Annotated in this window: 89 protein-coding genes, 1 tRNA gene and 1 riboswitch (1 of these 91 cut by a window edge); of the genes, 37 read left to right on the top strand and 53 right to left on the bottom strand. The window is 64.1% G+C overall.

Features of this window, described 5'->3' with window-relative positions; all coding sequences use genetic code 11:
- Positions 1-79: 79 nt before the first annotated feature.
- Together ACFI9K_RS20620 and ACFI9K_RS20615 are read left to right on the top strand one after the other, a co-directional pair.
- Positions 80-1,021 (top strand): PucR family transcriptional regulator, encoded by a 942-nt coding sequence (locus tag ACFI9K_RS20620; RefSeq protein WP_462665232.1) that lies wholly within the window; start codon positions 80-82, stop codon positions 1,019-1,021.
- A 14-nt stretch (positions 1,022-1,035) separates the two neighbouring features.
- Positions 1,036-1,332 (top strand): antibiotic biosynthesis monooxygenase, encoded by a 297-nt coding sequence (locus ACFI9K_RS20615; protein WP_222091579.1) that lies wholly within the window; start codon positions 1,036-1,038, stop codon positions 1,330-1,332.
- A 21-nt stretch (positions 1,333-1,353) separates the two neighbouring features.
- On the opposite strand, the gene ACFI9K_RS20610 is transcribed toward ACFI9K_RS20615, so the two are convergent.
- The 4 genes from ACFI9K_RS20610 to ACFI9K_RS20595 all read right to left on the bottom strand — a co-directional run bounded on the left by ACFI9K_RS20610 (position 1,354) and on the right by ACFI9K_RS20595 (position 7,552).
- Positions 1,354-3,207 (bottom strand): EAL domain-containing protein, encoded by a 1,854-nt coding sequence (locus ACFI9K_RS20610; protein WP_462665231.1) that lies wholly within the window; start codon positions 3,205-3,207, stop codon positions 1,354-1,356.
- A 126-nt stretch (positions 3,208-3,333) separates the two neighbouring features.
- Positions 3,334-5,703: a lysylphosphatidylglycerol synthase transmembrane domain-containing protein gene (locus ACFI9K_RS20605; protein WP_462665230.1), complete on the bottom strand. Its 2,370-nt coding sequence runs from the start codon at positions 5,701-5,703 to the stop codon at positions 3,334-3,336.
- 9 nt (positions 5,704-5,712) lie between these two features.
- Positions 5,713-6,300, bottom strand: a complete 588-nt coding sequence (locus ACFI9K_RS20600) for a GNAT family N-acetyltransferase (RefSeq protein WP_462665229.1) — start codon at positions 6,298-6,300, stop codon at positions 5,713-5,715.
- On the bottom strand, positions 6,269-7,552 hold the full coding sequence (locus ACFI9K_RS20595) for an MFS transporter (protein ID WP_462665228.1): 1,284 nt from the start codon (positions 7,550-7,552) through the stop codon (positions 6,269-6,271). Before ACFI9K_RS20595 ends, ACFI9K_RS20600 begins: the two co-directional genes overlap by 32 nt.
- Positions 7,553-7,641: 89 nt before the next feature.
- Between ACFI9K_RS20595 and ACFI9K_RS20590 the strand changes: the two genes are divergently transcribed.
- Together ACFI9K_RS20590 and ACFI9K_RS20585 are read left to right on the top strand one after the other, a co-directional pair.
- Positions 7,642-7,956, top strand: coding sequence for an ArsR/SmtB family transcription factor (locus tag ACFI9K_RS20590; protein ID WP_462665227.1), 315 nt, complete (start codon positions 7,642-7,644; stop codon positions 7,954-7,956).
- 33 nt (positions 7,957-7,989) lie between these two features.
- Positions 7,990-9,138, top strand: coding sequence for a macrolide family glycosyltransferase (locus ACFI9K_RS20585; protein WP_462665226.1), 1,149 nt, complete (start codon positions 7,990-7,992; stop codon positions 9,136-9,138).
- A gap of 1 nt (position 9,139) precedes the next feature.
- Here ACFI9K_RS20585 and ACFI9K_RS20580 read toward each other — a convergent pair whose 3' ends face one another.
- Complete coding sequence (locus ACFI9K_RS20580; protein WP_462665225.1) at positions 9,140-9,598, bottom strand: hypothetical protein; 459 nt, start codon at positions 9,596-9,598, stop codon at positions 9,140-9,142.
- Positions 9,599-9,712: 114 nt separating this feature from the next.
- On the opposite strand from ACFI9K_RS20580, the gene ACFI9K_RS20575 reads away from it, so the two are divergent.
- Positions 9,713-10,576, top strand: coding sequence for a type IV toxin-antitoxin system AbiEi family antitoxin domain-containing protein (locus tag ACFI9K_RS20575; RefSeq protein WP_462665224.1), 864 nt, complete (start codon positions 9,713-9,715; stop codon positions 10,574-10,576).
- 21 nt (positions 10,577-10,597) lie between these two features.
- Here the strand turns inward: ACFI9K_RS20575 and ACFI9K_RS20570 are convergent, their stop codons facing one another.
- Positions 10,598-10,924, bottom strand: a complete 327-nt coding sequence (locus ACFI9K_RS20570; RefSeq protein ID WP_462665223.1) for a hypothetical protein — start codon at positions 10,922-10,924, stop codon at positions 10,598-10,600.
- 30 nt (positions 10,925-10,954) lie between these two features.
- On the opposite strand from ACFI9K_RS20570, the gene ACFI9K_RS20565 reads away from it, so the two are divergent.
- Positions 10,955-11,707: an alpha/beta fold hydrolase gene (locus ACFI9K_RS20565; RefSeq protein WP_462665222.1), complete on the top strand. Its 753-nt coding sequence runs from the start codon at positions 10,955-10,957 to the stop codon at positions 11,705-11,707.
- On the opposite strand, the gene ACFI9K_RS20560 is transcribed toward ACFI9K_RS20565, so the two are convergent.
- From ACFI9K_RS20560 to ACFI9K_RS20540, 5 genes are all read right to left on the bottom strand, one after another.
- Entirely contained in the window at positions 11,696-12,439 is a 744-nt protein-coding gene (locus tag ACFI9K_RS20560; protein WP_057476803.1) for an AIM24 family protein, read from the bottom strand. The two genes, ACFI9K_RS20565 and ACFI9K_RS20560, sit on opposite strands and share 12 nt — an antisense overlap.
- A gap of 9 nt (positions 12,440-12,448) precedes the next feature.
- The gene (locus ACFI9K_RS20555; RefSeq protein WP_462665221.1) at positions 12,449-13,126 is read right to left on the bottom strand and encodes an AIM24 family protein; all 678 of its coding nucleotides are present in this window, start codon (positions 13,124-13,126) and stop codon (positions 12,449-12,451) included.
- A 1-nt stretch (position 13,127) separates the two neighbouring features.
- Positions 13,128-13,736, bottom strand: a complete 609-nt coding sequence (locus ACFI9K_RS20550; RefSeq protein ID WP_057476907.1) for an AIM24 family protein — start codon at positions 13,734-13,736, stop codon at positions 13,128-13,130.
- Between the two features lie 76 nt (positions 13,737-13,812).
- Complete coding sequence (locus tag ACFI9K_RS20545) at positions 13,813-14,487, bottom strand: response regulator (protein WP_283311071.1); 675 nt, start codon at positions 14,485-14,487, stop codon at positions 13,813-13,815.
- On the bottom strand, positions 14,484-16,112 hold the full coding sequence (locus ACFI9K_RS20540) for a sensor histidine kinase (RefSeq protein WP_283311073.1): 1,629 nt from the start codon (positions 16,110-16,112) through the stop codon (positions 14,484-14,486). The genes ACFI9K_RS20545 and ACFI9K_RS20540 overlap by 4 nt, the downstream gene beginning before the upstream one ends.
- A gap of 104 nt (positions 16,113-16,216) precedes the next feature.
- On the opposite strand from ACFI9K_RS20540, the gene ACFI9K_RS20535 reads away from it, so the two are divergent.
- The 4 genes from ACFI9K_RS20535 to ACFI9K_RS20520 are packed head-to-tail and all read left to right on the top strand — an operon-like array spanning position 16,217 to position 19,636.
- Positions 16,217-17,197: a Bug family tripartite tricarboxylate transporter substrate binding protein gene (locus tag ACFI9K_RS20535; protein ID WP_283311075.1), complete on the top strand. Its 981-nt coding sequence runs from the start codon at positions 16,217-16,219 to the stop codon at positions 17,195-17,197.
- Positions 17,194-17,733 (top strand): tripartite tricarboxylate transporter TctB family protein, encoded by a 540-nt coding sequence (locus tag ACFI9K_RS20530; protein WP_037172412.1) that lies wholly within the window; start codon positions 17,194-17,196, stop codon positions 17,731-17,733. Before ACFI9K_RS20535 ends, ACFI9K_RS20530 begins: the two co-directional genes overlap by 4 nt.
- On the top strand, positions 17,733-19,250 hold the full coding sequence (locus ACFI9K_RS20525; RefSeq protein ID WP_462665220.1) for a tripartite tricarboxylate transporter permease: 1,518 nt from the start codon (positions 17,733-17,735) through the stop codon (positions 19,248-19,250). The genes ACFI9K_RS20530 and ACFI9K_RS20525 overlap by 1 nt, the downstream gene beginning before the upstream one ends.
- Positions 19,247-19,636: a universal stress protein gene (locus tag ACFI9K_RS20520; protein WP_283311078.1), complete on the top strand. Its 390-nt coding sequence runs from the start codon at positions 19,247-19,249 to the stop codon at positions 19,634-19,636. The genes ACFI9K_RS20525 and ACFI9K_RS20520 overlap by 4 nt, the downstream gene beginning before the upstream one ends.
- A 63-nt stretch (positions 19,637-19,699) precedes the next feature.
- On the opposite strand, the gene ACFI9K_RS20515 is transcribed toward ACFI9K_RS20520, so the two are convergent.
- On the bottom strand, positions 19,700-20,677 hold the full coding sequence (locus ACFI9K_RS20515; protein WP_032379391.1) for an LLM class F420-dependent oxidoreductase: 978 nt from the start codon (positions 20,675-20,677) through the stop codon (positions 19,700-19,702).
- A gap of 59 nt (positions 20,678-20,736) precedes the next feature.
- Between ACFI9K_RS20515 and ACFI9K_RS20510 the strand changes: the two genes are divergently transcribed.
- Positions 20,737-21,114: a VOC family protein gene (locus tag ACFI9K_RS20510; protein WP_462665219.1), complete on the top strand. Its 378-nt coding sequence runs from the start codon at positions 20,737-20,739 to the stop codon at positions 21,112-21,114.
- A 6-nt stretch (positions 21,115-21,120) separates the two neighbouring features.
- Here the strand turns inward: ACFI9K_RS20510 and ACFI9K_RS20505 are convergent, their stop codons facing one another.
- From ACFI9K_RS20505 to ACFI9K_RS20495, 3 genes are read right to left on the bottom strand one after another with little or no spacing between them, the layout of a single operon-like run.
- Positions 21,121-22,230, bottom strand: a complete 1,110-nt coding sequence (locus ACFI9K_RS20505; protein ID WP_462665218.1) for a S1C family serine protease — start codon at positions 22,228-22,230, stop codon at positions 21,121-21,123.
- A 38-nt stretch (positions 22,231-22,268) separates the two neighbouring features.
- Complete coding sequence (locus ACFI9K_RS20500; protein WP_462665217.1) at positions 22,269-23,813, bottom strand: metallophosphoesterase; 1,545 nt, start codon at positions 23,811-23,813, stop codon at positions 22,269-22,271.
- A 10-nt stretch (positions 23,814-23,823) separates the two neighbouring features.
- Positions 23,824-24,210, bottom strand: coding sequence for a hypothetical protein (locus ACFI9K_RS20495; protein WP_283311086.1), 387 nt, complete (start codon positions 24,208-24,210; stop codon positions 23,824-23,826).
- A 34-nt stretch (positions 24,211-24,244) separates the two neighbouring features.
- Here ACFI9K_RS20495 and ACFI9K_RS20490 point away from each other — a divergent pair, with 34 nt between their 5' ends.
- Positions 24,245-25,078, top strand: coding sequence for a DUF72 domain-containing protein (locus tag ACFI9K_RS20490; protein WP_462665216.1), 834 nt, complete (start codon positions 24,245-24,247; stop codon positions 25,076-25,078).
- Between the two features lie 127 nt (positions 25,079-25,205).
- Entirely contained in the window at positions 25,206-26,195 is a 990-nt protein-coding gene (locus ACFI9K_RS20485; RefSeq protein WP_462665215.1) for an NAD-dependent epimerase/dehydratase family protein, read from the top strand.
- Between the two features lie 151 nt (positions 26,196-26,346).
- Here the strand turns inward: ACFI9K_RS20485 and ACFI9K_RS20480 are convergent, their stop codons facing one another.
- Complete coding sequence (locus ACFI9K_RS20480) at positions 26,347-26,913, bottom strand: TetR family transcriptional regulator (protein ID WP_462665214.1); 567 nt, start codon at positions 26,911-26,913, stop codon at positions 26,347-26,349.
- Positions 26,914-27,029: 116 nt separating this feature from the next.
- On the opposite strand from ACFI9K_RS20480, the gene ACFI9K_RS20475 reads away from it, so the two are divergent.
- Positions 27,030-28,613 carry an MFS transporter gene (locus tag ACFI9K_RS20475; protein WP_462665213.1) on the top strand — a complete coding sequence of 528 codons (1,584 nt, stop codon included), beginning with the start codon at positions 27,030-27,032 and terminating at the stop codon, positions 28,611-28,613.
- A 68-nt stretch (positions 28,614-28,681) separates the two neighbouring features.
- Here the strand turns inward: ACFI9K_RS20475 and ACFI9K_RS20470 are convergent, their stop codons facing one another.
- From ACFI9K_RS20470 to ACFI9K_RS20460, 3 genes are all read right to left on the bottom strand, one after another.
- The gene (locus tag ACFI9K_RS20470) at positions 28,682-29,428 is read right to left on the bottom strand and encodes a GTP pyrophosphokinase (protein WP_462665212.1); all 747 of its coding nucleotides are present in this window, start codon (positions 29,426-29,428) and stop codon (positions 28,682-28,684) included.
- A gap of 424 nt (positions 29,429-29,852) precedes the next feature.
- Positions 29,853-30,008, bottom strand: coding sequence for a DUF6131 family protein (locus ACFI9K_RS20465; protein WP_094611554.1), 156 nt, complete (start codon positions 30,006-30,008; stop codon positions 29,853-29,855).
- A 93-nt stretch (positions 30,009-30,101) separates the two neighbouring features.
- Positions 30,102-32,057 (bottom strand): helicase-related protein, encoded by a 1,956-nt coding sequence (locus tag ACFI9K_RS20460; protein WP_462665211.1) that lies wholly within the window; start codon positions 32,055-32,057, stop codon positions 30,102-30,104.
- A 48-nt stretch (positions 32,058-32,105) separates the two neighbouring features.
- Between ACFI9K_RS20460 and ACFI9K_RS20455 the strand changes: the two genes are divergently transcribed.
- The 3 genes from ACFI9K_RS20455 to ACFI9K_RS20445 are packed head-to-tail and all read left to right on the top strand — an operon-like array spanning position 32,106 to position 35,302.
- Complete coding sequence (locus ACFI9K_RS20455) at positions 32,106-32,819, top strand: type 1 glutamine amidotransferase (RefSeq protein ID WP_462665210.1); 714 nt, start codon at positions 32,106-32,108, stop codon at positions 32,817-32,819.
- Between the two features lie 9 nt (positions 32,820-32,828).
- Positions 32,829-34,007 (top strand): alpha-hydroxy-acid oxidizing protein, encoded by a 1,179-nt coding sequence (locus tag ACFI9K_RS20450; RefSeq protein WP_462665209.1) that lies wholly within the window; start codon positions 32,829-32,831, stop codon positions 34,005-34,007.
- The gene (locus tag ACFI9K_RS20445) at positions 34,007-35,302 is read left to right on the top strand and encodes an alpha-amylase family protein (RefSeq protein WP_462665236.1); all 1,296 of its coding nucleotides are present in this window, start codon (positions 34,007-34,009) and stop codon (positions 35,300-35,302) included. Before ACFI9K_RS20450 ends, ACFI9K_RS20445 begins: the two co-directional genes overlap by 1 nt.
- Positions 35,303-35,341: 39 nt before the next feature.
- On the opposite strand, the gene ACFI9K_RS20440 is transcribed toward ACFI9K_RS20445, so the two are convergent.
- On the bottom strand, positions 35,342-36,598 hold the full coding sequence (locus ACFI9K_RS20440; protein ID WP_462665208.1) for an MFS transporter: 1,257 nt from the start codon (positions 36,596-36,598) through the stop codon (positions 35,342-35,344).
- 248 nt (positions 36,599-36,846) lie between these two features.
- Positions 36,847-37,158, bottom strand: a complete 312-nt coding sequence (locus ACFI9K_RS20435; RefSeq protein WP_462665207.1) for a hypothetical protein — start codon at positions 37,156-37,158, stop codon at positions 36,847-36,849.
- A 105-nt stretch (positions 37,159-37,263) separates the two neighbouring features.
- A riboswitch (TPP riboswitch) is annotated at positions 37,264-37,356 on the top strand.
- A gap of 47 nt (positions 37,357-37,403) precedes the next feature.
- On the opposite strand from ACFI9K_RS20435, the gene ACFI9K_RS20430 reads away from it, so the two are divergent.
- A complete protein-coding gene (locus ACFI9K_RS20430) occupies positions 37,404-38,165 on the top strand; it encodes a 3-oxoacyl-ACP reductase (RefSeq protein WP_462665206.1) in 762 nt (253 codons plus the stop codon).
- 1 nt (position 38,166) lies between these two features.
- Positions 38,167-39,435 carry an LLM class flavin-dependent oxidoreductase gene (locus ACFI9K_RS20425; RefSeq protein WP_462665205.1) on the top strand — a complete coding sequence of 423 codons (1,269 nt, stop codon included), beginning with the start codon at positions 38,167-38,169 and terminating at the stop codon, positions 39,433-39,435.
- 12 nt (positions 39,436-39,447) lie between these two features.
- On the opposite strand, the gene ACFI9K_RS20420 is transcribed toward ACFI9K_RS20425, so the two are convergent.
- From ACFI9K_RS20420 to ACFI9K_RS20410, 3 genes are all read right to left on the bottom strand, one after another.
- Entirely contained in the window at positions 39,448-40,338 is an 891-nt protein-coding gene (locus ACFI9K_RS20420) for an alpha/beta fold hydrolase (protein ID WP_462665204.1), read from the bottom strand.
- Between the two features lie 12 nt (positions 40,339-40,350).
- Positions 40,351-41,370: a PDR/VanB family oxidoreductase gene (locus ACFI9K_RS20415; protein WP_462665235.1), complete on the bottom strand. Its 1,020-nt coding sequence runs from the start codon at positions 41,368-41,370 to the stop codon at positions 40,351-40,353.
- Positions 41,371-41,453: 83 nt separating this feature from the next.
- The gene (locus ACFI9K_RS20410; RefSeq protein WP_462665203.1) at positions 41,454-42,362 is read right to left on the bottom strand and encodes a metal-dependent hydrolase; all 909 of its coding nucleotides are present in this window, start codon (positions 42,360-42,362) and stop codon (positions 41,454-41,456) included.
- Positions 42,363-42,476: 114 nt separating this feature from the next.
- On the opposite strand from ACFI9K_RS20410, the gene ACFI9K_RS20405 reads away from it, so the two are divergent.
- Complete coding sequence (locus ACFI9K_RS20405; RefSeq protein WP_462665202.1) at positions 42,477-42,992, top strand: hypothetical protein; 516 nt, start codon at positions 42,477-42,479, stop codon at positions 42,990-42,992.
- Positions 42,993-43,118: 126 nt separating this feature from the next.
- Here ACFI9K_RS20405 and ACFI9K_RS20400 read toward each other — a convergent pair whose 3' ends face one another.
- Positions 43,119-43,586, bottom strand: a complete 468-nt coding sequence (locus tag ACFI9K_RS20400; RefSeq protein ID WP_462665201.1) for an alpha-isopropylmalate synthase regulatory domain-containing protein — start codon at positions 43,584-43,586, stop codon at positions 43,119-43,121.
- 231 nt (positions 43,587-43,817) lie between these two features.
- Here ACFI9K_RS20400 and ACFI9K_RS20395 point away from each other — a divergent pair, with 231 nt between their 5' ends.
- Positions 43,818-45,020: an AAA family ATPase gene (locus tag ACFI9K_RS20395; protein WP_462665200.1), complete on the top strand. Its 1,203-nt coding sequence runs from the start codon at positions 43,818-43,820 to the stop codon at positions 45,018-45,020.
- A gap of 23 nt (positions 45,021-45,043) precedes the next feature.
- Here ACFI9K_RS20395 and ACFI9K_RS20390 read toward each other — a convergent pair whose 3' ends face one another.
- Positions 45,044-46,210: an alkane 1-monooxygenase gene (locus tag ACFI9K_RS20390; protein ID WP_462665199.1), complete on the bottom strand. Its 1,167-nt coding sequence runs from the start codon at positions 46,208-46,210 to the stop codon at positions 45,044-45,046.
- A gap of 167 nt (positions 46,211-46,377) precedes the next feature.
- Between ACFI9K_RS20390 and ACFI9K_RS20385 the strand changes: the two genes are divergently transcribed.
- Both ACFI9K_RS20385 and ACFI9K_RS20380 read left to right on the top strand, forming a co-directional pair.
- The gene (locus ACFI9K_RS20385; RefSeq protein WP_462665198.1) at positions 46,378-47,232 is read left to right on the top strand and encodes an alpha/beta hydrolase; all 855 of its coding nucleotides are present in this window, start codon (positions 46,378-46,380) and stop codon (positions 47,230-47,232) included.
- A gap of 29 nt (positions 47,233-47,261) precedes the next feature.
- A complete protein-coding gene (locus ACFI9K_RS20380; protein WP_462665197.1) occupies positions 47,262-48,107 on the top strand; it encodes a patatin-like phospholipase family protein in 846 nt (281 codons plus the stop codon).
- A 10-nt stretch (positions 48,108-48,117) separates the two neighbouring features.
- Here the strand turns inward: ACFI9K_RS20380 and ACFI9K_RS20375 are convergent, their stop codons facing one another.
- A complete protein-coding gene (locus ACFI9K_RS20375; RefSeq protein WP_462665196.1) occupies positions 48,118-49,026 on the bottom strand; it encodes an amidohydrolase family protein in 909 nt (302 codons plus the stop codon).
- Positions 49,013-49,702, bottom strand: a complete 690-nt coding sequence (locus tag ACFI9K_RS20370) for a dienelactone hydrolase family protein (protein ID WP_462665234.1) — start codon at positions 49,700-49,702, stop codon at positions 49,013-49,015. Before ACFI9K_RS20370 ends, ACFI9K_RS20375 begins: the two co-directional genes overlap by 14 nt.
- 103 nt (positions 49,703-49,805) lie before the next feature.
- Here ACFI9K_RS20370 and ACFI9K_RS20365 point away from each other — a divergent pair, with 103 nt between their 5' ends.
- Positions 49,806-50,783 (top strand): NADPH:quinone oxidoreductase family protein, encoded by a 978-nt coding sequence (locus ACFI9K_RS20365; RefSeq protein WP_462665195.1) that lies wholly within the window; start codon positions 49,806-49,808, stop codon positions 50,781-50,783.
- A gap of 33 nt (positions 50,784-50,816) precedes the next feature.
- Here ACFI9K_RS20365 and ACFI9K_RS20360 read toward each other — a convergent pair whose 3' ends face one another.
- Together ACFI9K_RS20360 and ACFI9K_RS20355 are read right to left on the bottom strand one after the other, a co-directional pair.
- Positions 50,817-52,202 carry an ABC1 kinase family protein gene (locus ACFI9K_RS20360; RefSeq protein WP_462665194.1) on the bottom strand — a complete coding sequence of 462 codons (1,386 nt, stop codon included), beginning with the start codon at positions 52,200-52,202 and terminating at the stop codon, positions 50,817-50,819.
- Positions 52,199-52,762, bottom strand: a complete 564-nt coding sequence (locus ACFI9K_RS20355) for a TetR/AcrR family transcriptional regulator (RefSeq protein ID WP_462665193.1) — start codon at positions 52,760-52,762, stop codon at positions 52,199-52,201. The genes ACFI9K_RS20360 and ACFI9K_RS20355 overlap by 4 nt, the downstream gene beginning before the upstream one ends.
- A 163-nt stretch (positions 52,763-52,925) precedes the next feature.
- Between ACFI9K_RS20355 and ACFI9K_RS20350 the strand changes: the two genes are divergently transcribed.
- Positions 52,926-53,543 (top strand): DUF998 domain-containing protein, encoded by a 618-nt coding sequence (locus ACFI9K_RS20350; protein WP_462665192.1) that lies wholly within the window; start codon positions 52,926-52,928, stop codon positions 53,541-53,543.
- Here the strand turns inward: ACFI9K_RS20350 and ACFI9K_RS20345 are convergent.
- Positions 53,526-54,305, bottom strand: a complete 780-nt coding sequence (locus tag ACFI9K_RS20345; protein ID WP_462665191.1) for an enoyl-CoA hydratase/isomerase family protein — start codon at positions 54,303-54,305, stop codon at positions 53,526-53,528. The genes ACFI9K_RS20350 and ACFI9K_RS20345 overlap by 18 nt on opposite strands.
- A gap of 74 nt (positions 54,306-54,379) precedes the next feature.
- Here ACFI9K_RS20345 and ACFI9K_RS20340 point away from each other — a divergent pair.
- Positions 54,380-54,453 (top strand) — tRNA-Met (locus ACFI9K_RS20340).
- Between the two features lie 70 nt (positions 54,454-54,523).
- Here the strand turns inward: ACFI9K_RS20340 and ACFI9K_RS20335 are convergent.
- From ACFI9K_RS20335 to ACFI9K_RS20315, 5 genes are all read right to left on the bottom strand, one after another.
- The gene (locus ACFI9K_RS20335; protein WP_462665190.1) at positions 54,524-55,162 is read right to left on the bottom strand and encodes an LON peptidase substrate-binding domain-containing protein; all 639 of its coding nucleotides are present in this window, start codon (positions 55,160-55,162) and stop codon (positions 54,524-54,526) included.
- Positions 55,159-56,091 carry an alpha/beta fold hydrolase gene (locus ACFI9K_RS20330; protein ID WP_462665189.1) on the bottom strand — a complete coding sequence of 311 codons (933 nt, stop codon included), beginning with the start codon at positions 56,089-56,091 and terminating at the stop codon, positions 55,159-55,161. Before ACFI9K_RS20330 ends, ACFI9K_RS20335 begins: the two co-directional genes overlap by 4 nt.
- 98 nt (positions 56,092-56,189) lie before the next feature.
- Positions 56,190-58,730, bottom strand: a complete 2,541-nt coding sequence (locus tag ACFI9K_RS20325) for an alpha/beta fold hydrolase (RefSeq protein WP_462665188.1) — start codon at positions 58,728-58,730, stop codon at positions 56,190-56,192.
- A 182-nt stretch (positions 58,731-58,912) separates the two neighbouring features.
- Positions 58,913-61,435 (bottom strand): ABC transporter permease, encoded by a 2,523-nt coding sequence (locus tag ACFI9K_RS20320; protein ID WP_462665233.1) that lies wholly within the window; start codon positions 61,433-61,435, stop codon positions 58,913-58,915.
- Positions 61,436-61,488: 53 nt separating this feature from the next.
- Positions 61,489-62,223 (bottom strand): ABC transporter ATP-binding protein, encoded by a 735-nt coding sequence (locus tag ACFI9K_RS20315; RefSeq protein WP_462665187.1) that lies wholly within the window; start codon positions 62,221-62,223, stop codon positions 61,489-61,491.
- 75 nt (positions 62,224-62,298) lie between these two features.
- Here ACFI9K_RS20315 and ACFI9K_RS20310 point away from each other — a divergent pair, with 75 nt between their 5' ends.
- Positions 62,299-63,063 carry a deoxyribonuclease IV gene (locus ACFI9K_RS20310; protein WP_222091625.1) on the top strand — a complete coding sequence of 255 codons (765 nt, stop codon included), beginning with the start codon at positions 62,299-62,301 and terminating at the stop codon, positions 63,061-63,063.
- On the opposite strand, the gene ACFI9K_RS20305 is transcribed toward ACFI9K_RS20310, so the two are convergent.
- From ACFI9K_RS20305 to ACFI9K_RS20285, 5 genes are all read right to left on the bottom strand, one after another.
- Positions 63,041-63,766 carry a hypothetical protein gene (locus ACFI9K_RS20305; RefSeq protein WP_462665186.1) on the bottom strand — a complete coding sequence of 242 codons (726 nt, stop codon included), beginning with the start codon at positions 63,764-63,766 and terminating at the stop codon, positions 63,041-63,043. The genes ACFI9K_RS20310 and ACFI9K_RS20305 overlap by 23 nt on opposite strands.
- A 56-nt stretch (positions 63,767-63,822) precedes the next feature.
- Complete coding sequence (locus ACFI9K_RS20300; RefSeq protein ID WP_462665185.1) at positions 63,823-64,338, bottom strand: DUF309 domain-containing protein; 516 nt, start codon at positions 64,336-64,338, stop codon at positions 63,823-63,825.
- A 10-nt stretch (positions 64,339-64,348) separates the two neighbouring features.
- Complete coding sequence (locus tag ACFI9K_RS20295) at positions 64,349-65,626, bottom strand: multidrug effflux MFS transporter (RefSeq protein ID WP_462665184.1); 1,278 nt, start codon at positions 65,624-65,626, stop codon at positions 64,349-64,351.
- An 84-nt stretch (positions 65,627-65,710) separates the two neighbouring features.
- On the bottom strand, positions 65,711-66,655 hold the full coding sequence (locus tag ACFI9K_RS20290; protein ID WP_462665183.1) for an aldo/keto reductase: 945 nt from the start codon (positions 66,653-66,655) through the stop codon (positions 65,711-65,713).
- A gap of 52 nt (positions 66,656-66,707) precedes the next feature.
- Positions 66,708-67,640: a DNA-3-methyladenine glycosylase family protein gene (locus ACFI9K_RS20285; protein ID WP_462665182.1), complete on the bottom strand. Its 933-nt coding sequence runs from the start codon at positions 67,638-67,640 to the stop codon at positions 66,708-66,710.
- A 122-nt stretch (positions 67,641-67,762) separates the two neighbouring features.
- On the opposite strand from ACFI9K_RS20285, the gene ACFI9K_RS20280 reads away from it, so the two are divergent.
- On the top strand, positions 67,763-68,956 hold the full coding sequence (locus tag ACFI9K_RS20280) for an MFS transporter (protein ID WP_462665181.1): 1,194 nt from the start codon (positions 67,763-67,765) through the stop codon (positions 68,954-68,956).
- A 78-nt stretch (positions 68,957-69,034) separates the two neighbouring features.
- Positions 69,035-69,619: a ribonuclease H family protein gene (locus tag ACFI9K_RS20275; RefSeq protein ID WP_462665180.1), complete on the top strand. Its 585-nt coding sequence runs from the start codon at positions 69,035-69,037 to the stop codon at positions 69,617-69,619.
- A gap of 16 nt (positions 69,620-69,635) precedes the next feature.
- On the opposite strand, the gene ACFI9K_RS20270 is transcribed toward ACFI9K_RS20275, so the two are convergent.
- From ACFI9K_RS20270 to ACFI9K_RS20250, 5 genes are all read right to left on the bottom strand, one after another.
- Positions 69,636-70,520, bottom strand: a complete 885-nt coding sequence (locus tag ACFI9K_RS20270) for a pirin family protein (protein ID WP_462665179.1) — start codon at positions 70,518-70,520, stop codon at positions 69,636-69,638.
- A 16-nt stretch (positions 70,521-70,536) separates the two neighbouring features.
- Positions 70,537-70,911 (bottom strand): hypothetical protein, encoded by a 375-nt coding sequence (locus ACFI9K_RS20265; RefSeq protein WP_462665178.1) that lies wholly within the window; start codon positions 70,909-70,911, stop codon positions 70,537-70,539.
- A 294-nt stretch (positions 70,912-71,205) separates the two neighbouring features.
- Complete coding sequence (locus ACFI9K_RS20260) at positions 71,206-71,511, bottom strand: YciI family protein (RefSeq protein ID WP_462665177.1); 306 nt, start codon at positions 71,509-71,511, stop codon at positions 71,206-71,208.
- 20 nt (positions 71,512-71,531) lie between these two features.
- Positions 71,532-72,908 carry an MFS transporter gene (locus tag ACFI9K_RS20255; protein WP_462665176.1) on the bottom strand — a complete coding sequence of 459 codons (1,377 nt, stop codon included), beginning with the start codon at positions 72,906-72,908 and terminating at the stop codon, positions 71,532-71,534.
- Positions 72,909-72,946: 38 nt separating this feature from the next.
- Positions 72,947-74,341, bottom strand: coding sequence for an FAD-binding oxidoreductase (locus ACFI9K_RS20250; protein ID WP_462665175.1), 1,395 nt, complete (start codon positions 74,339-74,341; stop codon positions 72,947-72,949).
- Positions 74,342-74,444: 103 nt separating this feature from the next.
- Between ACFI9K_RS20250 and ACFI9K_RS20245 the strand changes: the two genes are divergently transcribed.
- Entirely contained in the window at positions 74,445-76,325 is a 1,881-nt protein-coding gene (locus tag ACFI9K_RS20245) for a helix-turn-helix domain-containing protein (protein ID WP_462665174.1), read from the top strand.
- 23 nt (positions 76,326-76,348) lie between these two features.
- Here the strand turns inward: ACFI9K_RS20245 and ACFI9K_RS20240 are convergent, their stop codons facing one another.
- The 4 genes from ACFI9K_RS20240 to zapE all read right to left on the bottom strand — a co-directional run bounded on the left by ACFI9K_RS20240 (position 76,349) and on the right by zapE (position 79,631).
- A complete protein-coding gene (locus ACFI9K_RS20240; protein WP_462665173.1) occupies positions 76,349-76,768 on the bottom strand; it encodes a cupin domain-containing protein in 420 nt (139 codons plus the stop codon).
- Positions 76,765-77,724, bottom strand: a complete 960-nt coding sequence (locus ACFI9K_RS20235; RefSeq protein WP_462665172.1) for an NADP-dependent oxidoreductase — start codon at positions 77,722-77,724, stop codon at positions 76,765-76,767. The genes ACFI9K_RS20240 and ACFI9K_RS20235 overlap by 4 nt, the downstream gene beginning before the upstream one ends.
- Positions 77,725-78,182: 458 nt before the next feature.
- Positions 78,183-78,638 carry a VOC family protein gene (locus ACFI9K_RS20230; protein WP_462665171.1) on the bottom strand — a complete coding sequence of 152 codons (456 nt, stop codon included), beginning with the start codon at positions 78,636-78,638 and terminating at the stop codon, positions 78,183-78,185.
- A 75-nt stretch (positions 78,639-78,713) separates the two neighbouring features.
- Positions 78,714-79,631: a cell division protein ZapE gene (gene zapE, locus ACFI9K_RS20225; protein WP_462665170.1), complete on the bottom strand. Its 918-nt coding sequence runs from the start codon at positions 79,629-79,631 to the stop codon at positions 78,714-78,716.
- 60 nt (positions 79,632-79,691) lie between these two features.
- On the opposite strand from zapE, the gene ACFI9K_RS20220 reads away from it, so the two are divergent.
- On the top strand, positions 79,692-80,252 hold the full coding sequence (locus ACFI9K_RS20220; RefSeq protein ID WP_462665169.1) for a TetR/AcrR family transcriptional regulator: 561 nt from the start codon (positions 79,692-79,694) through the stop codon (positions 80,250-80,252).
- Positions 80,253-80,263: 11 nt separating this feature from the next.
- A complete protein-coding gene (locus ACFI9K_RS20215) occupies positions 80,264-81,328 on the top strand; it encodes a glycerophosphodiester phosphodiesterase family protein (protein WP_462665168.1) in 1,065 nt (354 codons plus the stop codon).
- A 15-nt stretch (positions 81,329-81,343) separates the two neighbouring features.
- Here ACFI9K_RS20215 and ACFI9K_RS20210 read toward each other — a convergent pair whose 3' ends face one another.
- Positions 81,344-82,231, bottom strand: a complete 888-nt coding sequence (locus ACFI9K_RS20210; RefSeq protein WP_462665167.1) for an oxidoreductase — start codon at positions 82,229-82,231, stop codon at positions 81,344-81,346.
- A 35-nt stretch (positions 82,232-82,266) separates the two neighbouring features.
- Here ACFI9K_RS20210 and ACFI9K_RS20205 point away from each other — a divergent pair, with 35 nt between their 5' ends.
- Positions 82,267-82,476: a helix-hairpin-helix domain-containing protein gene (locus tag ACFI9K_RS20205; protein ID WP_222091638.1), complete on the top strand. Its 210-nt coding sequence runs from the start codon at positions 82,267-82,269 to the stop codon at positions 82,474-82,476.
- Positions 82,477-82,479: 3 nt separating this feature from the next.
- Here ACFI9K_RS20205 and ACFI9K_RS20200 read toward each other — a convergent pair whose 3' ends face one another.
- On the bottom strand, positions 82,480-83,286 hold the full coding sequence (locus tag ACFI9K_RS20200) for a pentapeptide repeat-containing protein (protein WP_462665166.1): 807 nt from the start codon (positions 83,284-83,286) through the stop codon (positions 82,480-82,482).
- A gap of 43 nt (positions 83,287-83,329) precedes the next feature.
- Positions 83,330-83,713 carry an MmcQ/YjbR family DNA-binding protein gene (locus ACFI9K_RS20195; protein ID WP_462665165.1) on the bottom strand — a complete coding sequence of 128 codons (384 nt, stop codon included), beginning with the start codon at positions 83,711-83,713 and terminating at the stop codon, positions 83,330-83,332.
- A gap of 87 nt (positions 83,714-83,800) precedes the next feature.
- On the opposite strand from ACFI9K_RS20195, the gene ACFI9K_RS20190 reads away from it, so the two are divergent.
- The 4 genes from ACFI9K_RS20190 to ACFI9K_RS20175 all read left to right on the top strand — a co-directional run.
- On the top strand, positions 83,801-84,562 hold the full coding sequence (locus ACFI9K_RS20190) for a putative protein N(5)-glutamine methyltransferase (protein WP_462665164.1): 762 nt from the start codon (positions 83,801-83,803) through the stop codon (positions 84,560-84,562).
- 46 nt (positions 84,563-84,608) lie between these two features.
- Positions 84,609-85,310 carry a type 1 glutamine amidotransferase domain-containing protein gene (locus ACFI9K_RS20185; protein WP_462665163.1) on the top strand — a complete coding sequence of 234 codons (702 nt, stop codon included), beginning with the start codon at positions 84,609-84,611 and terminating at the stop codon, positions 85,308-85,310.
- Positions 85,311-85,430: 120 nt separating this feature from the next.
- Positions 85,431-87,749 carry an endopeptidase La gene (gene lon, locus ACFI9K_RS20180; protein ID WP_462665162.1) on the top strand — a complete coding sequence of 773 codons (2,319 nt, stop codon included), beginning with the start codon at positions 85,431-85,433 and terminating at the stop codon, positions 87,747-87,749.
- A gap of 193 nt (positions 87,750-87,942) precedes the next feature.
- Positions 87,943-88,765, top strand: partial view of an ABC transporter ATP-binding protein gene (locus ACFI9K_RS20175; protein WP_462665161.1) — the start only. 1,136 nt of this gene lie beyond the right edge of the window; 823 of the gene's 1,959 nt are visible here — the first part of the coding sequence; the start codon lies at positions 87,943-87,945; its stop codon lies beyond the right edge, outside the window.

Here is an 88,765-nt window from a genome sequence, read left to right as displayed (position 1 = left end):
GGGGGGGGGCGGGGGGGGGGGGGGGCCCCCCCCCCCCCCCCCCCCCCCCCCCGACACTGCCGCCGTCGCCGGGGAATTCATGACATCGGTACGCCTACCGCAGTATTGCCGAACGCAGCGCGTATCGATCTTTCCGGTCGACGGGGAGGCCACTCCACGCGTCGTGGACTGGTTCATCGCATTCGAAAGTGATTGGCAGACATGGGATGCGACGAGAATCTCGCTCGCCGGCCAGCTGGCGTCGATCGTCGCGGTCGAACGCGGTCGCGTCGACGAACGCGTAACCGGATCGGGAATCCTGGCTCAGGAATTCGTGCGGTCCATAGTAGGCGGCGCGACGCCTGCCGACATCCTCGCGCAGATGCACGTCATCGGATTGGATACCGAAACACGCTATGCGGCCGTCGTTGCCGCCACCTCCGGTGAGACGTTGCGGCTCGGTGAGCTGCGGCCACTGTTGCGCGAGGTACTGGACCCGGTCGAGATCACGCTGGGAGTCGTCGAGAACGAGGCCATCGCCTTGGTGGAAGCGCGCACCGACAAGACGGACGCCATCCGGCGCGCCGTCCAGTCGGTGATCCCGGGACTGGTCGGCAGTGGCACCACCATCGGGGTCAGTGCTCCCACCGCGGCCGCCGACATCAGAAGTGCAATCGAGGAGGCGCGCTACGCCCGTCGGCTCGCCGAGGGACGGGGTGCGGACTGCAGCGTCGTCGGGCACGATGAACTGGCAACGCTGACAATACTTCTGGCCAATGTTCCCGACGACGTTCGGCGAATGTTCACCTCGCGACTCCTCGATCCCCTGACCGAGTACGACGATCAGCACAACAGCGATCTCATCTCGACACTGTCGGTGTACCTCGACACCAACGGTGCGTGGACGCGATGCGCCGAGCAATTGCACATGCACGTCAATTCCGTGCGGTACCGGATCCAGCGCATCGAGGAACTCACCGGCCGTGACCTGTCGCGACTGGAGGACAGAATCGAGTTCTACTTGGCACTTCGGCTGAGGTGACTAGTGTAAAGCCCATGGCTCTCATCGCAACACTGGATTTCACGTTCAAGCCCGAATCACTGTCCGACGCCCGTGCATTGCTGAGCACGGTGCTCGCCGATACCCGCGCGTTCGACGGTTGCCTCGACGTTCAGGTGTGGGTGGACGAGGAAAACGAGGCGCACATCGTCGCCTACGAGACCTGGGAGTCGGCCGAGGCCGATGCGAAGTACCGCGAATTCCGCGCCGGGCCGGGCAAGATCACCGAGATGCCGCCGCTGCTGGCCGCCGCGCCTGTGCTGACGAAATTCACGGTCGACTCGTCGATCTGAGGCACTGCGGTCAGCGCAACGTCACTCGATGATGTTCGCCAACGGACGTGGGCGACCGGTGAGGAAGCCCTGCACCATATCGGCTCGGAGTTCGACGGCGACCTGCAGTTCCGCCTCCGTCTCGACGCCTTCCATGATGACGGTGGAGCCGATCTCGTGGGCGAATCCGATCACCGATGCGGCAGCGGCCCGGCGGACCGTGTCGGTGTCGATTCCGTGTACCAACGCGTAATCGACCTTGAGAGTGTCGGGCCGGAGTTCGACCACCTGGCGAAGCCCGGCGAAACCTGCACCGACATCGTCGACGGAGATCGAGATGCCCGCTGTGCGTAGGGAATCGATGGTTCGAGCGACGGCGCGGTAGTCGTCGACCCGCTCGTGTTCGGTGATCTCGATGTGAAACGCACGGTCTTTCTGGAACGGCCGTAGCTTCGCAGCCAGGTCGGTGGACCGGATGGTGTCGGCAGATGCGTTGAGGGAGATGAAGATTCCGCGCGGTAGAGACTGGGCGGCGACGAGGGCACGGTCGATGGCGGCGACTTCGAGGAGCGGCCCGATTCCGGCATTGGTGGCGTCGCGGAACCACATCGTCGGCGAGCCGTGGCCGAACGGGAAGCGCGAGAGCGCTTCGTAGCCGACGACGGCGGTGGTGAGGGTGTCGCAGATGGGTTGGAACACCACGTCCGGCCCGTCGTCGGCGATCAGGCCTTCGATGCGGGCCCGAATGTCAGCTCGTGTTCCCGTACTGCTGCCGCGTGCGCTGCCGTCGTCCTCGGACAGCCGAGCCTTGTTGCGGTACATCTCGATATCGGCCAGTGCGATCAGCTTGCGCACCACTGCCGGGGCGACGGGTTCGCTGCCGAGAGATTCGACAGCAGATCCGAGGCTGGTGGTGAACGGTGGCCCGGAGAACGTCTCGTCGAGACCGGCCCTGATCTTGTCGACGGTCGCCTCGATGTCGCCGGGAGAACCGACGTGTACCACCACGAATTCGTCACCGCTCAGACGCGAGACCACCGATGTCCGCGGGACCGCAGCCGTGAGTCGCGCTGCGATCTCGATCAGCACGGCGTCACCGGTCGGGTGCCCGAACCGGTCGTTGATCTCCTTGAATCGGTCGATGTCGAGAACAGTGACGCCGATGGTTCGATCGCCTGCATCGCCGGCGTACGCGATGCCGACGTCCTCGATCGCTTCGAGCAACCCACGTCGGTTGAACAGGCCCGTCAACGAGTCGGTGACTGCGCCCGAGGCCCGAGAGCGCAGATAGCGAATGTAGGCCCGCATCATCAGCGGGGTGAGGTACAGCGTGACGACGGTGACGGCGGTCGCGGCCACCAGCCACGGATTGGTTCCCTGATCCACCGCGAGGACGGCGAGGGTGAGGACCGTCGCGCACGAGACGGCGAGGTGAGCCCACATCACTCGATACGAGCTGGCGATGACGGTGAAGACCGCCACGATGGTGAACATCATGCAACCGGTCAGCGGAACTAGGCGGTTGGTACTGCTGAACAGAGTGGCCACGACGCCGAGATCGGCGTACACAACGAAGGCGTTGGCCACGCGCGGCGACGGCCACGGTCGAACGAACCACGCAATCGCCACCGGGATCGTCGTCAACGAACCGATCAGGACGAACACGCCCAAGCCGTCGTAGTGGATGCCGGTGGCAGACATCAGGACCCCGGACACACCGAAAAGCAGCGTCACGACGCCGATGAAGTAACGTACCCACCGCTCGCGTGCAGTGTTCGCGAAGTAGGTGTAATCGTCCTCTGCGCTGTCGAGAGGGGTGCCGATTCCAGGTCTGTACCGCGTGCGGCCTTCGGCCTCCACCGTAATCCCTGCTCTGGAAATGGGCGTACCTCTCATGGGCATATCCCCGGCTGGAATCGAACGCTACCAGGGCCGACCACGAAGAGCCCGGAATTGCAGATACCCGCTTTCTCGAACCCGACCGGACTACGTTCTCACCGGTCAGGCCATGTCTCGAGCGGATCAGACCATGTCTTTCTGGGTCAGCCAACGCAGCGTCGGCCAACCGAGGAACACCGGCAACCAGCAGGTGAGTACGCGGTAGAGCAACACCGACGGCACGGCGATCGAGGCAGGCAGACCGAAGGCGGCCAGACCACCGATCAGGGCGGCCTCCACCGCGCCCACGCCGCCGGGTGTCGGCGCAGCCGAAGCCAGGGTGCCGCCGATCATCGTCACGACGGTCACGGTCACGAACGTCGTACCACCGCCGAAGGCCTCGATACTCGCCCACAACGCCAGGGCTGCGCCCAACGTGGTTGCGGCGCAACCGAGAATGATGATGGAGAAGCGCTTGGGGTCACGCGCGAGCTCGCCCAGTTCGGTGAGGACTTCCTTGATCTGCGGCCGGACGGCGACGCGCAGCCACCTGCGCAGCTTGGGTACGAACATGAAGGTTCCGACGACGCCGAACGCGGCACCCGCAATCAGATACAGCACCGTGTTTCCGGGCACCATGTTCGACAGTCCCGAGGAGGTACCGGCGACGACACTGAAGAAGATCAACAGGCTCACATGCGTGATCACCTGGACCGACTGTTGAAGTGCCACAGCCGCAGTCGCGCGAACGGCACCCAATCCACCCTTCTGCAGAAATCGAACACTCAGTGCCAGTCCGCCCACGCCCGCGGGTGTCGTCGTCGCCGCGAAGGTGTTGGCAACCTGCATGACCGTCAGATTCCAGAAGCTGACCTTGCCGAAGGCGCACGCCCACAACGCCGCTCCGGCACCGATGTACGTCAGAGCGGACACCGCGAGCCCGAGCAGAACCCACCACCAGTCCACCGAACCGAGTTCGGTGACGAACGTGGGCACCGCACTGATGAACGGGTACGCGACGTACACCAATCCGATCAACAGTACGAGCGAAATTATCTGGTTTCGGCTGAAGCGAGTGACCTGCTCCGCCTCGATCTTGGCGGTACCGGTCTGTTCGAGAACCTCGAGCCGCACGGCCTTCATCGTCTTGCCTGCATCACGAACCGATTGGCGAATCCGAGGTGGAATGGCGGACTTGGTGAGCCGGCCCGATGCCGCAACCACGACATCGAAACCGAGGACATCGATGGCGGTGGCCACCGCACGGCGAGATCCGAAAAGGTCTGCAGTGGTGAGCAACAACTGCGCCACATCGGATTGCATCTGAGCGTCGGACGCACCCAGTTCGGCATGTCCGTAGCCGCAGAACAGAGCCCTGCCGTCCTGGATTCTCAGTTCGCCGCGTCGAAGGTCTCCGTGCGAGATCTGATTCTCGTGCAGGATATCGATGGCCTTCCACACCGCGCTGAGGGCGTCGTCGTCGTGTTCGGCCTCGATCGGCTCACCGAGGGGCAGGTCGTGTGCGTACAACGTCCATCCCCGATCGAGAGCGGCGACCGCAAGGGGATGACTGCCTGCCGCTCCCAGCCGCTCGATGGCCAGGCCCATCAGTGCTCGATGCTCGACCGCGCGGCGCATGGACGCGTGGAGCGGCGCAGTTTCACTGCCCCGCAGAGTGATCCATCGCCAGAACTGTCGCACCGCGCCGCCACTGCGCTGATTCTGACCGTACAACTCGACCACCACGTCGGCGTCGGATGTGTGCACGTTCAACACCAACGGGCCGGTGCCGGCCGGCCGGACGACGGTGAACTTCTGAATGCTGACACCGCGATCGCGGAACAAGCGCACCGCCGCGTCGAGCGGAACCTCGAGAGCCGGTGTGCCGACCAACAGAACGATGACGGCTCCGACGAGCCAGCCGACGGCCAGCCCGAGTATCGAGCGAGCCGGGACGACGGTGGAGACGACCAGGTGCATGGGCACGAACGCCAGCAAGAGCGTCCACCATGCCCGACGCCACCGCGCGGGAAGGCCGGGACCGGACACCGTCAGTGCCGCGGCCAGCATGGCGATCCAGCGAGAGTCGTCGAGGAACTGCGAGAGGAAGGTGTCGAGTCGCTCGGGAACTTCCAGGTCCCAGTTCGGTGTGGAGATTCCGGTGCCGGTGATCGACAGCGCCAACGCGGCCAGTAGTGCCGCTGCCGCATACCCGGCGAGAAGCTTCCATTTGCGGCCGGCGATCAGGCCGATCAGTACTCCGAAGGGGAGCGCGAGAATGGCGACGCCGTACACGATGTAGACGGCATTGGACTGGTCGGGGCTGAGCACACCGACGATGTTCGACACCGATTGCTCGAGCGCATCCCATTGATTTCGGGTGATCAGCGAACCGGCGATGACCACGCCGAGGAGCACCGCAGCCGACACGACTCGAATGATGTCACTGGTTCTTCGCACCAGCGGTTGAAGCAGGTTTCCCGTTACGGGAATGTCCCGCCCATCCACACGCATGGGGCCAACCTACCGTGCGGTACGCCTGCGGAGTTCGTTGCGGACGGCGGGCCACTCGGATTCGACGATCGAGAACACGACGGTGTCGCGCAGCGAACCGTCGGGCATGCGTTGATGATTGCGCAGAACGCCGTCCTGCTTGGCACCGAGCCTCGCGATCGCCGTGCGCGACTGCAGGTTCATCCAGTGCGTGCGAAATTCGACGGCGATGCATCCCAGGTCCTCGAAGGCATGCGTCAGCAGCAGTAATTTGCTCGCGGCGTTGGTCCCGGTTCCGTGCGCGGAGCGGGCATTCCAGGTGTACCCGATTTCGACTCGACGGTTGGTCGAGTCGACGTTGCAGAAGGTCGTCGCACCGATGATCTGGCCGGTGTCGTTGCGGCGCAACGTGAATGGAAGCATCGTTCCGGCGTCGGCCAATCCGAGTCGGCGATCGATCTCGGCTGCCATGTCCTCGGGTTTCGGCACGCTGGTGTACCAGAGGTTCCACAACTCACCGTCGCGGGCGGCATCGCTCAGTCCTTCGAGGTGGTCGTGGCTCAGCGGCTCGAGAGTCACGAGATCGTCAGCGAGGGTCACCGGTTGCAGAAAGGGCATTCGCCGACGATACGTCGGAACGTGCCGTCCGGGAAAGCGCAATGATCGCGGCTGCAGTGACGGCGACAGCCGCGGCGGTGAGGGTGATCACCTCGGAGAACGCGTGCGTATAGGCGTCGGCGAATCCGGGTTGTCCGGATGCAGCGGCGTCGGCGTCGGTTCGATCGGTGAGTTCGCTGCGGATGAGGAAAGCCAACAGCCAGGCGTAGCCCGCGACCGCGACGGCCTCGCTGCCGATGCGGAACAGGTTGAGTACGCCGGCGGCGGTGCCGCTGCTGTGCGCTGGAACCGCGGCGAGAGCTTCGCCGTCGACGAGGCCGATGGGGAGACCGAATCCAAGCCCCACCGCGATCATGGGGACGACTATGGCGGCAAGCGGGACGCCGGGTTGTAATGCCAGCATGCCGAGGTTGCCGAGTACGAGGCACACCAGGCTCGTGAGAATGACGCGAGTGGGTGTGACGGCCTCGAACGTCGTGCTCAGTCTCGCGACGGTCAACGGGGCGAGCAGCACCGGGATGGTCATCGCCAGCATGAACAGTCCGGCTCGGCCGGGAGTGAGCGACGCGACGGCGCTCAGGGCGGCCGGTAGATAGGTGAGCAGGGTGACGAAGCCGATGGCTCCGGCGACCGGTACCAGGCACAATGCGAGGAATCGACGGTTGCGTAAGAGGCCGAAATCGAGCAGGCGGTGCGAGGTGGATTCGCTGCGCAGGTCCGGCAGGGCCAGTGTGCCGACGGCCGCGATCAACAGGACTGACGCTTGAGTGGCGAATACCCCGCGCCAATCCAGTACGGCGACGAGCAGCCCGGAGATCGTCGGCCCCAGTGCTAAGCCGAGCCCGTTCACGGTGCCGAACAGGGCGAAAGCCGTGGCTCGTTCGGTTCCGTGAAAGTGCAGCGACAGAATCGACGTCGAGCCGACCAACACCGCAGCCGCACCGACACCTGCGACCACCCGTGCCACGTCGAGGACGGCCAGGGAGGGCGCGAGTGCGCTGGCGAGGCTCGCTGCGGCGGTGAGCAGTACGCCGATGCGGAACGACGTGCGGTGGCCGATGCGGTCCGACACGCCGCCCCAGACGACGGTGAAGAGAGCGAACGCGACGTTGAAACCGTTGACGACCCACTGCAACGGCGTCGGATCCGCGCCCAGATCGGAGGCGATGACCGGGAGTGCGATGGCGGTGCCGGAGATCGACATCGGCACGACGAACTGCGCTGCAAGTACGACCGGTAGAACTGCCCTCATGAATCCCCCTGGGTCTAGGTACGATACTTTTCGTACTAGAGCAGGTTTTAAGGTACGGCGCAAGTCGTACCTAGACACGGGAGGAGCGCATGGCAGACGAAAACGGGCATCCCGAGCCCGACGAAATGCAGCTCGGTGCAGTGATGTCGGCACTGGCGGATCCGTTGCGTCGCAAGGTGGTCACCGAACTCGTCGGCGATGACGACGGTGCCGAGCGGACGTGTATGTCGTTCGAGCTCGGTGTCACCAAATCGACTCTCACGCATCATTTTCGAGTACTGCGTGAGGCAGGACTGGTTTTCCAGGTGGACCGCGGTAACAGTCGCAAGGTCACATTGCGTCGCCGGGAGCTCGAGGATCGGTTTCCCGGCCTGCTCGATCTGATTGCCAACGAAATCCGCTAGCCCGGCGTGGGAGTCGGCCGTACGGTGAGGCGCATGCACATCGCAATGATCGGTACGACGGCTCCCAGTCACATCTATCCGTCGTTGGCGCTCGTTGCGGAGCTGGTGCGACGCGGGCATCGCGTCACCTATGCCGTCGGAGATTCTCTGCGGCACGTGGTCGAACCTGCAGGCGTAGAGGTGGTCTCGTTCGAGTCGATGCTGCCCGACGGAGAGGCCTCGTGGCCCGATGATCCGGCGTCTGCGATGCACGTGTTCCTCGACGAGGCGATGCAATCGTTTCCGATGCTGACTGCGTTCTACGACGACGACCAGCCGGACCTGTTCCTGTACGACATCGGCGGTCTGACCGCGCCGGTTCTCGGGGTGCGTTACGGGGTGCCTGCCGTGCAACTCTCGCCGACGTACGTGGCCTGGAATGGGTACGCCGAGGATCTCGGGGATGGTGTGACCGCAATTCGAGAGTCGCCGACCGGTGTCGCGTACCGCGACACCTACGCGAACTGGTTGCGAGAGAACGATATCGACGCCGATCCGTGGGACTGGATCACCTACCCGGAGCGCTGCCTGTCGCTGATCCCCCGGGTGATGCAACCGCATGCCGATCGGGTGGCCGATTCGGTGCAGTTCGTCGGACCGTGCCTCGATCCGGTGCGCCTGAGTGACCGCAGCTGGACGGCACCAGAGGCACCTGTCCTGTACATCTCTCTCGGTACCGGATACAACGAGCGACCGGAGTTCTATCGACTGTGCATCGAGGCGTTCGGGAACACGGACTGGCATGTGGTGATCTCCATCGGCCGACGTGTCGATCCGGCTGCGCTCGGTGAGCTTCCTGCGAATATCGAAGTACACGAACATGTTCCGCAGCTTGCTGTGCTGGACGCCGCCGCTGTGTTCATCACCCACGCCGGCATGGGTGGTTGTACCGAGGCGCTGTGGTTCGGCGTCCCGACCGTCGCCGTTCCCCAGGCGGTCGATCAGTTCGGTAACGCCGCGATGCTCGCCGAACTCGGAGTGGGCGTGCACCTGGACTTCGAGAAGATCACTGCAGCGATGCTGGTCGAGGCTGTCGCCGAAGCTCGCGAATTCGGTTCACGTGCCGCAGAACTCGCTGCTGACGTGCAAGCGCACGGCGGCGTCGAACAGGCGGCTCATGCGGTCGAGGCATTCGGCCGCTGAGTTACGTCGCGAGTGCGCGTAGCTCCTCGAAGGTCGAGGCGTAGGTGTCGCGGACCTGATCCCAGGATGCCGTCATGTCCACGCTCTGCGGATCGGGAGTCGGTAGCGCGTAACCGTACTGGGAGCGAGGCACCGGATTGCCGGGCAGCACGAGCACCTGGGTGAACGCCGCGGAATCGGGATTGAAAGTCAGGGTATGGGATGCGACGTTGCGGCCCCAATCCTCCGAAGGCCATGACAGAAAGATCACGTGTTGCGGGTTGGCCGCGACGTCGGTGTACGAGACGTAGCTTCCGTAGTGATCCTCGCCCGGAGACATGATCTTGTACGCGCCGTTGTCGGTGTAGATCAACAGTGCCTCGGCAAACGGCTTCTGATCGAACAATGCCGTGTATCTCAGCGCCTGCACGAACACGGGCCGACCCAACGGAATCGAGATGGGCTCCTGCTGTGTGGTCATGAGGTTCGAAGGTACCGACGTGAAGAATCCGGTGCAGTCAGCCGCGCTGAGCGCGGTTGGTTGCACCCGATTCAATGGGGGAACCGCTTCGACGCCGAGTGCGTCCAAGTCGACATGCTCGAACTCTGGTTGGCACAACACGACGGCGTCGTCACCCGTGCTCGAGCCGGTGCCTGCGGACTCAGTGACGATGCGGTGGACCGACTGGTGCGCGCCGGCAAGTGGAAGGCGATTCACCGTGGGGTGTTCTTCGTTGCGGACCGCCCGTTCACTGCCGAAGCACGAATTCGATGCGCAGTGTGGGGCGCGGGCGACCGAGCAGTCCTCAGCGGAGCTGCCGCAGCCTTCTGGCACGGCGTGATCTCCGATGTTCCCGCGATCACCGAGGTCACCGTTCCGCGTTCGGGGCGAAGTCGGGCCGCCGGGTGCCGGCTTCGCAGGCGAGACGTGCACAGCACCGACGTCGTGGTTCGCCGCGGAGTTCGGGTCACGTCGCTCGAACTGACCGTACTCGAAGCGTCGATCGGCAAGGCACACATCATGGATCGAGCCTTGCAGCGGCACACGAATCTGGACGGCCTGCGGCGGGCGCACAACCGTAACGCTGGACGGACCGGGGCTCCGAAGGCGAAGCAGCTGTTGACCGCCGCCGAAGGTGGTGCCCGCTCGGAGGGCGAGCGACTGCTGGTGCGCGAGCTACGCCTTCGCAAGATCACCGGGTGGGCTGTCAACCATCGATGGAATGGCTACGAACTGGACATTGCGTTCATCGCCGAGATGGTGGCAATCGAAATCGACGGTTGGGCCTTCCATTCCGATCACGATGCGTTCCAAAGTGATCGGACCAGGCAGAATGCGATCTCGCGCGACTGGACGGTACTTCGCTACACCTGGGCCGACCTGACCGAACGGATGGACCGAGTGATCGCCGAGATACTTGCCGTCATCGCACGAATCCGGTGCAGCCAGCCGCGCTGAGAGCGGTCAGCTGCACCCGATTCAGTCTTCGAGGACGCTGACGCTCACGCCGTAGGGCAGGAAACGTACTCGTCGACGCGGATCGGTGTTGTCCTTGTGGGCACGGAGGGCGTCGAGTTCGGTGGCGTAGAGCTGGTCTATCTGCGGCGATCCGGCGTCGTCGACGCTGTAGATCGCCCAAACCCCGTCGCCCTTCTGACCGGTGGTTTCGGGCTCCGGCGGAGCCTTGGGTGCGCCGACGCCTGACGCGAACAGCGAGCCGACCACCTCGCGCAGTCCCTCGGTTGCCTCACGCGCGAACTTGTCGAAGTCGTCGGATCCGAATCCGAAGGGTCCTTGGTTGGCCATGGCAGTACCTCCTGAAGGTGATACTTCAGTATGCGCGTTTTCTCCGACCCACCGCCGAGCGTCCGCACGCTGATCTTGCCGGGCAGCACCGACCCGGCTTTGGTGTTCCTGCATGGGCTCGGCTCGGCGGGTGTTCCGGCATTCGGTGCCATCGCCGTCGACGCCACATTCGAGGGCCGCGAGCGGCTACTGCCCGATCTGCTGGGCTTCGGATTCAGCGACCGTCCGTACGACATCGGCTACTCGCTCGATGACCACGCCGCCGCCCTCGCGGACCTGCTCGACGCGCGGAATCTGACCTCGGTCGACCTCGTCGGCCACAGCCTGGGTGGATCGATCGCCACGGTGCTCGCCTACCGTCGGCCGGATCTGGTGGGCCGACTGATCGTGCTCGAACCCAACCTGTTGCCGTGGGACGGCACCGCCAGTGTCGAGATTGCCAGACAATCCGAAGCAGAGTTCGTCGACACCGGTTATGCCGAGCTCATCGCCGAGGCCGACCCGGACTGGGCATCGACTCTGCGGGTCGCGGACCCGATCGCGCTGCATCGCACCGCCGTCGGGCTCTGCGTGGGATCGGAACCGACAGTCGAGGCCATGCTGGAGTCGATAACCGTTCCGCGTCTGTTCGTCTATGGAGAGCGCACCGGCGCGCCGAGTCAGCAGGCCGGGTTGGCTTCCTCAGGGGTGGGTTTCACCCGCATCGACAATGCCGGCCACGTCATGATGGCCGATAATCCCCATGACACAGTGAAGGCATTGAAAGCCGGTCTACTGCTGTAGCCGGGCCCCGATGGTGTTGTGCAGAGCCCGCAGCGAGTTCTGACCGAGTGAGACCGTCTGCGATTCGATGTAGCGCAACAGGTGCGAATCGTTGAGCACCTTCTCGCTCGACTGGATCAGGACGGTGCCGGCACCGGTGAAATCGAACTGACGCTCCTCGCCGCTGTTGGCACCGAGAAAGCCGCGCGCTGCGCCGAGGAAGTTCTGCATCCAGTCTGCATCGAAGTGATGCGACGGGGACGGGCAATCTGCCCATCCCACAAGCGCTTCCGGGTCGATACGCAGCGGCGGCTCCGCGAACATGACGGTGCCGTTGGAGGAGGCCAGGAACTTTCCGGTACCGAGCAGCGTCAGAAATCCCGGCACGATGGACTGCTTGAGGTCCAGAGTCGGCTCGAACGCAAGCAGATTCGCGGCTCGGATCGTCAGGTTGCCGTCGTCGAGGTCGTAGCTGTTGATGTTGAACCCGCGGTCGCCGAGGATCAGCTTGCCCTGACCCTGCGCCAGTACCCAGTCGTTGGAGTACAGCGGTGACGAGAACCGCGCGGCGACGATGGCAGGCATCGAGGTCTGCCCGAGCGGCTCGAAGCGAATGTTGCCGTAGTACGCGATCATCGCGCCCTTCGAGGTGAACCACGGCTGGCCTGCGAGTTCGACGCAGAACGCATAGTCGTTGCCGGGCACGTTGTCGTTGACCGGCAGGGTGTACGGGGTGTGAATGTCCAAACTCATTGCCGCTCCCTAGAACTTCTGCTCGGACGCCTGGACCCACACGGTGCCCATACCGGTCATCTTCAACTGGATCGCCTCGCCGCTGCCCTTGCCGACGGCGTCGCGCCAGCCGACATTGGCGGAGATGTCGACGTTGATGTTGCCGATGTGGCATACGTACGCCTGCGGATCGACCACCACCTGTGGGTGATCGGGCCCGACCTGCAACGGTGTAGCGCCGCCGTGTGAGAGGACCGCGACGCTCCCCTGACCGGTGAGTTGCGTCGTGAACAGACCTTGCCCGGTCATCGCGCCGCGCACTGCTCCGCGGACGCCACCTTGGGAGGTCAGGGCGACGATGGAACTCTGCAGGTACCCGTCGTGCACCAGGAGTCGATCGGCTTCGACGGTCAGCATCGACGAACCGTCGAGGTGGATGATCTCGACGTACAGTCCGGCGTGACCGTAGAAGACCTCGCCCTGCCCCTCGGCGGCCATCATCGCCACGTGCTCGCCCGCCATCATCCGGCCCGCCATCCCGGCGACGCCGCTCATGCCGGGCATGGCACCGGCCGAGCCGCCCATCGAGTGCGGAACGAACCGGACGTCGCCGGTGTAATAGAGCATCGACCCACGACGCGCGAGCACGTTCTGATTTGGTGCCAGAACGGATTTCACGACTTTGCTGTTGACGAGTTCGAGTGGCACGTCAGCGCTCCTCGGGTTGGATGTAGACGACGCCCTGGCCGTCGAAGCGGAGGGAGAACGCCTCGCCGCTGCCGCCGCCGATGGCGGAGCGCCACGTGACGTCGGTGACGAAGCTCTGGTTCAGTTGGCCGCGGTGGGCGACGAATGCGTCGGGATCGACGACGAGGGGGTACTGGGGATCGACGGCGAGGGCAATGATCGGCCCACCCTTCGACAACAGCGCCACGGTGCCGGATCCGCTGACGACAGTGGTGAACAAACCCTGTCCCGACGATGCGCCACGCAGGCCGGAGAACTTGACGTCGGTCTTCAATTGACCTGTGAGAGCGAGTAATTGGGAGGATTCGACGTGAAGGTTGTCGCCCTGCACCTCGACCAGCGTGATGTCTTGGGCATCGGCAGCGAAGTAGACCGTGCCCTTACCCGATACGTCCATCAACGACAGTGACTCTCCGGTCACCTTCTGTTTGAGTGCGGCGCGGAATCCGCCGCCACCGCCCATCCCGGCGCTCTTGAAAGCAACATCGCCCTCGTAGGCCACCATCGAACCCGACATCGCGCGCAGGGAGTCGCCGGTCAGGTCTGCGACCAAGACACGGTGCCCGTTCATCCTCAGCTGAGCCACGGGGGAACTATGCCACTGCTCACGCCGTCGTGGCTACTGCTGGAGGTATGCCGGCGTGCCACTATCGACGGCGATACAGCCGTTCGGGTCGCCCGGCCCTGCCGTACTGCAGCCGGATATCGAGAATCTCGTGTGTCAGGTAATGCTCGAGGTATCTGCGTGCACTCACGCGCGAAATCCCGACGAGATCGGCACATTCACTCGCCGACAATTCGGTTCCCGGCGTGATGACGTCGAGCACCGACTTCCCTGTCTCGGCGGACATTCCCTTCGGCAACTGCACGCGTTCGGCGGCGGCGGTTCCACGACCGAACAGAGCGTCGACGACACCCTGGTCGAGCCGATCCGTGGACAGAGCCTTCCGGCGCGCCAGAAACGCGTCGAGCTTGTCTCTCAGGTTCACGTACTCGAACGGTTTGATGAGGTAGTCCGTGGCACCACCGGTCAGCGCGGCATTGACGGTATCCAATTCGCGAGCGGCGGTGATCATGATGACGCCTACGGCGTTGTTCTGCGCGCGTAACGTTCGGAGGACGTCGAGCCCAGATGCATCCGGAAGATGGACGTCGAGCAAAATCAGATCCGGCTGTAGTTCGGCAATGGCAGTGAGTGCTTCCGCTGCAGTACGAGCTACACCCACTGCCCTGAAGCCGTCTGTCCGGTCCACGAAGCGACGATGAATGTCGGCCACCATGAAGTCGTCGTCGACCACGAGGACGGTCGTCGATGCGGTCATCGTTCTCCTGTGCTCTCTCGTTCCGGCAACGGGATTCGCACCCGGAATCTGGCGCCCCCGGTAGCGGCGTCGTCCACCATCGCTGTTCCGCCGTGTTGCGTACTGACCAATCGGACCAGAGCGAGACCGATTCCGCGCCCGCCGGGTTGGTCGGGTTTCGAGGTCACTCCCCGTGAGAACACGGATTGTCGCATGTGTTCCGGCACCCCTCGGCCCGAGTCGGTGACATCGATGACCAACTCGTCTGTGTCGTCGATGACGACCGTGATGGCACGCTCGCCGCATTCGCGCGATGCGTCGAGTGCGTTGTCCACCAGATTGCCCACCACCGTGATCACGTCCGTCGACATCGCGGGGTCGAGCGGTCTCAGGTTGGATGCGGGGTCGAGAGTCAGGCGCACACCGATTTCTGCGGCCAACGACGTCTTCGCAATGAGTAGCGCTGCCACCGCTGGATCGTGGATGTGTGCGGTGATCGATTCGCTGATCTCCGCGCGCCTACGGGTGAGGGTGCCGACGAGGGCTGTCACCTCGTCGTAACTGCCCAATTGGGCCAAGCCGGAAATGGTATGGAGTTGATTGGCGAATTCGTGAGTCTGGGCGCGGAGCGTGTCGGTGACACTGCGGTGTGACGTCAGCTGACTCTGCATCGACGCGAGCTCGGTGCTGTCACGCATCGTGGTGACGGTGCCGATGTGTTGTCCGCGGCTGGTGGCGGTGCGGCGGTTGAGTGCGAGCACCCTGTGCGCGGTCGTGACGATGAAGTCCGCCACCTCTCCGTCGGACTTCAGAACGTCCAGTACCCCGTCGTCGATGCCGACGTGGTCCACCTGCTTGCCGACCACGGTGGGATCGAGCCCGAGAAGTGTGCATGCGCTGTCGTTGATCACGGTGATGGTGCCGTCGTTTCCGATGGCGATCACCCCCTCACGGATACTGTGCAACAACGCTTCTCGATGGTCGGCGAGGCTGGCGATCTCTGCTGTCTCCAGGCCGAACGTGTGTCGCCGTATCCGGCGAGAGAGCAACCACGACCCCACGGCACCCAGACCGGCACCGATTGCCAGGTACAGAATCAATCTCGCTCCGGACTCGGACAACAGCGTCCACGTAGACGGGTAGCGCTCCGCCACGGTCACGATGGCGAGCACCGAACCATCGGGTGCCAGGACGGGGACGTGGCCGGCAATGGACCGGATGCCCGCAGCTTCGATGTCACCCGACCACCCGCGGCCGTCGAGGACGTCGCTGTCCCCCAGGGCGGCTGAGCTACCGATTCGGGTGGGATCGGTGGACACGATCACAGCACCGTCGGTGGACACTATTTCTGCCAGCGATGCGCCGGAGAGCGCGACCGCCCGATCTACGTCGGGTGCGAGCACTCGTTCGACCAATGGCGCGTCCAGCTGATCACGAACGACGGGAGTCGACGCCAGATTCTCGGCAACGGAAAGCATCCGAGCTCCGCGCAGGTCGCGAAATTCGTCGGTGGACTGCTCTATCGATATCGCGGCGACGGCACCGAGTACGAGGGCGAGGACGGCGAGCTGCAACACCAAGTACTGCCCGGCGAGGGTGAGGGTGTGTCGTCGGTTGACTGCGCGTCGACTCTGTCGTGACCACAAAGAACTTAACTTCCATTGGTTTCTCAAAAGTGACTCGCATCACGTTGGAATCGATACTTGCTACCGATCACAGTCTCACAGAGACCGAACCGAAACGAGGACCGATGCCCAGAAGGCTGACAGTGGTGTTGGCACTGATCCCACTGCTCGTGCTGGCGCTCGCATCATGTGGCGTCACCCGAGGCGACGAAGGCGAGGGGCTGCACCGCATCCGGATGATGGTGCCCAACAGTCCCGGTGGGGGTTACGACCTGACCGCGCGAACCGCAGTGAAGATCATGGAGGAAACCGACATCACCGGCCGCGTCGAGGTCTTCAACGTCATCGGAGCAGGCGGAACCGTTGCCATGGCTCGATTGATGAACGAGGCAGGCAACGACGACCTGATGATGATGATGGGACTCGGTGTCGTCGGCGCGATGTACACCAACGGCTCGACCGATCGAGTCTCCGACGCCACCCCGCTCGCCAAGATCGTCGAAGAACAAGAGGGAATTCTCGTCCCCGCGGATTCGCCGTTCCAGACCGTCGCCGACTTCGTCGAGGCGTGGAAGGCCGACCCGTCCTCGGTGACGATCGGCGGAGGATCCTCTCCGGGCGGGCCCGACCACCTGTTTCCGATGGAAACCGCGCGCACGGTGGGCGTGGATCCGACGGCCGTGAACTTCGTGTCCTACGACGGCGGCGGCGATCTGTTGACGGCCCTGCTGGGCAACAAGATCTCCGCGGGCACGTCGGGGCTGGGCGAGTACATCGATCAGATCGAGGCCGGACAGGTGCGAGTGCTGGCCGTGTCGGGAGCCGAGCGACTGCCCGGCATCGATGCACCGACCCTGACCGAAGCCGGTATCGATCTGCAGTTCACCAACTGGCGCGGTGTTCTCGCACCGCCCGGAACACCCGAAGACGTTCGTGCACAGATGGTTGCGGCGTTGACCGAGCTGCACGGCACCGAAGAATGGAAGGAAGCGCTCGTGACCAACGGATGGATCGACGCATTCGAGACCGGACCTGCTTTCGAGCAGTTCCTGCGAGATCAGGACGCCCGGGTCGAGTCGACACTCACAGAACTGGGACTCGTATGACCGCCACGGTCGACCGCACCGACGATAGCGGTGAGACTGGGTCGGAGAAGGTCGGTCCGGACCGCGCGCAGCTCCTGGTCTGCGCGGTACTACTGGTGGTCGGCGTATTCTTGATCGTCGACGCGCTTTCTCTCACAGCGGAATTCGCCAAGGTCGATCCCGTGGGTCCCAAGCTGATTCCCATCGTCGTGGGGATCGCGATGCTCGTCTGCTCCGTCTTGCTCGCCGTGGCAACCCTCAGGGGTAGCCGAGGTGAACAGGACGGTGGTGAAGACATCGACACCTCTACTCCGGCCGACTGGAAGACCGTCGGACTGCTCGTCGGGCTCTTCGTGGCAACGATCGTGCTGGTGGACACGCTGGGCTGGGTGATCGTCGGGGCGATGCTCTTCGGCGGGGCCGCAACGATTCTCGGCAATCGACACTGGATTCGTAACCTGGCCATCGGGCTCGTTCTCTCACTTCTGAGCTTCTATGCGTTCTACGTCGGGCTCGGGATACCGCTGCCTGCAGGCATTCTGGACGGAATACTCTGATGGACAATCTGAACTGGCTGATGCAAGGCTTCTCCGAAGCCGTCACCCCGATGAATCTGCTCTATGCGTGCATCGGAGTGCTGTTGGGCACCGCGGTGGGTGTACTGCCGGGAATCGGCCCGGCAATGACCGTCGCACTGCTCCTTCCGATCACCTACAACGTCAGTCCCAGTGCGGCATTCATCATGTTCGCCGGTATCTACTACGGCGGCATGTACGGCGGCTCGACCACATCGATCCTGCTCAACACTCCGGGCGAATCGTCGTCGGTGATCACCGCTATCGAAGGCAACAAGATGGCCAAGGCCGGGCGGGCCGCGCAAGCACTCGCCACGGCCGCCATCGGATCGTTCATCGCCGGATCGATCGGAACCATGCTTCTGGTGTTGTTCGCCCCCATCGTCTCGCGCTTCGCGGTGTCGTTGGGAGCGCCCTCGTACCTGGCAATCATGGTGCTGGCCTTGGTCGCTGTGACTGCGGTACTCGGCAGCTCGAAATTGCGCGGATGCATCTCTCTGCTGCTGGGACTCGCCATCGGACTCGTGGGAATCGATTTCCTCACCGGCCAACCCCGGGCCACCTTCGGTGTCGCTCAACTTTCCGACGGAATCGACATCGTGGTCATCGCTGTCGCCGTATTCGCACTGGGCGAGGCCCTGTGGGTCGCTGCGCATCTGCGCCGCAAGCCGGCCGAGGTGATTCCCGTCGGGCGCTCATGGATGGGCAAGAGCGATTGGAAGCGATCGTGGAAGCCGTGGTTGCGCGGTACCGCATACGGATTCCCGTTCGGCGCGTTGCCCGCCGGCGGGGCGGAGCTGCCGACGTTCCTGTCGTACATCACCGAGAAGAAGCTGTCCAAGCATCCGGAGGAGTTCGGCAAGGGTGCCATCGAGGGTGTTGCAGGTCCAGAGGCAGCCAACAACGCTTCTGCGGCAGGCACTCTCGTGCCGATGCTGTCGTTGGGTCTGCCCACGAATGCCACTGCAGCAGTCATGCTCACCGCGTTCGTGTCATACGGAATTCAGCCCGGACCCACGTTGTTCGACAAAGAACCGCTGCTGATCTGGACGTTGATCGCGAGCTTGTTCATCGGTAACTTCCTGCTGCTCGTGCTCAACCTCCCGTTGGCACCATTGTGGGCGAAACTGCTGCGCACACCGCGGCCGTACCTGTATGCGGGAATTCTGTTCTTTGCCGTGCTGGGTGCCTACGCCGTCAATCTCCAGTGGCTCGATCTGGTACTGCTGCTGATCTTCGGATTGCTCGGACTGATGATGCGGCGCTTCGGACTACCCGTCCTGCCACTCATCATCGGTGTCATCCTCGGTCCACGGGTGGAGCGTCAACTGCGCCAGACGCTGCAGCTCGGCGGCGGCGAATGGAGCAGCGTCCTCTCCGAACCCATCGCCATCGTGGTCTACGTCGTCATCGTTGCGCTACTGGCTGCGCCGTTCGTGGCAAAGCTCGTACGGCCCCGTACTGCACCCACCCTCCAGAAGACGAAGGAAAATGCATGATCGTCGTCGGCTACACCCCTGACAAATTCGGTGCCGCGGCACTCGAGCACGGAATCGCCGAGGCCAAGTTCCGCAACACCGGCCTCAAGGTCGTCAACACCTCCACCGGCGACTCCTTGGCCGATCCGCGATTCGCGGATTCCGCGGCCGTGACGGAGTTGCACGCCACCCTCGATCGCTCCGGCGTCGAGTACGTCCTGGACCAGGCTGTGGTCCCGGATACCGTCGACGCACTGCTCACCGTCATGGACGGCGACGATGCCGACGTACTGGTCATCGGAATCAGACACCGGTCAGCAGTGGGCAAACTGCTGATGGGCAGCTCCGCCCAGCAGCTGCTGCTCTCGTGCCCCAAGCCGGTGCTGGCAGTCAAACCGCCTCGATAGCACCGGTTGGGTCCTGCTGTTGTCGCCTGCTCCGCCACACGTGCGGAGCAGGCGACAGCCTTTTCAGACGAGAGGCTTCAATGCCTTTCCTGCCAGCTCGACGGCTCCTGGCTGGTGCCCGTTGGTGATCAGGTTGATGATGACGCCGTCGATGCCCTGATCGAGGACGCGCTTCTGCACCTGCTCGGCAACATCGTCAGGGGTTCCGCAGAAGTGGCGATCGGTGGCCTTCGCCGCGTCCTCCTCGGACAGGTTCGTCAGATCGAGGCCCTGCTTCAGCACGAACTCGCGCTGCAATTCCTTGGCCTTGTCGCCGTCCTCGTCGATGATGACGAACGCGAGGAAGCTCGTTTCGAGATCCTTCGGGTCGCGGTCGACTTCCTCGCAGCGGGCCTGAACGGCCGCCATCTTGCGCGGCAATTCCTGTGCGTCGCAGATGATGTTGAGGTGATCTGCGAACTGAGCGGCCAGGCCGAAGGTCTTCTTCTCGCCACCGCCGCCCAGCATGATCGGCAGGTCGTCGCGAATACGCGGCTCGTTCATCGCGTTCTCGACCTGGTACCAGAGGCCGTCGAACGTGGGACGCTGGCCGCGCAACATGGGTTCGATGATCTGCAGGGCCTCGTCGAGACGCTCGAACCGATCGGTGAACGTACCGAATTCGAGACCGAAGCTCTGGTGCTCGAGTTCGTACCAGCCGGCTCCGATGCCGAGGATCGCGCGACCGCCGCTGACGACGTCGAGCGTGGTGACGGTCTTGGCCAGGATCGCCGGATTGCGGTAGGTGTTTCCGGTGACCAGGGCGGAGAGCTGGATGGTGTCGGTGGCCGTCGCAAGGGCGGACAGCGCGGAGTAGGCCTCGAGCATGGGCTCGTCGGGCTTGCCGATTCCAGGGAGTTGGTAGAAGTGATCCATCACGAACGCGGTGTCGAACCCGGCCGCTTCGGCCTCGCGCGCCTGCGCGATGACCTGGGGAAAGAGTTCTGCGACCGAACCGTCGTAGCTGAAGTTGGGCATCTGGTAACCGAGGCGAATAGTCACGGAAGCCACGCTACTCGGATATCGGCCCACAGCACGTGGGAGAGCGCGATAATTCGTCCATGACCACCATCGATCTGGCCCGAGCGCCGTTCTCCGGATTCGCCGTCGACGACCTACCTGCGGCCCGAACCTTCTACGCCGACACCCTCGGTCTCGAGGTGACCGAGAACGAGATGGGGATGCTCGAACTTCACCTGGGAGAAGCAACGGTACTGATCTATCCGCGTCCCGGCCACGTGCCCGCGCAATACACCATCCTCAACTTCCCGGTGGTCGACATCGAGGCTGCAGTCGATGTGCTGACCGCAAAAGGTGTTGCGTTCCAACAGTATCCAGATATGGGGACCGACGACAAGGGAATCTTTCGACACGGTGGGCCGTTGATCGCCTGGTTCACAGATCCGGCGGGCAATGTGTTGTCGGTGTTGCAGGCCTGATCGCCCTCAGGCGCTCGGGGTTCCCTGGGCGAGAGTGACTGTGCCGGTGGTGGTTACGCCTGCATCGTCCACCCACTCCACGACGGCGGTATCGCCCGGGATGCGACCGACGAGTGCCTCCGACAGATCCGCGGAGGACTGCACGTCCGTTCCATCCAGCGAGACGATGATGTCTCCCGCCGACAAGCCGAGAATCTCCGCGGGAGAATCGGAGTTCACCGAGACGACGGCTGCACCCATCGCCGGTTTGTTCTCGAAGACCGACACGTCACGCACCGAGACCCCGAAGTACGGCGTCGGGCCCACATGTACTGTGCCGCCGGATCGCCCGGCCAGCACCTGATCGAGTACGGCAACCGCCTCGCCGATCGGGACGGCGTAGGCCTCGGGTGCCTGTGGCGGTGTGAACTCGGTGCCGTTGCGCGCCTCGTCCGACAGTCCGGCGGTGTTCACACCCACCACCCTGCCCCAGGCGTCGAACAGTGGCCCACCCGAATCTCCCGCTCGCACATCGGCATCGACGCGAATCATCTTGTCCAGCGTGTTACGTGAGCCGTCCACCGAACTGCGAGTGCGCACCTGCTGATCGAGGGCGGTCACAGCACCGGGCGCCGGTACCAATACCCCTGCACCCGAAGCGTTCCCGATGGCAGTGACCGCATCACCCACGTCGGGAAGTGGGTCCGGGGCCAACTCGACCACTGGCAGGTTTGCCGCGGTGATCAATTGCACGACCGCCACGTCACGAGATTTGTCGTAACCCAGCACGGTGGCGTCGTAGATCAGTCCGTTGCCCATGTTCACTGCGCTGAGGTCGGCGGCGTTTTCGACGACGTGGAAGTTGGTGAGGACGATTCCGTCGGGTGCGACGACGAAGCCGGTGCCGGCAACTCCGGAGTAGCCGGCCGACGCCGTCAGGGTGACGACGGCCGGATCGACCCGAGCGGAGAGTTCGTCGAGCGTCAGCGGTGGTGGTTCGACGACCGGGGCAGCGGGGGGAACGGGCGGCGGCGCGGAAACGAAGTCGGCGGTTCCGGGATCGAGAGGTGGCGTCGCGAACAGCCACATACCGGCAGCGACCAGCGTCAGAACTACCGCTCGTCCACCCGACCGCATGGACATCGATTATGGCCCGGTGGAGTCCATGGTGCCAGCTAGTTGGCCATCACGGCCCGGGGAACGTCGGCGCGCAACGTGAAGTCGGTGACGAACTCGCCGTCCTCGGGGCCGTATCGGTTCTTGATGTCGTAGCTCTCGACGTCGAATGCGTCGAGCGAGGGTGAATGGGTGGTGACGGCCATGGAGCCACCGTCCATGTCGAATTGGAGCAGGCGTTGGAAGCCGGTACTTCGTTCGCCGTCGACCTCGAAGTACTGGTAGTCGGCCAGAAGCTGTACGACGGTACGGTCGGTGTCGCCGACATTCTCGTCGACCACGGCGAACTGGCCGTCCACGTGCCCGGACAGAACGAGGAACACCGACTCGTGGGGTACGACGAGTCGGTTCCAGATCTGTTGCCCCGAACTGGATCCGATGTCGCCGAACCCCATCAGCTTCTTCTCGCCGAGTTCGTCGAGGTAGTAGTGCGTGCCGATGACGACGTTGCGATCGGGGTTGTCGTCGAGAACTCGTTCGGCCCATTGCATGACCTTCTCCGGCGGGTTGTAGCCGATGAAGAGCATCAAGAATTTTGCGCCGGCGATGTCGACCAGATCGTAGTGCGCCGAATTGTCTTCTTCGGTGAACGATCCACCCCAATACGGCTGATCACGATAGCGCTGCGGGCCGAAGTACTCGTTGTAGAGCGCGTGATTCTTCTCGTGCTCACCCGGAACCAATTTGCCGGCGACGTTCCAGATGTTGTCGTGGTTGCCGGGCAACACGCCGTGTGCGATGCCCGCTTCCTCGAGGATGTTCATCGACTCGCCGGCTACCTCGAATTCCTTGCGGGCCTGCGTATCCGGGCGACCGGGGCTGATCCAGCTCTGAATGAGGTCGCCGGTGTGCATGCTGTAGTCGATCTTCAACTCGTCGGCGTTGTCGGCGGTCCACTGCGTCATCTCCGAGTACACGCCCGGGTCGTCGCGCGAGATGTACTGGGTATCGGTGATGTGCTGAAGCGCGAAATCGTAGGTGTCGGCGTCCGCGAAAGCCCTGTCGGGGGTGGCGTTGGTCTCGGCGAAGGAACGATCCGCGCGAGGACTGTCGATGACGAGAACCTCGACAGTGCCGCTCTCACTGGCTACCTCCGCGCTGAGCTGGATCTCCCCGCCGGGTGTGGCAGGTGCTGCGGCCGCGAGTGCCGGGCCCCACTCGTCGGTCTTGTCGTTCCACACGTGCATCGCGAGATCGTTGGTGTTGACCGATCTACCCGACCAGGTGAGCGTCGTTCTCTGGGTTCCCGGTTGCACCGAGACGGTGTAGCGAAGATACGGAAACTCGTCCCACCCCGATGTCCGCACCTCGGTGGTCGACGATTCGACACCGACCTCGTGCGTCGTCGGATCCGACTCTGCAGCAACTCCCGCCACCATGGATGTCGTGATCGCGGCTGGTTCCGTCGTCAGCCCGACACCCGGTACCGCGGCGGCCTGGCGCGGCGTCGGCTGGTCGTGACGCTCGGCTGCTGCGTCGGCGCAGCTGACGGCGAGTAACGCGCAGACCAGCGCCAGGGAGCCGAAAGCCGATGGGCGCTGCATGCCATCGAGGCTACCGATACCAGCGCCAGAGCCGCGGCGTCGCGAGGACGAGGAGTATCGCGAGGGCCGTCACCACAGCCTGGCCGACGCGGCCGGCCGTCACGCCGACGGCCGAGTCGTGCGGTGGGTAATTCACCACGGCGTTGGCCGCCGCGTCGAGCAGCAGTGTGGTGGAACCGAGCAGCAGTCCGATCCTTCTGCGCTGCGCGATGAGAACCGCCGCGAGCGGATCGAGGACGACCAGTGCGACGAAGAACCATGCGATGACTGCGGGTACACCTGGATAGGGATCTCCGCCGCCGACGGCCAGTTGGACGAGATGCACGACCGTCCCGTAGGCGAACACGCCAGCGAACAGGAACGTCGGTATCCGGACGTGTCGTGGGGCGGATCGCACAAGGACGACGCTACTGCCCGTCTACAGTCTGCTCATGTCCGCGCAGCATCGACCACGGGTTCTGATCGGGATCTCCGGTTGGACGTACGCCCCGTGGCGGGGCGATTTCTATCCAGCGGGCTTGGCGCACCGCAAGGAGCTCGGCTATGCGTCGGAGCATCTGACGTCCATCGAGATCAACGGCACCTTCTATGCCATGCAGAAGCCGTCGAGCTTCACCAAATGGCGCGACGAAACCCCCGACGACTTCGTGTTCGCCATCAAGGGTGGGCGATACGTCACGCACATCAAGCGACTCGTCGGTGTCGAGACCGCACTCGCGAACTTCTTCGCCACCGGGGTATTGACACTGGGTGACAAACTGGGGCCGTTTCTGTGGCAGTTGCCGCCCAACCTCGAATTCGACGCGCAGAAGGTAGCAGACTTCTGTGCCCTACTGCCTCGAACTGTTTCCGCTGCAGTCTCGTTGGCGGAGTCGCGAGACGACAAGCTGGCCGAGGATCGAGTGTCGTTGCCCGCCGCGTCGTCTCGGCCGCTGCGGCACTGTGTGGAAGCCAGGCATGCCAGCTTCGCCTCCGACACGGCGGTGGAATTGTTGCGCGAGAACGGTATTGCGATCGTTGTTGCCGACACCGCCGGAAAGTACCCGTACATCGACACGCCCACAACTGATTTCATGTACGCCCGGTTGCACGGGGACGAGGAGTTGTATGCCAGCGGCTACACCGACGAGGCCCTCGACCGATGGGCGCAGAAGATTACCGAGTGGACGTCGGCGGGACGGGACGTCTTCGTGTACTTCGACAACGACATCAAGGGATACGCGCCCTTCGATGCGATGAAACTGATCGAGCGCGTCGGTAGGTGAATATTCAGCGCTCTAGCTCCAGGGGAAGATTCGCCTAGAAGGAGCTATCGTGCGTTGCTGCTGTCAGCAGAGCTCCAGCTGTACCAATCGGACGGAATGAGTCCCGGTCGCCCTGCACACTGAAGACATGAAGCTACTGGTCCTCGGCGGCAGCGATTTCGTGGGGCGAACGGCCGTCGAACATGCCCTTGCCCGTGAATGGGATGTCACGGTGCTCAATCGCGGGAGTACCCCGCCGAACGCGCGAGTCACCGCGTTGCGTGGTGATCGCCTCGCACCCGACGGACTCGAGGCGCTCCGTGACGAACACTGGGACATGGTGTTCGATACGTGGTCTTCGGATCCCACGGCCGTCGAACGGTCTGTTGCACAGTTGGCGGATCGAGTGCAGAGCTACATCTACGTGTCGAGCCGGTCCGTATACGACGCACCGGCAGCTGGCGCAAACGAAACATGGCCGACCGTAATGGGATTCGGTAGCGACTACGCCCGGCAGAAGGCTGCCGGTGAACGAGCCGTCGTTCATGCGTTGGGCGATCGAGCCTTGTTGATTCGGGCTGGACTGATTCTCGGACCCTACGAGAACATCGGCCGTCTGCCCTGGTGGCTGATGAGAATCGAGCGCGCGGGGGATGTACTGGCACCCGGCCCCGCCGATCTCCCGCTTCAGTACATCGACGCGCGCGATCTCGTCGGCTGGAGTCTGGACGCAGCCGCCCGTGGACTCGGAGGCCCGTATGACGTGGTGAGTCGGCCCGGACACGCGACTATGGGCGATGTTCTGCAGGCGTGTATCGACGCAACCCGATCCGACGCTCGGCTGCGTTGGGTCGAACCGGACGTGCTGCTCGATGCCGGCGTGGGGCCTTGGACGGAGCTACCGATCTGGATTCCGCCTGGCGCAGATCATGATTCGCTGCACGGCTCCGACGTATCGAAGGCATATGCGGAGGGGCTTCGGGCACGGCCGATCGAGGAGACCGTAGCGGACACGTGGACGTGGCTGCAGTCTGTGGATGGTGTGGCACCCACGAGAAACGACCGGCCCGCCGTCGGGCTCTCGGCCGATCGTGAAGCAGCAATTCTTGCCGATGTCGGGCGTGCCAACAGTCGATAGGCCTACAGACGCGCGCGAAATAGCCATACGCGAGCGGGTTGGACACACCAGCTTGCGCGCGTCTGACGAATGCGCGCGCGTTTGCGAGTACCGGCCTCCATTGACCAGTATTCCGCTCTCTTGCAACTGGGCTAGAGAAGCATAGAAAGCGCTACGGAGCGCACAGTCGCCGCACCGCTGCCTCGATTTTCGACGCTCGACGTCGAATTTCTGCGTCGTCGGCCGGCCCGCGGTCCACTCTCGGCGCGGTCATCCATGCCGAGGTGATGCCGAACATCATGGTGATCAGGTCGTCGACCGTGTAGGCGTTCGAGATGAGTCCGTCACGCTGAGCTGTTTCCATGGCGTGGTGTCGCTGTGCGATGACCGAGTGGATGTCATCGTCGCCCGATGCTGCCATGCCGCCCTGAAGCTGGGTCCACAGCAGCAGTCGGTGTTCCTCGGGATGCGCTGCGAGATGGAGGTATTCGCGCGCAGCGTAACCGCCGAGGTCGTCGACGGAGAACGGTACCTCGGCGATGAATTGCGCGAACCCGTCCTCGACGACGGCCCGGAAGAGGGCTTCCTTGTCGCCGAAGTAGGCGTACAGACGTTCCTTGCTGGCCTTGGCTGCGACGGCGATGCGATCGACCCGGGCCCCGGCCAAGCCGTGCACCGAGAATTCGGTGCGGGCGGCGACGACGATGCGGGCGCGGGTGGCGCTGGCGTCAGGCTTCATGGCGGCCACCATACCCCCAACCAACTAGTTCGTTTGACACTCGGTGCCGAGTGGCCTACATTTTTCTCGGGACATTTTTCGTGCCCAGAATCAACGAGTACGAGTGGGGTAGAAGCATGTCGCAGCACTCCGAGCGCGAAGCGCCGGAATCGAATCCGAACTACGAGCGCCGATGGCTGGTGCTGTGCATCGTCGCCATCACGCAGCTCACGATCGTGCTCGACGGCACCATCGTCAACATCGCGCTGCCGCAGGCTCAGCTGGACCTCGGCATCAGCGACACCAGCCGCACGTGGGTCATCACCGCCTACGCCCTGGCATTCGGCGCGTTGTTGCTGCTGGGTGGACGCATCGCCGACTACTGGGGACGTAAGCGCTCGTTCATCGTCGGCATGGCGGGCTTCGCCGTAGCATCCGCTATCGGCGGACTCGCCCAGGAAGGCTGGCAGCTGTTCATCGCCCGCGCCGGCCAGGGTGTGTTCGCTGCGCTGCTCGCGCCCGCAGCACTGGCCATTCTGACGGTGACGTTCACCGACACCAAGGAACGTGCCAAAGCGTTCGGCGTCTTCGGCGCCATCGCCGGTGGCGGCGCGGCGGTCGGGCTGCTCCTCGGTGGAGTGCTCACCGAATACGCGAACTGGCGCTGGTGCCTGCTGGTCAACATCCCGGTCGCAGTGATCGCCATTGCCGCGGCGGTGCCGCTGGTGAAGGAGAGTAAGGCCCATGGAGACACCCGCTACGACTTGCCCGGAGCGATCCTCGTCGCCTTGGGGCTGGCATCGCTGGTCTACGGCTTCACCGAGGCCGAGGACGGCTGGGCGACGGTTCCCACGATTTCTTTCATTGCGCTCGGTCTTGCTCTGCTGGCTGCGTTCGTCGTGGTCGAATCCAAGTCCGACAACCCGCTGCTGCCCTTGAGTGTGTTGCTCGACCGGGACCGCGGTGCCGCCTACATCGGCTCGGCCGTCATCGGCGCTGCCCTGCTCGGTGGCACGTTGTACCTCACGTTCTACTTCCAGATCGTGCTGGAGATGAGTCCGGTCATCGCCGGCGTCGCATCGCTGCCCATGACCGGTGGCATCCTGATCACGGCCGCACTTGCTTCCGCGCTCGTGCCGAAGATCGGACCCAAGCCGCTGATGGCCGTCGGCCCGATCGTCTCCGCAGTCGGCCTGTTGCTGCTGACCCAGATCGGCGTCGACACGTCGTACTTCACGCACGTCCTGCCGGGCGTCGTGCTTCTCGGTCTCGGTCTCGGTCTGCTGATGGTCCCGATGCAGAACGTCGCACTCATCGGCGTTCCGGATCACGACGCCGGTGCCGCATCGGCACTGATCAACGCCACCCTTCAGGTCGGCGGCGCGCTCGGTGCTGCGGTGTTCACCACCGTCTACACCTCGTCCAAGACCTCGTACCTGGCCGAGAATCCGGCACCCACGCCGCCCGCCGGAGTTCCCGCGGAAGCTCTCGCCGGCCAGGAAGTGCCCAGCGACGAGATGCTCGCCGCGCTGCCGGAGCCGATCCGCGATTTCGTGCTCGCGACGATCGACCACGCGTTCTCGGCCGAGGTCTCCGGCTATGCCTGGGCATTCGGTACCGCCGCGATTCTCGTCGCGCTGGTGAGCCCGGTCGTGCTGGTGCTCGTCCGCGCGAAGAAGGACGACCTCCCCGTCGGCGACACCCCGGTACACGTCGGATAGCGCCTTCAGGACACAACCCCGCTGGCTCACCCGTCGAGCAGCGGGGTTGTCGTTCTTCGAAGGATCTGTCAGTCCGGATCGATAGCCTCGGCCTGCGCGGTGAGCAGCATGTGCAGCAATTCGGGAGGAAGGGCCATCGGAGGCATGGCACCGAGCGTGATGGAGTTCTCGGAATCGCCGTTCAGTTCCTCTACCTCGTCGTGCAGACTCTCCATCTTCTCGTCCAGCGTGTTGGCCGTTTCGGCAGCCTCGGTCAGTTCCGCCAACAGGGTGGGCGGAATTTCGCCCCGGTACTTGTAGAAGATCTTGTGCTCGAGGCTCGCCCAGAAGTCCATGGCAATCGTGCGGATCTGTAGTTCGACCAGTACCGGTTGGACGCGGTCGGACATGAACACCGGGATCTCGACGATGAGGTGCAAACTCTTGTAGCCGTTGGGCTTCGGGTTCGCGATGTAGTCCTTGACCTCGACTACTCGAACGTCAGTCTGACTACTGAGCATGTCCGCGATGCGGTACGTATCGGAGATGAAGCTGCACGTGATGCGGACACCGGCGACGTCGAAGATATTCTCGCGAATGGCGTCCAGAGTCAGTGCGCACTTTTTCCGCCGGGCCTTGTCAAGGATGCTCTCGGGCGTCTTGAGCCGCGACGAGACATGCTCGATGGGGCTGTAGCGGTGGATGTGGGTGAATTCCTGTTTCAGGATGTTGATCTTGGTGATCAGCTCGTCGATCCCGAACTTGTAACTCATCATGAAGCGCGTGAAATCGTGCCTCAGTTGCACAAGGTCGACGACGGCTTCACTGTTGCTCATGCTCCCGATTGTCCACGATCGCCGGTTGTGATCGCGCAGCGCGGGAATCGAAACTGGCATCACTGCACGCCGGGCCGAGTTCCGGGGTGAAACGGACGAGACTGCACCGCTGGCATTGATGCGTACGGTGATGGCCTCGATCGCACGAGCAGGCACGTGAACCCACCAGTACCGACCCTGCGACGAGTGGATGGCCGTTGGTGCAGTGGGTAGGGGCCCGTTCTGCCCACCGATCGCCGACGCGATAGAGCGATCCGGCAACCGGGTCGCACTCACGCTCGCCGGATGCCATCGCGCGCAACCGCCTTCGAGAATATCTACCGCCCGATATGGACCGCCCGAAGTGGCTCGGCTGGCTGCGTTGCCAACTCCGGGGGCTCGCTCAGATTAGCAGAACTCGAACGTATGTTCTAACGCGCGTACGTCAAAACCACGTCTTGCGGCCACCGACTGCGCGACCCATCGAACCGAGCAACGTCAGAACTGCGCCGACGACCACCAGAATGATGCCGATAGTGGTCAGAATTGAAATGCCGGCAAAGTAGCCGATGAGGGCGAGAATGATTCCGAGAACGATCATGACCACTCCTGGTGCTGGGGTGAGCCCGTTACCGGCGGATGCCGATGGGACCGAACCTACGCCACCGAGATGGAGAAATGGTCACGATTGTCGCTATTTTCCGGCGTCCACTTTCGCGGCCAGGAATGCCTCGGGGTCGATCAGATCCGCTTGTCCCACGATGGATCCCAGATCTGCGATCCGCTCGATACCGGTGAGCACCATCTCTTCCTCCACGGTGCCCTCGGCGTAGCCGTAGTAGCAGGTCGACGTGGTGTGGTTGTGGTCCTTGTCGATACGGTTGGCGCGGCCCTCGATCTGCCTGATGTCGATGGGTGTCCACCGAGGATCGTGAATCAGCGTCACGCGTGGGGCGAGAGTGGACACCGTCCCCTCGGGGAGCAGTAATTCGTTGGTGTGCAGGTTGATCGCGCTGGTTGTGGTCGAGACGATGACCGACGCGTCGCCGGTCTGGAAACGTCGGATCGACGCTTCTTGCTCGGGGCTGCTCATGCTCCCGTCGACCACGGCGACGTCGAGGCCCTCGTCCCGCAAGGTCTGCGCCAAGGCCGCGACCGACTCCCGGTAGAACATCGAGACGAACACCTGGTTGCCTGCCTTGACCCACGTTCGAACCTGGTCTGCAGACGCGGGAATGCGGAGGTACGAACACTTTTGGCGAAACCTCAGCGTCGCCGCGCGGGTACTCGGGTTCTTCTGCAGTACTCGTCTTCCGCCGACGGCCTTCCAGATCGGCAGACCGACTTCCTTGCGGTAGTCCACCCACGCTGAGTTGTAGAGACGCTTCTGCGCAGCCGTCAGTTCCTGACCGAGGGGTTCCCGAGGCGTCGGTGGGGACGGCCGCGAAAGAGACCACGGCACGGTGCCGCCCGACAGCCAACCGTGCACTGCCGCGATGTCCGATGCCCGCTTCGCCGCGTCCTCGGGCTCCCACCGCCACGTGGTCAACCCCGTCGTCGCCTTGCCTGCCTTGACGGCGAACCCGGACTCGATGAGGAACTCCGCCCACTTCATCGTGACCGCATAGCCGAGATACTCGTCGTCGCCCAGTATCTCGACCCCACGGCTGCGCTCGACTGCGCGGGCCATGTACGCGAAGTGCAGCGGCTGATAGCCGGGCGTCGCAGACATCCACACCACGGATCGGGCCGCCTCCTGGTACCGCCACAGAATCTGCGACTGCTGAGATTCGATGTTCATCAGCGCGTGTGACTCGTCCGCGATCACCACGTCGATCTCGAATCGCAGCTCACCGAGCGAGATGGTCCGTTTGTTCTGTGTCCGTTTGCGTTTGCCCAGATCGGTCTCGGGCGGAACCGACAGCAGCTTCTTCGTCGACTGATACGTGATCAGCAGCCAGCGCTTGCGGTCGGATGGTTCGATATCGGCCTCGCTGTCGGCAATAGTGCGACGCCATCCTGGTAAGGCACCCTTGGGCGCAACCACCAGAACGGTCCCGATCTCGGCCGCCGACATCTGCCGTACCGCCTCGCACACCGCCAGCGTCTTGCCCAGACCCGTCGAATCCATCTGTGCGAAGTACGGGAATCCGGCCTCGAGCGCGGCGAGGTGGCGTCGGACCGATTCGAGTTGGGTGTCGCGAGGCTGCATCGCCCGTTCCCGCACCTGTTCGTCACGCCAACTGTCGTTCGCGTCGTCTTCGAGCCACCGCTGCAGGCTGTACGGCATCGACTCGTAGGGCTGCAGGTACTCGGGCAGTTCGGTCCCGTAGTAGGCGAACACTCGCGGTCCGGGGTACCACCGCGCGCCGGCCGCACCCGCCGCAGAGCGATCCTCGAACGGTACGTCCAACACCCACACGCGCTCGCCGGGATCGGGAACCCGCAGATCCGGGGAGGCGGACTTGCGGGGCGAAGTCTTGCGCGGGGCCGCTCTCTTGCGGGGTGCAGCCTTCTTCTGTGCAGCTTCTTTCTGGGTCGCGGCAGGCTCACCGTTCTTCGCGGCCGCGAACTTTCGCGCAGCGCTGCTCTGCCCGGCCTTGACGGTGCGGGCAGTGGTGGATCGGGCAGTGCGTCTACGAGGTGGCATCGGATCCAGTCTGTCGTACGGTGTGCACGAACACCGTAAAGGAGCCCTGTGACACTCACGAACGAACCGCGTGCAGTAGTGCTCGTCCACGATCAGGATCCAATCCTGGCGCGGCGCGATATCGGCACCCTCGCCGCCGAGTTACGCACCAGGGGTTTCCAGTTGGACGTGCATTCCTTCGACCACAGCCCCGACGTGGCACCGCCGCTGCTGTCCGACGCGCAGGTGATGGTGGTCATGGGCTCGCCCGACGCCGCCTACGACGACACGCTGCCCTGGCTTGCTCCGGAGATCGCGTATGTGCAGGAGGCGATCGATGCGCAGGTCCCGATTCTCGGTGTGTGTTTCGGCGGTCAGCTGCTCGCTCGCGTTCTCGGCGGATCGGTACGCAAGTCCGAGCAGCCCGAATACGGATTCGTCGACGTCGAGACCTCCGATCCCACGTTCATCGGACCGGGCCCGTGGATGGAGTTTCACGGCGACACCTTCGATGCGCCGCCTCAGGCCACCGTGATCGCCCGTAACCGGGCCGCGCAACAAGCGTTCGTTCTCGGCCCCCACCTCGGGTTGCAGTTCCATCCCGAGATCGACGTCGATACCTACGACGCATGGGCGGCTGCGTGGGACCGCGATGGTATCGAACACGAGGTGGATGTGGACGAGATCAGAAGAGACATCGCCGACGCGGAACTCGCAGCCCGGGCCCGATGCTCGACTCTGCTGGACGCCTTTCTCGCCCGATCGTCGGCGGTGCCCCGGTAGGGTCGAAAGATGACCGAGGCCAGGCCCAGCAACTTCAGCGATCACCAACTCGGCATCTATGCCGCCGGGATGTTCGCCCAGCAGACACCGCCGATCACGACCAACTTGGCGAGGTTGGTGGATCAGGCCGCAGAGAAGCTGTCGCCCGAGGCTCTGGGCTACATCGTGGCGAGCGCGGGCAGCGGATCGACGGCTCGGGCGAACCGGGCAGCGTTCGACAAGTGGGCCATCGCCCCGCGAATGCTGCGTAGTTCTGCCGCTCGTGATCACGCCTGCACTGTGCTCGGTACCGAGATGCCTGCTCCGTTGTTGATCGCACCGGTGGGAATTCAGACCCTTGCCCACCCCGAGGGCGAACTCGCGACCGTTCGAGCGGCTGCGGAACTCGGTGTGCCATACATACATTCGACTCAGGCCTCGCATTCGTTCGAGCAGATCGCCGAGGCGGGCGGCGATGCGCCGCGCTGGTACCAGCTCTACTGGCCGACGGACGAGTCGGTGTTGCTGAGCTTCCTGCAGCGTGCGAAGGACACCGGATTCACCACCTTGGTGGTAACTCTCGACACGACGCTGCTCGGATGGCGGCCCGCCGACCTGGACCGCGGCTACCTACCGTTCCTGGCGAACCTCGGCATCGAGAACTATCTGACCGACCCGGCGTTCCAGGCCGGGCTGGCCCAGCCGGTGGAGGAGAATCCCGTTGCCGCCGCGATGCATTGGGCGCAGATGTTCCCGAACCCGGGACTGTCGTGGAAGAACCTGTCTTTTCTGCGTGAGCACTGGGACGGTCCGATCGTGCTCAAGGGCATCTGCACCGTGGGCGACGCCCGAGAGGCCGTCGCTCACGGAGTCGACGGCATCGTGGTCTCCAACCACGGCGGACGTCAGATAGACGGTGCCAGGCCGTCTCTCGACGCGCTGCCGTCCATCGTCGATGCGGTCGGTGACGACCTGACGATTCTGTTCGACTCCGGGGTGCGCACCGGCGCGGACATGGCGAAGGCGCTGGCTCTCGGTGCCGACGCAGTTCTTCTGGGCCGACCGTTCCTGTATGGCCTCGCGCTCGGTGGGCAGGAGGGTGTTGCGCACGTATTACGTTGCCTGATTGCGGAATTCGATCTGGTGACCAGCTTGTCCGGTCACACCGGTGCTGCCGAACTGGGCCGCGACTCCATCATGGAGTCATGATGGAGTGGACGAAGCACGCTATCTGGTGGCACCTGTATCCGCTCGGTTTCACCGGCGCACCGGTACATGGTTGGGACGGTGAATCCCAGTCGGATCTGCACCGGCTGAGCAGAATCGAGAAGTGGCTCGACTACGCACTCGAACTCGGTGCTTCGGGCATCGCCCTCGGTCCGATCTTCGAGTCCGAGAAGCACGGCTACGACACCGTCGATTACTACCACGTCGACGGCAGGCTCGGCACCGACGAGGACATCGACTCGTTGATCTCCGCGGCCCACTCCCGCGGCCTGAAGGTGATGTTCGACGGCGTCTTCAACCATGTGGCGCAGAGCTTCCCGAAGTTCCGCGAGGCTTTGGCTCAGGGCCCGGAGTCCGAGGCTGCCGGGTGGTTTCACCTCGATTGGTCCGGAGACGAGCCGACGCACCGAAACTTCGAGGGTCACGACGAACTGGTGGCACTCAACCACGAGAGCCCGCATGTGCAGCAGTACGTCGTGGACGTGCTCTCGCACTGGCTCGAACGTGGCGTCGACGCCTGGCGGCTCGACGCGGCCTACGCGGTGTCGCCCCGGTTCTGGTCCGTGGTGTTGCCCAAGGTGCGGGAAAAGCATTCGGACGCATACTTTCTCGGCGAGGTCATCCACGGCGAATACGACCGAATCGTCTCTGCCTCCACACTGGATTCGGTCACCCAGTACGAACTGTGGAAGGCGATCTGGAGCGGCCTGAGCGAGCTCAATTTCTTCGAACTGTCGCATGCCCTCGAGCGGCACAACGGCTGGTTGGATGCCTTCGTACCCGCCACGTTCGTCGGAAACCACGACGTCAATCGCATCGCCAGCGTCATCGAAGACGAGCGACATCTGGTGCACGCGTTGGTGGTTCTGTTCACCGTCGGCGGGATGCCGATGATCTACTACGGCGACGAGCAGGCCTTCCGCGGCGTCAAGGAGGATCGGGTCGGTGGTGACGACGAGGTGCGTCCCGAGTACCCGGAGTCATCCGAGGACCTGGCTCCGTACGGTTGGCCGGTGTTCCATATCCACCAAGAACTCATCGGTGTCCGGCGGCGAAATCCGTGGTTGTACTCCGCACGCACCGAGACGCTCGAGCTCACGAACACCGCACTGCTCTACCGAGCCTTCGCCGACGACGAATCGATCACCGTGGCATTGAATCTCGGCGACGAGGCAGTTGGCTACGCAGTCGAGGGTGACGCCGTGATCGCCGGTGAGGCGAATCTCGATGGCGGACGGCTGAGCGTTCCGCCCCACGGTTGGGCCATCATCGGCTGAGGTAGTCGGAAGTCGAGAGTTCGTTGCGCTGGATGTCGATCATGGCTGTATCGACAAGCGTTGGTCCAGGCGATTCACAGCCCGAGAACGCATGAGAAGGATTGCGATCACAATTTCCATCACCCCGGCGGTTGCAAGCACCAGTCGCAGTGCCTGATCATGGGAAACTGCGCTGTGCGCAACGAGGAGCACGGGGATGAGGCCCCCCATGAACTGCGCGAAAGGGTAGAGCCCCTGACCCAGTAGTCGTCTTGCACCGAAAACAGCCCCTTGGACATCTGAATCGACGATGCCTTGCCAGAGCGATGTCAATGGAGAATTCGTGCTCTGCGTCGTCAGATTCCGGGCGAAAACGCAGAATGCTGCCGCTCCTGTGATGGAAGTGGCTGCAAGCGCCACGCGACCGAGGAGTCCGCCGAGCATCATCGACAGCGGGACAATTCGCGCTGACCGCGTCGATTTCATCACTGCCTTGATTGTCAAGGCACCTATCAATAGGCCTACGCCGCCCATCGCATTGGTTATGCCCAGGGTAAAAGATCCGCCGATGAGAATCAGCAATGCAGTTACGCTGGCGATCGCAATTCCATTGAAAAAGTTGAAGAACATGAAACTCAATTGGACCTGTCGAAGGTCGGCATCTGCCATGATTATTCGGATTCCGTCTCGGGCGCCTCGGAAAGGGCGTAACGACCTGACTCCACGAGGTCGAGATTCGCCGGCATCAGTGAGCAGAATTGCCATGACCGATATGCCGAACGAGACGGCATCGGCAACGAAGACCCAAAAGATTGGGACGCCCAGCGAGAACACAAGAGCTCCGAGCAAGGGCCCCGCGATCACTGGAGCCGATTCTATGACCGAATACGTCGCGTTCGCTCGGGTGCGATCTCCGAGTCGCTCGATGGATCCGATGACCACCTGAAACGTAATTGTCACGCATGCCGACACTGCACCATTGACCAACAGGACCGGTGCGATCGCTATCGGTGTGGACAGGGCTGCTGTCTGCGAAAGTCCAGCCATGGACATCGCCAGGATGGCGAGTATCGTGTTGCAGCTGATCAGCACAGACCGCCTCGCGAAGTGGTCCGAGATCGATCCGGCCATGGGGGCGAGATAGATCGTTCCGAACGTAATTGCGGCTTGAGCGATCGCAAGCTGCGCAGTGGACCCGGTTCGCGAAAATATCTCGAAGGTCAGCGCGAAAGTTGCGGCGGACGATCCAAGGATGGATACCAACTGGCCGGTGAAGAGAAGGAGAAAACGACTGTCTACCTGGATGATTCGTACCATCTACTCCGCCTGTGCAACTTCGCTCGGTGTTCGACGGAAATCTTTATGTACCTATTCGGGACTACGACCGCGACAACAAGTTAGCAGGAGACACGGCAACGCGCTACGGGTGGACACATCGGTTTCCGATACCGATCACGAGGCGTTGAATGCCGAGTAGACGAATGGCAGCGCAGAGGTCGTTTGTGGCCGGTGACGAGTACTCGAGGGACGGACGGGTAGCGTTCCGCCCCACGGCTGGGCAATCGTCAGCTGAGTGCCCTGGCCGCCTTCGCGCGATCGAAGAAGGCCAGCAGGTGTGTCAGTTGCTCATCGGTGACGGTGAGCTTCACTCGGTCGCCGTTGTAGTGGATCCCGCCGTCGGACGTCCGTAGACCCACGGTCACCGTGGTTCCGCGGCGCGCCGGCTTCGCGTCGACTCCGAGGTGGTCGACATGCCATCGGCACCGACCGCCCGACGCGACGGTCACCGCGGAGTCGAACACCTCGACCGTGCGGTGATCGAGAACGAAGATCACGTTCTCGTCGAGGCGATACTCCAGGTAGAGGCGTTCGGTCATGGCGGCACACTAACTTGTCATCGATCTATTAGGGCGTCTACCGGATGGGCTAGAGAGCCGTATCGACGGCAATGCAGCGCTACGACACCGCAGGTAGGTACAGTCGAACGCGACACGGGGTGCCCGACAGGGCTGAGATCACACCCGTCGAACCTGATCTGGTTAGGACCAGCGAAGGGAATGTCGTGACGTTCGGTATTCCTGTCTCTCGTGACGGTCCCGACCTCGAACGAGAGGCGAGGCGCATGAACCTAGACGAGCAGACAGTGTTGGTCACCGGGGGTGGGCGCGGACTGGGAGCCGCGATCGCCGCGGCGTTCGCCGGTCACGGCGCACGCGTCGTGATCGATTACCGGAACAGCAAAGATGCTGCCGAAGCGTTGGCGGACCAGCTCGGCGATCGTGCGTTCGCGGTTCAGGGCGATGTGACCGACGAGAGTGCGGTGGCCTCGGTGTTCGACTCTGCACGTGCACATTTCGGCACCTCGATCACCACAGTCGTCAACAACGCACTGGCTGACTTCTCGTTCGACGGTGATGCCCGACCGAAGGCCGACACGATCACCTGGGATCGGTTCGACGCTCAGCTGCGAGGCAGTGTCCGGGCGGCGTTGCTCACCACGCAGGCGGCGCTGCCGGGCATGCGAGACATAGGTTTCGGCCGAATCATCAACGTGGGCACCAACTTGTTCCAGAATCCGGTGGTGCCTTACCACGACTACACCGCGTCGAAGGCCGCCCTGCTCTCGCTGACCCGAACGTTGTCCGCGGACCTGGGTGCGGACAACATCACCGTCAACATGGTGTCGGGCGGCCTGCTGCGGACCACCGACGCCAGTGCAGCGACCCCGGCCGAGGTCTTCGACTTCATCGCCGCGTCTACTCCGCTGCAACGGGTCACCACGCCGGAGGAATTCGCTGATGCCCTGTTGTTCTTCGCCTCGCCGTGGGCGCGGTCGGTGACCGGTCAGAATCTCGTCGTCGACGGCGGCCTGGTCAAGAACTGACATGCATCTCAACGCGTTTCTGTACGGCTGCGGTCATCACAGTGCAGCGTGGCGGCACCCTGATTCACGGGTAGAGGATCTGGGCGACATCTCGTACTACGAGGAGCTTGCGCAACTCGCCGAACGGGGAAAGTTCGACGCGGTGTTCTTCGCCGACGGTCATTCTGTTCGTGACCCGGCGGGAGCGGGAACCTGGTTCCTCGAACCGATCACAGCGCTGTCTGCCATGGCCCGAGCGACCACCCACATCGGTCTGGTCACCACGGTGTCGTCGACCTTCTACACCCCGTTCCATGCCGCGCGAATGCTGGCGTCGTTGGACCACATCAGCGGCGGCCGCGCCGGCTGGAACGTCGTCACCTCCATGTTCGACGCCGAAGCGCGCAATCACGGAATGGATGCCATCCCGGCTCGCGAGGACCGCTACGGACGTGCGGCGGAGTTCGTCGATACTGCACTGGCGCTATGGGATTCGTGGGACGACGATGCCATGACGTTGGATCGAACCGGGATGTATGCAGACCCGGCCAAGGTGCATGCCATCGACCACGAGGGCACCCACTTTCGGGTGGACGGCCCGTTGACGGTACCGCGGTCGCCGCAGGGTAGGCCGGTTCTGTTCCAGGCGGGGGCGTCGGGGCCGGGTCGTGATCTCGCTGCCACGTACGCCGAGGCCATCTATGCCGTCGCCTACGATCTCGTTGCAGCGCAGAGCTATTACGAGGATATGAAGGGGCGCATCGCCCACGCGGGCCGCGACAGTGCAGCAGTGGGCATCATGCCGGGGTTGGTGACGTACATCGGATCGACGATGGACGAGGCGCATCGGAAGAAGGCCGAGCTGGACGTGTTGTTACCGACGGAGCAGTCCCTGGCGATGCTGTCGACGTTCACCGGGCAGGATTGTGCTGCTTGGGAACTCGATGAGCCGGTGCCGGCACTGCCACCCGCGTCCGAGTTCCCCGGACCGCAAGGCCGGTACGAGACCATCCTGCGCATCGTCGAGAAGGATCGCCCGACGGTGCGTGCGCTGCTGGGCACCCTCGCGGCCGGCGGCGGTCATGCGACGATGATCGGCACGCCGGAGTCCATCGCCGACGAAATGGAATCGTGGATGGGTCGCGGTGCCGACGGCTTCAACCTGATGTGCCCGCGCTACCCGGACTCACTGGCCGACTTCGTCGAGCACGTGGTCCCGATTCTGCAGCAGCGTGGCCTGTTTCGATCCGAATACACGTCGTCGACGCTACGGGGTCACCTGACCGGATGATCCGAGCCGGGTTCAGTCCAGCGAGTCGATGAATTCCCTTGTCAATCGGGAGATGTCGTCGGCATGCGAGATCGGTGACCAGTGCCCCGCCGGAATGTCGTTGCGCGTCAGGTTCTTCACCCACTTGCCGGTGTCCTCGTAGTGATAGGGCCGCACCGCGACGTCCTCGGTGTTGACGATGAGGTGCACCGGGATGTCGATGTACCGATCCCGCGGATTGGTCAGGATCGGAATGATGTTGGCGCGGTACAGCTTGGTGCCGTTGGTCGCGTCGGACCACAGCGTGGGGTTCTGGGTGACGAGCTTCGGATCGACTCCGGAGAACTCCTGGAGGAACGCCGGCCAGCCCTTGGCGAACTGTCGTTTGATCCGCAGGTTGGCAAGGATCGGGATATGGAAGGTGGCGGTGTACCAGGACGCTCGTGTCTGGGCGAGGACCTGTTTGATGCCGGCGAGACTGGGGCGACGCAGGCGGGACTGTGACCACTTGCCGAGGTGATCGAGATTCGGTCCCGAAATCGAGGTGTAGGAACGGATTCGATCTTTCGCCTGCGGCTGGGCCGCGGCCTCCCAGACCTCGACGGCACCCCAGTCGTGAGCGAGCACGTGCACCGGTGCATCGGGGCTGACCGCATCTGCCACGGCGTAGAAGTCCGACGCGAGGCGGGCCAACTTGTACGCCGACTGCTCGGTGGGCACCGTGCTTTCGCCGGCTCCGCGTGAGTCGTAGCTGATCACCCGAAAGCGGTCTTCGAGCTGCGGCACGATGTGGCTCCACAGTTCGTGCGTGTCCGGCCACCCGTGCACGAGCACGATGGGGTCGCCGTCGGGGTTGCCGCTCTCGAACACCGCCAACCGAATGCCCTCGTTGACGACCGTGGTACGAACCGCGTTGCTGCTCACTGTCTTTCCGTTCTATAGATCGAGTACGAGGCGCGCGCTTTTAGCACGTGACACGCAGATGAGCATGTGATCGCGCTGCTCCTCCGGGGTCAATCGCGACTCCAGGTGCTCGGGCTCGCCGGACAGCACCCGAACCTTGCAGGTACCACAGAAGCCCTGCTGGCACGAGTACGCGATATTGGGCTTGCGTTCCTTGACCGCAGTGAGCACCGACGCGTCGGCTGCGACGTCGAGCACAGCTCCACTGCTGATCAGCTGCACCTCGAACGGTGTGCCGTCGAGGATCGGCGGCGGGCCGAAACGCTCGAAATGCAATGCTGTGGCGGGGCACTGGCGAAAGTCGCGGCGGACGGCGTCGAGCATGGGGGTAGGGCCGCAGCAGTAGACGGCACCGCCAGCGGGTGCGCGCTCGAGCAATTCACCCTCGGCGGGGTACCCGTGCACGTCGTCGGTCCGGATGAACACGCGGTCCGAGTCCCAGCTCTCGATTTCGTCGAGAAAAGGCATCGTGTCGCGAGAGCGACCGCAGTACACGAACTGCCAGTCCATCCCGAGGATCCGAGCCGCACGGACCATGGCGATGATCGGGGTGATCCCGATGCCCCCCGCGATGAACAGAGCACTGCCCTCCGCGACGAAGGGAAAGCCGTTGCGCGGCCCGCGAACGGTGACCTCGGTGCCGGGTTCGAGTGCATGCATCTCGATGGATCCGCCTGCGCCGGTGGGTATTCGGCGTACGGCGATGCGGTAGCAACTGCGGTCCGACGGGTCGCCGCACAGTGAGTACTGCCGACGTCGACCCGACGGTAGGTGCAGATCGAGGTGGCAGCCAGGATGCCAAGTCGGCAATTGCTCACCCGTCGGCGAGGCGAGGGTCAGAGCAGCGACATCGTTGTCCTCCGCGACGATTTCGCGGTTCACAACCACCAGCCGCAGGGCGGAATCGGGATTGTGGCCGGCTACTGCGTCGTCGTACTCCTTGCCGGCCGTCGCATGCATGTAGCCGTTGAGGAACGTTCCGAGCATCTGCATCGAACGATCGGGGCGGGGACGTCCGCGGAGATCCGGCGGCGGGTCCTTGGGGAACAGCCGTGGAACGCGACGCGTCGACAGTTTCACCGCGCCGCTGCCTGCGCGGCCGGTGACGACGCCAGGTAGCGCACGGCCTGAGCCGTGGAGCCCTCCTGGCTGGGGTGATACGACTTCTTCAGGTAGCGCGACATGCTGCGGCCGACGTGCGTCAGCGCCGGCAGGGTGCCGCGGCGAACCGACTTGCGCCACAGGGCCGATCGGGGCTTGCGGACCGACCTGGGGGCACCCTGCAGCTCGGGGTCGTTCTTCATCAGGAAGATGATCCCGCGCTGCCAGATGTACGCCATCAACGGCACGACCACGACGAACGTACGCAGACGACGAACCTCGCGCTTGTCGAAGTAGCGCAGGGTGTCGTACGCGACCGAGCGATGCTCCACCTCTTCGGCACCGTGCCACCGCAGCAGATCGAGCATGGTGGGGTGGATGCCCGCGCGGTCGAGGCCGTCGGCGTTCAGCACCCAGTCGCCGAGGAATGCCGTGACGTGTTCGATGGCAGCGATGAGGGCCAGCCGCTCGACGAGGTTGTTCTTCGATCGCAGGCTCGTCACCGAATCTGCTCCGAGCACTTTGCCGAAGGTCCAGTCCATCTGGTCGGTGAACGGCTTCGGGTCGAGTCCGTTGGCTTCGAGGTGTACGAGGACGCCGGTGTGTGCCTCGGCGTGGACAGCCTCCTGGCCGATGAACCCGATGACGTCGTCGCGCAGCTTCTCGTCGTCGATGTAGGGCAGCGCCTCTTTGAAGGTGTCGACGAACCAGTGCTCGCCGGCGGGCAGAATGAGGTGCAGCACGTTGAGCACGTGCGTGGTGTACGGGTCGCCGGGCACCCAGTGCATCGGCAGATCGCTCCAGTCGAACTTCACGTTCCTGGCCTGAAGCATCACTTCGCCCGGGTCCGATGCGGTGGCACTGGCGGCATTGCGCTCGATCATCGAGTCGACCTCCTCCACGTCCACGCTGTGGCCGATGCCACAGCGCGCAAATTAGTATAAACATCGGTTACAGGTAAAAGGAACCGTGTCGGCAGCAAATGAGAGACTCGTGCCATGACCGACCCCTCCCCATCGGCTGTTCCCCCGAACAGCGTCCCCGTTGCCTGGCCCATCGAGTGGCCCGTCGACGTGCGTCGAATCGCCGACGCCACAGTCGATGCCCTTGCTGCTGTCATGGCGCAGGATCCGATCGCGTTCGACGAGGCCGTCGAACTGTTGGACCGCTCGGACGCGGCCAAGGCCGGGCACGTGCATGCGGAGATGGTACGGAGTTTGCTCGAAGAGGTATATAGCGACGGCTTGACCGCGGAGAACGTGCAGGAAGTGCTCGCCAGGACGGCGCGTGGGGCCGATTGGCTTCCGAGCCTCGACATCGCCGGATTCGTCGAGGTGCTCACCGGTGCGCTGGGCGTGACCGACGTCGAGGAGCAGTCGCGTTCGCGGCCGCGACCTGCGCACGCCCTGTTGGTGGTGGCGGATCTACTCGCAGTTCGTCGAAGTCGCGCCGAGACGTATGTGCGCCGCGCACTCGCCGAGATTCACCGCGCGCAGACGGTGGAGATGCCCTAGCGAGATCTTTCACTCTCTTGCTCCAGCACTAGAGAGGCGAAGAAAACGATACCGGTGCTGAACTCGAAGTTATGGACACCTTTCGACGATTTTTCGTCCACAACTTCGAGTTCGCGCCGGTTGGGGCTACAGATGCAACAGATTGGCACCCGCGACGACGGCCCGGATCGACGACAGCGTCGCATCGGCGTCGATGGCCATCGCCCATTCGTGGCGTCCGTCACGCTCCACCAGAACGAAGGTGGCCGTCTCCTCGCCGATGCTCTGCTGGTGAAACGAAAGAATCTCGATGGAGAATCCCGCGTCGTACAGCATCGAGGTCAGTGCCTCGATTGGACCGTAAGTCGTTGCGGCACAAGTGGTGATGGCGTCCGCGATACCGAAGGTCGCGTCGAACGAGGTCTTGCCGCCGGTGGCCCTCGCCGCCGTCCACGAACCGAGCCGAAGCGGGCCCGAGGTGGGCGAGAAGCGGTCGGTGAAGTTCGACCACGACATGTGGTGCCAGGTGATCTCGTTGCGCATCGTGCGCGGCAGAGCGCAGCCGAAACGGGCATGGAACGGATCGGTGGTGAGAGAAGAAGCAAGAGCATTCATGGGAGTGGTCTTCCGAATGTGAAGGGAGGACCGAACAGGTAGCACGACGACCCGCAGCGAGGGGTCGGTCCGAATCAGACCCCGCTACGGCGGCGTACTACGAGAATGCGCTTCACACCGCCGAAAGTAGTCCTTCGTTGTGGTCGCGCGCAAGTATCGAACGAATACGGATCTCTAGGACACGAGCTAGATGTCCGCATATATCGGACGATTCGTTGTAACTTTGGCCCCATGGACCCCGTGCGTAACCCCTACGCTCCCGGCGCCGGCCAGCGCCCACCCGAGCTCGCAGGTCGAAAGAAGCAGCTCGACGCCTTCGACGTGGTGCTCGAACGGATAACCCGCGGCAGGCCGGAACGCAGTGTGGTGCTCACCGGGCTGCGGGGCGTCGGGAAGACGGTGCTGCTCAACCAACTCCGATCTGCGGCCATCGCGCGCGGCTGGGGAACCGGGAAGATCGAGGCTCGTCCCGACCAGGAATTGCGTCGACCGCTGTCGTCTGCCCTGCACATGGCGGTCCGCGGGATCGCGGCATCGCATCGCGATCCCGAACGCGTGGACGAATTTCTCGGCGTGCTGAAGGCCTTCGCTCTGCGTTCCACCGCCGACAAGGGCATGCGGGAGAGGTGGCAACCTGGCATCGACGTGCCGGCCAAGACAGGTCGTGCCGACTCCGGCGACATCGAGATCGACCTCGTGGAACTGTTGCTCGACGCCTCCGCGCTGGCCGGCGATGTGGGCGTGGGTATCGCCATCTTCATCGACGAGATGCAGGACCTCGGTCCCGCAGACATCTCCGCATTGTGCGCGGCCTGCCACGAGCTCAGCCAGGACACCGCGCCGCTGATCATCGTCGGAGCCGGACTACCGCATCTGCCTGCGGTGCTGTCGGCGTCCAAGAGCTACTCCGAGCGGCTGTTCAGCTACCACCGCATCGGTCGGCTCGAACGCGCAGCGGCAGACCTCGCGTTGATCGCTCCGGCCGATCGGGAAGACGTCGAGTTCACCCCCGATGCACTCGATGCGTTGTACGCAGCCGCCGACGGCTATCCGTACTTCGTGCAGGCCTACGGCAAGGCGACGTGGGATCTTGCGGCCGACAGCCCCATCTCCATCGAGGACGTCCGCGTCGCCGCCCCCACCGCGGAAGAGGAACTGGCCGTCGGATTCTTCGGTTCTCGCTACGAGCGCGCAACGCCCGCCGAGCGTGAATACATGCGCGCGATGGCAGAACTGTCGGTGGACGACGGCTCCGTGCCGACCGCTGCCGTGGCCACCGAGCTGGGGCGCAAGCCGGCGTCGCTGTCGCCTGCCCGTGATGGGCTGATCAAGAAGGGCCTGATCTACTCGGCCGAGCGCGGCACCATCGCCTTCACGGTGCCGCACTTCGGCCGCTATCTGCGGGCGCAGACCGACGAGCCCGCAGCGGTATAGAACTGTCAGTGCACCTGGGCTCGCTAGTTGCACAGTTGCTCGAGCCTTCTTACAGCCCTGGCGTCGGAGCGGTCTACGTTGACGAGGTCTGCGTCACCGTCGTAGAAGTCGATCAGCCGCTGGTCCATCACTCGACGCCACAGCGGCGGAACCAGCGAGCAGAAGATCATCACCGCATACCCGGCCGGCAGCTGCGGGGATTCGTCGACGGTGCGCAAAGCCTGGTACCGGCGCACGGGATTCGCGTGATGGTCGCTGTGACGCTGTAGGTGGTACAGGAACAGGTTGCTCCACAGGTGGTCACTGTTCCAGCTGTCCCGATGAGTCGGTTTTCCGTATCGCCCGCTCGGCCGCTTCTGCCGTAGCAGCCCGTAGTGCTCGAGATAGTTGGCCGCCTCGTACAGAACGATGGCGATCGCAGCCTGCAGCACCAGATACGGCACGGTCACGGAGCCGAACACGGCGATCAGTACGCCGAACAAAGCGACGCTCATGGCCGCGGCGTTGAACAGGTTGTTGCGATACGACCACCGCGACAGGCCCTGACGCGCGAGGCGTCGGGATTCCAGCTCCCAGGCCGAGCGCAGGCCGTGTACGACCGTGCGCGGCAGGAACTTCCAGAACGATTCACCGAATTTCGCCGACGCAGGATCCTCTGGGGTGGCGACGCGAAGGTGGTGGCCGTGATTGTGCTCGACGTAGAAGTGGCCGTACAGAGACTGTGCCAGCGTCACCTTCGAGAGCCATCGTTCGAGGCGCTCCCTCTTGTGGCCCAGTTCGTGTGCGGCGTTGATGCCGACCCCGCCGACGATGCCGACGGTGATGGCCAGCCCGATCCGCTCGGGAACCCCGAGTGGTCCGTGCGCCCACAGATAGCAGGCCGCGATGAGCCCTGCGTACTGCAACGGCAGGAACAGGTAGACGCACCACCGGTAGTAGGGGTCCTTTTCCAGAGCGGACAGCGCCTCGTCGGGAGGATTGCTTCGGTCGACACCGGCGAATCTGTCCACCAAGGGCAGCGCAACACCCATGATCATCAGGCCGAGGGTCCAGAATGCGCCGGGCCCGAGGAGGGTCACCAGACCCCACGCCAGGAACGGGCTCAGTGGGATCGTCAGTCCCAGCGGCCACAGGTAGCGCTTCGGGTCGCGCCACCGAGGCGACGTACTGGTGGCGGACTCATCGCGCATTCTGTGTTCGTAACTTCCCGGTTGTGGCCGAACCTCGGGATCGAGGGGCGACGGTAGTGGCGTCTCACAAGGACATCGTCTGCTTTGCCAGGATAGTTACTCGAGCGAATCTTTGCGGGTTCGCCGATGGGCCATCGCACGACCCACCACCCTTGTACGGTGACCGCATGAAGCATGTCGATTCGTCGTTCACGGGAGTCCACGGAACCCGAATCGTCTACGACGTCTGGACCCCAGAGAACACGCCGACCGGGGTTGTCGTACTGGCCCACGGACTGGCCGAGCATGCAGGCCGATACCGCCACGTCATCGAACGCCTCGGCTCTCTCGGTCTGGTCGTCTATGCGCCCGATCATCGAGGGCACGGACGCTCCGGCGGCAAGCGGGTGACACTGGCCGCGTGGTCCGACTTCACCGACGACCTGCACACCTTGTTCGGTATTGCAGCCGACGAATACCCCGACAAACGCACCTTCCTGCTCGGCCACAGCATGGGCGGCGCGATCGCACTGTCCTACGCCCTCGACCATCAGGCCGACCTCGATGGACTGATGCTGTCCGGCCCAGCGGTCGTCCCCACCGTGGGGCAGCCCAAAGCACTGGTGGCGGTAGGCAAGATCCTCGGACGCCTGATACCGGCCGCTCCCGTACTCAAGCTCGACCCCAACCTGGTCTCGCGTGACAAGACCGTCGTCGACGCCTATGTTGCCGATCCGTTGGGCTACCACGGCAGCGTCACGGCGGGTCTCGCCGCGGCGATGCTCGGCGTCGGAGACACGTTCCCGGCGCGCCTGCCGTCGCTGACGATCCCGGTATTGCTGCAGCACGGAACCGCGGACGGATTGGCCGATGTCTCCGGCAGCGAACTCATCGCCGAGCTGGCCGGATCCGACGACCTGACGCTGAAGAAGTACGACGGCCTGTTCCACGAAGTGTTCAACGAGCCGGAGAAGGAGCGCGTACTCGACGACCTCATCGCCTGGCTGCGTCCGCGAGTCCAGACCAGCGCTGTAAGTTCCTGACGGATCTTTTCGATGAAGGGAGTAAGGCCATGACCAGGCGAGCACTCGTATTGGGCGGCGGCGGAGTCGCAGGAATTGCGTGGCAGACGGGTGTCCTACTGGGATTGGCAGAATCGGGAGCCGACGTCACCGACGCCGAGATGCTGTTGGGCACCTCGGCCGGTTCCTCGGTCGCGGCGCAGATTTCGAGCCCAGCGACGATGGCCGAGCTGTACGAGCGTCAAGCAGACGAGGCGAGGCAGGATGTCGAGCCGCACGCCGAGGCGACCATCGACGAGTTGGTCTCCATGCTGGCCCGGGCGGCGCAGAATTCGGACGGCAGTGCGATCGACACTCGCAGGCGCATCGGCAGCGAGGCGCTGGCGGCGTCGACGATCACCGAACGTGAGCGACGCGCCATCATCGAACGACGGTTGCCGTCGCACTCATGGCCGAACCGTGACCTGCGCATCGTCACCGTCGACGCGGTGACCGGTCGGCATCGGGTTCTCGATCGCGGCTCGGGCGTGCAGCTGATCGACGCGGTGGCCGCGAGCTGCGCGATCCCGGGCATGTGGCCACCGGTGACGATAGGCGATCACCGCTACGTCGACGGCGGCATTCGAGCCAGCGAAAATGCCGATCTCGCAGTCGGATTCGAGAAGGTGCTGGTGCTCAAGGTCGGTGCTCTCGACCTCGAGGACGATCCTTTCGAGATCGAACGGGAACGCCTGGTCAAGGGCGGTTCCAAGGTGGAAGTGATTGCCCCCGACGCCGATTCGTCGGCGGCCATCGGACCCGATGCCACCGACATCGCCGTCCGATCGGCTGCGGCCGTGGCCGGACGAGCACAGGGCAATGCCATCGCCGCGCGTATTGCCGAATTCTGGGTCTAGGGCACCCGCTTCAGCCGAACAGCGCAGCGCCGTTGCCCCAGCACACCGAGCGAACCCAATCGTCTCCCAGGTCCAGGCGGCGCACTGCGGTCAGGGCATCCAGGTAGGGGTACGGGATATTGGGAAAGTCGCTACCGAACAGAATGCGATCCTGGAGATCGAGGAGCCGCGGTAGCTCGTGTCTCGGAAGCGGTGCCGCCGCCTCCGAGAAGTCGGTGAACGCCATGGTGGTGTCCAGGCGAACGTTCTCGTAGCGATCGGCCAAGTCGAGAAACTCGGTGTACTCGGGCATGCCCATGTGCGCGATGATCAGCGGTAGCGTCGGGAACCGTTGCAGCAGATCTGAAATCGGCCCAGGTCCGGTGTGAGTGCCGGGTGCCGGGCCGGAGCCGCAGTGGATCACCACCGGAACCTGGGCGTCCGAGAGCGCACCCCAGACACCGTCCAACAGGGGGTCGTTCGGCGAGTAGTCGCCGACCTGTATGTGCGACTTGAAGATTCGAGCGCCGGCGGCGAGAGCATGCTCGACGTACTCGGTGGCCCCTTCCTCGGGGTAGAACGTGGCGGTGTGCAGGCAGTCGGGGGTGCGCGCGGCGAAATCGGCACCCCAGGAATTGAGCCATGCTGCCATCGCCGGCTTGTGGGGGTAGATCATCGAGGTGAACTTCTTCACCCCGAACCCGCGAATGACCTGCAGCCGTCGGTCTTCGGCGAAGCGATAGGAAATGGGCCACTCGCTGCCGGTCAGCGGCCCGGCACTGTCGAAGTAGCTCCACACCTTGTCCATCACGTTCTTCGGCATGAAGTGTGTATGCACGTCGAACAGGCCGGGCAACGCAAGCTCGGTCCAGAAGGCGACGATGCGTTCGGTCTCGTCGAGCAGCTCGGCGTCGGACCGCGGTTGTTCAGCGTGCGACATGCGCATCGAACCACTCGAGAGTCTTCCCCCAGGCGTCGGCCGCGGCGTCGGCGTCGAACACTGCGGGGCGGTCGTCGCAGTGGAAACCGTGCTTGCCCTGGGCGTAACGGGTGATCTCGGTGTCGACAGGAGCAGTAGCAGTGATCTCACGCAGCGTCTCGACCTCCTGGAACGGGATGCCCTCGTCCAGGTCTCCGAAGAAGCCGTGCCAGGGCGTCTGAAGGGCGTCGCCTACCGAGGCCATCGCGGGATAACCGAAGCGGCCTTTCGTGATGCCACCTCCGTAGAAGGTTGCTGCCGCACCGAGGGGGCGGCGAACAGCGGTCTGGAACGCCACAGTGCCGCCCATGCAGAAGCCGACGATGGCGATCGACGAGGGCTCGAATCCCAGTTCGGCGAGTGCACTCGCCGCCGCGTCCACGTCGGAGTCCACCTCGTCCGCCTTCAATTTCCCGATGGCGGCCATGGCCGAGTCCATGTCCGAGTAGTCGAGCACGGTGACGCCGTCCTGCCGGTGGAACAGGTGCGGAGCGACCGCGACCCACCCTGCGGCTGCGACTCGATTGCACACGTCGACGATGTGATCGGTGACGCCGAAGGCTTCCTGGATGACGATGACGCCGCCGCGGGCGGTGCCGTTGGGCTGTATGACGGTGAGGGGAGTGGTGTTCACCATTCGATTGGAGCACATCCCGCTTCCTGTATGCCGGTATCCACGGTGGGTTCAGCAGTTTTGTACGGTGGCTGGCAGGGAACGATCCCGACCGAGAGGACCATTCATGCGCGCGGTACAGATCTCCAGCCTCGACGGACCCGACTCGGTGAGCGTGGTGGATATCGACGAGCCGGCTCCGGGTGATGGATCGGTGGTCATCGAGGTTCATGCCGCAGGCGTCGCCTTTCCCGATGCGTTGCTCACCCGTGGGCTGTACCAGTACAAGCCGGAACTGCCCTTCGTGCCCGGAAGCGAGATCGCCGGTGTCGTCCGATCCGCTCCGGCGGACTCCGGCTTCTCGGCAGGCGATCGCGTCGCGGCGCTGACCGGGTTGAGCGACGGTATGGCCGAGGTCGCCGTGGTCTCACCCGATACGGTGTTCGCGCTGCCGGAGTCGGTGTCGCTCACCGCAGGGGCCGGACTGTTGTTCAACGACTTGACGGTGCACTTCGCGCTTCGTGAACGCGGCCGGCTGGCACCGGGTGAGACCGTGCTGGTGCACGGTGCCGCCGGTGGTATCGGAACCTCGGCGTTGCGGATGGCTCCGGTTCTCGGTGCGTCCCGGGTGATCGCCGTGGTGAGCTCTGAGGCCAAGGCCGACATCGCCCGCTCCGCGGGAGCCACCGATGTCGTTCTCGTCGACGGTTGGAAGGACGCGGTCAAGGAACTGACCGGCGGTCGCGGTGTCGACGTGGTGGTCGATCCGGTGGGCGGCGACCGGTTCACCGACAGCATCCGTTCGCTCGCACCCTCGGGCCGAATCCTGGTGTTGGGCTTCACCGGTGGCGAGATCCCGACCGTCAAGGTCAATCGGTTGCTGCTCAACAATGTCGAGGTCGTCGGCGTCGGCTGGGGCGCGTGGTGGATGACGCGGCCGGGTTACCTCGCTACCCAGTGGGCCGAGATCGAGCCACTGCTCGCCGACGGTTCACTGGTAGCACCCGAGCCCTCGGTGTATCCGGCTGCCGAGGCTGCCGCAGCCATCGCCTCGCTGGAAAACCGCACTGCCGCAGGTAAAGTGGTGCTCGACTTCTCGCGCTGACGCGGCTCTGCACCACGGCGTCGAGTTGCCGGGTCACTCCGGCAGCTCGACTCCCCTCGCCTCGGCCAAGGCGGCTATCTCGGCGGGGAAGACATTCTTGAAGACGAACGGATCCGTGCCCAAAGCCCAGTTTGGTGCGAGTTCGATGGCGTATCTCTCGAAGTAGCCGAGTTGCTTGGCCACCAGAATCAGCTCCTCGGGACTCGAGGTCTTGTACTGCTTTCCCATGCTCACCAGCGCACGGATGAAGTCCGCCAGACTGAAGTGAGCGAGGGTCGTCGAGAGCATCGGAGCGAACACCGATTGCAGTATTGCTCCCACCTCGGCGTCCGAACCCATCTGTGGTGCAACAATTCCCAGACGCTTGACGGTGTCGGCGAGACGGGCGAAGTCGCCGTCGATCACGGTGGCGTGAAACAGGTCGAGTAGCAGTTTGCGCCACTGCTCGTCCACCTCGCCCATGACGCCGAAGTCGAGGAACGCCACCCTGCCGTCGTCGAGCACCCACACATTGCCTGCGTGTACGTCACCGTGGAATAGGCCGTGCAGCACAAGGGCTTCCATCCAAACCTTGGCCGCCCGGCGCACGATTAGCTCGGACTGCTCGCCCGGCTCGTAGCGGTCGAGTGGGGAGCCGTGCATCAGTTCCATACAGATGACCCGGCCGCCGCAATAGTCGAAGTGCACCTCTGGAGCGGTGACATGTCCATTGTCTCCGAATGCGCTGATCGCGGTGCGAAAGCTGTCCTGCCGCTTCGCTTCCACGGCACTGTCCAGTTCGGCGAACGTAGCGGCATGCAGGTCCACGATGATGGCCGACGCATTGGCGGTGGCGAAGAACGGAATGAACTTCTCCAGCCCGCGGGCGATGAGATATGCGATGCGTAGGTCGATCTTCATGCGGTGGTAGATGCCCCGTCGCTGCACCTTCATGACAACTTCGCGCCCGTTGTCACGGCGCACGCACAGATGCACCTGAGCAACCGAGGCGGACGAGAGCGGCACGTCGTCGAACGAGGAGAACAGATCGTCGATCCCGCGGCCGAGGTCGGCCTCGATCACCGCGCGCGCCACCGAACCGGGAAACGGTGGAACCTCGTCGAGGCACCGCAGGCACGTATCGGCAAGGACTTTGGGGAACAACCCCGGTGAGGAACCCATCAGTTGCCCGACCTTGACGAACGTGGGGCCGAGAGCGAAGAAGGCGTCGACGACGGCCTCCGATGCGTACACCGGCCACCCGCGTCGGGGCGCACGAACCCAGCGGCCGATCGCCACGAACTGGAAGTACGTCAATACCGAACCGATGACGATGAGCCGCAGCAGTTCTCGAATCCCGAAGGTCTTCAGCTCGGGTGCGGGCTTGGGTGTCATGGGCCTGGGTGTCGTGGGCTCGGGCGTCGCGTCGTCGGGGGTCATGCGTGCGCTCCCGCGGGCAGGCGTGCAGCCGATGCTTCGAGCCGCGACAACAGTCGAAGGAATCTTGTCTCGTCATCCGAGGCGCGCGACAGCACCAACGCACCTTGGATACCCGCGACGATCTCCTCGGCGAGCTCGGCCGCCGACTCGCCGTGTCCGAGGCGGTTCAGTACCGGGGTGAGGGCCTCGATCCAGTGAGCGAAATGTGTTGCGACGCGTCCGGAGAAGGTTGCGCGTTCCAGTCCGAGTGTGAACGCACCGAACAGGCACACCAGCCGGTGGGAACGAAAGTAGCGGGCGGTTTGCTCGAACATCTCGTGCGTGGTCGACGCGGCGTCGGTGCCGTGCCGCAGGGGCTCGAACACGTTGTGGTGGAACCACTGCTCCACGTCGTCGAGGACGGCCTCGGCCATCTCCTGCTTGCCCCGCGGAAAGTAGTGGTAGAGACTGCCTTTCCCCAGGCCGGTCTTCCTGCTGATGACCGCGAGGGACGAACCGTCGAACCCGTGGTCGCGGAACACTCCTGCGAGTATCGGCACCACGTCGTGGCGATCGCTCATGAGCCGGTACTGTACCAATCGGTACAAGGCGGCTGTATCGGGGTTGCGGGAGTGGAGCCTGCGGAATGACCCAGCAGGCCGGGAGTGGAGCCTGCGGAATGACCCAGCAGGTTTCGGGTGGAGTCTGACTGTCGGAGCTGAGTGGGCCGTGGATACTGCAGTCGTGAAGAGAACTACCGTCCTGGCTGCTGGAGCGTTCCTCGTCGGCGGGGTGACCTACCTTGCTGCCGAGGCGATTGCGGCAATGGGCTGGACCGATCTCCGGTACAGCTACGCGCGCAACAACATCAGTGACCTCGGGATCCCGGCGATTTCACCGTGGCACCCGGTGATGAACACAGGGTTCGTGGTCGACGGCACGTTGTTCGTTCTTGCCGGCCTCGGGTTGTCGATGCTGTTCGAGGGCAGAGCACGATGGATTCTGCTGGGTACGTCGGTGGTGCACGGCGTCGGCAGCATCGTGGTCGGGCTCGCACATGCTTCGGTCGACGGAGCCTCGACCCCGCATGCGGTGGGCGCGGGCATGGCGATCGTCGGCGGTAACCTCGTGCTCGTGGCCGCAGGCAGGTACGGCGGCCGCGTCGGTGCGCCGCGTTGGTACACGGTGGGCAGCACCCTGGCGGGTGTCGCGGGGCTGGCTGGGTTCACGTTGTTTCTCGCCGACACGGGAATTCTCGGGGGCGGAACGTTCGAGCGAATCTCGGTCTACACCATCATCGGCTGGGAGATCGTCACCGGCACAACGGTTCTAGCGCAGCGCTACCTATCGAAACCTCGGTGACTCCTTGGCGAGGAAGGCGCGAACGCCTTCCCGGCCGTCGGCGGATCCGAATGCTTCCTCGAACACCGGTAGTGCGCGTCGTGCAGGTTCGTACGGGGACTGCCCGAAGGTGAGTGCGAGGGCTCGCTTATTGGCGTGCATCGCCGAGCGGGATTTCCGAGCGAGGGTCTGCGCCAGGTCCAATGCCACCGACAACGATTCACCGCGCGGTGCCACTCGATTGATCAGACCCCACTCGAGCGCGGTCTCGGCGGAGATCGGCTCGCCGAGCAGAACGAGTTCGGCCGCGCGGGCCTGACCAACTCGACGCATAGCGCGCATCGACCCGCCGCTGCTGGGGATCACGCCGAGGTCGATCTCCGGCAATCCGAGCCGAGCACCTGCGTCGGCGACGACGAGGTCGCAGCACATCGCCATCTCGAGTCCGCCGCCCAACGCGAATCCGCCGATCGCCGCGACCGTGGGTAGCGGTAGGTCGGCCAGCAGATCGAGCGTGGCGTTCTCGAAGACGCTCTTGCGTGCGAGCACGTCACCGTCGTTCTGCATCTCGGGCATCTCGGAGATGTCCGAACCGGCACTGAACACCCGCTCGCCGGTCAGAACCACCGCTCGAATCTCGTTGTCGGCAGCCAGGTCTCGTAGAACGGCGTTCAGCCGCCGCGTCGCGGGACGGGTCAGCGCATTGACCGGGGGGTTGCTCAGCAAGATCTGTGCAACGGCCCGGTGTGGGTAGGACAGGACGGGTGACGACTCTGTAGCCATAGAAGACAACCGTAGAGCGTTGACCAGGCGATTGGGAGACTCCCGCGATGGCATGTACCGTTGAGGACACACAGCGCGGGGTGGAGCAGCTCGGTAGCTCGCTGGGCTCATAACCCAGAGGTCGCAGGTTCAAATCCTGTCCCCGCTACTACATTGATCAGGCCCGGCACATCGTGCCGGGCCCGATCTGCTTTCGTAGGTCTTGGTGGCCGCAGCTGTCAGGGTTGCAATCTGAACTGCACAACGGCCGTGACGTTCTCGATGGCGTCGTCGAGTGCCTTCTTGCGGGCCCGGGCGTTCGGTGCCGACAGGATGTCGAGTCGATCGGACTGACCCATCGGGATCAGCGCAGCCAGCGACCAGATCTTCTCGGCGGCCGAGATCGGCAGGCTCAGAAAGTCCGGAAACCCAGGAGTGACGATGTTCTCACTGGATTCGAGCCTGCCGATGAGCTCGTACAGATCCTCGACCCGCGACCACGTGGTATCGAATTCGGTATCGGCGATAACCGACTCGTCGTCTTCGTCGTGCCATGGTCGAACGTCGGCCAAAGGGTAGGGATCGTCGGGCAACCAGGCGTCGATCCGAATTCGTTCACCGCCGACACACTCGAGGAGGTACCTGCCATCACCGATGGCCTCGTGCCCGATGATGTGCGCGACCGTCGCCACGTCGTGCCGAACATCGCCGCCGCCGGCCTCGTGGCCACGTGCGATGAGAACGACGCCGAAGCTCGGGTCTTCCTGCTCGAGACAATCGTGCACCAGAGCCTGGTAGCGCGGCTCGAAGATGTGCAGCGGTAAGCGTTCGCCCGGGAGCAACACGCTTCCGAGTGGGAACATCGGGATGACGCTCACGGGCGATGCATCGGCATGACTGCCGGGGTGATCTCTTCGGGCGCGTCAGGTTTTGCCACAGCATCCTTCCCTTGCCCGCTCGAGTCCAAGAACTCGTCCAACAGGCGGAAGAAGAAATCCGGCTCGTCGAGCTGCGGAAAGTGCCCCGCATCGGGGAAGATCTCGACGCGGCTGTTGGGCACCTCGCGTCGGATGTTGTCCGCGTGCTTGGCCGGAATCATCCGGTCTTTGCCGCCCCAGACGAGCAGGGACGGAATGGACTCGAACCTCTCGAAGTGCTGCTTCGCGCTGACGGTCTGACCGCGCGGGCCCACCACCGCTCGCGTCGACGCCAGAAACGCCTCGCGGGTGGACCGGTCGGCAACGGACCGGAACGAGCGCCAGGTTTCGGTCATACTCGGGCCGGGCTTGACGGGAAGGCCCCACTTGCCCAGCTGCGCCAGTGCGCCCTCGGTGTTCTTGCGGAACCAATCGGACGCGAGCAGCGGGAGTACCAACTCGCTACCCGGCAGCGTCGCGGCCTTGAGCAGCAGGCTCACTTCGGGGCCAAGGCCGCCACTGCTGACCAGCGCGAGGCGATCCACGCGTTCGGGGAAGAGATACGTCATCTGCATGACGATGCCGCCGCCGAGGGAGTGACCGACCAGCGGAGCCGAGTCGATCTTCAGGTGATCCATCAGATCGCGAATGGTGGCCGAATGCGAGCTCAGCGAGTAGTCGCCGGACGGCTTGTCCGAGTCGCCGTGGCCGAACAGGTCCGGGGCGATCACGCGGTGCTTGTATGACAAACGCTCGAGCTGCGTACCCCAGGACATATGCGATCCGAGCAGACCGTGCACCAGAACTACGGGTGGACCGTCGCCGATATCGACGTAGCGCAGGACGTCCTTGTGTAGTTCCACGGACTGCAACTCGTACGGTGAACTCATTGTCGACCTCCTGTCGTATAGCTAGGACCTGTCGCGCCTTGTGGCACAACGTACAAGCTGAGCCGTTGTCGCAACAGACCGTGCAGGGCCGCCGAGCTTCAGCACCCGCCGGCGACGGTGTCGTCGATGATATTGGCGAGCTCCTCGGCCATCGGGTCGCGCAGCATGTCGACGTGATCGCCGGTGATGTCGAAGAATGTCAACTCACCATGAGCAACTGCTTGCCAAGACCGGGAATCCTTCACATTCTCATCTGTACGAACCACTGTCATTGAACCCGACCATGGAGTCGGAACATGCTTGTTCAACGCCACGTACCCGATGCTTGCGAAGACCAACCATTCCATGGTCGTCGGATACCGCAGCAACCCGGCGAATTGCATGCGGATCCACAGGGCGGCTGTGCCGAGGCGGCCGAGGTGGAAGCCCGCATCCTCCCGCGTCTGAGCCGGTGGTGCAGCCGGGCATGCGGCACCGCCGGGCAGCTTGTCCAGAAGGTGCCGAAACAGCCTGGTGTCGAGTAGAAGAAGGTGCGGAGAGCCGAGACCACGGTCGCGGATTCTTTCGGCCATCGCGATGGCGATCCACCCGCCGAGCGAATGTCCGACCAGGTGAAACGGTCCCTCGGGCTGGACGGTGCGTATCGCGTCGACGTAGCGCTTCGCGGTTCGCCGCACAGTGCGGTCCGGTAGTCCGCGCTTTTCTCGGCCGTGAGCTTGCAAGGCGTACACCGGATGACTGTCGTCGATGTGCTTGACGAGTTCGATGAATGCCATCGCGCCGACTCCGGCTCCACCGATCAGGAAGATCGGTGCTTTGCTGCCTTCGGTGCGCAGTGGTACGAGCACGTCATGTCGGTCGGACGTTCGTCGTCGAACGGCGTCCGCGTCACGTAGTCGGGCATCGACCCTGACAGCGAGAGTTCGAACGGTCGTCGCCGCGAACACGTCCTCCGCCGTGATGTCGACCTTCAGCCCCTCCCGCAGTTGGGCCAGCATCGCCGTTGTCGTCAGCGAGTTTCCGCCCAGCGTCTGGAAATCTTCGTTCCGGCCGATGAAGTCCAGACCGAGGGCAGCCCGCGCAGCCTCGGCGACTATGTATTCGGTGGGTCCGGCCGCCGCGGGCTCGACCCGTCGCTGCACGGGCTCCGGCAACGCAGTTCGATCCACCTTGCCGCGTTCGTTGCGTGGGATCGCGTCGAGAGCGACGATGTGCGTGGGCACCATCCATTCCGGCAAGGTCCGGCGCAGCGACGCTCGGATCTCGCCGACGGAAGGTCGCTTGGCGGACCGCGCCGAGCAGACGTAGGCCACCAGTTCGGTGTCGGTGCCGGAGTGTCTGCCGATCACCGCGGCTTCGTCGATATTCGGTACGGCTCGCAGAGCGGCCTCGATCTCGGCCGGCTCGACCAGGTATCCGCGGACCTTGACGGCGTCGTCCATACGCCCGGCGAGGTGCAGCGTCCCGCCTTCGTCGAGTCGCCCCAGATCGCCCGTGCGATACCGAAACAGGCCGTCGCCGAGAGCGGTGAATCGTTCGGAATCCAGACCTGCGTCGCCGAGGTATCCGTCGGCCAGGCATGTCGACGTGACTCGCACTTCACCGATCGCGTCGGTCCGACACACAGTGCCGTCGGTGGTGACGACCTCGACAAGTTTGCCGGGGATGGGGTTTCCGGCAGGCAGGAAGCCGGACGGCAATGTTCGCTCCGGTGGGAACTCACTGTAGGCGACGGCACCGGCCTCGGTGGTCGCGTACCAGTTGACCATCGTGGCGAGCCCTGCGAACGTTCGCCGGAAATTGGCGACGTCGTCGGAATGCAGGGCCTCCCCGTACGTGGTGACCACGCGCAGACTGGGCACGGCTGTGGGCCCGTGGTCGGCCGCGGCGATCGTGCGCAGCAGCGACGAGGAGCAGTGCAGGGTGGTCAGTGAATGCGAGGCGATCCACTGGGCGGTGTCCAAGGTGACACCCGACCGAGGATCTCGGCAGTGGACGGCTGCGCCGCTCAGCAGCCCTGCGAGCAGCGTGTTGAAACCGGCACCGAAACTGACGGGCAGTGAGTTGCCGACACGATCGCTCGGCCGGAGAGACAACGCGGTGGCGACCTCGTATGCCTTGGTCAGACACATGCGATGGCTGAGGATCACACCCTTGGCGGTTCCGGTGGATCCCGAGGTGTAGTTGATCACTGCGGTGTGGTCACCCGACAAGGTCGGTAGTGGAACACAGGAGTCGACGGTTGCGGCAACGGTGACGGCGTCGATCGCCGTTGCGTTCGCCCGGTCGATGATCGCGGCGCGTCGTTCGGCGGGCAGCATGGGGTCGAGCGGCACGAGCGGGTGGCCGGAGGCGACGACGGCCAACATCAGCACGATCGAGTCCGAGGAGTCGTCCGTGTCGACGGCGAGGGGACGGGAGTCGACGGGAAAGAGGGTGGCGATCTTTCGAGCCAGCGAGTACGCGTGATGCAGGAGCTCGTCGTAGGTGAGTGATGTTCCGTTCACGGAGAGCGCGATGGCACCCGGCAGGGCATGAGCGACCTCGCGGTAGCGCGACATGAGCGTGTCGCGGCTCTCCGGGCGACCCAATGGGGCCAGGGAGAGACGCGTGGGTGCATCGATGTCTTGAACCGACATGATTCTCCTTGCGCGAGCCCGACCCGCCATACCAGAGTTGGTTTGTGCGATCACAAACCGTCCATAAGACTGTTTATCGTCTCAAAGGTAGACGGGCGTGCCCTTTAGGCGCAAGCCGGAAACCGGACATTTCACAACAACTGGGTATCGCATGCGAAACGCCCGGTCCGGTTTCGGAACCGCTACAGGTCGGCGATTGCCTCCAAGGGCTTCGTGCGAGCCGCACGAACTGCAGGCCACAGTGCGGCCAGTACTCCTACGACAGCCGACCCCACCAGCATGGACGCGACCTGACCCCAGGGGACGGTCATGGCGCCCAAGCCCTCGTCGCGCAGGGTTTGTACGAACCCCCACCCGAAGGCGATTCCCAGCACGACCCCCACGATGGCCCCGAACAGTGCGATGAGCAGCGACTCGAGGTAGATGATGCGTCGAACCTGTGGACGCTGCATTCCGATGGCGCGCAGCATGCCGATTTCGCGACGACGCTCCACGACGGACAGAGCCAGCGTGTTGACGATGCCGAGTACGGCGATGACGACGGCCAAGGCCAGCAATCCGTACAGCACCGCGAGCAGGGTGTCGATCTGCTGTCCCTGACTGCCCTTGAATTCCTCGACGTCTTGCACCTGAACCACCACGAACGGTTTGGTGGCGGCCTCGAGATCGGTGCGCAGCGTGTCGAGATCGGTTCCCGGCACTGCTTTCACCAGCACCAGAAGATCCGATCGCGTGATGGACGGCGTCACCTTCTGGTAGATGTCGCCCGAGACGATCCAGTTTCCGATCAGCGGATTGTCGGTGAACACCCCGGTGACGGTCACCGGTACGGAGGCCCCGTCGACGGTGTCGAAGGTGACCTCGGTACCCACCGACCATCCGCGTGCGGCCGCTTCGGTTTCGGACACCGAGAAGCCGTTGCTGGCCAGGTCCGCAGTGCCCTGGACCATCGACAGATCGAACAGCCCTTCGGGCGAACCGTCGATGGCCGCTCCGTACTCCTCTTGGCCGGCGATCGTCACGAACACCGGATGCAGTACTGCGGTGCGATCCACGCCGTTGACTTGCTGGGCGGCCGTGGTGGCACCGGTCGGTACACCGATCGACTGGGGGCCCGAGAGGATGTAGTCGGCCTCCACTCCGGTGTCTACCAGCGAATCGACGCTGGCTTTCGCCGTGGATCCGAGCACGCCGATCACCGTGACGAGCATGAGGCCGAGCATCAACGCGAATGCGGTCGCCGCGGTACGACGCGGATTGCGTACGGAGTTGGTCCTGGCCAGCCGCCCGATAGCTCCGAACGGACGGGTGATCACGGCACCGAGTGCGCCGACGATGGGCCGCGACAGGGACGGCGCGGCCAGTGCGGTGGCGACGATGAGTGCGACTGCACCTGCCCCGACGGTCGCGGCCGCGGCTCCGCCGGTCGACTGCGCGCCGATGACCACTGCGGCCGCGCCGGCGACTCCCAGCCCGACGCCCACGAACGTTCGAGTGCGCAACGTGTCGCCGGCCGACGCGAATTCCTCGCGCATCGCGGCGACCGGCGGAATCTTGGCTGCTCGACGTGCCGGTGCGTACGCGCTCAGGACGGTGACGATGATGCCGACCGCGAAAGCGACTGCGACGGTGCGGGGTTCGAGTGCCAGTTGTCCCGACGGCAGCCCCAGATCGAAGGCGTTGAGCAGCGCCCGCAGACCGTAGGCCAGTCCGACGCCGCCCGCGAAGCCGAGGACACTTCCGATGAGACCGACGACGAGTGCCTCGAGTACCACCGAGCGGCTGACCTGGCCACGGCTTGCCCCGACGGCTCGCAGCAACGCCAGCTCCCGGACTCGCTGGGCAACGATCATCGAGAACGTGTTGTAGATGATGAAGGTGCCGACGAGCAGTGCGATGCCGCCGAAAGCGAGCAGGAAGTAGTTGATGAACGACAGGGCCGACTCCACCTCGGCTCGGGTTTCTTCCTGGACGTCCGCCGCGGTCTGCACTTTCAGGTCGGGAAGTGCCGCGGAAATCTCGTCCCGCAGATCGCTCTGCGTGAGCCCCTGTGCGGTGAGGTCGTTGCCTGCGACGTCGATGTACTGCACATGTGCACCGTCGGTGAACAGTTCGTTCGCCTGACTCTGCACGAACTGAATTCCGATGTAGCCGCCGGATTCGGTTGGGGTGGAATAGATTCCCGAGATCGTGATGTCGGTGATGCCCTTGGACGGCACGAGGACCGAGGTGGCGTCGCCCACCTTCAACCCGGCGCGCTCGGCACCGCCGGCATTGATAGCGACCTGCCCGGGAGCGGTGGGGGCGGAGCCGTCGACGAAGGTCGTCGGATCGCCCAGTCGTTGATCGTCCGGTAGGTAGGACTCGCCGATGGTCGGTGCGCCGCCCGATTGCACGGCGGCACCGTCGGAGCCGAGCAGCACGAGCTGTCCGCCGACGTACGGCGATACGGCGCGCACGTTCGGCAGAGCCGAGATGGCAGCGATGTCCTCGTTCGGTACCCCGCTCGAGCGGGCATCCTCCGGGCTCACGCGAACGTCAGCACCCTGCGCGGTATCGGCGAACAACGAGGAGAAAGTACGTTGCAGTGTGTCGGTGAAGACGAACGAGCCCGCGACGAATGCGGTGCCGAGAACGACGGACAGAACCGTCAGTGCCAACCGAACCTTGTGCGCTGCAAGATTTCTCAATGAAACCTTGCTCATCGGATTGCCTGCGGCCTTGGGTCGGCGACGCTTGGTGGAGACAGAATGCGCCATTATCGGACCGTCTCCAGCTTCTTCATCCGCTCGAGTACGGCGTCGGCCGTGGGCGAGTTCAACTGATCGATGACGGCACCGTCGGCCAGGAACACGACGCGGTCTGCGTAGCTGGCCGCCCGTGGATCGTGGGTGACGATAACGACGGTCTGGTCGAATTCGTCTGCGGCAGTGCGCAGAATCGACAGCACCTCACCGGAGGATCGGGAGTCCAGGTTGCCGGTGGGCTCGTCGCCGAACACGATGTCCGGTCGGCCGGCCAGCGCGCGGGCGCACGCCACTCGCTGCTGCTGTCCGCCGGAGAGCTCGCTGGGGCGGTGATCGAGGCGATCCCGCAGTCCGAGTCGGTCGACGACGGTGTCGAGCCATCCCTGATCCGGAGCACGGCCCGCGATGTCGAGTGGCAGGGTGATGTTCTCCAGCGCCGTGAGGGTCGGCACCAGATTGAATGCCTGGAACACGAATCCGATTCGGTCCCTGCGTAACCCGGTCATCTCCTTGTCCGAGAGAGCCGTCAGCTCGGTGTCGCCTATCGTCACCGTGCCCGAGGACGCAGTGTCCAACCCGGCAAGGCAGTGCATCAGAGTGGACTTGCCCGAACCCGACGGGCCCATGATGGCGGTGAATTCTCCGCGAGCGAACTCGACGCTCACCCCGGACAGTGCGTGCACCTGGGTGTCCCCGGAACCGTAGACCTTCGATACCTCGACCGCGCGTGCGGCAATCTCGCTCATGCGAGCCAGTGTTCCAGCGTTCTGCGCCCCTCGCTATCAGGGATGACCCTTAAAGCTCCCTCTATGATGGACCTCATGCGCATCGGAGCACACGTCCGCGACAGCAGCGACCCTCTCGGTACCGCAGAGGCGCTCGGCGTCGACCTCGTCCAGATGTTTCTCACCGACCCGCAGAAGTGGAACAAGCTCGAACCACACCCGCAGGGCGAGGCTCTGTCGGCGGGCCCGGTCGATGTGGTGGTGCACTCGTCGTACGTGCTCAATGTCGCGAGCTTGAACAACCGGATCCGCATCCCGTCCAGGAAGGCCGTCGTCGAGCAAGCAGCTGCCGCTGCCGAGATCGGGGCCATCGGTCTGGTGGTGCACGGCGGTCATGTCCGCGAGGGCGAGGACACCGCCAAAGGAATCGACAACTGGCGCAAGCTCTTCGAGCGTCAGGCCGAGCAGGGCGGCTTCGCAGTACCGATTTTCGTAGAGAACACCGCGGGTGGAGACTCGGCCATGGCCCGCCACTTCGACGACATCGCCCGGCTCTGGGATGCGATCGGCGAGTTCGGTGCCGGCTTCTGTCTCGACACCTGCCATGCGTGGGCCGGGGGCGAGGATCTCGTCGACGTCGTCGACCGCATCAAGGCCATCACCGGGCGAATCGACCTGGTGCACCTGAACAACTCGCGCGACGAGTTCGACTCGGCCAGAGACCGGCACGCGAACCTCGGCACCGGAACCATCGACGCCGAGATTCTGACGGCTGTCGCGCTGGCCGCCGACGCGCCGGTGATCCTCGAAACGCCGGCCGAGGGGATCGAGGACGACGTCAGGCTGCTGAAGAGCCTGTAGCGGCGGTTGCCATGGTCGTCAGATGGCGTGCGGCCACCGACCACAGTCGCAGAAGCTCGTCGACTCCATCGAGTCCGTCGGCCCAGCCGACTCGGGCCACCGCGGTGCCGGCCTCGGTGACGGCGATCCGAATGTCGATGGCGTATTCGCTGGTGGGCTCGGCCGATGCGTCGTCACGCACGATGATCTGCGCGCCGGCCCGTGAGGCGAGCGCGGGATAGTTGCGGGTGAGCGCGTAGTCGCGTCCGCGGTTCGGCACCGAGTCCAGTTTCCTCGCGACGTCGTCGACGAGGTTCTTGCTCTGGCCGGGCACGGCGAGCGCATCGGTATGAACGGCGGGAAGACGGACCGGGTGCAGTGCCCCTGTGGCTGCGAGGTCCACGTCGACCAGGACGCCGGCCGACGAACCGCGGTGGTTGTTCCTCTGCCACGTGCATACTGCGGATCCGAGAGCCGCGAGCAGCAGCTCATGAGAGCGGTGCGGGCCTCTCGGCACGGCCAGTGTCACCGAATCCTGCTCGAAGTGACCCGACGGCGATCGAGCATCGAGCAGGGGCCGCTCCGCCGGCGTCAGGACGGCCACCCAGTAGGGAACCTGTTCGGCGACTTCGGTGCAGAGGGTGCGCCCGAGCTGAGCGGGGCTGATGGTCTCCCCGCTCGTCAGTCCCTGTCGCGCGAGTCTCAGCGGTGCGAACACGGTCACTCCGACGAACCCCACTTCCGGTGCAGATTGTCCTAGCCTTACCTAATTCCAACAGGCTAGCTCGAGTTGGAATCGGGTGCCGAAACGCCCCCGTGCGGATCGGTGACTCGCAGTACCGGAATGCCGGGTGAGATCGGCAGAGTTCCGGTCTCCAACTCGTCGAGCAAGCCCTCCGACCAGGCCAACAAGCCGCCGACGTCGAGGCTGTGCGGTGGATCGACCTCGAAGGCGACCAAGCGATCGTGGCCCTGCCGAAGTAGCGATGCGGCTCCGATGCGATTGCCGCGCAGTAGGTGGGTCAGCCCGACGGCGAGTTGGGCGAGTCCCTGCCACAGCGGACGTTCGGCCGTCGGGCAGCTCTTCCACGTGCCTTCGAGTACTTCGTGAGCGTGAAACGGCATGCTCGCATCGAAGAATTTCTGTGCTTCGAGAACGGCCGCACCGGGTGGAAGCCGCATGTCGTCGGGCACTCGTGGGGTTCCGCTTCCACCGCGGGCCAGAGGCCGCCCGAGACCGTCGCGCGGCCTGGCGTTGAGGGGTTTACCGCGCGCATCGCGCTCGCGTTCGGTCATGGCGGTCACCCTAGTGGGTGGCTGCCGCTCCCTCGGTGAGATGCCGACCGGACGAGCGCGCGGTGATGATGCCCAGCGCGATCAATGCTGCAGCGGACGTCACGACCATGGTCGTGGACACGGCCACCGCGTCGTTTCCGAGTGCGCCGACGATCGGGGCGACGATGGCACCGAGACCGAACTGAGCCGCTCCGAGCAGTGCCGCGGCACCACCGGCAGCTTCGCCGTGGCGGGACAGTGCAAGGGCGGGTGCATTGGGCATCACGAATCCGACGGCCCCGAGCACGAACCACAGCGGAACGACGAAGCCCGCCATACCGCCGACCTCGGTCACCGCCAGCGCGACCATGACTCCGCCGGCAACGACGCCGAAGGACAGGGCCGACAGAACGATCTGCACCGGTGCGAAGCGTCCCAGCAGAAGGACGTTGAGCTGAGAAGCCCCGATCAGGGAGATCGCGCCGGCCGCGAAGACGATCGCGAACTGTTGCTCGTCGAGGCCGAACTCCTCCTGCAGCACGAACGACGACCCTGCGACGTACGCGAACAGCGACGACATCGCGAGAGCAGCGACCAGCACGAGCACGACGAACTGGGCATCACGAAGCAGTGAGCTGTAGGTCCGCAAGACCGGCATGACACCGCGTGCTCGACGACGCTCGGGTGGCAGGGTTTCGCGCAGCGACACGATCGCCAGCGTCATCAAGCCGACGCCCATGATCGCCAGCGCTGCGAACACCAGACGCCACGACCCGACCAACAGCACGGCACCGCCGAGAGACGGTGCGAGCACCGGGGCGACGCCCATGACGAGCATCAGGCGCGACAGCACGGTGGCGGCAGCGCGGCCGTTGAACAGATCGCGCACGATGGCCATCGCCACCACCGCAGCGGCAGCAGCTCCCAGACCCTGCACGACTCGCAAGCCTCCGAGAACGGCGATGTTCGGGGCCACGATGCAGGCCACGGACGCGAGGATGTGCACCGCGGTACCGACGATCAGGGGAAGTCGTCGGCCGACGATGTCCGACAGTGGCCCGATGACGAGTTGGCCGAGGGCGAGCCCGACCAACGTGCCTGCGAGGGTGAGCTGCACGGCGGACGACGGAGTGTTCAGGTCGTCGGCGATGGCCGGAAGAGCGGGCAGGTACATGTCGATGGTCAGCGGACCGAGGGCGATGAGCGCGCCGAGCACGAGAATCACCCGCAGGCGTTCCCTCGACGTCGGCTCGGTCACCGGAGCCGACGGGTTGGTCACCGGTGTGCTGGTGACGGCCGTGTCGGTCACTGACGTATTCGATGCTGGGGCCACCCGAAGGTCAGCAGCACGAGAGCGAATTATGTTCCCGCTGCTGACGTCGACTTTCGTGTTTTAGACCACTGCGTCGGACAGAACCGTCAGTTTCTCGACTTCCTGGCTGGTCAGAGTCAAGGCCGGTGCGTCGAGCAGGGCGGGCAGCTGAGAAATCTTGCTCACACTGGCGATGGGCGCGGTGATGCCCGGACGAGCCAGCAGCCAGGCCAGCGCAACGCTCGAAATCTCTGCGGATCGCGATTCTGCTATCTCGCGCAGGCCCTGCACCACGTCGAGCCCGGCATCGGAGAAGTACCCCGTGGTCAACCGCTCGCGCTGCTTGCCGGCGAGGTCCTCGCGGGTGCGGTACTTGCCCGTCAGGAATCCGGCGGCGAGGGAAAAGTAGGGAAACACGCCGAGTTGGTTATCGACGGCCAGCTTCTGCAGTTCGCCTTCGTAGTCGCTGCGGGCGACCAGGTTGTAGTGCGGTTGCAGCGCGATCGGAGGGGCGAACCCGTTCTCCTGCGCGAGATCGAGCCACTCGCGCACCCGTGCCGGGGTGTAGTTCGAGATGGCGACGTAGCGAACCTTGCCTGCTGTGACCAACTCGTCGAACGCGGCGAGGGACTCCGCGAGCGGGGTCGCGTCGTCGTCGTAGTGCGCGTAGTAGACGTCGATGTGGTCGGTCTGCAACCGGGTCAACGACGCGTCGGCGGCCGCTCGGATGTTGTCCGGGGCCAGCCCGCGAAAGTCGGGATGCTGGCTGACTTTGGTGGCGATGACGACGTCGTCACGGTTGCCCCGGGCGGTTGTCCACTTGCCGATGATCGTCTCCGACTCGCCGCCGGAGTTGCCGTCGGCAAAGGCCGAGTACGAGTCGGCGGTGTCGATGAAGTTGCCTCCGCCAGCGGTGAAGGCGTCGAGAATCTCGAAGGACGCAGCCTCGTCGCTGGTCCAGCCGAAGGTGTTCCCGCCGAGGGCGAGCGGAAAGATGTCGAGATCGGAACGGCCGATGGCAACCACGGATAAACCCCTTACGTTGGCGTACAACTCGACTGTACGAGCAACCGAGGGCTCAGTGCCACGTGTGGTCCACCAGAGCGGTTCGAGGACCGAACTTCGGCTTGGTGGCCTTCCCGCTCAGGTACAGCAAGCGAATCGCGCGATGCCGATGCGGAGCCAGGGGCTGCAGGTACTCGACCATCTCCGCGTCGTCGATCGGCCTGCCCAGCAGCGACCACCCCACCACCGCCGCCAGGTGGTAATCGCCCACCGACAACGCGTCGGGATCCCCCAGGGCGCGTTGCGAGGTTTCCGCCGCGGTCCAGATGCCGACGCCGGGGATCGCGCGCAGCCTGCGTGCGGCATCCTCCGATGTCATCGTCGACGCCTCCTCCAGGCGTCCGGCTGCTTGTGAGGCGCGGACGATGGTTTTCGACCGGGCCGGGTCGACGTTGGCGCGGTGGTACTCCCACGAAGGAATACGACGCCACACGTCGGGAGTGGGGAAGACGAACATCGGTTTGGGAGTCGGTCCCGGTGCCCTCTCGCCGAACTTGCTCACCAGATAGCGCCACGAACCGAACGCCGAAATGCCGTGTACGCGTTGCTCGATGATCGCCGGGATCAAAGCCTCGAGGACCAGGCCGGTTCGGCCGAGACGCAGGTGCGGCAGCTGCCGATGTGCCTCTTGCAGAATCGGGTGCTCCGGTGCGAATGTGCTGGCGTCGTCGTCGTGGCCGAGCAGCGCGGGCACCGCGTCCAGCAGTTCGAGTGCGCCAGGGCCCCACGCTCGGGCCTGGACGCTGGTCGGTGAAGCCTGGGTCAGGCGGTAGGTCACCGGACCCGAGTTCATTCTCGACGTGCGCCAGATTCCGCCGTCCGGCGTCGACTCGTAGGTGGGATCCCCGCGGCCTCGACGCAGAGGCGACAGCGACATCCGCACGTCGAGCCGATGCTCGGACGTGACGAGGCGTACGGTTCCGGTCGAGCCGGTGGCGTCGGACATTGCGTTTCGTCACCTCCCGGACTGTCAGGATCAGCGTCGACGGTGTATCTCTGGCAGAGCCCAGTCAACACCCTCGGCGGAGTCGACGGGAAATATCGTGTACCCGCTCGAGGAGGACAACCGTGATTCGATCGAGGACAGCATCGTTCGTCGGGGTCGCATTCGCGTTCGTCGTAGCGATGATGGGTACCACGATGCCGACGCCGCTCTACGCGTTGTACGAGGTGGAGTTCGGGTTCTCCGTATTCGTCGTCACGTTGGTGTTCGCGGCATATGCCGTGGGCGTGCTCGGGGCACTGTTGGCGTTCGGTCGCTTTTCCGATTCGCTCGGTAGGCGTCCGATGTTGCTGGCGGCCATCGCTTTCGGTCTCGTCAGTGCCGTGGTGTTCGTGACTGCGGGCTCACTGACGGCCCTGGTGATCGGGCGGGTGCTCTCAGGTATCTCGGCCGGCATCTGTGTGGGTACCGCCACGGTGACCCTGCTCGAACTCGTTCCTGACAAGTGGCGTGATCGAGCTCCGGCGATCGCCACGGCGGCCAATATCGGAGGTCTGGGTCTCGGACCGCTGGTGGCCGGTCTGCTGGTGGAATACCTGCCGCAGCCCTTGCGACTGACGTTCTACGTCGACATCGGACTGCTTCTCGTGGCTGCGGCCGCGGTCTACTTCGCGCCCGAAACCGTCCGGGTCGAGGCGGGCGCGCGTCCGCATGTTCAGAGACTGTCCGTTCCGGTGGAGGTGCGCGGTACGTTCGTGCGCGCCGCGGTCGGTGGGTTCGCGGGGTTCGCGGTACTGGGGTTGTTCTCCGCCGTCTCGCCGGGATTCACCGCCGGTGTGCTGGGGATCGACAATCACGCCGTCACTGGTGTCGTGGCATTCGCCGCCTTCGCTGCGTCCGCAGTCGCCCAGATCACCCTGCGTGCGGCCGATCCCGCGTCGGCGCAGCGCTGGGGATGCCTGGTCCTGGTGTTCGGTCTGGTGCTGCTCGTGTCGTCGTTGCTGCTCACGTCTCTGATCGTCTTGGTGTGCGCGGCGCTGCTCTGCGGAATCGGGCAAGGCGTGACGTTCAGCAACGGGATGGCCGCGATCGGTGCGGAGCTTCCGCCGCACCGTCGCGCAGAAGTGACCTCCACCTTCTTCGTGGTGCTCTACGTCGCGATTTCACTACCGGTGATCGGCGCAGGGGCTGCCGCGACGGAGTGGGGACTGGTGACTGCGGGGGTGGTGTTCTCGGCAATGATCGCGGCAATGGCAGCGGTAGCGTTCGTGCTGCTCACCGTCGACGGCCGAAAGGCCGCGGGTGCCAGGACGTCGTGACCCGGTTCGCCAAGTAACTCGATGGCGGTGAGCGAGTCACCCAGGGTTTGTCGGTAGCCCGACGTAGGGTCTGAGACCGTGATCATCGTGAGTACGGACGGCTCGTGTCTGCGTAACCCCGGCGGAGCAATCGGGTGGGCGTGGGTCAATCACACAGGGCCCAGCAACTCCGGTGGTGAGCCCTCGGGCACCAATCAGGTAGCCGAGCTCCGTGCCCTGCTCGAGGCAGTTCTGGCCCACCCCGGCCCCGAACCGCTGTTGATCGAGTCCGATTCTCAGTACGCCATCAAGTGTGCGTCCGAGTGGCTCGCCGGCTGGAAGCGCAAGGGCTGGAAGACGGCGAGCGGCACTCCGGTACGCAACCTCGAGCTTGTACAGAACATCGAGCGGGCCATCACCGATCGTGAGGGGCCCGTCCGGTTCCGGTGGGTCCGAGGACACGTCGGCAATCACTTCAACGAAGCCGCCGACGCTTTGGCGGGCGAAGCTGCCCGGGCCATCGCAGCAGCGGGAGCCAACGCCGGATCCATGCCGGCCGCAGCCGAGCCGGCCGTAACCACGCCGGCCGCGACCGAGCCTGCCGAGTTCATGCCTGTCAGGGCCAAACGCAGCACAAGCGCAGCTCCCCGGTCGTCGGAGCCGGAGATCGCGACGCTGTTCTGACGGTTGTGCTCGGCCGTCAGCCCCGAGGTTTCATGCGGGCGTTCGGAAGTTCGGGCGCATGGAGCCGCGGCCCGGGATAGCCCTCGACGGTGCCGAACTGGCCGTTCTCGGCCTCGTAGGCCGCGCGATACTCGACGACGTCGTCGTGACTGCGGCCGACGAAGTTCCACCACATCACGATTTGCTCGCCGAAGGGCGGACCGCCCAGTAGCAGGAACCGAACCGGATCCTGCGTCGGATTGTGCAGGTGCAGCTCGTGTTCACCGGGTTCGGCATACCCCAGTTCTGCAGCGGCCAGATTGGCATCGCCCAGGGTCACCGATCCTCGGTCGACGACGATCCCGTGCTCGAACGTCGGGTCGACCTCGACGGTGACCCGCGCACCGGCGTCGAGCACCATCTCTGCCCCGAGCAGTGGGGTGTATGTCGACACCGGTGAATTCTCGCCCAGCACGGTGCCGAGGAACACCCGGGCGGTGAGTCCAGGTGCGGTGACCGGCTCGGGCACGTAGTGCTCGAAGGTCGGTGCCACAAAACGAGATACGGCCGGAAGTGCGACCCACAACTGCATGCCGTGCAGGATGTCGGTCTGCGGTGTGGATACTTCGGAGTGACTGATGCCACGCCCGGCCGTCATCAGGTTCAGTTCGCCCGGCCGGACCATGGCGTGCGAACCCACACTGTCGCGGTGCTCGATCTCGCCCGAGAACAGCCAGCTGACCGTCTGCAATCCGGTGTGCGGATGCGGTGCGACATCCATACGCGAGTGTTCCGGGCCGTAATGATCGGCGAAACACCATGCGCCGATGAGGGATCGGTCCTTGTGAGGCAGAGTGCGACGAACCTTCATCGCGCGAGGACCGCCGAGTGGAACTTCACGCGGGGTCAGAACCTGGATCATGTGTGCTCCCGGATGTCTACTGAACGAGCGACGCGGTTCCGCTGAGCGTACGCACGTCGTACGCCTGCGCCGCGCCGTGCTGCTCGGAGGACCCGCCGTGCACGGTGTAGAGCACTGCGTACGAGGTGAACGTGACGTCTTGGCTGTCGTCCGTATCGACGTTGACGCGGGGAAGGACGACGAGCAGGTGGGTCCGGTTGCCGTCCGAGAGTGTCTGTACGAGGGTCCGCACCTCGAAACCCAGGTCGGATCGGGTGACGTCGGTGGATTCCAGAGTTTCCCCGCTCAGGACGAGCTGCGCCGCCCAGACTCCGGCGGATCGATGGGCGTCGACGGTTCCGGTGATGTCGTCGCCGTTGAAGTCGTAGTGGTTCGCTGCTGTGAAGGGCATGGTCACAGGCTATGCCTCGAGGAGGATAAAAAACTTCGAAAGAATTTCCATCCGGCACCCATCCACCCTGGGGAGGGCCGCGAATACAAGGTGAGACACCCGCTACTGCTGTCGCCCCCGACCGCCGTCAGTAGTGGGTGTCTCCCTTATGTTGCGGGCCCTAGTGTTGCGGGCCCTAGTGTTGCGGGCCCTAGTGTTGCGGGCCCTAGTGTTGCGGGCCCTAGTGTTGCGGGCCCTAGTGTTGCGGGTCCTAGTGTTGCGGGTCCAAGCCCCGTTCGGTCTCGGCCGCTCCGGTCAGCGCGAGAGAACCGCGCCGATATCGATCAGTCGGACTTCGTGAACATCGATCGTGTTCCAGACGCGGTTGCGAATGTACGGCTCGTCCTCGAGCCACCGGTTCAGAGCTGCGCGCTCGTCGAATTCCAGAGTCAGTGCCGATCCCACCATCCTTCCGGCATCGTCGAGGAGTGCGCCGGCGCTGAGCACCTTCCCTTCCAGGATCAGTCGTTCGACGCGAGCAAGATGCTGCGCTCGGCTGTGTTCCCTACGGGATGCTGCCTCCGAGTCGCTGTGGTCATTCGCATGGATGGAAAATTGCATGGTTCGTCCTCACTGTTCTCTCAGTTCTTCGAGGCCGGGTCACCGGACGTCGGGGCGAAGCGACGTGGCTCGTCGGCGGACGGTGGGCCGGAAGTAGGGATCGATTTGCGCAGGGCGACCACGAGGATTGCCGCCAGCAGCATCATCACACCCACGACCCACAGGCCCGCTCTGGAATTTCCTGTCGCGTCATTGAGCCAACCGGTGATGTAGGGCGCACTGAATCCGGACATGTTGCCGATGGTGTTGATGATGGCAATTCCTGCCGCAGCACCGGAGCCCACCAGGAACGTGCTGGGGAGGAACCAGAACACCGGGAGTGCAGCGAGAACGCCGACCGCGGTGAGCGAGATGGCCACCATGACCATGATGGGTGAATTGAGGTACAGCGCAACCGGAATGGAGAGTGCGCCCAGGAGCGTCGGCAGGGCTACGTGCCACGTTCTTTCGGAGGTGCGATCCGAGTGTCGGCTCCACATGACCATGGCGACCGCGCCGATCGAGTACGGAACCGCAACGATCAACCCCGTTTCGATGAAGGTGAACTTGGTGCCGAAGGTTTCTGCGAATCCCGCAACGATCGACGGTAGAAAGAAGCTCAACGCATACAGGCCGTAGGTGATGCCGAAATAGGCCAGTCCCAACGCCAGTACTCGCGGATCCCGCAAGGCACGCAGAGCGGAACCTCGCTTGTGCGTGGTGTTGGATTGCTCTTCCTCTGCCATCGCGGTCGTCAGCCAATTCCGCTCGTCGGCATTGAGCCAGCGCGCCTGTGACGGTCGGTCGGTCAGGTAGAACCACACGACAAAGGCGAGGAGGACGGCGGGTAACCCTTGCAGCAGGAACATCACTCGCCACCCGGCCAGGCCGAAAAGACCGTCGCCGTATTGGATTATGGCGGCGGACAAGGGAGCGCCGATGATCGAGGACAGTGGAAGGGCAAGCAGGAACAGCCCCATCAAACGCACTCGATACCTCGCCGGGAACCAGAAGGTGAGATACAGGAGTATGCCGGGAAAGAAGCCGGCTTCGGCAATTCCCAAGAGCACTCGCAGCGCGTACAGGCTTCCGGCATTCGGGACGAAAGCCATTGCAGAAGCGACGATTCCCCAGGTGATCATGATGCGAGTGATCCATATCCTGGCGCCGAATTTCTGCAGTGCCAAGTTGCTGGGGACCTCCAGAAGCAGATAGCCGAGGAAGAACAAGCCGGACGCAAGTCCGAACATGGTGTCCGACATTCCCAGGTCGGCACTCATCGTCAGTTTGGCGAAGCCGATGTTCGTGCGGTCGATGTAGTTGACGAAGTAGAGCAGCATGAGGAATGGGATGAGTCGCAACGCCACCTTGCGGATGACTTGCTTCTCTAGGTTCTGTGATGCTGGCAGGGTGGACATGATCGGTCCCTTCGGTGTGCAGGAAGTATGCGAGGTGGTCAGGCTGTCGTTACAGCGGACTGGAGGTGAGGGAGTACCTTGCCGGGATTGAAAATGTGGTGCGGATCGAGTGCATGTTTGACGGCCCACTGCATGTCGATCGCGGCGCGTGATTGCTCCCGCGCCATGCCGTTCATCTTGAGCAGTCCGACGCCGTGTTCTCCCGTGACTGTTCCGCCGAGTTCTATTGCCGCGGACATGATGTCGTCGAATGCGCGGTACGCCCGAGCCTTACCGGATTCGGTGAAATCGGACATCACCAGAAGCGGGTGAAGATTTCCGTCACCGGCATGGGCAATATTGGCGATCAGGATTCCGTGGGTCTCGGCAATCTTCTCGATGCGCGAGAGCATTTCGGGGACAGCCCGCTTGGGAACGCAGACGTCCTCCGTCATGACCGGACCCAGTCGCTCGAGCGCCAGGTAGGCGAGCTTGCGCGCCTCGAACAGCGCCTCTGCCTCCGCCTCGTCGGTCGAGCGTGCACTCCACGTCGCACCGGCGTCGTCGAAACACAGTCGCATCCGTTCCGCTTCGTCGTCGCCTGCGGCTCCCGGTGTGTCCACTCGGCCGAGAAGTACGACGTTCGCGTCGACGGCAAGTCCCATGCGCTTCCATTTGTCGACGGCAAGTAGACATTGGCGGTCGACGAGCTCCAGAGCGGACGGAGTCAAGCCGGCCGCTGCGACAGCCTCCACAGCTTTGCCTGCTGCGTGCAGGGTATCGAAGTATCCCGCAATCGTCCGTTCGGGTTCACGAGCAGGCCGAAGCTTCAGCGTGATTTCCGTGATCAGGCCCAGCGTGCCCTCCGATCCGACCATCAGAGCCGTCAGATCCAGTCCGGCAACGCCTTTGGCGGTTCGTCGGCCCAGTCGGACCAATTCTCCGTTTCCCGTGACAACCTGCATTCCGAGGACGTAATCCTTGGTGACTCCGTACTTCACGCAACACAGGCCGCCCGCATTGGTTGCGACGTTCCCGCCGATCGTCGACCATGGTGCGCTTGCCGGATCCGGGGGATACCACAGCCCTTGCTCTGCAGCTGTCGTCCGGAGGGTTTGATTCACCACGCCCGGCTGTACAACGGCAATTCGTTCCAACGAGTCGATCTCGAGCACCGCCGCCATTTTCTCGAACGACACGATCACCCCACCGTCGATCGCATTGGCACCTCCGGACAGCCCGGTGCCGGCCCCCCGGCACACTATCGGCGCGTTGTATTCGATACACGTCTGCACGATCACCTGCGCTTCTTCCGCAGTGTGTGGTTTCACGACGGCTACGGCTCGGCCGAACGGCGCTGCCTCGGCGTGATCGCGCGAATACGCGGTCACGACATCGGAATCGGTGGTCGTTCGACTGCTGGGCAAACGCGCACGCAGGTCGTCTACGAGCATTAAACCTCCCGGGTGAATTCGTATGACGACCATCACCGTAGGCCCACTGGTGTGACTTGGATTATGGTTGGTTCGTACCAATCGGAGCGGAGCGGTGGAGAAAATGTCTATAGACGCGAGTGGACCGCCGACGCAGAGATGGATCGACCTTCTGCTGCGGGGTGCGCACGACGAGAACGTGTACGTAGCGGGTTCTCGCCTGCATGTCGGTGAGGCCGAGACAGTCGAACTCGATGACGCCGATCTCGACACTGCGATCAGGCTGGTGGGCCTCCTCCAGGAACGGGGGCGTCGCATGCGAGAGCTGTTGGCCCTCAACGATGTTGCCGGCCGCTTGGCCGCGACGCACGAGCGGGATCCCTTGCTGGCCGAAGTGGTTCGGCAATCACGGCGCCTGCTCGATGTCGATCTCGCCTACATCGGTCTGAGCACGGACGACGGCGTGAGAATCGAGGTGACGGACGGCGCATTGTCGGGCAGGCTGGACGGGTTGATAGTCCCGTCGACCGAAGGCGTGATCGGTCGAGTTCTGTCGACATCCGCGCCGGTGTGGACACCCGATTATCTGGCCGACTCGACCTTTCGTCACGGGGGGCGTTCCAACGAGGCTGCGGGCGCAGAAATCATCCACGGTCTACTCGGTGTCCCACTCGAGGTCGGGGGCCGTGCTCTCGGTGTGCTGTGCGTCGCCAAGCGAAGGGCCCGCCAGTTCACCGAGGACGACATCATGCTGCTCTCGGCGTTGGCGGCGCACGCATCCGTGGCGATCGATACCTCGCAATTGTTGGAGCGCTATCGAACGACCGTCGACGAAGTTCGGGCAGCCCATCGTGAGCTGGAGAGACGCGCAGTGGATTTGGAACAAATGCTCGCGTGGGATGCGGCGTTGACCGAAATCGTCTTGAAGGGAGGCGGCCTTCGGCAGGTGCTGGACGAGGCCTCTCGATCGGCAGGTAGTGACGTCTTCATGTTCACCGATATCGACGAGGTCCACCGGCACATTCCGCCAGAATTCACGACCAGGGTGCTCGACACCGTCCGCGCGAATGTGGCCGGCAGTGATCGCACCAACGACATCGTCGGGTCGACCGAAGTCGTCTTGCGTCCTGTCGTCGCGACCGGCACGCACTTGGGATTTCTCCTTACCGTCGTTCCGTGCAGTCTCTCGCCGAGGGCAAGTGTGGTGATCGACCGGGCCGCGCCCGTCATCGCCTTGATCATGGCCGCCGAACGCGCGGCCCAGGAGTCGGTCCGGCGCGCTCGCGATGCCTTCGTCGTCGATCTGGTGACGCGACAGCCCGAATCCGAGGCCGACCAGCAACACAGCATCCGGTTGGCCGGCCTTCCCACGGCCGACACCTACACCGTGGCAGTGATGAGCTACGACGGAGAGCTGAGCAATGTGACGCGCCTGGAGGTCGAACGTCGCTGCCGAGACACCAAAGCGGTTGTGGCGCAACGCGGACAGCGGTACGTAGTCGTGGCCCCCGGGATCGATGCGGCCCACTTCGGGCGGGCGTGGAGCGTTGCGCCGCAGTGGACTGTGGGGCTGGCATCCACTGCGGCAGGGAGTGGAGAGTCGATAGCGAGCACCTACCGGCAGTCGGAGCAGGTATTGAATACGCTCCTGGCCCTCGATCGTGCAGGTGCGTGCGCCAGTTCCGTGGATCTGGGAGTGTTCCGAATTCTGTTGAGCGATATGGGTCGTCGCGATATCGCTGCGCTGACCGATCGATGGCTCGGGCCACTTCTGGCGGAGCAGGTGCAACGCGGTGCGCCGCTGCTCGACACATTGTCGTGTTATCTCGATCAGGCGCGCCGCCACTCCGCAACCGCAGCCGCGCTCGATATTCACGTCAACACCCTGTATCAGCGGTTGGCTACCATCGACCGTCTGCTCGGAGAGCAGTGGAGAGAAGCCGACAATGCCCTCGAACTGCAGCTGGCACTTCGCCTTCGCCGACTCGCCAGTGATCTCTCCTGAGAATTCAGCGCCGAGTCATCCGATCACTCGGAACCGACAACCCGCTTCTGGGCGAGCGCGTGATCCACCAGTGTCACCCGAGGCGGGTTGAAGATATCGATCTCGACGCACGACTCCACCCCGGTGGTACCTCCGTGAGGCACCCATGACGGTATGACCGCGTAGTCACCCTTTTCCATGTCACGAACTTCGTCGCCGATGGTCAGAGTCAGTCGGCCTTCGATCACGAGGATGTGCTGTTCTTCTTCGTGGCAATGCATGGGTGCTTCCGAAAACGGCTCCCAAGTAACGAAATTGGTGAGGATCGACTGACCGATCACCGGCCGAAAGTCGAGCCCTTCGATGAAGCGAACCGGTTCGATGTTCTCGACATCGACAAATCGACCGTGTTCTGTCGGCGTGCCGCCTGCATTCAAGCTGAAGTGGGGAACGTCCACTGTCATGCTCCTTCGTTGTCGTCTGCCATTGTCAGTACTGTCTTTCCCGGGTTGCTTCCGCTTTCGGTGAATCGATGTGCGGCGACTACCTCGGTGAGATCGAATGTCCGTGCAATCTCGATTTTGAGCAGCCCCTCTTCCCACAGATCGACCAAGGCTTGCAGGGTCGGGCCGTATGGGTCGACGATGATATCCGCAACACGGTGACCGCTTTCCGCTGCTGCCGAACGCAATCCGGGCTTCTGTCCCGAGGGAACGCTCACGATCACGCCACCCGGTTCGAGGACTTTCAACGATCGATAGCTCACGTCGCCACCGACCAAATCGATGACGGCATCGACATCGCCGAGAACGTCTTCGAATCGAGTAGTGGTGTAGTCGATTACCTGATCGGCCCCCAGTGATGTCAGGAACTCCTCCTTCGTTCCCGAGTCCGATGTGATCACCTCAGCTCCTGCCGCTTTGCAGATCTGCACGGCAAGGTGCCCTACCCCTCCTGCCGCTCCATGTATGAGGACGCGTTGACCGGAGCTGATGGACGCGGCCTCGTGTACGGTCTGCCATGCGGTACTGCCGGCGAGGGGCAACGCGGCTGCGGTGACGAAATCCATGGAATCCGGGATCTTCACGAAATGTCGAGCAGGTCCAACGACGTAGTCAGCGAAAGTACCTGCTTGCCTGGGGAATCGAGGCAAACCGAGGACACGGTCTCCTGGTACGAACCTGTTGATTCCGAAGGGGATTTCGTCGACGATCCCGGACACATCCCAACCAACGGAAAACGGTGGTGTGCCCAGTATCGACGCGACGCCGCGACCCTCGCGGGTCTTGCTGTCTATCGGATTGATACCGGCGGCTCGAACGCGCACCGATATCTCGGTGAACACCGGTTGCGGTCGGGGAACGTCGCACAGTTCCAATACATCTGGCGAGCCGAACTGCGGAACAACAACTGCGCGCACGAGACCTCCATGTGTAGGACTGCGGATCGGAACGTGCGTGCCCGACGCGCATCGCCGTTGTCGCAGGTTAACAAGACGCGTCGCGGATGCGATATGGACAGAAACCACCCGGATCAGGTCGATTCAGGGTGATCTCTCCATGCTGTTCCGGCCGCCGTCGGTCGTGGCTGCCTTCTTGCGTTGCGGAGATGGCTCGCCACCCCGCCGCTCGGCCCCGAACCCACCGCTGCGTGTGGACGGTCAGCGCAACCCTGACTCATCGGTCGGATTCGGTACCGGTGACGGTGAGTGCAGTTGCAGTTGTGTTGCCTCCCGGTTCCGAGGCCTGGAAAACAGGATCGAATGTGGTCGACGCCGCTACCCGCGCGGCCGATTCACTCATGTACCGCGCGAAGTCGTCAGGCGGAAATCGAACTATGCACGAGACGATGTGGACGGCAATCGGCTATGTCGCAGCCTCAGGGTAGCGGTGCGTCGAAAATCGCTGTGGTGCAAACCTTTCCTGGGATCAAAGCTCTGATGTGGGGGCCGCCATGTACACGAACGCCAGGTTGTTGCCGTCCGGGTCTTCGAGGTCCCGGTCGTACATGAAGCCGTGGTCCTGCGCGGGGCGTGGCTCTGAGCCCCCCGGCGGACAGTCCCGCCCGAACAACTGCGTCGACTTCCTCTCGGGAATCCAGAGCGAGGGCTATCTGAACCTGTGCACTCTGCGACGGGTCGGCTATTCGCTTGTCGGTGAAACCGGCGAAGAATTCGCGCGTGAGCAGCATGAATTGCAGATCGTCGTCCCACACCAGGCATACCACGTCGTCGCTGGTGAACAAGGGATTCACCGTGGCCCCGATCGCGGTGTAGAACGCGGTGCTGCGCGCGAGGTCGGCAGCGGGGAAGCTCACGGAGATCTTTGCAGGCATGATGGTCGCTTCCTGTTGGTGCCACGCCCCAGTAGGGAGCGTGTACCGAATGTAGACAGTGATTCGGGACGAAACTCATCGGTCCCAGTCCGCCGCCTCCCAGTCCGCCGCGTGCGCGTGTGCTGGTGACCCCAGTTCGCTGAGCCTGCTGACCAATCTGTCGGTGTCGAGTCCGGTACATCCGGCTGCGAATTCGGTCAGCGGCACCGCACTGTGGAAGTCGGTACGTATGTCTCTGTCGTACAGGACATCCACGAGATTCGAAAAGCGCTGAGTGGCAAATTCGTCCACGCTCGCAAGGGCCGGAATATCTGTGATCGTCAGAGTCGTTGCTGTCTCGGCCAAGTGGAGGTAGTCGCCCGTCGAACGGGCGGCGCAGCACAGGTCCGCAAACGTGTGCCCGTGCGGCGCGGGGTGCAGACTCCATGTTCCCGATGCGAATCGTGACCCACTCGTCCCGGCGGCACGGTGGTCGACGGGGCCGTCGACGCAGACCACGTCGAGATTCTTCTTCAGTGTCTCGATCGTCGGAAGGAAGGTCGGGTGGAACAACGGATTCGGCAGCAACTCGTCGGGCGCGTAGTTCGACGTGACGATCAGGACGACGCCGCGAGCGAACAGGGCGTCGAGCATGCGCGTGATGAGGCGAGCATCGCCGATGTCGTGGACGTGGAATTCGTCGAAGCACAGCAGTGCTGCAGGAGAGGATTCTGTCGACAGGATCTCGTCGATGGCCGCGTCGATCGAGAAGTTGCGTCGAAAGTACGCCGCGTGCAAGTCGCGGAAGAAGCTGTGGAAATGGACGCGCTTCTTGGCCGTGATGTCGAGGTTGTCGAAATAGGTGTCGAGCAGCCAGGTCTTACCGCGTCCGACCGGCCCCCACAGATACATTCCCTTCGTGCCGGGCGCGCACAGCGCGTCAGCCGCTGCCGCCTGGGCATCGTCCAGGACGAAGTCGGTGTCGAAGGTGGATCGCGGTGGAGTCGGCCCCATGAATCGAACCGTACGCCGATAGACTCTACATTTGTAGAGGGAGTGTGTAGGCTCACGATCATGGATCGCCGCACCGCCATCGCCGACGCCGCTCTCGACGTCGTTGCCCGCGACGGCCTGCGGGCGCTGACCCACCGGGCGATCGATGCGACACTCGACTACCCGGCCGGGTCCACGTCGTACTACTTCAGAACCAAGTCCGATCTGCTCGCCGCGGTGGCTGCCAGGCTGGTGGAGCGCTCGCACGCGTCGTTCGTGGATATTGCCGACAACGAGACCGATGTCGCCACGGTGGTGGGGCATTATCTCCACCGTGTGCTCACTCATCGCATGACGGAGCTGCGGGCTCGTTACGCACTGATGCTCGATCCTGCCGTCCCGCAGGATGTTCGGGGTGTTCTGGCGCGCTCGTTCTTCTCGCTCGAACTGGCCCGGGAACTGTTCGACGAACCTGCTCACGGCGACGGGCTGGTCTCGCTGTGCGAAGGCTTGATCGCCGACGTGGTGTTCGGCCGTCGGGCATCGAATGATGTTGCGGTGCTGAGACTTCCGATAGCCGTATACCTGCAGGGCACCGTGAATTCACTGCGGGGGAACGCGATGGACATCGGCCTCACGTAGTTTCGCCGACCATGCGATACGGTCGGTACCTGCCCCTGATCTGCATTACCGCTGTGGTTCTGGCGTCGTGCGGAAGCGAATCTGCTGCAGAACAATCTTCGCCGGAAGGTGGCGCTGCGCCGCTCGGCTCGTTCGATCTGCAGGCGCATCGCGGCGGGCTCGGCTTGGTCACCGAGAGCACGATCGAATCGTTCACCAATGCACTGCAACTCGGGGTGAATACCCTCGAACTGGATACCCAGATCACCGAAGACGGAATAGCGATCGTCACGCACGACCGCAAGGTTTCCGACAAGAAGTGCGTCGACACCGAGGCGGTCACCCCGGCAGACCCGGAGTTCCCGTACGTCGGAAAGTTTGTCAACACTCTGACTCTCGCGCAGGTTCGCACCCTGGATTGTGGTGCGCTGCCGCTCGCGGACTACCCGGAGCAACGACGCGTGCCCGGTGCTCGCATGCCGACGCTCACCGAGGTGCTGGATCTGGTGAGATCGGCCGATGCACCGGACGTGAAGCTCAACGTCGAAACCAAGGTCGAGGCAGCCAGCCCCACCGAGACCGCTCCTCGCGAGCAGTTCGTCGACACCGTGCTGAGGACCATTCGCGATGCCGGCATGCTGGACCGGATCACCGTGCAGAGCTTCGATTGGGGCGCACTGAAATTGGTACGCGGCATCGAGCCGGAAGTGCCGGTGGTCGCGTTGACCAACGGTGATTTCCTACAGGTGGGGCAGGACGGTGCATCGGCCTGGCTCGGCGGCATCGATATCGACGACTTCGGTGGGGACGCGATCGCCGCTGTCGATTCGTTCGGGGCCTCGGCCTACTCACCCGTGCAAGGGACTCCGCAGAGCGGCGCAGTGGGCGATCCCGACTTCGAGCTCTTCGTCACCCAGGCCATGGTCGACGCCGCTCACGAGCGAGGAATCCGGGTCATTCCGTGGACCGTCGACGACCCCGACACGATGCGTGCCCTGATGGATCTGGGCGTCGACGGCCTCATCACCGATTATCCGGACCGAGTGCGCACCGTCATGTCCGAGCGCGGACTGCCTCTGCCCGAACCCGCGCGGTGAGCGCGCGACGTGGAGTCAGAGCGGGTAGCCGACGCCGGTCAACTTCTCACTGACGTCCCACAGCTTCGCGGCGAGAGCTGGATCCTGTGCCATGCGAGTCATCGAGGCCGGTCCCGGCTTGCCGCGTGACTCGAACAGTGATGTGGGTCCGCTGTAGGTGCCGCCGCCTGCAACGTCGACGGCGTAGATCGTGGGAAGCGCTCCGGCACGGGCGGATTGCGAGATGAACTTCAGTCCGATGGGTGCCAGTGTCGCCAGGATCTTGTTGCTGCCCAAACCGTCCGGGCTCGAGTACAGCTCGGTCGAGGAAATGCCGGGGTGCGCAGCGTTGCTGGTGACCTTCGATCCGGCCTTGTCGATCCGACGCTGCAATTCCAGCGCGAACAAGATGTTGGCGAGCTTGGAATTGGCGTACCCACGCTGAGCGCTGTAGCTCCGCTCGAGCTGGAGATCGTCGAAGTCGAGCTTGGGGCGCTGACGATGCGCGACGGATGCAACGGTGGTGATCTTCGCGTCGTCGGCGAGCTTGGGAAACAGCAGGCCGGTCAGGGCGAAGTGGCCGAGGTGATTGGTGCCGAGCTGAAGCTCGAACCCGTCCTCGGTTTCGGTCCGCGATGCCGGCATCATCACGCCCGCGTTGTTGATCAGTATGTCGATCGTGTCGGGAGCCGACTCTGCGTAGGCACGAACCGAGCCCAGGTCGGCGAGGTTGAGAGTGGCCGTGTCGACGGTTCCGTTCGGGGCCTCCGCTCGAATCTTCGCCGCTGCGGACTCGGCTTTCTGCTGGTTACGGCAAGCGAGCGTCACATGGTCGCCACGTTTCGCGAACTCCAGGGCGGTGAAGTAGCCGATACCGGTGTTCGCTCCGGTGATGACAACGCGTCTCTGCTTGGTTTCAGGCACGGCGTCAGGTTACCGGTCCGAACTACGATGCGCCTGTGAGCACAGCAGAAAGCGATGAACATCCGGACTTTCCGAAGGGGACCGGAAATCCTGCGTCCCGGGCCTTCCGGGCAGCGGGCTACCTGTGCCTGGACGACCTCGCCGGTGTGCCGGCGGCAGAGTTGGCACAACTGCACGGCGTAGGTCCGAAGGCGTTGACGGTCGTCCAACGAGCTTTGGAGCAGACCGGGAGATCTCTGGGCTGACGATCAGGCCCAGTGACTCGGCCGGGTCACGGACTCGGGAAGCCGCGTTGCGCGGTCACCCCGGGCCGCGTTGATCTGGAACTGCGTGGCATAGATGCTGCCGCGTAGGTCTGCGCCGCTGAGGTCGGCACCCCGAAGATCCGCGCCGATCACGTCGGCCAGACGCAGGTCCGCCCCGCGCAGATCGGCTCCGATGAGGTACGTGCCGCGCATGCTCGCGCCGCGCAGATCGGCACCGGCCAGCTTCGCGCCCATCATGTCGCGTCCGCGGTGGTTCGCCTTCTTGCCCGGGGCCTCGGCCCGCACCAGATCGCTTGCCGCGAGCAGCACTTCGTTGATTCGTGAGCGCCATGCGGAGACATCGACCGACATCAGCATCTCGGCAGTCTCCGACGTGAGGGCATCCAGCTCGTCGTACTCGCCGGCAAGCCGGGTGTGCAGGCTGTGGGTCGACTTTCGGCCACGCGCATCCGCGAGATACCAGAGCAGCTCGTGCAGATCACGCATCACCGGAAAAACCGAGAACATCTCCGACGCGTTCGACGGCTGCTGCCGCCAGTTCCGTCCCGCGAACGTGGACTGGGATACTTTCTGCCCCGCGCCGAAGCAGTCGTACACCGTGCAGCCGGGAAAGCCCTTCTGCCGGAGCGACGAGTGTATGCCGCACCGTGAGTCCTCCAGGAGGTTGCGGCACGGCTCACCGGCAGCTTTGTCGACAGCGAAATCCGACGACTTCGCGAAGGGCAGAGCCACGCAACAGAGTCCGAAACAACTGCCGCACTCGGCCAGCAAGTTCTCGGGTGCACGCATGCGTTCACTCTGTCCCTCGACGTACGGCGGCGTCAAACGAGATTCACTCGGGTAGACCGAGCAGCGCGATCAGCTTCTTGGGTGCCCTCGTGCAGTAGCTTTCGGTGATCAGCTCGCCGAGTTCCACGCGGTCCACGGAGGCGTCGAGCATCATGCCGACGACTTCCGGACCCCAGCCGGGTGCGAAGAAGCCGTCTCGCGCGGACAGTGCGGCGAGTTCGATTCCGCGAGAACGGAAGATGAGCACTTCGGCCGGGCCGTCGGTGCCTGCGGCCTTCGCAAATGCCGGCGGACCACCCTCCCGGATGTCGAGCACGTGGGCGAACGTGCGGCCGCGTATCCGCCACCGCGTACCGATCCAGGCCTGTTCCTCGTACGTCTCGGGCAGCGCCAGGCACAGTCCGCGGACTACGGCATTCCAGCTCATCGCCCTCTCCTCTTCTGCGACATACCCGGCTACAGTATTTCGACGGGGTGGCTCGGTGCAGGGCAATCGGCGGAGGAGTCGGGCACGGTGGAACCACGGTTCGACGAGCTCGTGTCCGCCCTGCGTACTGCCGGGTGCGTCTTCGCCGAGGAGGAAGCGAAGATCCTCGTCGAGTCCACTTCGGATCCGGCAGAGCTGGTGGAGATGCTGAGGCGTCGGGTCGCCGGTGAACCACTCGAGCATGTCGTCGGGTGGGTGTGGTTCTGTGGCCGACGCGTCGCCGTCGGACCGGGTGTGTTCGTGCCCCGCCGCCGCACCGAGTTTCTCGTCGAATGTGCTGCAGCACTGCATCCGTCGACGCTCCTCGACCTGTGTTGTGGTTCCGGCGCGATCGGAATGTCGGTTCCGGGCGTCACCGAGTTGCATGCGGCCGATCTCGACGCCGCGGCGGTGGAGTGCGCGGCGCGCAATCTCGTTCCAGTCGGGGGTACGGTGCACCGCGGCGACCTGTTCGGCGCGCTGCCGCCGGAACTGCACCGCAGGTTCGACGCCATTGTCGTCAACGCTCCGTACGTTCCGACGGGCGAGATCGAGCTCATGCCGAGAGAGGCGCGAATCCACGAGCCGAAGGTCGCGCTCGACGGCGGTACCGATGGTGCCGGTCTTCATCGGCGGGTGGCCGCGCAAGCCCACGAATGGTTGGCTGCGAACGGCAGTCTGCTCATCGAAACCAGTGCATTGCTTGCAGATTCGACGCTGCAGGCTTTTCTCGAGGCCGGGTTCGCCGCCGTCGTGCGGACATCCGCGGCGGTCGATGCCGTCGTGGTGATCGGTTCTCCGCGCGAGTAGTGACCCGCAGTGTTTCGATAGTGCGTCTGCGTGGCATCCACCGACCATGACTACATTGCTGTTCGCGGTTACCGCTGCCGACCATTGGACCTTGAACGACGGAAGCAAGCACCCCACCGGGTACTGGGCCGAGGAGCTCGTCGAATCCCACCGCGCCTTCGTCGACGCGGGGTGGGACATCACGGTGGCCACGCCGGGCGGTAAGGCGCCGGTGGTCGACGAAGGCAGCCTGGCGGTCGACGCCAACGGCGGCGACGAAGAGAAGGTCGCGGATCAGAAGAGCTACATAGCGTCGATCGAGTCGATTCTCTCCTCGCCTGCTGTGCTCGAGGACCAGAAGGCGTCGGACTTCGATGTGGTGTTCGTGCCCGGCGGTCACGGCCCGATGGAGGATCTCGCCGTCTCGACCAGCTTCGGCGCGCTGGTGGTCGACTTCCTCGATGCGAACAAGGTGGTGTCGGCGGTCTGCCACGCGCCGGCCGCGCTGCTTCCCGCTGTGCGCTCCGACGGGTCCTGGGCGTTCGACGGGTACGAGCTCACCGGATTCACCGATGAGGAGGAGACCCAGGCCGGGCTGGCGGACAAGGCACCGTGGTTGCTCGAAACCCGGCTGCGCGAGAACGGTGCGAAGTTCGAGAACGCCGACGCATGGTCGCCGCATGTCGTCGTCGACCGGAACCTCTACACCGGGCAGAACCCGGCATCGACGCGTCCGCTCGCAGAGAAGCTGGTCAGCGCACTGAAGTAGTCGACCTGATGTGAAGACGGCGATGGCCGGTGTTCTGCCCACGGAGAACACCGGCCATCAACGGGAACATCACTACTGCTTTCGAAGTTGAGTCCCCATAGCTCAATCTTTGGAGGAGAAGTGACCGAAACCGTTCGTGTACCTGTGCTGTTCCTGACCGACCCGATAGTCCTGCCCGGAATGGTGGTGCCCGTCGAACTCGACGAGGCCGCCCGCGCCGCCGTCGATGCGGCGAAGGCGAGCAACGATGGAACGTTGCTCGTCGCGCCCCGTCTCGAAGACCGCTACGCCGCGTACGGCGTCATTGCCACGATCGTGCAGATGGGTCGCCTGGCAGACGGACGACCGGCCGCGGTCATCAAGGCCACGCGCCGCGCGCACATAGGCCACGGCGTCAGCGGGCCCGGTGCCGCCCTGTGGGTGGAAGCCGAACCCGTACCGGACGAGGCCGCAGGCGACGGCGTCAAAGCTCTCGCCGCCGAGTACAAGCAGCTCGTTGTCGCGATGCTGCAACGGCGTGATGCCTGGCAGGTGATCGACTCGGTCAACAAGCTCACCGACCCGAGCGCGATCGCCGACACTGCCGGCTACGCGTCGTATCTTACCGACGTGCAGAAGCGTGACCTCCTCGAAACCCCTGATGTAGCAACCCGATTGACGTCGCTCATCGACTGGACCAAGGCCCATCTGGCCGAGGTCGAGGTGAACGACAAGATCTCCGGCGACGTCCGCGAGGGTATGGAGAAGACTCAGAAGGAGTTCTTGCTTCGCCAGCAGTTGGCCGCTATCCGCAAGGAACTCGGGGAAGACGAGCCCGACGGTGCCGATGACTACCGCGGCCGAGTCGAGGCCGCAGAACTGCCCGAGAAGGTGCGCGAACAGGCGCTGCGCGAAGTGGGCAAGTTGGAGCGGGCCAGTGATCAGAGCCCCGAGTCGGGCTGGATCCGGACCTGGCTCGACACGGTGCTCGACCTACCGTGGAACAACACCACGACCGACAACACCGATATCGACTCTGCACGTGCGGTTCTCGACGCGGATCACCATGGGCTCGACGACGTGAAGGATCGGATCGTGGAGTACCTCGCCGTCCGTGCGCGGCGCTCCGAGCGTGGCCTGCAGTCGGTGGGCGGGCGTGGATCGGGTGCCGTCATGGTTCTCGCGGGACCGCCCGGGGTGGGTAAGACCTCACTCGGCGAGTCGGTTGCCCGTGCGCTCGGCCGTACCTTCGTGCGTGTCGCTCTCGGCGGCGTTCGGGACGAGGCGGAGATCCGTGGGCACCGGCGCACCTACGTCGGCGCACTGCCCGGCCGAATCGTGCGAGCCATCGGTGAGGCGGGATCGATGAATCCCGTTGTGCTGCTGGACGAGATCGACAAGGTCGGTTCCGACTACCGCGGCGATCCGAGTGCCGCTCTGCTCGAGGTGCTGGATCCGGCGCAGAACCACACGTTCCGCGACCACTACCTCGACTTGGATCTCGACCTGTCCGACGTGGTGTTCCTGGCCACCGCCAATGTGATCGACCAGATTCCCGGCCCGTTGCTCGACCGGATGGAATTGGTGACGATCGACGGCTACACCGAGGACGACAAGGTCGTGATCGCGCGCAACTACCTGCTTCCGCGTCAGATGGACAGGGCCGCGGTCACTTCCGAGGAGGTGACGGTGACCGACGCCGCGCTGCGCAGGATCGCCGCCGACTACACCCGGGAGCCCGGGGTGCGGCAACTCGAGCGACTGCTGGCCAAGGCGCTGCGCAAGGTGGCGACCAAGCTCGTGGGCACCACGGACGTGCTCGAGATCGACGAACCGGATCTGGTGACCTACCTCGGTCGTCCTCGCTTCACACCCGAGGCGCACGAGCGGACCGAAGTGCCGGGTGTCGCAACGGGTCTGGCAGTCACAGGTCTGGGCGGTGATGTGCTGTTCATCGAGGCGGCCTCGACCGACGGCGATCCCGGGCTCAAGCTCACGGGTCAGCTGGGCGACGTGATGAAGGAATCGGCGCAGATCGCGCTGTCCTACGTGCGTTCGCACGCAGAGCAATTCGGTGTCACGGCCGAGTCGCTGGACCGCAGCATCCACGTCCACGTTCCGGCGGGCGCGGTGCCGAAGGACGGTCCGTCGGCCGGCGTGACCATGGTGACAGCGCTGGTGTCGATGGCCACCGGACGACCGGTGCGATCGGACGTCGGCATGACCGGTGAAGTGACGCTGAACGGTCGAGTGCTGCCGATCGGAGGGGTGAAGCAGAAGTTGCTCGCTGCGCAACGAGCGGGACTGAAGACGGTCTTCATTCCGGCGCGCAACGAACCCGATCTGGACGACGTGCCCGCAGAAGTGCTGGAAGCGTTGGACGTCCGTCCGATGACCGATGTCGCCGACATTCTGGCGCTCGCGCTGGAGCCGGCAGCCGGAGCAGCAGCGGCGGCGTAAGCCTGCAACATCAGTGGTCGGCCCCGAGCGTCGCTCGGGGCCGGCTGCTCGCCCGCTCCGGTAAGGGGACCCGTGCTTGACCTCGAGCTATGTCGAGGTTCTACCTTGACGTACGGGGCGAAGACATACGAGCGGCTATGAGAACGATGACATGAGGGCGACTGCATGAGTGTGACGACATGAGGGTGAAGACATGAGCATGGAGATGACCGCCTGGAACCAGATGTATCGGACGATGAACAGGCCCGATACTCGGTCGTCGTTCTCGAAGGAGACGGCTCGCCGGATTCTCACGTTCGCGGCGCCGCATCGTCGCGCTCTCGGCGGGTTCCTGGTGCTCAGTGTGGCGTCGGCCGTCCTCGCAGTGGCCACGCCGGTGTTGGCGGGCCGAGTGGTGAACGCCATCGTCGACGGCCGAGAGCTGCGCACCGTGGTGCTGTTGTCGCTCGCGATCGCGGCGATCGCTCTGGTGGACGCCGTGGTCGGTCTGATCAATCGGTGGCTTTCGGCGAACATCGGCGAGAGCTTGATCCTGGATCTGCGGACCGCCGTGTTCGACCACGTCCAGCGCATGCCGATCGCCTTCTTCACGCGAACGCGTACCGGTGCGCTCGTGAGCCGACTCAACAACGACGTCATCGGGGCGCAGCGTGCCTTCAGCACCACGCTGTCGGGGGTCGTCAGCAACCTGGTGACGTTGGCGTTGACGCTGGTGGTCATGATCGGAATTTCGTGGCAGATCACGCTTCTCGCGTTGATTCTGCTCCCGGTGTTCGTGCTTCCCGCGCGCCGGATGGGTCGACGCCTCGCCCGGCTGCAACGCGAAGCAGCAGCACACAATTCGGCGATGAGCACGCAGATGACCGAGCGATTCTCGGCACCGGGAGCAACGCTGGTGAAGCTGTTCGGTCACCCCGACCAGGAGTCGGTCGAGTTCGCGGTCCGTGCCCGTCGCGTACGCGACATCGGCGTTCGCAGTGCCATGGTGCAAACGGTGTTCGTGACTGCACTGACGT

The organism is Rhodococcus sp. PSi06, assembly GCF_054960675.1.
Note: the sequence above shows the minus strand (reverse complement) of the source record. Positions and strands in the feature narration are given on the sequence as shown.

Coding starts and splice junctions, on each gene's coding strand:
- ACFI9K_RS20620 (WP_462665232.1), top strand. CDS start 80: ATGACATCGGTACGCCTACCGCAGTATTGCCGAACGCAGCGCGTATCG.
- ACFI9K_RS20615 (WP_222091579.1), top strand. CDS start 1,036: ATGGCTCTCATCGCAACACTGGATTTCACGTTCAAGCCCGAATCACTG.
- ACFI9K_RS20610 (WP_462665231.1), bottom strand. CDS start 3,207: ATGAGAGGTACGCCCATTTCCAGAGCAGGGATTACGGTGGAGGCCGAA.
- ACFI9K_RS20605 (WP_462665230.1), bottom strand. CDS start 5,703: ATGCGTGTGGATGGGCGGGACATTCCCGTAACGGGAAACCTGCTTCAA.
- ACFI9K_RS20600 (WP_462665229.1), bottom strand. CDS start 6,300: ATGCCCTTTCTGCAACCGGTGACCCTCGCTGACGATCTCGTGACTCTC.
- ACFI9K_RS20595 (WP_462665228.1), bottom strand. CDS start 7,552: ATGAGGGCAGTTCTACCGGTCGTACTTGCAGCGCAGTTCGTCGTGCCG.
- ACFI9K_RS20590 (WP_462665227.1), top strand. CDS start 7,642: ATGGCAGACGAAAACGGGCATCCCGAGCCCGACGAAATGCAGCTCGGT.
- ACFI9K_RS20585 (WP_462665226.1), top strand. CDS start 7,990: ATGCACATCGCAATGATCGGTACGACGGCTCCCAGTCACATCTATCCG.
- ACFI9K_RS20580 (WP_462665225.1), bottom strand. CDS start 9,598: ATGACCACACAGCAGGAGCCCATCTCGATTCCGTTGGGTCGGCCCGTG.
- ACFI9K_RS20575 (WP_462665224.1), top strand. CDS start 9,713: ATGCTCGAACTCTGGTTGGCACAACACGACGGCGTCGTCACCCGTGCT.
- ACFI9K_RS20570 (WP_462665223.1), bottom strand. CDS start 10,924: ATGGCCAACCAAGGACCCTTCGGATTCGGATCCGACGACTTCGACAAG.
- ACFI9K_RS20565 (WP_462665222.1), top strand. CDS start 10,955: ATGCGCGTTTTCTCCGACCCACCGCCGAGCGTCCGCACGCTGATCTTG.
- ACFI9K_RS20560 (WP_057476803.1), bottom strand. CDS start 12,439: ATGAGTTTGGACATTCACACCCCGTACACCCTGCCGGTCAACGACAAC.
- ACFI9K_RS20550 (WP_057476907.1), bottom strand. CDS start 13,736: ATGAACGGGCACCGTGTCTTGGTCGCAGACCTGACCGGCGACTCCCTG.
- ACFI9K_RS20545 (WP_283311071.1), bottom strand. CDS start 14,487: ATGACCGCATCGACGACCGTCCTCGTGGTCGACGACGACTTCATGGTG.
- ACFI9K_RS20535 (WP_283311075.1), top strand. CDS start 16,217: ATGCCCAGAAGGCTGACAGTGGTGTTGGCACTGATCCCACTGCTCGTG.
- ACFI9K_RS20530 (WP_037172412.1), top strand. CDS start 17,194: ATGACCGCCACGGTCGACCGCACCGACGATAGCGGTGAGACTGGGTCG.
- ACFI9K_RS20525 (WP_462665220.1), top strand. CDS start 17,733: ATGGACAATCTGAACTGGCTGATGCAAGGCTTCTCCGAAGCCGTCACC.
- ACFI9K_RS20520 (WP_283311078.1), top strand. CDS start 19,247: ATGATCGTCGTCGGCTACACCCCTGACAAATTCGGTGCCGCGGCACTC.
- ACFI9K_RS20510 (WP_462665219.1), top strand. CDS start 20,737: ATGACCACCATCGATCTGGCCCGAGCGCCGTTCTCCGGATTCGCCGTC.
- ACFI9K_RS20505 (WP_462665218.1), bottom strand. CDS start 22,230: ATGCGGTCGGGTGGACGAGCGGTAGTTCTGACGCTGGTCGCTGCCGGT.
- ACFI9K_RS20500 (WP_462665217.1), bottom strand. CDS start 23,813: ATGCAGCGCCCATCGGCTTTCGGCTCCCTGGCGCTGGTCTGCGCGTTA.
- ACFI9K_RS20490 (WP_462665216.1), top strand. CDS start 24,245: ATGTCCGCGCAGCATCGACCACGGGTTCTGATCGGGATCTCCGGTTGG.
- ACFI9K_RS20485 (WP_462665215.1), top strand. CDS start 25,206: ATGAAGCTACTGGTCCTCGGCGGCAGCGATTTCGTGGGGCGAACGGCC.
- ACFI9K_RS20480 (WP_462665214.1), bottom strand. CDS start 26,913: ATGAAGCCTGACGCCAGCGCCACCCGCGCCCGCATCGTCGTCGCCGCC.
- ACFI9K_RS20475 (WP_462665213.1), top strand. CDS start 27,030: ATGTCGCAGCACTCCGAGCGCGAAGCGCCGGAATCGAATCCGAACTAC.
- ACFI9K_RS20470 (WP_462665212.1), bottom strand. CDS start 29,428: ATGAGCAACAGTGAAGCCGTCGTCGACCTTGTGCAACTGAGGCACGAT.
- ACFI9K_RS20465 (WP_094611554.1), bottom strand. CDS start 30,008: ATGATCGTTCTCGGAATCATTCTCGCCCTCATCGGCTACTTTGCCGGC.
- ACFI9K_RS20460 (WP_462665211.1), bottom strand. CDS start 32,057: ATGCCACCTCGTAGACGCACTGCCCGATCCACCACTGCCCGCACCGTC.
- ACFI9K_RS20450 (WP_462665209.1), top strand. CDS start 32,829: ATGACCGAGGCCAGGCCCAGCAACTTCAGCGATCACCAACTCGGCATC.
- ACFI9K_RS20445 (WP_462665236.1), top strand. CDS start 34,007: ATGGAGTGGACGAAGCACGCTATCTGGTGGCACCTGTATCCGCTCGGT.
- ACFI9K_RS20440 (WP_462665208.1), bottom strand. CDS start 36,598: ATGGTACGAATCATCCAGGTAGACAGTCGTTTTCTCCTTCTCTTCACC.
- ACFI9K_RS20435 (WP_462665207.1), bottom strand. CDS start 37,158: ATGACCGAACGCCTCTACCTGGAGTATCGCCTCGACGAGAACGTGATC.
- ACFI9K_RS20430 (WP_462665206.1), top strand. CDS start 37,404: ATGAACCTAGACGAGCAGACAGTGTTGGTCACCGGGGGTGGGCGCGGA.
- ACFI9K_RS20425 (WP_462665205.1), top strand. CDS start 38,167: ATGCATCTCAACGCGTTTCTGTACGGCTGCGGTCATCACAGTGCAGCG.
- ACFI9K_RS20415 (WP_462665235.1), bottom strand. CDS start 41,370: ATGCAGATGCTCGGAACGTTCCTCAACGGCTACATGCATGCGACGGCC.
- ACFI9K_RS20410 (WP_462665203.1), bottom strand. CDS start 42,362: ATGATCGAGCGCAATGCCGCCAGTGCCACCGCATCGGACCCGGGCGAA.
- ACFI9K_RS20405 (WP_462665202.1), top strand. CDS start 42,477: ATGACCGACCCCTCCCCATCGGCTGTTCCCCCGAACAGCGTCCCCGTT.
- ACFI9K_RS20400 (WP_462665201.1), bottom strand. CDS start 43,586: ATGAATGCTCTTGCTTCTTCTCTCACCACCGATCCGTTCCATGCCCGT.
- ACFI9K_RS20395 (WP_462665200.1), top strand. CDS start 43,818: ATGGACCCCGTGCGTAACCCCTACGCTCCCGGCGCCGGCCAGCGCCCA.
- ACFI9K_RS20390 (WP_462665199.1), bottom strand. CDS start 46,210: ATGCGCGATGAGTCCGCCACCAGTACGTCGCCTCGGTGGCGCGACCCG.
- ACFI9K_RS20385 (WP_462665198.1), top strand. CDS start 46,378: ATGAAGCATGTCGATTCGTCGTTCACGGGAGTCCACGGAACCCGAATC.
- ACFI9K_RS20380 (WP_462665197.1), top strand. CDS start 47,262: ATGACCAGGCGAGCACTCGTATTGGGCGGCGGCGGAGTCGCAGGAATT.
- ACFI9K_RS20375 (WP_462665196.1), bottom strand. CDS start 49,026: ATGTCGCACGCTGAACAACCGCGGTCCGACGCCGAGCTGCTCGACGAG.
- ACFI9K_RS20370 (WP_462665234.1), bottom strand. CDS start 49,702: ATGGTGAACACCACTCCCCTCACCGTCATACAGCCCAACGGCACCGCC.
- ACFI9K_RS20365 (WP_462665195.1), top strand. CDS start 49,806: ATGCGCGCGGTACAGATCTCCAGCCTCGACGGACCCGACTCGGTGAGC.
- ACFI9K_RS20360 (WP_462665194.1), bottom strand. CDS start 52,202: ATGACCCCCGACGACGCGACGCCCGAGCCCACGACACCCAGGCCCATG.
- ACFI9K_RS20355 (WP_462665193.1), bottom strand. CDS start 52,762: ATGAGCGATCGCCACGACGTGGTGCCGATACTCGCAGGAGTGTTCCGC.
- ACFI9K_RS20345 (WP_462665191.1), bottom strand. CDS start 54,305: ATGGCTACAGAGTCGTCACCCGTCCTGTCCTACCCACACCGGGCCGTT.
- ACFI9K_RS20330 (WP_462665189.1), bottom strand. CDS start 56,091: ATGAGTTCACCGTACGAGTTGCAGTCCGTGGAACTACACAAGGACGTC.
- ACFI9K_RS20325 (WP_462665188.1), bottom strand. CDS start 58,730: ATGTCGGTTCAAGACATCGATGCACCCACGCGTCTCTCCCTGGCCCCA.
- ACFI9K_RS20320 (WP_462665233.1), bottom strand. CDS start 61,435: ATGAGCAAGGTTTCATTGAGAAATCTTGCAGCGCACAAGGTTCGGTTG.
- ACFI9K_RS20315 (WP_462665187.1), bottom strand. CDS start 62,223: ATGAGCGAGATTGCCGCACGCGCGGTCGAGGTATCGAAGGTCTACGGT.
- ACFI9K_RS20310 (WP_222091625.1), top strand. CDS start 62,299: ATGCGCATCGGAGCACACGTCCGCGACAGCAGCGACCCTCTCGGTACC.
- ACFI9K_RS20300 (WP_462665185.1), bottom strand. CDS start 64,338: ATGACCGAACGCGAGCGCGATGCGCGCGGTAAACCCCTCAACGCCAGG.
- ACFI9K_RS20285 (WP_462665182.1), bottom strand. CDS start 67,640: ATGTCCGACGCCACCGGCTCGACCGGAACCGTACGCCTCGTCACGTCC.
- ACFI9K_RS20270 (WP_462665179.1), bottom strand. CDS start 70,520: ATGATCCAGGTTCTGACCCCGCGTGAAGTTCCACTCGGCGGTCCTCGC.
- ACFI9K_RS20265 (WP_462665178.1), bottom strand. CDS start 70,911: ATGCCCTTCACAGCAGCGAACCACTACGACTTCAACGGCGACGACATC.
- ACFI9K_RS20260 (WP_462665177.1), bottom strand. CDS start 71,511: ATGCAATTTTCCATCCATGCGAATGACCACAGCGACTCGGAGGCAGCA.
- ACFI9K_RS20255 (WP_462665176.1), bottom strand. CDS start 72,908: ATGTCCACCCTGCCAGCATCACAGAACCTAGAGAAGCAAGTCATCCGC.
- ACFI9K_RS20250 (WP_462665175.1), bottom strand. CDS start 74,341: ATGCTCGTAGACGACCTGCGTGCGCGTTTGCCCAGCAGTCGAACGACC.
- ACFI9K_RS20245 (WP_462665174.1), top strand. CDS start 74,445: ATGTCTATAGACGCGAGTGGACCGCCGACGCAGAGATGGATCGACCTT.
- ACFI9K_RS20240 (WP_462665173.1), bottom strand. CDS start 76,768: ATGACAGTGGACGTTCCCCACTTCAGCTTGAATGCAGGCGGCACGCCG.
- ACFI9K_RS20230 (WP_462665171.1), bottom strand. CDS start 78,638: ATGCCTGCAAAGATCTCCGTGAGCTTCCCCGCTGCCGACCTCGCGCGC.
- zapE (WP_462665170.1), bottom strand. CDS start 79,631: ATGGGGCCGACTCCACCGCGATCCACCTTCGACACCGACTTCGTCCTG.
- ACFI9K_RS20220 (WP_462665169.1), top strand. CDS start 79,692: ATGGATCGCCGCACCGCCATCGCCGACGCCGCTCTCGACGTCGTTGCC.
- ACFI9K_RS20215 (WP_462665168.1), top strand. CDS start 80,264: ATGCGATACGGTCGGTACCTGCCCCTGATCTGCATTACCGCTGTGGTT.
- ACFI9K_RS20200 (WP_462665166.1), bottom strand. CDS start 83,286: ATGCGTGCACCCGAGAACTTGCTGGCCGAGTGCGGCAGTTGTTTCGGA.
- ACFI9K_RS20195 (WP_462665165.1), bottom strand. CDS start 83,713: ATGAGCTGGAATGCCGTAGTCCGCGGACTGTGCCTGGCGCTGCCCGAG.
- ACFI9K_RS20185 (WP_462665163.1), top strand. CDS start 84,609: ATGACTACATTGCTGTTCGCGGTTACCGCTGCCGACCATTGGACCTTG.